General features: G+C 69.0%; 91 protein-coding genes (1 of these 91 running past the window's edge). 48 read left to right on the top strand and 43 right to left on the bottom strand.

Annotated elements, in window-relative coordinates:
- Both IQ292_RS02090 and IQ292_RS02085 read right to left on the bottom strand, forming a co-directional pair.
- Positions 1 to 38, bottom strand: partial view of a SapC family protein gene (locus tag IQ292_RS02090; RefSeq protein ID WP_203308640.1) — the start only. The gene continues 724 nt to the left of window position 1, outside the view; only the first 38 of its 762 coding nucleotides appear in the window; the start codon lies at positions 36 to 38; the stop codon falls past the left edge of the window.
- A gap of 62 nt (positions 39 to 100) precedes the next feature.
- Complete coding sequence (locus tag IQ292_RS02085; RefSeq protein WP_203308639.1) at positions 101 to 1,534, bottom strand: FAD-binding oxidoreductase; 1,434 nt, start codon at positions 1,532 to 1,534, stop codon at positions 101 to 103.
- 79 nt (positions 1,535 to 1,613) lie between these two features.
- Here IQ292_RS02085 and IQ292_RS02080 point away from each other — a divergent pair, with 79 nt between their 5' ends.
- The 6 genes from IQ292_RS02080 to IQ292_RS02055 all read left to right on the top strand — a co-directional run bounded on the left by IQ292_RS02080 (position 1,614) and on the right by IQ292_RS02055 (position 8,238).
- On the top strand, positions 1,614 to 2,066 hold the full coding sequence (locus IQ292_RS02080; protein ID WP_203308638.1) for a hypothetical protein: 453 nt from the start codon (positions 1,614 to 1,616) through the stop codon (positions 2,064 to 2,066).
- Between the two features lie 99 nt (positions 2,067 to 2,165).
- A complete protein-coding gene (locus IQ292_RS02075; RefSeq protein WP_203308862.1) occupies positions 2,166 to 3,611 on the top strand; it encodes a DEAD/DEAH box helicase in 1,446 nt (481 codons plus the stop codon).
- Positions 3,612 to 3,624: 13 nt separating this feature from the next.
- On the top strand, positions 3,625 to 3,831 hold the full coding sequence (locus IQ292_RS02070) for a DUF1289 domain-containing protein (RefSeq protein ID WP_203308637.1): 207 nt from the start codon (positions 3,625 to 3,627) through the stop codon (positions 3,829 to 3,831).
- Between the two features lie 64 nt (positions 3,832 to 3,895).
- Positions 3,896 to 4,318 carry a hypothetical protein gene (locus IQ292_RS02065; RefSeq protein ID WP_287980511.1) on the top strand — a complete coding sequence of 141 codons (423 nt, stop codon included), beginning with the start codon at positions 3,896 to 3,898 and terminating at the stop codon, positions 4,316 to 4,318.
- 252 nt (positions 4,319 to 4,570) lie between these two features.
- A complete protein-coding gene (locus tag IQ292_RS02060; RefSeq protein ID WP_203308636.1) occupies positions 4,571 to 6,901 on the top strand; it encodes a TonB-dependent receptor family protein in 2,331 nt (776 codons plus the stop codon).
- Between the two features lie 2 nt (positions 6,902 to 6,903).
- Positions 6,904 to 8,238, top strand: coding sequence for a PepSY-associated TM helix domain-containing protein (locus IQ292_RS02055; RefSeq protein ID WP_203308635.1), 1,335 nt, complete (start codon positions 6,904 to 6,906; stop codon positions 8,236 to 8,238).
- Positions 8,239 to 8,271: 33 nt separating this feature from the next.
- Here the strand turns inward: IQ292_RS02055 and treF are convergent, their stop codons facing one another.
- The gene (treF, locus tag IQ292_RS02050; protein ID WP_203308634.1) at positions 8,272 to 9,867 is read right to left on the bottom strand and encodes an alpha,alpha-trehalase TreF; all 1,596 of its coding nucleotides are present in this window, start codon (positions 9,865 to 9,867) and stop codon (positions 8,272 to 8,274) included.
- Positions 9,868 to 9,985: 118 nt separating this feature from the next.
- Between treF and IQ292_RS02045 the strand changes: the two genes are divergently transcribed.
- Both IQ292_RS02045 and IQ292_RS02040 read left to right on the top strand, forming a co-directional pair.
- On the top strand, positions 9,986 to 10,810 hold the full coding sequence (locus IQ292_RS02045; protein WP_203308633.1) for a shikimate 5-dehydrogenase: 825 nt from the start codon (positions 9,986 to 9,988) through the stop codon (positions 10,808 to 10,810).
- A gap of 80 nt (positions 10,811 to 10,890) precedes the next feature.
- Entirely contained in the window at positions 10,891 to 11,679 is a 789-nt protein-coding gene (locus IQ292_RS02040) for a hypothetical protein (RefSeq protein WP_203308632.1), read from the top strand.
- A 12-nt stretch (positions 11,680 to 11,691) separates the two neighbouring features.
- Here IQ292_RS02040 and IQ292_RS02035 read toward each other — a convergent pair whose 3' ends face one another.
- A complete protein-coding gene (locus IQ292_RS02035; RefSeq protein WP_203308860.1) occupies positions 11,692 to 12,582 on the bottom strand; it encodes a prephenate dehydratase in 891 nt (296 codons plus the stop codon).
- A 116-nt stretch (positions 12,583 to 12,698) separates the two neighbouring features.
- Here IQ292_RS02035 and IQ292_RS02030 point away from each other — a divergent pair, with 116 nt between their 5' ends.
- On the top strand, positions 12,699 to 13,403 hold the full coding sequence (locus IQ292_RS02030; protein WP_203308631.1) for a c-type cytochrome: 705 nt from the start codon (positions 12,699 to 12,701) through the stop codon (positions 13,401 to 13,403).
- A 226-nt stretch (positions 13,404 to 13,629) separates the two neighbouring features.
- Here the strand turns inward: IQ292_RS02030 and IQ292_RS02025 are convergent, their stop codons facing one another.
- Both IQ292_RS02025 and IQ292_RS02020 read right to left on the bottom strand, forming a co-directional pair.
- A complete protein-coding gene (locus IQ292_RS02025; protein WP_203308630.1) occupies positions 13,630 to 14,505 on the bottom strand; it encodes an LOG family protein in 876 nt (291 codons plus the stop codon).
- Between the two features lie 32 nt (positions 14,506 to 14,537).
- Positions 14,538 to 15,182, bottom strand: a complete 645-nt coding sequence (locus tag IQ292_RS02020) for an extensin family protein (protein WP_203308629.1) — start codon at positions 15,180 to 15,182, stop codon at positions 14,538 to 14,540.
- 405 nt (positions 15,183 to 15,587) lie between these two features.
- Here IQ292_RS02020 and IQ292_RS02015 point away from each other — a divergent pair, with 405 nt between their 5' ends.
- The 4 genes from IQ292_RS02015 (at position 15,588) to IQ292_RS02000 (ending at position 21,193) form a co-directional block, all read left to right on the top strand.
- Complete coding sequence (locus IQ292_RS02015) at positions 15,588 to 16,742, top strand: phosphoserine transaminase (RefSeq protein ID WP_203308628.1); 1,155 nt, start codon at positions 15,588 to 15,590, stop codon at positions 16,740 to 16,742.
- A gap of 153 nt (positions 16,743 to 16,895) precedes the next feature.
- The gene (gene serA, locus IQ292_RS02010) at positions 16,896 to 18,473 is read left to right on the top strand and encodes a phosphoglycerate dehydrogenase (protein WP_203308627.1); all 1,578 of its coding nucleotides are present in this window, start codon (positions 16,896 to 16,898) and stop codon (positions 18,471 to 18,473) included.
- Between the two features lie 151 nt (positions 18,474 to 18,624).
- A complete protein-coding gene (locus IQ292_RS02005; protein WP_203308626.1) occupies positions 18,625 to 19,728 on the top strand; it encodes an ATP phosphoribosyltransferase regulatory subunit in 1,104 nt (367 codons plus the stop codon).
- Between the two features lie 175 nt (positions 19,729 to 19,903).
- The gene (locus tag IQ292_RS02000; RefSeq protein ID WP_203308625.1) at positions 19,904 to 21,193 is read left to right on the top strand and encodes an adenylosuccinate synthase; all 1,290 of its coding nucleotides are present in this window, start codon (positions 19,904 to 19,906) and stop codon (positions 21,191 to 21,193) included.
- A 70-nt stretch (positions 21,194 to 21,263) separates the two neighbouring features.
- Here IQ292_RS02000 and IQ292_RS01995 read toward each other — a convergent pair whose 3' ends face one another.
- On the bottom strand, positions 21,264 to 21,701 hold the full coding sequence (locus IQ292_RS01995) for a hypothetical protein (RefSeq protein ID WP_203308624.1): 438 nt from the start codon (positions 21,699 to 21,701) through the stop codon (positions 21,264 to 21,266).
- Positions 21,702 to 21,759: 58 nt separating this feature from the next.
- Positions 21,760 to 22,830 carry a chorismate synthase gene (aroC, locus tag IQ292_RS01990; RefSeq protein ID WP_203308623.1) on the bottom strand — a complete coding sequence of 357 codons (1,071 nt, stop codon included), beginning with the start codon at positions 22,828 to 22,830 and terminating at the stop codon, positions 21,760 to 21,762.
- Between the two features lie 155 nt (positions 22,831 to 22,985).
- On the opposite strand from aroC, the gene IQ292_RS01985 reads away from it, so the two are divergent.
- Positions 22,986 to 24,653 carry a hypothetical protein gene (locus tag IQ292_RS01985; protein ID WP_203308622.1) on the top strand — a complete coding sequence of 556 codons (1,668 nt, stop codon included), beginning with the start codon at positions 22,986 to 22,988 and terminating at the stop codon, positions 24,651 to 24,653.
- A 150-nt stretch (positions 24,654 to 24,803) separates the two neighbouring features.
- On the opposite strand, the gene IQ292_RS01980 is transcribed toward IQ292_RS01985, so the two are convergent.
- The 4 genes from IQ292_RS01980 to IQ292_RS01965 are packed head-to-tail and all read right to left on the bottom strand — an operon-like array spanning position 24,804 to position 27,836.
- A complete protein-coding gene (locus IQ292_RS01980; protein WP_203308621.1) occupies positions 24,804 to 25,112 on the bottom strand; it encodes a hypothetical protein in 309 nt (102 codons plus the stop codon).
- A 10-nt stretch (positions 25,113 to 25,122) separates the two neighbouring features.
- Complete coding sequence (gene fabI / locus IQ292_RS01975) at positions 25,123 to 25,914, bottom strand: enoyl-ACP reductase FabI (RefSeq protein ID WP_203308859.1); 792 nt, start codon at positions 25,912 to 25,914, stop codon at positions 25,123 to 25,125.
- Positions 25,915 to 25,925: 11 nt separating this feature from the next.
- On the bottom strand, positions 25,926 to 26,879 hold the full coding sequence (locus IQ292_RS01970; RefSeq protein WP_203308620.1) for a YihY/virulence factor BrkB family protein: 954 nt from the start codon (positions 26,877 to 26,879) through the stop codon (positions 25,926 to 25,928).
- A gap of 9 nt (positions 26,880 to 26,888) precedes the next feature.
- Positions 26,889 to 27,836 (bottom strand): DnaJ C-terminal domain-containing protein, encoded by a 948-nt coding sequence (locus IQ292_RS01965; RefSeq protein WP_203308619.1) that lies wholly within the window; start codon positions 27,834 to 27,836, stop codon positions 26,889 to 26,891.
- A 95-nt stretch (positions 27,837 to 27,931) separates the two neighbouring features.
- Here IQ292_RS01965 and IQ292_RS01960 point away from each other — a divergent pair, with 95 nt between their 5' ends.
- Positions 27,932 to 28,195, top strand: coding sequence for a hypothetical protein (locus IQ292_RS01960; RefSeq protein WP_203308618.1), 264 nt, complete (start codon positions 27,932 to 27,934; stop codon positions 28,193 to 28,195).
- A gap of 67 nt (positions 28,196 to 28,262) precedes the next feature.
- Here the strand turns inward: IQ292_RS01960 and ligD are convergent, their stop codons facing one another.
- Together ligD and ku are read right to left on the bottom strand one after the other, a co-directional pair.
- A complete protein-coding gene (gene ligD / locus IQ292_RS01955; RefSeq protein WP_203308617.1) occupies positions 28,263 to 30,764 on the bottom strand; it encodes a DNA ligase D in 2,502 nt (833 codons plus the stop codon).
- Positions 30,765 to 30,797: 33 nt separating this feature from the next.
- Positions 30,798 to 31,691 carry a non-homologous end joining protein Ku gene (gene ku, locus IQ292_RS01950; protein ID WP_203308616.1) on the bottom strand — a complete coding sequence of 298 codons (894 nt, stop codon included), beginning with the start codon at positions 31,689 to 31,691 and terminating at the stop codon, positions 30,798 to 30,800.
- 112 nt (positions 31,692 to 31,803) lie between these two features.
- Here ku and pdxH point away from each other — a divergent pair, with 112 nt between their 5' ends.
- From pdxH to IQ292_RS01935, 3 genes are read left to right on the top strand one after another with little or no spacing between them, the layout of a single operon-like run.
- Positions 31,804 to 32,382, top strand: coding sequence for a pyridoxamine 5'-phosphate oxidase (gene pdxH / locus IQ292_RS01945; protein ID WP_203308615.1), 579 nt, complete (start codon positions 31,804 to 31,806; stop codon positions 32,380 to 32,382).
- A complete protein-coding gene (locus tag IQ292_RS01940) occupies positions 32,379 to 33,332 on the top strand; it encodes a cation diffusion facilitator family transporter (protein ID WP_203308614.1) in 954 nt (317 codons plus the stop codon). The genes pdxH and IQ292_RS01940 overlap by 4 nt, the downstream gene beginning before the upstream one ends.
- Positions 33,333 to 33,345: 13 nt before the next feature.
- Positions 33,346 to 34,143 carry a PhzF family phenazine biosynthesis protein gene (locus IQ292_RS01935; RefSeq protein ID WP_203308613.1) on the top strand — a complete coding sequence of 266 codons (798 nt, stop codon included), beginning with the start codon at positions 33,346 to 33,348 and terminating at the stop codon, positions 34,141 to 34,143.
- 76 nt (positions 34,144 to 34,219) lie between these two features.
- On the opposite strand, the gene mnmA is transcribed toward IQ292_RS01935, so the two are convergent.
- On the bottom strand, positions 34,220 to 35,323 hold the full coding sequence (gene mnmA, locus IQ292_RS01930) for a tRNA 2-thiouridine(34) synthase MnmA (RefSeq protein ID WP_203308612.1): 1,104 nt from the start codon (positions 35,321 to 35,323) through the stop codon (positions 34,220 to 34,222).
- Between the two features lie 140 nt (positions 35,324 to 35,463).
- Here mnmA and IQ292_RS01925 point away from each other — a divergent pair, with 140 nt between their 5' ends.
- Both IQ292_RS01925 and sciP read left to right on the top strand, forming a co-directional pair.
- On the top strand, positions 35,464 to 35,691 hold the full coding sequence (locus tag IQ292_RS01925; protein WP_203308611.1) for a hypothetical protein: 228 nt from the start codon (positions 35,464 to 35,466) through the stop codon (positions 35,689 to 35,691).
- 104 nt (positions 35,692 to 35,795) lie between these two features.
- Positions 35,796 to 36,095, top strand: coding sequence for a CtrA inhibitor SciP (gene sciP / locus IQ292_RS01920; RefSeq protein WP_115378580.1), 300 nt, complete (start codon positions 35,796 to 35,798; stop codon positions 36,093 to 36,095).
- A gap of 133 nt (positions 36,096 to 36,228) precedes the next feature.
- Here the strand turns inward: sciP and IQ292_RS01915 are convergent, their stop codons facing one another.
- On the bottom strand, positions 36,229 to 37,416 hold the full coding sequence (locus IQ292_RS01915) for a sensor histidine kinase (RefSeq protein WP_203308610.1): 1,188 nt from the start codon (positions 37,414 to 37,416) through the stop codon (positions 36,229 to 36,231).
- Positions 37,406 to 38,650 (bottom strand): sigma-54-dependent transcriptional regulator, encoded by a 1,245-nt coding sequence (locus IQ292_RS01910; protein ID WP_203308609.1) that lies wholly within the window; start codon positions 38,648 to 38,650, stop codon positions 37,406 to 37,408. The genes IQ292_RS01915 and IQ292_RS01910 overlap by 11 nt, the downstream gene beginning before the upstream one ends.
- 171 nt (positions 38,651 to 38,821) lie before the next feature.
- Here IQ292_RS01910 and IQ292_RS01905 point away from each other — a divergent pair, with 171 nt between their 5' ends.
- From IQ292_RS01905 to IQ292_RS01885, 5 genes are all read left to right on the top strand, one after another.
- Complete coding sequence (locus tag IQ292_RS01905; protein ID WP_203308608.1) at positions 38,822 to 40,069, top strand: efflux RND transporter periplasmic adaptor subunit; 1,248 nt, start codon at positions 38,822 to 38,824, stop codon at positions 40,067 to 40,069.
- An 8-nt stretch (positions 40,070 to 40,077) separates the two neighbouring features.
- A complete protein-coding gene (locus tag IQ292_RS01900) occupies positions 40,078 to 40,758 on the top strand; it encodes an ABC transporter ATP-binding protein (RefSeq protein ID WP_203308607.1) in 681 nt (226 codons plus the stop codon).
- Between the two features lie 121 nt (positions 40,759 to 40,879).
- Positions 40,880 to 43,297 (top strand): ABC transporter permease, encoded by a 2,418-nt coding sequence (locus tag IQ292_RS01895; RefSeq protein WP_203308606.1) that lies wholly within the window; start codon positions 40,880 to 40,882, stop codon positions 43,295 to 43,297.
- Between the two features lie 11 nt (positions 43,298 to 43,308).
- Positions 43,309 to 45,729, top strand: a complete 2,421-nt coding sequence (locus IQ292_RS01890) for an ABC transporter permease (protein ID WP_203308605.1) — start codon at positions 43,309 to 43,311, stop codon at positions 45,727 to 45,729.
- 40 nt (positions 45,730 to 45,769) lie between these two features.
- Positions 45,770 to 46,663: an aldo/keto reductase gene (locus tag IQ292_RS01885; protein WP_203308604.1), complete on the top strand. Its 894-nt coding sequence runs from the start codon at positions 45,770 to 45,772 to the stop codon at positions 46,661 to 46,663.
- Here the strand turns inward: IQ292_RS01885 and IQ292_RS01880 are convergent, their stop codons facing one another.
- The 8 genes from IQ292_RS01880 to IQ292_RS01845 form a co-directional block, all read right to left on the bottom strand.
- Positions 46,664 to 48,586 (bottom strand): alpha-L-fucosidase, encoded by a 1,923-nt coding sequence (locus IQ292_RS01880; RefSeq protein WP_203308603.1) that lies wholly within the window; start codon positions 48,584 to 48,586, stop codon positions 46,664 to 46,666.
- Positions 48,583 to 50,805 (bottom strand): hypothetical protein, encoded by a 2,223-nt coding sequence (locus IQ292_RS01875; RefSeq protein WP_203308602.1) that lies wholly within the window; start codon positions 50,803 to 50,805, stop codon positions 48,583 to 48,585. Before IQ292_RS01875 ends, IQ292_RS01880 begins: the two co-directional genes overlap by 4 nt.
- The gene (locus tag IQ292_RS01870) at positions 50,802 to 53,213 is read right to left on the bottom strand and encodes a GH92 family glycosyl hydrolase (protein ID WP_203308601.1); all 2,412 of its coding nucleotides are present in this window, start codon (positions 53,211 to 53,213) and stop codon (positions 50,802 to 50,804) included. Before IQ292_RS01870 ends, IQ292_RS01875 begins: the two co-directional genes overlap by 4 nt.
- A complete protein-coding gene (locus tag IQ292_RS01865) occupies positions 53,210 to 54,631 on the bottom strand; it encodes a glycoside hydrolase family 125 protein (RefSeq protein WP_203308600.1) in 1,422 nt (473 codons plus the stop codon). Before IQ292_RS01865 ends, IQ292_RS01870 begins: the two co-directional genes overlap by 4 nt.
- A complete protein-coding gene (locus IQ292_RS01860; RefSeq protein WP_203308599.1) occupies positions 54,628 to 57,174 on the bottom strand; it encodes a glycoside hydrolase family 3 C-terminal domain-containing protein in 2,547 nt (848 codons plus the stop codon). Before IQ292_RS01860 ends, IQ292_RS01865 begins: the two co-directional genes overlap by 4 nt.
- Positions 57,171 to 59,738, bottom strand: a complete 2,568-nt coding sequence (locus tag IQ292_RS01855) for a beta-mannosidase (protein WP_203308598.1) — start codon at positions 59,736 to 59,738, stop codon at positions 57,171 to 57,173. Before IQ292_RS01855 ends, IQ292_RS01860 begins: the two co-directional genes overlap by 4 nt.
- Positions 59,735 to 62,065 carry a beta-N-acetylhexosaminidase gene (locus tag IQ292_RS01850; protein WP_203308597.1) on the bottom strand — a complete coding sequence of 777 codons (2,331 nt, stop codon included), beginning with the start codon at positions 62,063 to 62,065 and terminating at the stop codon, positions 59,735 to 59,737. Before IQ292_RS01850 ends, IQ292_RS01855 begins: the two co-directional genes overlap by 4 nt.
- Positions 62,066 to 62,213: 148 nt before the next feature.
- Entirely contained in the window at positions 62,214 to 64,982 is a 2,769-nt protein-coding gene (locus tag IQ292_RS01845; protein WP_203308596.1) for a TonB-dependent receptor, read from the bottom strand.
- A 285-nt stretch (positions 64,983 to 65,267) separates the two neighbouring features.
- On the opposite strand from IQ292_RS01845, the gene IQ292_RS01840 reads away from it, so the two are divergent.
- From IQ292_RS01840 to nagE, 7 genes are all read left to right on the top strand, one after another.
- Positions 65,268 to 66,047 (top strand): copper homeostasis protein CutC, encoded by a 780-nt coding sequence (locus IQ292_RS01840; protein ID WP_338057567.1) that lies wholly within the window; start codon positions 65,268 to 65,270, stop codon positions 66,045 to 66,047.
- Positions 66,048 to 66,117: 70 nt separating this feature from the next.
- Positions 66,118 to 66,855 carry a GntR family transcriptional regulator gene (locus IQ292_RS01835; protein WP_203308594.1) on the top strand — a complete coding sequence of 246 codons (738 nt, stop codon included), beginning with the start codon at positions 66,118 to 66,120 and terminating at the stop codon, positions 66,853 to 66,855.
- 51 nt (positions 66,856 to 66,906) lie between these two features.
- Positions 66,907 to 67,911, top strand: coding sequence for an SIS domain-containing protein (locus IQ292_RS01830; protein WP_203308858.1), 1,005 nt, complete (start codon positions 66,907 to 66,909; stop codon positions 67,909 to 67,911).
- Positions 67,908 to 69,044, top strand: a complete 1,137-nt coding sequence (nagA, locus tag IQ292_RS01825; protein WP_203308593.1) for an N-acetylglucosamine-6-phosphate deacetylase — start codon at positions 67,908 to 67,910, stop codon at positions 69,042 to 69,044. Before IQ292_RS01830 ends, nagA begins: the two co-directional genes overlap by 4 nt.
- Positions 69,041 to 71,947, top strand: a complete 2,907-nt coding sequence (galA, locus tag IQ292_RS01820; protein WP_203308592.1) for a beta-galactosidase GalA — start codon at positions 69,041 to 69,043, stop codon at positions 71,945 to 71,947. Before nagA ends, galA begins: the two co-directional genes overlap by 4 nt.
- A 325-nt stretch (positions 71,948 to 72,272) precedes the next feature.
- Positions 72,273 to 74,756: a phosphoenolpyruvate--protein phosphotransferase gene (gene ptsP / locus IQ292_RS01815; protein ID WP_203308591.1), complete on the top strand. Its 2,484-nt coding sequence runs from the start codon at positions 72,273 to 72,275 to the stop codon at positions 74,754 to 74,756.
- Positions 74,756 to 76,456 (top strand): N-acetylglucosamine-specific PTS transporter subunit IIBC, encoded by a 1,701-nt coding sequence (gene nagE, locus IQ292_RS01810; protein ID WP_238940717.1) that lies wholly within the window; start codon positions 74,756 to 74,758, stop codon positions 76,454 to 76,456. Before ptsP ends, nagE begins: the two co-directional genes overlap by 1 nt.
- Positions 76,457 to 76,523: 67 nt before the next feature.
- On the opposite strand, the gene IQ292_RS01805 is transcribed toward nagE, so the two are convergent.
- Both IQ292_RS01805 and IQ292_RS01800 read right to left on the bottom strand, forming a co-directional pair.
- Complete coding sequence (locus IQ292_RS01805) at positions 76,524 to 77,912, bottom strand: sensor histidine kinase (protein ID WP_203308590.1); 1,389 nt, start codon at positions 77,910 to 77,912, stop codon at positions 76,524 to 76,526.
- The gene (locus IQ292_RS01800; protein ID WP_203308589.1) at positions 77,909 to 78,583 is read right to left on the bottom strand and encodes a response regulator; all 675 of its coding nucleotides are present in this window, start codon (positions 78,581 to 78,583) and stop codon (positions 77,909 to 77,911) included. Before IQ292_RS01800 ends, IQ292_RS01805 begins: the two co-directional genes overlap by 4 nt.
- A 184-nt stretch (positions 78,584 to 78,767) precedes the next feature.
- Between IQ292_RS01800 and IQ292_RS01795 the strand changes: the two genes are divergently transcribed.
- Together IQ292_RS01795 and IQ292_RS01790 are read left to right on the top strand one after the other, a co-directional pair.
- Positions 78,768 to 79,394, top strand: a complete 627-nt coding sequence (locus IQ292_RS01795; protein WP_203308588.1) for a hypothetical protein — start codon at positions 78,768 to 78,770, stop codon at positions 79,392 to 79,394.
- Positions 79,395 to 79,507: 113 nt separating this feature from the next.
- Positions 79,508 to 81,163: a PAS domain-containing sensor histidine kinase gene (locus IQ292_RS01790; protein WP_203308587.1), complete on the top strand. Its 1,656-nt coding sequence runs from the start codon at positions 79,508 to 79,510 to the stop codon at positions 81,161 to 81,163.
- A gap of 172 nt (positions 81,164 to 81,335) precedes the next feature.
- On the opposite strand, the gene IQ292_RS01785 is transcribed toward IQ292_RS01790, so the two are convergent.
- Entirely contained in the window at positions 81,336 to 82,238 is a 903-nt protein-coding gene (locus IQ292_RS01785; RefSeq protein ID WP_203308586.1) for an SGNH/GDSL hydrolase family protein, read from the bottom strand.
- An 89-nt stretch (positions 82,239 to 82,327) separates the two neighbouring features.
- Between IQ292_RS01785 and IQ292_RS01780 the strand changes: the two genes are divergently transcribed.
- The 3 genes from IQ292_RS01780 to IQ292_RS01770 are packed head-to-tail and all read left to right on the top strand — an operon-like array spanning position 82,328 to position 85,316.
- A complete protein-coding gene (locus IQ292_RS01780; RefSeq protein ID WP_203308585.1) occupies positions 82,328 to 83,452 on the top strand; it encodes an 8-amino-7-oxononanoate synthase in 1,125 nt (374 codons plus the stop codon).
- The gene (gene bioD, locus IQ292_RS01775; RefSeq protein WP_203308584.1) at positions 83,449 to 84,072 is read left to right on the top strand and encodes a dethiobiotin synthase; all 624 of its coding nucleotides are present in this window, start codon (positions 83,449 to 83,451) and stop codon (positions 84,070 to 84,072) included. The genes IQ292_RS01780 and bioD overlap by 4 nt, the downstream gene beginning before the upstream one ends.
- Positions 84,069 to 85,316, top strand: a complete 1,248-nt coding sequence (locus IQ292_RS01770) for an adenosylmethionine--8-amino-7-oxononanoate transaminase (RefSeq protein WP_203308583.1) — start codon at positions 84,069 to 84,071, stop codon at positions 85,314 to 85,316. Before bioD ends, IQ292_RS01770 begins: the two co-directional genes overlap by 4 nt.
- 36 nt (positions 85,317 to 85,352) lie before the next feature.
- Here the strand turns inward: IQ292_RS01770 and IQ292_RS01765 are convergent, their stop codons facing one another.
- Entirely contained in the window at positions 85,353 to 86,840 is a 1,488-nt protein-coding gene (locus IQ292_RS01765; RefSeq protein WP_203308582.1) for a deoxyribodipyrimidine photo-lyase, read from the bottom strand.
- Positions 86,841 to 86,889: 49 nt separating this feature from the next.
- On the opposite strand from IQ292_RS01765, the gene pncB reads away from it, so the two are divergent.
- A complete protein-coding gene (gene pncB, locus IQ292_RS01760) occupies positions 86,890 to 88,194 on the top strand; it encodes a nicotinate phosphoribosyltransferase (RefSeq protein WP_203308581.1) in 1,305 nt (434 codons plus the stop codon).
- Between the two features lie 20 nt (positions 88,195 to 88,214).
- On the opposite strand, the gene treY is transcribed toward pncB, so the two are convergent.
- The 6 genes from treY to IQ292_RS01730 all read right to left on the bottom strand — a co-directional run bounded on the left by treY (position 88,215) and on the right by IQ292_RS01730 (position 97,321).
- Positions 88,215 to 90,545, bottom strand: a complete 2,331-nt coding sequence (gene treY / locus IQ292_RS01755; protein ID WP_203308580.1) for a malto-oligosyltrehalose synthase — start codon at positions 90,543 to 90,545, stop codon at positions 88,215 to 88,217.
- Complete coding sequence (gene malQ, locus IQ292_RS01750; protein WP_203308579.1) at positions 90,542 to 92,452, bottom strand: 4-alpha-glucanotransferase; 1,911 nt, start codon at positions 92,450 to 92,452, stop codon at positions 90,542 to 90,544. The genes treY and malQ overlap by 4 nt, the downstream gene beginning before the upstream one ends.
- A gap of 16 nt (positions 92,453 to 92,468) precedes the next feature.
- A complete protein-coding gene (treZ, locus tag IQ292_RS01745) occupies positions 92,469 to 94,124 on the bottom strand; it encodes a malto-oligosyltrehalose trehalohydrolase (protein WP_338057566.1) in 1,656 nt (551 codons plus the stop codon).
- 32 nt (positions 94,125 to 94,156) lie between these two features.
- Complete coding sequence (glgX, locus tag IQ292_RS01740; RefSeq protein WP_238940716.1) at positions 94,157 to 96,259, bottom strand: glycogen debranching protein GlgX; 2,103 nt, start codon at positions 96,257 to 96,259, stop codon at positions 94,157 to 94,159.
- 103 nt (positions 96,260 to 96,362) lie between these two features.
- The gene (locus IQ292_RS01735) at positions 96,363 to 96,611 is read right to left on the bottom strand and encodes a hypothetical protein (protein WP_203308577.1); all 249 of its coding nucleotides are present in this window, start codon (positions 96,609 to 96,611) and stop codon (positions 96,363 to 96,365) included.
- Positions 96,612 to 96,766: 155 nt separating this feature from the next.
- The gene (locus IQ292_RS01730) at positions 96,767 to 97,321 is read right to left on the bottom strand and encodes a DNA-3-methyladenine glycosylase (protein ID WP_203308576.1); all 555 of its coding nucleotides are present in this window, start codon (positions 97,319 to 97,321) and stop codon (positions 96,767 to 96,769) included.
- Between the two features lie 157 nt (positions 97,322 to 97,478).
- Between IQ292_RS01730 and IQ292_RS01725 the strand changes: the two genes are divergently transcribed.
- The gene (locus tag IQ292_RS01725) at positions 97,479 to 98,717 is read left to right on the top strand and encodes a chymotrypsin family serine protease (protein WP_338057565.1); all 1,239 of its coding nucleotides are present in this window, start codon (positions 97,479 to 97,481) and stop codon (positions 98,715 to 98,717) included.
- A gap of 293 nt (positions 98,718 to 99,010) precedes the next feature.
- Here the strand turns inward: IQ292_RS01725 and dprA are convergent, their stop codons facing one another.
- Together dprA and plsY are read right to left on the bottom strand one after the other, a co-directional pair.
- On the bottom strand, positions 99,011 to 100,084 hold the full coding sequence (dprA, locus tag IQ292_RS01720) for a DNA-processing protein DprA (protein ID WP_203308575.1): 1,074 nt from the start codon (positions 100,082 to 100,084) through the stop codon (positions 99,011 to 99,013).
- A 3-nt stretch (positions 100,085 to 100,087) separates the two neighbouring features.
- Entirely contained in the window at positions 100,088 to 100,723 is a 636-nt protein-coding gene (gene plsY / locus IQ292_RS01715) for a glycerol-3-phosphate 1-O-acyltransferase PlsY (RefSeq protein WP_374758630.1), read from the bottom strand.
- 128 nt (positions 100,724 to 100,851) lie between these two features.
- Between plsY and murI the strand changes: the two genes are divergently transcribed.
- Together murI and hemA are read left to right on the top strand one after the other, a co-directional pair.
- Positions 100,852 to 101,643 carry a glutamate racemase gene (gene murI, locus IQ292_RS01710; RefSeq protein ID WP_203308574.1) on the top strand — a complete coding sequence of 264 codons (792 nt, stop codon included), beginning with the start codon at positions 100,852 to 100,854 and terminating at the stop codon, positions 101,641 to 101,643.
- Positions 101,644 to 101,765: 122 nt separating this feature from the next.
- Complete coding sequence (gene hemA / locus IQ292_RS01705; protein ID WP_203308573.1) at positions 101,766 to 103,007, top strand: 5-aminolevulinate synthase; 1,242 nt, start codon at positions 101,766 to 101,768, stop codon at positions 103,005 to 103,007.
- A 13-nt stretch (positions 103,008 to 103,020) separates the two neighbouring features.
- Here hemA and IQ292_RS01700 read toward each other — a convergent pair whose 3' ends face one another.
- Positions 103,021 to 103,536: a DUF3429 domain-containing protein gene (locus IQ292_RS01700; protein ID WP_203308572.1), complete on the bottom strand. Its 516-nt coding sequence runs from the start codon at positions 103,534 to 103,536 to the stop codon at positions 103,021 to 103,023.
- Positions 103,537 to 103,696: 160 nt separating this feature from the next.
- Here IQ292_RS01700 and rpiB point away from each other — a divergent pair, with 160 nt between their 5' ends.
- From rpiB to IQ292_RS01675, 5 genes are read left to right on the top strand one after another with little or no spacing between them, the layout of a single operon-like run.
- The gene (rpiB, locus tag IQ292_RS01695) at positions 103,697 to 104,131 is read left to right on the top strand and encodes a ribose 5-phosphate isomerase B (protein ID WP_203308571.1); all 435 of its coding nucleotides are present in this window, start codon (positions 103,697 to 103,699) and stop codon (positions 104,129 to 104,131) included.
- Positions 104,132 to 104,135: 4 nt separating this feature from the next.
- On the top strand, positions 104,136 to 105,446 hold the full coding sequence (glyA, locus tag IQ292_RS01690) for a serine hydroxymethyltransferase (protein ID WP_238940714.1): 1,311 nt from the start codon (positions 104,136 to 104,138) through the stop codon (positions 105,444 to 105,446).
- Between the two features lie 3 nt (positions 105,447 to 105,449).
- On the top strand, positions 105,450 to 105,626 hold the full coding sequence (locus tag IQ292_RS01685; RefSeq protein ID WP_203308570.1) for a hypothetical protein: 177 nt from the start codon (positions 105,450 to 105,452) through the stop codon (positions 105,624 to 105,626).
- Between the two features lie 19 nt (positions 105,627 to 105,645).
- On the top strand, positions 105,646 to 106,110 hold the full coding sequence (nrdR, locus tag IQ292_RS01680; RefSeq protein WP_203308569.1) for a transcriptional regulator NrdR: 465 nt from the start codon (positions 105,646 to 105,648) through the stop codon (positions 106,108 to 106,110).
- 33 nt (positions 106,111 to 106,143) lie between these two features.
- Positions 106,144 to 106,881: an RNA methyltransferase gene (locus tag IQ292_RS01675; protein ID WP_203308568.1), complete on the top strand. Its 738-nt coding sequence runs from the start codon at positions 106,144 to 106,146 to the stop codon at positions 106,879 to 106,881.
- A gap of 154 nt (positions 106,882 to 107,035) precedes the next feature.
- Here the strand turns inward: IQ292_RS01675 and IQ292_RS01670 are convergent, their stop codons facing one another.
- From IQ292_RS01670 to IQ292_RS01660, 3 genes are all read right to left on the bottom strand, one after another.
- Positions 107,036 to 108,433: a UdgX family uracil-DNA binding protein gene (locus tag IQ292_RS01670; RefSeq protein WP_203308567.1), complete on the bottom strand. Its 1,398-nt coding sequence runs from the start codon at positions 108,431 to 108,433 to the stop codon at positions 107,036 to 107,038.
- Positions 108,434 to 108,438: 5 nt separating this feature from the next.
- Positions 108,439 to 108,924, bottom strand: coding sequence for a hemerythrin domain-containing protein (locus IQ292_RS01665; RefSeq protein WP_203308566.1), 486 nt, complete (start codon positions 108,922 to 108,924; stop codon positions 108,439 to 108,441).
- An 85-nt stretch (positions 108,925 to 109,009) separates the two neighbouring features.
- The gene (locus tag IQ292_RS01660) at positions 109,010 to 110,257 is read right to left on the bottom strand and encodes a putative DNA modification/repair radical SAM protein (RefSeq protein WP_203308565.1); all 1,248 of its coding nucleotides are present in this window, start codon (positions 110,255 to 110,257) and stop codon (positions 109,010 to 109,012) included.
- Between the two features lie 121 nt (positions 110,258 to 110,378).
- Between IQ292_RS01660 and IQ292_RS01655 the strand changes: the two genes are divergently transcribed.
- On the top strand, positions 110,379 to 110,531 hold the full coding sequence (locus IQ292_RS01655) for a hypothetical protein (RefSeq protein WP_203308564.1): 153 nt from the start codon (positions 110,379 to 110,381) through the stop codon (positions 110,529 to 110,531).
- Between the two features lie 111 nt (positions 110,532 to 110,642).
- Positions 110,643 to 111,056, top strand: a complete 414-nt coding sequence (locus IQ292_RS01650) for a DUF2721 domain-containing protein (RefSeq protein WP_203308563.1) — start codon at positions 110,643 to 110,645, stop codon at positions 111,054 to 111,056.
- A 30-nt stretch (positions 111,057 to 111,086) separates the two neighbouring features.
- Here the strand turns inward: IQ292_RS01650 and IQ292_RS01645 are convergent, their stop codons facing one another.
- Positions 111,087 to 114,476 (bottom strand): chromosome segregation SMC family protein, encoded by a 3,390-nt coding sequence (locus IQ292_RS01645; RefSeq protein ID WP_203308562.1) that lies wholly within the window; start codon positions 114,474 to 114,476, stop codon positions 111,087 to 111,089.
- A 109-nt stretch (positions 114,477 to 114,585) separates the two neighbouring features.
- Positions 114,586 to 115,281, bottom strand: a complete 696-nt coding sequence (locus tag IQ292_RS01640; RefSeq protein WP_203308561.1) for a hypothetical protein — start codon at positions 115,279 to 115,281, stop codon at positions 114,586 to 114,588.
- Between the last annotated feature and the right edge of the window lie 62 nt (positions 115,282 to 115,343).

The following is a 115,343-nucleotide window of genomic DNA, read 5'->3' as shown; positions in this document are numbered from 1 at the left end:
AGGCCATTGTAGAACAGGGGAAGCGGCGCACTGGCCATGGGAACTCTCTCCGTATCCGTGAGTTTTGGCGCGTCCGCGCGCCGACAAACCGGCCGACGCTCTATTGTGCGGCGGCAGGGCGCGCAAGCGGGACGAGCTTTCCGGGGTTGAGAATCCCCAGCGGGTCCATCGCCGTCTTGACCGCCCGAAGCATGGTCAGCCGGGCCGGCGTCGAGAGGCGGGCGAGCTCGTCTGTCTTCATCTGGCCGATGCCGTGCTCCGCCGCGATCGATCCGCCCGCCGCGACGACGAGGTCGTCGACGAAGCGCGTAACCACCGGAACATCCTCCGCATACCAGCGCGCGGGGTCGGCGCCGGGGGCAGCGCGGACATGGAAATGGATATTGCCGTCGCCCAGATGGCCGAAGCCGCTGGCGTGCGTGCCCGGGAAGCGCGCCTCGCATGCCTCCGCGGCCTCTATCATGAACCGCGGCATCGCTGCGACGGGAACCGAGATATCGTGCTGCGAAGCCGGGCCGAGCGCTCGCTCGGAGTCGGAGATCGATTCGCGGATCAGCCAGAAGCCGGCGGCCTGGGCCTCGCTCTGTGCGATCACGGCGTCGGCGATCAGCCCGTCGGCCAGGGCCTCGCCGAGCAGGCGCTCCAGCAGGGGCGCACCGCGCGGGTCGGTGATCTCAATCAGCAGGTGCCAGCCATGCTCGCCCGCCAGCGGGGCCCGGGCGGACGGCACGTGCGCCAGCACCGCCGCCAGCGATTCCCCGGGCAAAATCTCGAAACTCTCGACCGCGTCGCTGGCCTGCTGGAAACGGCGCAGCAGCGTCAGCGCCGACTCGGGATCGGGCGTCGCCGCCCAGGCGGTTGCCCGCGTCATCGGCAACGGCACGATCCGCAGCGAGGCGGCGGTGACGATCGCGAGCGTTCCCTCGCTTCCGACGAGCAGCTGTGTCAGGTCGTAGCCGCGATTGTCCTTCTTGAGCACGGCGAGACCGTCATGCACCGAGCCGTCGGCCAGCACCGCCTCCATCCCCGCGACCAGACCGCGCATCGAGCCGAAGCGCAGCACCTGCGTGCCGCCGGCATTGGTCGAGACGAGCCCGCCGACCGTCGCATTGCCCTTTGCCCCGAGGGTCAGCGGAAAGCGGCGATCGACGGCGAGCGCGGCCTCGTGGAGGTCGGACAGGATCACGCCCGCCTCCGCGATCGCGAGGCCCGCGTCCGCGTCGACATGGCGGATGCGGTTCATCCGGCGCAGCGAGAGGATCAGCGCCGATCCGTCGGTCGGCGGGGTGGCGCCACCGACCATCGAGCTGTTGCCGCCCTGTGGCACCAGCGGCACGCGGTGCGCCGCTGCGGCGGCGACGATCGTGGCCACCTGGGCGGTGTCCGCCGGGGCCAGGATGGCCGGCGCATGCCCGTGGAAGCGGCGACGCCAATCCGTTTCCCAAGGGGTGATCGCGTCGCGGTCCGTGACGATCGCCTTGGCGTCGAGATGGGGGGCGAGAGCCGCCAGCAGCGCGGATTGGCTCGGGGTCATGGCCGCGCGGCTACGCCAAGTTCATGCAGCGTTCAACGATTGTCGCTAAGGGCGCTGCATCGACCATGACCCACCGTTCATGATCCATCCGGGTTTGCCCCTGTCGCTGTTCGCGCTGCTCGCGCCCGTCACCGCGGGCGCGTGGGACGATTTTGCCGACATGCAGTTCGCGCAGGTCACGATCCACCAGCGCGTGGTGATCCGGGTCACGTCCGCACCCGCCAGCGCGGCGCGCGTCATGGCGCCGCAGCCGATCCGCTGGAAGGAGAAGAAGGGGCCGAAATGCATCGCCGTCGCCGATCTGGGCGGTGCCCTGGTCAGCGGCGATGGCGCGATCGACCTCGCGCTCACGGGCAATCGCCGTATCCGCGCCAAGCTGGGGGGCGAATGCCGCCCGATGGATTTCTACTCGCGCTTCTACCTGAAGCCCGCCGCCGACGGGCGCGTCTGCGCGAACCGCGACGTATTGAGCATGCGTTCCGGTCTGTCTTGTGAAATCAAGGGTTTCAGGACGCTGGTCGCGCAGAAATAGGCCGCGATTGCGCGTAAATCTTGACTTTCGCGCGTAAATCCGCAAGCGCGCGAAGCGATGTCGCAGGCCATCGCCGCGATCGATTTCCCGGACCTCTGCATGAGCTTTGCCGATCTCGGCCTTTCCGACGAACTCCTGAAGGCGGTGACCGACGCCGGCTATTCCGAGCCGACGCCGATCCAGGCGAGCGCCATCCCCTCGGTCCTGATGATGCGCGACCTGATCGGCATCGCGCAGACGGGGACGGGCAAGACCGCGGCCTTCGTGCTGCCGATGATCGACATCCTGGCGCACGGCCGCAGCCGCGCCCGCATGCCGCGCAGCCTGATCCTGGAGCCGACGCGCGAACTCGCCGCGCAGGTCGCGGAGAATTTCGAGAAATACGGATCGGGCCACAAACTTTCGATGGCGTTGCTGATCGGCGGCGTGTCGATGGGCGATCAGATCAAGGCGCTGGAAAAGGGCGTCGACGTGCTGATCGCGACCCCCGGCCGGCTGATGGACCTGTTCAGCCGCGGCAACATCCTGCTGACCGGCTGCTCGATGCTGGTCATCGACGAGGCGGACCGCATGCTCGACATGGGGTTCATCCCGGATATCGAGGAAATCTGCACCAAGCTGCCCAAGCAGCGCCAGACGCTGCTGTTCTCGGCGACGATGCCGCCGCCGATCAAGAAGCTGGCCGACAAGTTCCTCGACAATCCGAAGACGATCGAGGTCGCGCGGCCCGCTTCGACCAACGTCAACATCAAGCAGTGGCTGGTGCCCGTCTCGGGAACCGCGTTCAAGAAGCGCAGCGCCCTCCGCCAGCTGCTCCGGCAGGACGACGTCACCACCGCGATCATCTTCTGCAATCGCAAGACGACGGTCCGCGAGCTCAACAAGAGCCTGAAGAAGCACGGTTTCCGGTCCGGCGAAATCCATGGCGACATGGAACAGCCGCAGCGGCTAGCCGAACTCGACCTGTTCAAGAAGGGCGACATCAACATCCTGGTCGCGTCCGACGTCGCCGCACGCGGGCTGGACATCAAGGGTGTCAGTCACGTCTTCAACTTCGACGCGCCCTGGCATCCGGACGATTACGTCCACCGTATCGGCCGTACCGGCCGGGGCGGGGCGACGGGCGTGGCCTATACGCTGATGACCGCGGACGATGCCGAGAACATCGACAATATCGAGAAACTGACGGGTCAGAAGATCGATCGGCTCACGATCGAAGACGCTCCCGAGCCCGCTGAGGAAGCCCGTCCAGCCCGCCGCGAGCGGCATGGCCGTGGTGGCGAGCGCAGCGCGCCGCGGCGTGAGGAGCGCACCGACGGCCGTGGCGAGGAACGCGGTGATCGGGGCGGACGCCGCGACCGCCGCGACGCCGGGAACCTGCCGGACGCGGCTCGCGCGGAGCGCACGCATCAGGATCGTGCAGGCAGCAGTGATCGCCGTCCGCGGCGCGACAGCTACGACGACGGGCCCGATGTCGGCTGGAACGGACCGATTCCGGAATTCCTGTCGGTCTCGCTCAACGTCGACGATCCCGTCGACGCCTGAGACGGCGCGCGCGATGATCGAGATCGTGCCGGCCGAACCGGCGAGCCTCGCGTCGCCGTGCGTCAATGTCTGCACGCTCGACCCGGCGACGGGCTGGTGTCGTGGCTGCGGCCGATCGATCGCGGAGATTTCCAACTGGAGCGCCAAGCCTGCCGCGGAGCGCCGTGCCATCCTCGCCGCTTTGCCGCCGCGCATGGCACGGCTCGCCGGCCGGGGATGACCGGGCGCGGACCGATCCGATCCAGGTGGATGACAGGCGACGCGCGTCGAGGTAACGCAAGCTGGTGGATGCGCTGCGCCGCCTGATCCTGCGTCGACGCACCGTGGCGGGCATCATGCTCGCCGCGGCGCTGGCGATGCGCCTGCTCGTTCCCGCCGGCTTCATGCCCGACAGCGCCGCCGGGAACCTGCGCCTGATCCTGTGCCCGGCGGCCTCGCCGATCGATGCGCTGACGGCGGCCGGACCGGCCAAGCACGTCATGACGCGACAGGATCATCGCGAACACGGGCATCAATCCGCGCCGCAGGACGCACCCTGCGCTTTCGGCGGCCTCGCCCTCGCCTCGCTCCTGCCGGTCGATCCGGTGCTGCTCGCGGCGGCGATCCTGTTCGCCATGGTGCTGGCCGCGTTCGGGCGGATCGCGCCCACGCCACCCATAGCATTGTTCCTGCGCCCGCCGCTCAGAGGTCCGCCCGCGCGCGTCTGATCCACGAGCGTGAAAGGCGGTGCCAGTCCTCCTCCCTAACGGTCGCCCCCATAGCCTGTCCCGGATGGGCGGCCGGGCGGGGGTAGGGGCGGCACTGCCCCGATCCGGCGTTGCCGGATCGCACATCGTGGTGAGCCGGTCGAACCGCTGATCCTCGACCCCGATCGCGTGCGGGGTGCGGACGGGTCGATCCGGCATCAGCCGCTCGCGCTGCGACGCGCGAGGTCGACCGATCCCGACCAGGAACAATCCATGTCCATTCTCCTCGTTCTTGCCGCCACGCTGGCGGCGGGGCAGGGCGATCCCGCCGCGGACCGCCGTGCCGAATTGCTGCGACAGCGCGCCGCCATCGATGCCGAACTGCAGGCGCTCGACCGTCAGGGCGCCGGCCCGCCTGCCGCCCCGGAGCGCCGGGATCAACCGCGCGCCGTCGACGATATCGTCGTCACCGGCCACGCCTTGTCGCTGACCACCGACGTCCGGGGACAGACCGTCACGACCGTCGATGCCGCCGCCTTCCGCAACACGCCGGCGACGACGATCGCCGACATCGTGCGCCTGTCGCCGGGTGTCGTCGTCATCCAGGGCAACGGCCCCCGCGACGTCGGCGTGTCGGTGCGCGGCTCGAACGCGCGCAACAGCTTCGGTGCGCGCAACCTCCAGGTGTTCGAGGACGATTTCCCGGTCACCCAACCCGACGGGCTCGCCCGCTTCGATCTCACCGATCCTCACGCTTATGGCGCAGTCGATGTGGTGCGCGGCCCTTCCTCCGCGCGCTACGGCAATTATGCCCTGGGCGGTGCGATCAATTTCCGCACCCGGCGCGGCCGCGACATTCGCGGCGCCGACGTGGGCACGGATGTCGGCGGCGATGGCTATGCCAACGTCTATGCGACGATCGGCAATGCCGGATCGCGCTACGACTATAGTCTGTTCGCCAGCCTCGTCGGAGGCGATGGCGCGACGGGGCATACCGGCTACCAGACCGGAACGCTCAACGGCCTCGTCACCGTCGGGCTCGGCGATCGCGACCGCCTGACCGGCAAGCTCATCTACAACGAGGGCCTGTTCCGGCTTTCGACCCGACTGTCCTACAACCAGTATCTGGCCAATCCCTACCAGCAGGGATGTGCGCGGGCGGCGACCGCTGCGCCGGGCTGCGGCACCATTTCCGTGCTGGTCAACGGCGTCAACGGCGCGCGGATCGCACAGACCGCGGCGGAGGGCGACCTTGCGCGCAACGATCGCCGCACGATCGCGGGCCTGCGGTGGGAGCATGATCTCGACGGCGACACGACGCTGCGTACACAAGCGACGTTCGACAGCCGCGTCGTCAACCAGCCGACGGGTGCGACGCCGTTCCGCGGCACGCTGGACAGCTACAATCTGTCGAGCGACCTGACCGATCGTCATCGTCTGTTCGGCATGGATGCGACGAGTTTCGTCGGCGTCTTCTACAATTACCTCGACAACCAGAGCTACAGTTTCAACAAGACGCCGGCGGGACGAAACGGGCTGGGCGCGCCCACGCAGACGGTGCTCGGCGACGTGCGCAACCTGGGCGCGCGGGCGCGGGAGGAGCTGGCGCTGACCGATCGGCTGCGCTTCGTCGCCGGGATCGGGGGCGAACGCTCCGACATCCGCGTGCGGCAGATCGCCTACAGCTACCCGCTCGCCGCGTCGCCGGTACTGGCGACCATCCCCGCCGACCGGCGGTTCTGGAACGTCGCGCCCGAAGCCTCGCTGGTCTGGCAGGCGGTCGACGCGATACGGCTGCACGCGCGCCTTGGCACCGGCTATGGCATTCCGCAGGCGGGCAGCCTGTTCGTCACCAGCGCCGGCGTGCCGGGCAACAATGTCGCGCTGAAGGCGCAGCGGAATACCGGGATCGATATCGGCGCGCAGATCGCGCTGGGGAACCGGCTGAGCGCGGAGCTGACCGGCTATTACGAATGGTTCCGCAACGAGTTGGTGACGCAGTCGGCGGGCGTGAACCTGCTCGCCTATACCGCCAACGCGCCCAGATCGGTGCACCGCGGTGTCGAGGTCGGCCTCGACTGGAAGCCGCTGGCGGGCGTCGCCCTGCTGGCGAGCTGCAGCTACAACGACCAATATTATACCGACTTCGCGGAGCGGCTGACGGCGGGCTCGACATCGGTGGTGATCGATCGCGCGGGCAATCCGATCCCCGGCGTGGTGCCCAACATGGCGAATGTGCGACTGGGCTACGACCAGCCGCACGGCGCCTTGCGGGGATTGGGCGGCTTTGCCGAGCTGGGCTGGCGTGACCGCTATCCGATCGACAACGGCACGCTGCTGAACGTGCCGGGATACACGCTGGTCAATCTGAACCTGCACTACGATCCGCCTGCGGGCGACGATTGGTGGCGGCGCGTCAGCCTGTTCGCGAGCGTCCAGAACCTGTTCGACACGACCTATGTCGGATCGGCCTCGGTCATCGCCGATGGCATCAACGCCACCACCGGCGTGCAGAATCCGGCGAGCGTCTTGCGCGGAGTGACGGGCTCCTTCTACGCTGGCCAGCCGCGCACGGTCTATGCCGGCATGAAGACGAGGTTCTGACGATGGCGACCCAGTCCACCCGTCGCTGGCCCGGATATGTCGCCATCTGGCGCTGGCACTTCTATGCGGGGCTGCTGTGCATCCCGTTCGTCCTGTGGCTGGCGCTGACCGGTGCGGCCTATCTGTTCCGTCCGCAGGTCGAGGCGCTGATCGACCGGCCCTATGCCCATGTCGCCGGTGCCGGGCCGCGCGCGTCCGCCGCCGCGCAGGTCGACGCCGCGCTTCGCGCCGTACCGGGTGCGGTCCTGCACCGCTACCAGATGCCCGACACGCCGGAGCAGGCGGTGCAGGTGATCGTCGGCGTCCACGGCCGCGAGACGCGCGTCTACGTCCATCCGCAGACGCTCGCCGTGCTCAAGACGGTCGGCGAGCAGGACCGGCTGATGCGCGTCGTCTTCCGGCTGCACGGCGAGTTGCTGGCCGGAGACGTCGGATCCTATGTCGTCGAACTGGCAGCATCATGGACGATCGTCATGGTGCTGAGCGGCCTGTTCCTCTGGTGGCCGCGCAGTGGGGCGCTCGCTGGCGTGGTCTATCCGCGGCTGCACGCCGGCGGCAGGCGCTTCTGGCGCGACCTGCACGGCGTCACCGGCTTCTGGGTTTCCGCGATGACGCTGCTGCTGCTCGTCTCCGGCCTGCCCTGGGCGAAGAGCTGGGGCACGTATCTCAAGACGGCGAGAACCATGGTCGAGGGCAGCCCGGTCCGGCAGGACTGGACGATCGGCGCCGGTGCGGGCGGCACGCGCGCGATGGAGGGCGCCCATGCCGAGCACGGCGGCATGACGATGGATCACCCGCGCCAGTCCTATGGTCCGCTCGACCGGATGGTGGCGACCGTGAAACCGCTCGACCTCGCGCCGCCCGTGCTGATCGCTCCGCCGGCCGGCATGGGTCAGCCCTGGACCGCCAAATCGGATTCCGCTGACCGGCCGCTGCGCACCGATCTGGAGCTCGACGCCACCGGCCGCATCGTGTCGCGCAAGGGTTTCGCGCAGCGCCGGCTGGTCGACCGCATCGTCGGCTATGGCGTCGCGTTGCACGAAGGCGCGCTTTACGGCTGGCTCAACCAGCTGGTGAATCTGCTGACCGCGCTCGGCCTGATGCTGCTGGCGATCAGCAGCGTGGTCTTGTGGTGGCGGCGCCGGCCGGACGGTGTGCTCGGTGCGCCGCATGCCCGCCCACGGCCGGCACTGGCGGTCGGCCTGGTCGCGGTGATCGTGCTGCTCGGGGTCCTGCTGCCGTTGTTCGGGGTGTCGCTGGTCGCGGTGCTGCTCGTCGAGCGGCTGGTGCTCACGCGCCTCCCAGCCGCGCGGCGATGGCTCGGGCTGGCGGGGTAGGTCGTCCCACCCCTCCCGCGTGCAGCGTGCAGCCTATCGGCGCGGGTCCGCGATCAGGCCGGGCCAGCGCGCGTCGATCGCACTGGCGACGCCGTTGGTCCAGCCGAAGCCGTCCTGGTTGGGATACTCGCCGCCGCCGCCGGGCTTGCGCTCCTCAACGTCGTATTTCTCCAGCATCTTGCCCGTTTCCGCATAGGTCCGGGACACGGTGCCCATCCAGCGGCGGGCGATGTCCTTCGCCAGCGCCTGCTCGCCGCTGCGGGCGAGGCCATCGATCGCCACCCATTGCAGCGGGGCCCAGCCGTTCGGCTCGTCCCACTGCAGCCCGGTGCGCTGCGTGGTGGTGCGCAATCCGCCCTCGCCGAGCAGGCGGGCACGCACCAGCGAGGCGGTGGCGCGTGCCTGCGCCGGCGAGGCGGCGCCGACGAACAGCGGGAACAGCATCGCGGCGCTGATCGCGGCGGTCGGCCGCCTTGCCCCCAGGTCCCAGTCGGCGAAGCGCCGTTCGCCAGCCACCCAGAGGTAGCGCGCGATCGCCCCGCGGCGCGCGACGGCGCGCCGGCGGAAGTCGTCCGTGCAGGCCCGGTCGCCTGCCGCCGCGCAACGCGTCGCGATCCGCTCCTCCATCGCGAGCATCAGGCTGTTGAGGTCGACGGGTACGATCTGCGTCGTCCGGATCGTCGCCAGCGTCCGGCCGTCGGCAAGCCAGCGGCTGGAAAAGTCCCAGCCGCTTTCGGCCGCGGCACGCAGGTCGCGGTACACGGTCGCGGTGTCGCGGCCGGCCTTCGCCGCCTCCGCCCCCGTGGCGACGTCCTCCGCATAGGATTCGTCGCGCGGCGTGTCACGGTCGTCCCAATAGCGATTGAGCAGGCTGCCGTCGGGCATGCGCACGACACGCGCACAGGCGCCAGTCCTGGCGACGCAGGCGGTGCCCTGCATCCAATAGGCATATTCGCGGCGCAGCGCCGTCAGCCGCCGGGCGGCGAGCGCCGGGTCGGCGTCGCGCGACAGGTCCAGCATCAGCGCGAAGAAGGGGGGCTGCGACCGGCTGAGATAATAGCTGCGCATGCCGTTGGGGATATGGCCATAGCGCTCGATCACGTCGGTAAAGTCCGCCAGCATCGATTCGACCAGCGGCTGCTGCCCGTCGGCGACGAGGCCGAGCATCGTGAAATAGCTGTCCCAATAATACATCTCGCGGAACCGGCCGCCGGGTACGACATAGGGTTCGGGCAGCGGCAGCGCGGAGCTTCCGGGCCTGGCGGCCTCGGGCTGGCGGACCAGCATCGGCCACAGCGACCGGACATGCGCGCGGACATCGGTGGCGTCGTGATCGTTGACGCCGGGTACGGTGAAATTGGCAAGCACGAACGCCTTCAGGTCGCCGATCCGCGCGCGATCGAAATCCGCCATGATCGCGGCCGGATCGCGTTTCGGCACGGCGTCGACGAACGTCTTGCCGTCCGGGAAGATCTTTTGCGTCTGCACCTCGACGAACAGCGGACCGAACAGGTCGGCGGGAGAGGGCGCGCGCGCTTCGGCAGTGGGGGATGCCTGCATCGCCCCCGTCATCGCCGGGATGGTGGCGAGCGCGGCGCCGGCTGCAAGACGTGAAAGAAAACGTGCCATGTGCCTCTCCCGAAAGGTGACCATGCGGTGGCACAGGCCGGCGGAGACTTCCACCGTCTGATCCTGCGGCCGCGGCGCCCCCTCGCCATGGCCGGCGTGCATGTGGCAAGGAACGGCGATGACCACCAAGCCTCCGATCGGTCGCGACACGCGACTGTGCATGTCGCTCGCCGCCCGTCCCGGCAACTTCGGATCGCGCTTCCACAACCGGCTCTACGAGCTGACCGGCCTCGACTACGTCTACAAGGCGTTCTCGACGCGGGATCTGGCGGCGGCGGTCGGCGGAATCCGGGCGCTCGGCATTCGAGGCTCGGCGATCTCCATGCCCTTCAAGGAAGCGGTGATCCCGTTGCTCGACGCCCTCGCCCCGACCGCGGCGGCGATCGACAGCGTCAACACGATCGTCAACGACGACGGTCTATTGACCGGGCATAACACGGACTATGGCGCCGTGCGGACGCTGCTCGACGCGGCGGCTGTCGATCCGGCGATGCCGTTCGTGCTGCGCGGGTCGGGTGGGATGGCAAAGGCGGTCGCCGCGGCGCTGCGCGACCGCGGCCATCGCCACGGCACGATCGTCGCGCGCAATGCCGACGCGGGTGGCGCGCTCGCGGCGCTCTACGGCTTCGCCTGGAAGGCGGACCTTGGCGACCTGTCCGCGCCGCTGCTGATCAACGTGACGCCGATCGGCATGACGGGCGACGCCGCGGAGATGCTCGCCTTTCCGATGGCGGCGATCGATGCGGCAACGGTTGCGTTCGACGTCGTCGCATTGCCACCGGAGACGCCCTTCCTGCGCGCGGCCCGGGGTGCGGGCAAACGCTGCATCACGGGCACCGCTGTCGCGACGCTTCAGGCGCTCGACCAGTTCGTGCTCTACACCGGCGTCCGCCCGACGGATGCGCAGATAGTGGAAGCGGAGGCGTTCGCGCGGGCCGGATAGAAATATGGCGGACACATGCGACGAACGCCCGAACCGGACGATTGCCCGCCGGGCCCGCACGCTTTAATGCCAGCCGCCGCATGTACGCGGCGTCCTATCGATCACCACCGGACCGCCGCCGCAGGGCGATCAGCCTCGCGCTGACGATCGCCGCGCACATCCTGATCGCGCTGCTACTGCTCCTGCTGCCCAATTCGCCGCTGACGCGCATGGGGCCGAGTTCCGCGCTGACGACGTTCGACGTTTCCGATTCCGGCAGCCCCTCGCCCAGCAAGGCGCAGGCGAAGAAACAGGCGGCCGCCGCGCCGCGCGGGGGCGCCCCGGAGGTTCGGCCCGAGCCCACGCCGCCGCAGGACCAGCCGGTCCCGCCGCCCCCGCCCGAGGTGGTGCAGAACAACATGCTGATCATGGATCGCGCGTCGTTCGCGGCGACCGACGTCGGCAAGATCAAGGGCAGGAAGAGCGCGCGCGCGCTCGCCGCGGCGGGTGATGCGAACGGCGATAGTGGCGATGCGGGGGGTGGCAACGACACGCCGGGCGCGGGCATGGGGCCGGGCGGGCAGCGCCTCTACGCTGCCGACTGGTACGTGCGTCCGCCGCGGACGGCGCTGAACCCCTATATGCCCCAGCACGACGTCCCTGCCGGTTCCTGGGGCGAGATCGCCTGCAGAACCGCGCCCAACTACCGCGTCGAGGATTGCGTCCAGATCGCCGATTCGCGCCCCGGCCTGGGCGTGTCCCGCGCGATGAGGGAAGCTGCGTGGCAGTTTCGCGTCATGCCGCCGCGCATCAACGGCAAGCAGCAGATCGGGACCTGGGTGCGAATCCACTATGACATCGTCGACAAGGGCGGCGACGGGGGCGACTGACGGAGCGCGTCCTCAGCCCCGCTCGCGCGCACGGCGATAGGTGCCCAGCACGCGGACCCATTTGGAATGGAAGCCCAGTTCGTCCAACGCGCGATCGACCGCGGCATCCCCGGGCTTTCCCTCGATATCCGCGTAGAATTCGGTCGCGGCGAAGCTTCCCCCCCGCTGGTAGCTTTCGAGCTTGGTCATGTTGACGCCGTTGGTCGCGAAACCGCCCATCGCCTTGTACAGCGCGGCGGGAACGTTCTTCACCTCGAAGATGAGCGTTGTCATCCATGGGCCTTCGCCGGCCGCCGGCTTGCCGCCGCGCGCCAGCACGACGAAGCGCGTCGTATTGTGGTCGGCATCGGCGATGTCGACGGCCAGCAGGTCCAGTCCATAGATCGCCGCCGCCCCGGGCGGGGCAAGCGCCGCCACCGATGGTTCGGCGAGCTCGGCGACATGAGCGGCTGCCCCGGCAGTGTCCGGATAGGGAACCTGCCGGATGCCATGCGCCTTCAGCCAGTGGCGGCACTGGCCCAGCGCCTGGGGATGGCTCATCGCCTCGCGCACGCCGTCGCGCGGACCGATGCCGATCAGCGCATGGCGGATCGGCAGGAAGTGCTCGCCGGTTATGACGAGGCCGGATTCGGGTAGCAGGAAGTGGATGTCGGCGACGCGACCGTGCAGCGAATTCTCGATGGGAATGACCGCGCAGTCCGCCCGGCCTTCGCGCACCGCGTCGATCGCATCGTCGAAGGCGAAGCAGGGGAGGGGAAGGCCGTCCGGAAAGGCCTCCAGCGCGGCGACGTGGCTGTTCGCCCCCGGCGCGCCCTGGAAGGCGACCGCGCGGTCCGGCTCGGCGGCGGCGGCGGCGGTCATTGCGGCGACGATCGGGCGGGCGGGTGCGGCATAGCTTTGCATGATCGGTGCGCGCGTACGGCGCCCGCCCGCCCCCTGCAAGCGCGCGCTTGCGGGCACGCACGGGCTTTCCTATGGGTTGGCCCAAGAGGCGAGGATAAGAGGGGCAAGGCCGGCTGATGGATAACCGCACCAATACGATTGCCGGCTGGGCGCTGGCGGCCTGCGGCGTTGCGCTCGGCCTGTCGATCGCCGGCGGCATGGTCTTCCATGGCGGCCGTCCGGAAAAGATGGGTTACGCGATCGAGGGCGTCGAGGAAGCCGGCGGCGGCGGCGAGGCCGCGGCGGTTCCGATCGCGACGCTGCTGCCCACCGCAGATCCCGCGAAGGGCGCGGAGGTGTTCAAGAAGTGCGCGGCCTGCCACACGATCAATCAGGGCGGTGCGAACGGGATCGGCCCCAACCTCTATGGCACGCTGGGCGAGCCGATCGGTCAGGGCAAGGGCGGGTTCGCCTTCTCCGACGCGCTCAAGGGCGTCGGCGGCAATTGGGACTTCGACAAGATGAACGCGTGGCTCACCAGCCCGCGCAAGTTCGCGCCCGGTACCAAGATGACCTTCGCGGGCCTCGGCAACGCCCAGGATCGCGCGAACGTCATCGCCTATATCAATAGCCAGGGCTCGAACCTGCCGCTGCCCGCCGCGCCTGCCGCCGGTGCGGCGCCCGCCGGCAAGCCGGACGCCAAGCCGGCGACCAATGCCGCGAAGGATTCGATCACCAATACGGATGCCGCGAACAATCTCGGCAATACCGGCACCCCGGCGTCGGGTGCCCCCTCGGTCGATCCGAATGCGGCCAAGGAGGGCGCGAAGGCCGGCAAGTAAGCCGCGTGACCCTCCCCCTCGTCCGGGGAGGTGTGTTGCCGTCATCGGCTCTCAAGGAAAGTCGATGGCATGATCCGCGCAGGGGGCCTTGCCCATTGCGCCACGCTGATGTGCGATCCGGCAGGGCCGGAACGGGCCGGCGCTACTGCCACGCATATGGACCAGGCACTGGCCGATCCCCCGTAACGTCTCTCCCCTCTTCCGCCCTGGAAGAGGGGAGGAAGGCTCAGCCTTCCTTGCGCGCCTGTTCCTCGTAGAATTCGCGCACCACGTCCCAGGCCTCCTCGGCCGTTTCGACGTAGGTGAAAATCCCGAGATCGCGCTGACTGACGACGCCTTCGTCAACGAGCGCCTGGAAGTTCACGACCTTGTCCCAGAATTCGCGACCGAAGAGCAGGACGGGAATGGGCTTGATCTTGCCCGTCTGGATCAGCGTGAGCAGCTCGAACAGTTCGTCGAACGTTCCGAACCCTCCCGGAAACGCTGCCAGGGCCCGGGCGCGCAGGAGGAAGTGCATCTTGCGCAGGGCGAAATAATGGAACTGGAAGCTTAGCGAGGGCGTGACATAGGGATTGGGCGCCTGTTCGTGCGGCAGGACGATGTTGAGCCCGATCGATTCCGCGCCGACGTCGGTCGCGCCGCGGTTCGCGGCTTCCATGATCGAGGGGCCGCCGCCCGAGCAGACGACGAACTGGCGCATGCCGTTCTGGTCGCGCGGAACGCGGCTGGCGATCTGCGCCAGCTCGCGCGCGACCTCGTAATAGCGGCTCTTGGCGACCAGCTTCTCGGCGATCGCGCGGGCGGTATCGTCGCTCGCCATGTCGAGCAGCGCCTTGGCCTTCGCCGGCTCGGGAATGCGCGCCGAGCCGTACATGACGAAGGTCGACGCGATCTTCGCCTCTTCCAGCAGCAATTCGGGCTTCAGCAGCTCGAGCTGGAAACGGACGGGGCGCAGATCCTCGCGGAGCAGGAAGTCCATGTCCTGAAAGGCGAGTTTGTAGGCGGGATGCTCGGTCTGCGGCGTGGAAATCGCCGCCTTGGCGCTTTCTGCGTCCTGCTTGGCATGCGGGAAGACGCGCGCGGGTACTCGTGTATCGGTCATTTTCGCCGGGTTAGAGCAAAGCCGACAGGCGCTCAACGGCAGAAATGCGCGTCATCGTCCTCCAGGTGCAGGTGATTGCGATGCGCCGCATTATAGGCGGGCGACAGCACGGTGCCGAAGCGCCGGCAGGCGGAGCGGTGGATCGTCGACAGGAACGACTGGACCTGCGGGTCGGGCGAGGTCCAGTCGTTCAGGATGCTGATCCGCCGCCCGTCCTTCAGCGTCACGCCGCCGACGTCGACCGCATTGGCGATGGCGTGGCCCGAGCGGCGGTCGCCTGACCCCGCCGTACCGACGACGTTGCGGCATACGTAGCTGCCCATGCCCTGGACGCTGGCGAGCTCGCTGCCGAGGATCTGATAGGCGGCGGGGCCGACGGCATTGCGCACCCAGGCGGAAAAGGCGCGCGCTTCGCCGCACCGCATCGCGGTGACGCCGGTGACGGGTACGCCGATCTCGACCAGCTGCACCGCCCCGGACAGGCCGCAGCCATTGCCGAAATCGCGATCGGGCAGGACCCTGTAGGCGACATGGTCCGCACGCAGGTCGGCCAGACACTGCGCGGTGGCGCGAGGCGAGGCGAGGGCGATCGATGATCGCTGCGGTGCGGCGCGTTCGCGGCTGCCGCAACCGGCAAGAAGGACGAGCAGCACCGAGCAGGCAAGGAGGCGACGCATCTCCACTTCCTATCGCGCGGATCGGCCGGCGGAAGACGGCGGCCGCCCGAAAGCGGCTTTGCGTGACGACCCGCGCGGAAACGGCGGTGGACCGACGGATGGGGGCCGATTGGTGTCGGACCGATCCGCCGGAGAGACGACCCGAAAGCCGTTCACCGTCAGGGCTGGGCGGACGCGGGTATCGGGCACGATGTTACCGTGACGGCCGGCCCAAGGACTGTCCACGTCGTTCGCGCAGTCAGGAAAGTCCGTGGTGTCGCCCGGCTCCGATCGAAAATTGTGCAGCGGCCCACAGAGGCGATCGATCCGAACTTTCCCGCTTGCCACGTCACGTCCGTATCCCTAGGGCCGTCGACGGGCCACGCGGTCCCAACGCCGCGCGTGCTCTCTGTGAGGAGAGTCTACATGACTGATACGACGCTCGCCGACGCTACCATTGCGCCCGCGAAACCCGCCGCCAAGCCGGCGCGCCCCCAATTCTCGTCCGGCCCCTGCGCCAAGCCACCCGGCTACGATCCCGCCAAGCTCGCGACCGCCGTCCTCGGCCGCTCTCACCGCTCGAAGCTCGGCAAGCAGCGCCTGCAATATTGCATCGACCTGATGCGCGAGCTGCTCGGCCTGCCCGACACGCATCGCATCGGCATCGTCCCTGGCTCCGACACCGGCGCCTTCGAAATGGCGATGTGGACGATGCTCGGCGCCCGCCCGGTTACCGCGCTCGCCTGGGAAAGCTTCGGCGAAGGTTGGGTGACCGATGCGGTCAAGCAGCTGAAGATCGACCCCAAGGTGATCCGTGCCGACTACGGCCAGCTACCCGACCTCACGCAGGTCGACTGGGCGACCGACGTGCTGTTCACCTGGAACGGCACCACCAGCGGCGTGCGCGTGCCGAACGGCGACTGGATCGCCGAGAACCGCGAGGGGCTGAGCTTCGCCGACGCGACCAGCGGCGTCTTCGCCTATGACCTGCCCTGGGACAAGATCGACGTCGCGACCTTCAGCTGGCAGAAGGTGCTGGGCGGCGAGGGCGCGCATGGCGTACTGATCCTCGGCCCGCGCGCCGTCGAACGGCTCGAGAGCTACACGCCCGCCTGGCCGCTGCCCAAGGTGTTCCGCCTGGTGTCGAAGGGCAAGCTGACCGAGGGCATCTTCAAGGGCGAGACGATCAACACGCCGTCGATGCTTGCCGTCGAGGATGCGATCTTCAGCCTCGAATGGGCGAAGTCGCTGGGACAGGGGGGGCTGATCGCGCGGTCCGACGCGAACGCCGCCGCGCTCGACCGGATCGTCGAGGCGCGCGACTGGCTCGGTCACCTCGCGGAGGACCCGGCGTCGCGGTCGAGGACCAGCGTCTGCCTGACGGTCGACGCGGACGAGGCCGTCATCAAGAAAATGGTCTCGCTGCTCGAGGCGGAGGACGCCGCCTATGACATCGGCGGCTATCGCGACGCACCGCCGGGCCTGCGCATCTGGTGCGGCGCCACGGTCGACACGGCGGATATCGAAGCGCTCGGGCCGTGGCTCGACTGGGCCTACGCCACCGCCAAGGCGGCGGCCTAACTTTCTCCCGACCCCCATCGTCATCCCGGCGAAAGCCGGGACCCACGGACGCGATACGGCTGCGACTTCAAGCGTTCCGTATTCATGGGCCCCGGCTTTCGCCGGGGTGACGAGCGGAGGGCCGCGATCCCGTCTTTCCAGAAAGGCCATTTCATGCCCAAAGTCCTCATCAGCGATAAAATGGATCCCAAGGCCGCGCAGATCTTTCGCGAGCGCGGCGTCGAGGTCGACGAGATCACCGGCAAGACGCCGGACGAATTGAAGGCCATCATCGGCCAGTATGACGGGCTCGCCATCCGGTCGTCGACCAAGGTGACCAGGGATATTCTGGACCATGCGACCAATCTGAAGGTCGTCGGGCGCGCCGGCATCGGTGTCGACAATGTCGATATCCCCGCCGCATCAGCGAAGGGCGTCGTCGTGATGAACACGCCGTTCGGCAATTCGATCACCACCGCCGAACATGCAATCGCGCTGATGTTCGCCCTCGCACGCCAGCTGCCGGAGGCGGACGCCTCGACCCAGGCGGGCAAGTGGGAAAAGAACCGCTTCATGGGGGTCGAGCTGACCGCCAAGACGCTCGGCCTCATCGGTGCGGGCAATATCGGCTCGATCGTCGCCGACCGTGCGCGGGGGCTGAAGATGAAGGTCGTCGCCTTCGACCCGTTCCTGACGCCCGAGCGCGCGGTGGAGATGGGCGTCGAGAAGGTGACGCTGGACGACCTGCTCGCCCGTGCCGACTTCATTACCCTGCACACGCCGCTGACCGACCAGACGCGCAACATCCTGTCGGCGGAGAATCTGGCGAAGACGAAGAAGGGCGTGCGCATCATCAACTGCGCGCGCGGCGGCCTGATCGACGAGGCGGCGTTGAAGGAAGGGCTCGACAGCGGCCATATCGCCGGCGCCGCGCTCGACGTGTTCGTCGAGGAGCCGGCCAAGGCCTCGCCGCTGTTCGGCACGCCCAATTTCGTCTCGACGCCGCACCTCGGCGCCTCGACGACCGAAGCCCAGGTCAACGTCGCCATCCAGGTCGCCGAGCAGATGGCGGACTATCTGGTATCGGGCGGCGTGACCAACGCGCTGAACGTACCGAGCCTGTCGGCGGAGGAAGCGCCGAAGCTGAAGCCCTATATGGCACTGGCCGAGAAGCTCGGCAGCCTCGTCGGCCAGCTGACCACGGGCGCGATCGCACGCATCTCGATCCATACCGAGGGCGCGGCGGCGGAACTCAACCCCAAGCCGATCACCAGCGCGGTCTTGGCGGGCTTCCTGCGCAATCAGACCGACACGGTGAACATGGTCAACGCACCCTTCCTGGCGAAGGATCGCGGCATGGAGGTGCGCGAGGTGCGTACCGAGCGCGAGGGCGATTACCACACGCTGCTGCGCGTGTCGGTGAAGACGGCGGACGGCGAGCGTTCCGTCGCGGGCACGTTGTTCGGCGACCAGGCAGCGCGTCTCGTCGAGCTGTTCGGGATCAAGGTCGAGGCCGATCTGGCCGGCCAGATGCTCTATGTCGTCAACGAGGACGCGCCGGGCTTCATCGGCCGGCTCGGCACGACGCTGGGCGAGGCTGGGGTCAACATCGGCACCTTCCACCTCGGCCGCCGCTCGGCGGGTGGCGAGGCGGTGCTGCTGCTCTCGGTCGACGAGCCGGTCAGCGGGGACCTGCTCGCCCGCGTCAAGGCGCTGCCGGGCGTGAAGACGGCGATGGGGCTGTCCTTCTAAACCGCCGGACCTGTCCCGATCCCCGCCGTCCGGGCGTCTCTTCCTTCTCCCGCCGGGAGCGGGAAGAGACGGCGATGCCGGCCAATAGGGTGAGGGGCAGCGCCGGAACCGCCAGTGGCGCGGCGCGCGCAAGCGGGCTATCGGGCGAGCCATGATGACGACCGGCCTGCTTCCCGAAGGATTCCACGACCGCCTGCCGCCGCACGCCGATGCCGCCGCCGCGGTCGAGGCACGCGTGCTGGAGGCGGCGCGTCTGCACGGCTATGAGCGGGTCGATCCGCCCCTCGCGGAACATGCCGATGGCCTGTCCTCGCGGCTGAAGGATGGCGCCCTGACGGACGCGGTGCGCTTCGTCGATCCGGTGTCGCAGCGCACGCTGGCGATCCGTCCCGACATGACCGCGCAGATCGCTCGGATCGCCGCGACCCGCATGGGCCATCATCCGCGTCCGGTACGCCTGTCCTATGCCGGTCCCGTCCTCAGATTGCGCGCGGACCAGCTCGCACCGGCGCGCGAATGGCGTCAGATCGGCTGCGAACTCATCGGCCGCGATTCGGTCGCGGCGGCGGCGGAAGTCGTCGGGGTCGCGGTCGAGTCGCTGAGCGCGGCCGGTGCGAGCGGCCTGTCGATCGATTTCACATTGCCCGATCTGGTGGCGACGCTCGCCGCCGGCCCCCTGCCGGTGGCAGCGGACCAGATCGAGCCGCTGCGCAGCGCGCTCGACGCCAAGGACGCCGGTGCGGTCGCGACGCTGGCCCCCGCCTATCTGCCGCTGGTCGAGGCGGCGGGGCCGTTCGACGCCGCGGTCGCGCGGCTGCGCGCGTTCGACGCGAAGGGCGTCCTGGCGAGCCGTCTCGATGCGCTGTCGGCGATCGCCGTATCCTTGGGAGACCGCGTGGCGCTGACCCTGGACCCGACCGAGCGACATGGCTTCGAATATCAGTCGTGGCTCGGCTTCTCGCTGTTCGTCGCCGGCGCGAGTCGGGAGGTCGGGCGCGGCGGCACCTATATGATCGTGGGGGCGGAGGGCGAGGAACCCGCGACGGGCTTTTCGCTCTATGCCGATGCGATCGTCGCGACCGCCGGTGCGGTCGAGCGTCGCCGGCTGTTCCTGCCGCTCGGCACGCCGGTGGCCGACGGTGCGGCGATGCGCGCCGCCGGCTGGGTCACGGTGGCGGCGCTGGAAGCGGACGATACGCCGCAGGCGCAATTGTGCACCCACCTATGGAAGGACGGCGTGGCACAGCCGGTCTGAGACCGATCGGCGAGCGTCCCTGGCGCCGACCGGGCGGAACCGGCAATAACGTACCTCCACGGTTGACCCCGCGGGCGCGCGCCGCTAACCGCCCGCCCGCACTTGATGGAAATCCCGCCGCGCCGAGTCCTGTCGAAGGGCGCGCCGGGTCTGGCCGGCAGGTGGAGACCTGTACATGGCGAACGTCGCGGTGATCGGCGCCCAATGGGGCGACGAGGGCAAGGGCAAGATCGTCGACTGGCTGGCGGAGCGCGCCGACATCGTCGTGCGATTCCAGGGCGGGCACAATGCCGGCCACACGCTCGTCGTCGGCGAGAATGTCTACAAGCTGTCGCTGCTGCCGTCGGGCATCGTGCGCGGCACGCCCTCGGTGATCGGCAATGGCGTGGTGCTCGATCCCTGGGCGCTCAAGGCGGAGATCGAGCGGCTTGCCGATCAGGGCGTCGTCGCGACCCCCGATACGCTGCGGATCGCCGACAGTTGCGCACTGATCCTGCCGCTGCACCGCGATCTCGACGGCTTGCGCGAGGATGCGAGCGGCGCGGGCAAGATCGGCACGACGCGCCGCGGTATCGGCCCGGCCTATGAGGACAAGGTCGGCCGCCGTGCGATCCGCGTCTGCGACCTTGCGCATCTCAACGACCTCGGGCCGCAGCTCGACCGGCTGCTCGCGCATCACGATGCCCTGCGCGCGGGGTTCGGCGCCGTGCCGATCGATCGCGAGGGACTGATCGCGGAGCTAAGCGACATCGCGGGCTTCGTCCTGCCCTTCGCCAAGCCCGTGTGGCGCGATCTCAACGAGGCGAAGGGACGCGGCAAGCGGATCCTGTTCGAGGGCGCGCAGGGCGTGCTGCTGGACGTCGACCACGGCACCTATCCGTTCGTCACGTCCTCCAACACGATCGCTGGCACGGCGGCGGGCGGGTCGGGGCTGGGGCCGGCGGCCGTCGGTTTCGTACTGGGCATCGCCAAGGCCTACACCACGCGTGTCGGCTCCGGTCCCTTCCCGACCGAGCTGCACGACGAGACGGGCGAACGACTGGGCGTGCGCGGCCACGAGTTCGGCACGGTGACGGGACGCAAGCGCCGCTGCGGCTGGATCGACACGGTGCTGCTGCGCCAGTCGGCGGCGGTCGGCGGGATCACCGGGATCGCGCTGACCAAGATCGACGTGCTGGATGGCTTCGACACGGTGAAGATCTGCACCGGCTATCGGCTGAACGGCGAGACGATCGACTATTTCCCCGCCCATGCCGCCGATCAGGCGGCGGTCGAGCCGGTGTACGAGGAAATGGAAGGCTGGCAGCAGTCCACCGCCGGCGCGCGCAGCTGGGCGGACCTGCCGGCGCAGGCGATCAAGTACATCCGGCGCGTCGAGGAACTGATCCGCTGCCCCGTCGCGCTGGTGTCGACCAGCCCGGAACGCGAGGACACGATCCTGGTCCGCGATCCGTTCGCCGACTGATCCGGACACGCGAAAAGGCCGGCTGACATGACGTCAGCCGGCCCTTCGCTAGCCTCGTAAGGCGAGGCCGTTATTGCGGCGTCGGCGTGCCGGTGGTCGTGCCGGCGGTGCCGCCCATCGTGCCGGTGGTCGAAGTGCCGCCCATCGTGCCGGTCGTGCCGCCACCCATCGTGCCGGTGGTCGTGCCCGTGCCGGTGCCGGTCGTGCCGCCCATCGTATCGGTGGTGCCGGTCGTGCCGCCCATGCTGCCCGTGGTCGACGTGCCCGTCGAATTGTCGACGCCCGTCGTGCTGCCGTTGGTTCCGGCGCGGCTGCTCCGTCCACGCTTGTTCATCTTGCCGCGCGACTGCGTCGACATGCTGCCCGACGTGGTCGTCTGGTCGGTCGGCGACGTGGTGGTCTGGCCGCTCATCGAGCCCGTCGTAGAACCGCCGGTGGTGGTGGTCTGCGCGAACGCGGCTGGGCTGATCAGCATGGCAGCTGCCATGATCGGAAGGACCTTACGCATTGTTCTCTCCTGCAAAAATCTGTCCGCCCTCAACGGGTCGGGTGCAGGAGCGTTCCCTTTATCCGCCGCATTGACCCCGGTGAAGCAACGCCTGATCGGCTAAAACGAGCGCGACCATCGCCTCCACGACGGGGACGCCGCGGATGCCCACACATGGATCATGACGCCCCTTGGTCAGGATTTCGGCGGACGCGCCGGACCGGTCGACGGTCTCGACCGGGATCAGGATGGAGCTGGTCGGCTTGAACGCGACGCGCAGCCGGATCGGCTGGCCCGTCGCGATGCCACCCGCGATGCCACCGGCATGATTGGCCAGGAACGTCGGGCCGGATGGGCCCGGGCGCATCGGATCGGCATTCTGCTCGCCCCGCAGCGCGGCCGCGGCAAAGCCGTCGCCGATCTCCACGCCCTTGACCGCATTGATCCCCATGCAAGCATGCGCCAGTTCCGCGTCGAGCTTGGCATAGAGCGGCGCGCCCCAGCCGGCGGGGACGCCCGTCGCCTCGCACGCCACGACCGCGCCCAGCGACGATCCGTCCTTGCGCGCGGCATCCACCATCGCTTCCCACCGTGCCGCGGCGGCAGGATCCGGGCAGAAGAACGGGTTGTCGTCGATCGCGGCATCGTCGAACGCGCCATAATCGATCGGATCGCCGCCGATCGCCTCCACCCAGGCACGGATGCGGACCCCCGGCACGACCAGCCGCGCGACCGCGCCGGCAGCGACGCGGCTCGCCGTCTCGCGCGCGGAGGAGCGTCCGCCACCACGATAATCGCGATAGCCGTACTTGGCGTCATAGGCATAGTCGGCGTGGCCGGGACGATAGGCCTTGGCGACATCCGAATAGTCCTTCGACCGTTGGTCGACGTTCTCGATCATCAGGCTGATCGGCGTACCGGTGGTGCGCCCTTCGAAGACTCCGGACAGGATGCGGACCTGATCGGGTTCGCGCCGCTGGGTCGTGAAGCGACTGGTCCCCGGCCGCCGCTTGTCGAGCCAGGGCTGGATATCGGCCGCGTCGAGCGCGATTCCCGGCGGGCAGCCGTCGACCACCGCCCCGATCGCCGGGCCGTGGCTCTCGCCCCAGGTGGTGAAGCGGAACAGATGACCGAAGCTGTTGACGCTCATGCGCGCGCCCTCGTGCGCGGGGCCAGGATAGCGGGAACGACGCGGTGGTGGGGGCGGGCGGGCATGCGGCCAGCCATGGCAGATCGTCGCGCGATATCCTAGCGTCGCGACGACGGCGGGATGCGCCGATTCGAAGGCCTGATTGGGGGATTGGGATGCGATTGGGGGGATGTGCGATCGTCGCTGCGGCGCTCGCGAGCGCGACGCCGGCACTGGCGGAAGCCGACAAGGTCGATTTCGAGACCTGCGACGGACTGCAGGCGCCCGGCAAGCAGGCGGATGGCATGCGTCCGCCGTCGTCCGTCTCATCCTGGAGAATGGCGGGGGATCGCAACGGCGCGGCGATCGCCGCCTGTACCCGTGCGCTCGCCAGTCCGCGCTTGCTGCCGACGCAGACGCTGCGGCGTGTCCACCTGCTGCGCGCCCGTGCAGCCGCGAACATGGCCAGCGACGCGATCCCCGCCGCCATCGCCGACTTGGAGGCAGCCGAGGCGGCGGGTGCGCCGCTGGCCGGCGCCCCCTTCTACAAGCGAAGCATGGGCGTTTCGCTGTCGCTGCTACGGGCGATCGCGCTCGCCCGGCAGGGCGATGTCGCGGCGGCGGGCCCGCTGGCGCGCGCGGCGATGGCGGCGCGCCCCTATGCGCTGCATGTCCAGCTCGCGGGGGAAAGCGTGCTCGAGCAGCTGTCCGATGGCGGGGTCGCGGCGATGGACAGCGTCGTCCGGCTCGATCCCGATCTGTCCACCAAGCTGATCCTGCTCGAAACCGCGGCAGGACATCATGCCAGGGTGCTCGAACTGGCGCCCCGCACCGATGCCGCCTGGCCTGTGGCGCGCCTCGCGCCCATGGCGCTGGCGGTGCAAGCGCCCGATGGCAAGGCGCTGTTGCGCGCGCTTACGCTGACGCTGCACACCGCTTATGCCCGCGCCGCGACAGGTGATGCGGCCGGCGCACGGCGCGACGTCGCCAATGCAATGACGCATCTCGATGCGCTGCTGCCGGTGGCCAGCGCCGATCCAAAGGCCGGGGCGGGGAGCGTGCAGGGCGCGGCATTCGTCGGGATGCTCAACGAGAACGTGCGCAAATTCGCGGGAGACTATGGCCGGCTGGTCGAGGCACGGATCGCGATCGACCAGAAGCGCCCGGCCGAAGCGCTCGCCGCGATCGGCCCGGTGACGATCAGGCCTGGCGTGACAATGCCGTACAGCGGACCGTTGCTCGACGTGACGACGAAGCTTCGCCCGATGCTGACCGCCGATCAGGCGCAGTCGCTTCCCGATACCACGTCGATCGTCGCGCAACTGGCGAAGGCGCGCGGCGACGCCCTGGTCGCAGCGATTCCCCTGGCGATGATCGTGCCGGAAACGCCGCGTGCCGTCATCGATTACAACCGCGCGCGCCCGAACATCCTCGGGGCGCTGGTGGGCGGCGCCTTGTCGATGGGCACCAGCCTGCTCGGCGGCATCAAGCGCACCGACGGCTTCCGATCGACGCTGAATCCCGACGGTACCCAAAAAGTCGAGTTCATCGGCAATTCGAGTTCGCCGGCGGTGATCCAGGAAATGACGCTGCTGCGCGCGGCCGAGGTGACGCGCGGCGCCGGCAAAGCTGCCTTCGCGATCACGACGCGGGCCGATTATTCGCGGCAGCTGGTCCAGTCGCAATATGGCCGCGAAATCAGTCGCACCCCGACCGGCTTCAAGAGCGAGTTGACGATCCGCCCGCTCGACCCCGGGGCAGATACGACGCACGCGATCGATGCCACGGCGGTGATCGATGCCTTGGGCCCGCTCTATTACGAGGAGAAGAAGCCGGCGGCCTGATCCGCGATCGCGGTGAACCGCGTGATGCTGAGCATGAGGCCCGGTGATCGAGGGACGGATCGGGCCGGTTCTTCCTGGCGGGGCAGGCAAACCCCGTCGCTATTGCGATGCAATCGCCGGTCCGCCGCGAAGCGCTTGCCGCGCTTGCGTTCAGCGCTGCGGGCCGGGATCGATGCGGAAGGCGCGGAGAAGCGCGCGCCGGGCGGGACCGGCGATCAGGACGGCCAGCAATACGCCGATGCTCGCGCCCGCGCTGCCCGCCCCCGATATCCATCCCCATTGGGGCGCGATCCAGCCGCCGATCCACACGCCGGCGATGATCAGCGCCAATGCCAACGTGTCGCCGACCGCCCGCGCATGCGCCTCACGCGGCGTTACGGCCCGTTCGTACCGGCCGCGTTGCCAGCCGTAATATCCGGCGAGCATGGCGATCAGCGCGAGAGCGGCGGATAGCGTCATCGTCGAGTCTTCAGGCGAGCGCGATGTCCGGCGCATCCTCGGCCTTCATGCCGATGACGTTATAACCTGCGTCGACATGATGGATCTCTCCGGTCACGCCCGCCGACAGATCGGACAGCATGTACAGGCCGGCACCGCCGACATCCTCGATCGTGACGGTGCGGCGCAACGGCGCGTTCAGCTCGTTCCACTTGAGGATATAGTTGAAGTCGCCGATGCCCCGCGCCGCCAGCGTCTGGATCGGCCCGGCGGAGATGGCGTTGACGCGGATGTTTTCCGGCCCAAGGTCGACCGCGAGATATTTGACGCTGGTCTCCAGCGCGGCCTTCGCCACGCCCATGACGTTGTAATGCGGAATGACCTTTTCGGCGCCATAATAGGTCAGCGTCAGGATCGCGCCGCCGTTCGGCATCATCGCGCGCGCGCGCTGCGCCACCGCGACCAGCGAATAGGCGGAGATGTTCATCGTCATCAGGAAATTGTCGAGCGTCGTGTCGTAATAGCGCCCGCGCAGCTGCGACTTGTCGGAGAACCCGATCGCGTGGACGACGAAATCGATCGTCGGCCATTCCGCCTTCAGCGCCGCGAACGTCGCGTCCAGCGCGGCCATGTCGGACACGTCGCAGTCGAACAGCCGCGCGACGCCGAGCTGCTCCGCGAGCGGGCGCACGCGCTTCTCCATCGCCGCGCCCTGATAGGAAAAGGCCAGCTCCGCCCCCGCTTCGGACAATTGCTTGGCGATTCCCCAGGCCAGCGACTTGTCGTTCGCCAGTCCCATGATCAGCCCGCGCTTGCCCGCCATCAACCCCGTCGTCACGCCGCCTGTGCCTCCACCTTGTGCGTCGCGCCTTCCTCTAGCGCCGGTTCGGGTGGTTCCGCCAGTGCCGCGTTGAGATGCGCGCCGAACACGAGGCCGAGGCCGATCAGGTAGAAGAACAGCAGCATGACGACCACGCCCGCCAGGCTGCCGTAGGTGAGGTCATAGCCGCCGAGATGGCTGAGCACCAAGGGCAGCAACGCCGTCATCGACACCCACCAGCCCGCCGTGAACAGCGCGCCGGGCCATTTCGGGCAGTCGGAATGGCGGTATTTGCCGGGCGTCACCGAGTAGAACAGCAGGTAGAGCGCGCCGTACATCACGATGCCGGGGATCACGCGCGACAGGCCAACCCAGCCGGCGGCGTCGCGGGCGAACGGGAGCAGGCGGTAGATGAACTGTTCGGCGGCGGTCAGGATACCCTGGATGAGGAAGCTCATCAGCGCGATCACCACCGACAGGATGATGACACCCGACGACGACAGGCGGGATCGCCAGAAGGGCACGCTCGCCTTGGTCCCATAAGCGCGATGGAACATGTCGCGGATGGTTTCGATGAACCCCCCGACGGTCCACAATCCGACGAGGCCGCCGAGCCATAGAAGCGATCCCGTCCGCGCGACGAGCACGTCGGCGATCGGTTTGCGCAGGATTTCGGCGACGTCAGGCGGAAGGACGTGGAGGAAGGAGGCGACGGCGCGCTGCGTCTCGGCGCTCTGGCCCAGCAGCGACAGCACCGCCGCCGCCGTGATGAAGAATGGAAACACCGTCATCAGCGCCAGATAGGCCAGATTGCCGGCGTGGATGAAGCCATCGTTGAACACGCCGATCGCGGCGCGCTTGGTCACTTCCCAGGCCGCGGCGGGCGGCCGCAGCTTCGCGAGACGCTGGCGGGCGCCGCGATGCTGATGCGCGCGATCTTCGGGGGTATAGGCTATGGTATCTGTCACGTCATGGCGTCAGACGCCCATCGCCGCGCGCGGGTTCCGCCCGTCGGACCATCCTTCGACGAACTGTTGCAGCGCTGCATCATCCGCCGGCACGTCGATCATCAGCGTGACGAGCTGGTCGCCGCGCGTTCCGTCCTTCCGGTGGAACCCCTTGCCCTTGAGGCGCAGCGTCTTTCCCGACGTCGTGCCCTTGGGCACCGTCAGCATCACCGCCTTGTCGACGGTCGGCACGCGCACCTGTCCGCCAAGCACCGCCTCGCGCAGCGACAAGGGCAGATCGAGGCGGACATCGTCGCCGTCGCGGGTGAAGAAGCGGTGCGGCTGTATCTCGATCGTCACGATCGCGTCGCCGGCGCCCCCCGGACCCTGCTCGCCCTTGCCGCCCAGCCGCATCTGCGTGCCATCCTCGACGCCGGCGGGCAGCTTGAGGTCGATCGTCTTGCCGTCGCCCAGCGTCACGCGCTGCGGGCTGAGCGTCGCGGCATCGACGAAGGGCACGCGCAGCGAATAGGCGACATTCGCACCCTTCGGCTGCGGTCGACGGCCGAAACCGCTGGCGAAGCCGCCGCCACGCGCGCCACCGCCGCCGAACAGGCCCTCGAATATGTCCCCCATGTCGCCGGCATCGCCGCCGAATTCGAAACCGGCGCTGCTGAAGCCGCCGCCGGCGCCGGGCCGGGCATAGGTACCGCCGCCGCCCGGCCGAGCGCCGCCATAGCCGAAGGGGGAGGCGGGATTGCCGTCGCCGTCGATCTCGCCCCGGTCGAAGCGGGCGCGCTTGTCCTTGTCGGTCAGCAGGTCGTAGGCGGACGTCACCTGGCTGAACCGCTCGGCCGCCTTGGGATTGTCCTTGTTCCGATCGGGATGCAGTTCCTTGGCGAGCTTGCGATACGCCTTCTTGATGTCCGCCTCGGACGCATCGCGCGCGACGCCCAGGGTCTTGTAAGGATCGGCCATTGGGTCCCCGTTGGTGTATTACCGACCTATGTGGGGGAGGGCGAGGCGCAACGCAATCGGCTCGACGCTCGTTGAAGGCCGCAAGGAGACGGACGATGAGCGACAAGCAGCCAACGCAGGCGATGGATACCGACCATGAAGGCGCGCACGACGGCGTCGGCGACGCACCGGGCAAGCGCGCGGGCGGCGGCGAAAGTGGCGGCGGCGCCTATCCCAACCCGCATACAGCCAAGGGCGGGGGCGATGCCGGCGGCGGCTTCATGGAACATGGCGGCCAGTCGGAGATCGACTATTCGGGCACGGGCGACAAGGATACCGACGATACCGTCGGCAACGACAATGCGGTGACAAAGGAATAGCTTGGCATTTCCGCTGTCGAGAAGCGGGCCGGCAGGAGGGCGTGCCATAGTCGGTGCCCTCCCGGTCTCAGATATCCGGCAACAGCTGGTCCGCGATACCCCAGCCCTGCAAGGCGCGCGACGTCGCACGGGCAAGCAGCGCGTCGCGATCGGCGACCGACCAGCGCGCCGCGCTATCGAGGTCGCGCAACTCGCTCCACGATACCGGGGCTGCAACCGGGGCGCCGGCACGCGCGCGGGCCGCATAGGGCATGATGGCGGTGCTGCCGCGCTGGTTGCGCAAATAGTCGATGAAGATTCGCCCCTTGCGCTTCGCCTTGGTCATGACCGCAACGAAGCGATCCGGATCGGCCGCGGCGAGTGCCTTGGCGAAGCGCTCGGCGAAGTCACGGACAATTGGCCATTCGGCCCCTGGCATCAGCGGCACGACGACATGGACGCCCTTTCCGCCCGACAGCAACGGAAAGCTGGTCAGGCCGATCTCGGCGAGCTGGTCGGCGACATATTGCGCGGCCTTCCGCGTTTCCGCGAAGTCCAGCGCCTCGTCGGGATCCAGGTCGAAGACCATGCGGTCAGGCGTTTCCAGTGCATCGATCGTCGATCCCCAGCCGTGGAATTCGATCGTCCCCATCTGCACGCAGGCGACCAGCCCGTCCGCGTCGTCGACCCACAGATAGGGTTCGGTGCTGCCGTCCTTTTCGGTGATGTCGACGTGGTGGACATGATCGCCGAAGCTGCCCGCGTCATGTTTCTGGAAGAAGCACGCCTTGGCGCGGCCTTGCGGGCAACGGACAAGACTGACCGGCCGTCGCCCCGTCCAGGGCAGCACGACGGGCGCGAGCGCCGCATAATAATCGGCAAGGTCGCCCTTGGTGACCTGGCTGTCGGGAAAGATCACGCGATCGCGGCTTGATACCTTGACCGTCACGGGCGGTGCGCCTTGTGCGGGTGCCGGTTCCGGCGTCTCGACGACCACGTCCTGCGCTCGCTTGTCGCCTCGCAATCCGATGAAGCTCGGGTGGCGTAGCAGGCCGTCCGGCGTCACCTCGGTGAAGGCGATTTCCGCGACGAGCTTCGGACTGACCCACTGCGCCCCGCGGACCATGGCGCGCGGCGCCTCGACCGTCGGCGTCTTGCGTGCGAGCCGGGACAATTGTGCGGCGATCGCGTCCATGCGGCTGGCGTCGAAGCCGGTGCCGACCTTTCCCGCGTACCGCAGCCGGCCGTTCTCGTGCACGCCCAGCAGCAGCGAGCGAAAGCCGCGCTTCTTGTCCGACGGCAGCCAGCCGACGATGACGAATTCCTGCCGACGGGTGCATTTCGCCTTGAGCCAGGCGCGCGTGCGGCCCGACCGATAGGGCGCGTCGGCGCGCTTGGAGACCACGCCTTCCAGTCCCTCGCGGCACATCGTCTCGAACAGGGGCTCGCCCGCGCCCAGCACATGTTCGGCGAACTGCAGCCGTTCGCCGGCCGGCAGCAGCGCGCGCAGCCGCTCCTTGCGCGCCAGATTGGGCAAGGCGCGCAGATCCTCGCCGTCGTGCTCGAGACAATCGAACGCGAACAGCGTCATCGCGCCGCCGCCGGCGATCGCATCCTTGAGCGTGGAGAAATCGGGACGCCCGTCCTTGAACGCGACGATCTCTCCATCGATCAGCGCGCTGCCCGGGATGGCGGCGGCGGCCTGTGCGATCGCCGCGAACTTGTCCGTCCAATCCAGGCCGTTGCGCGTGAAGACCGTCGCCTGGCCTCCCGCGACCGCGACGAGCGCACGATAGCCGTCATACTTCACCTCGTGCATCCATCCGCTGCCCGCCGGCACCGCTTCCACCAACGTGCACAATTGCGGTTCGATGAAAGCCGGGGCTTTCGCTTCGGCAGAAGCGGGGGACGCCCGTCGTCTACGCCGGCTCGTGCCCGGTGTCGCCGCGCTCTTTGCGGGTGATCCGGCGCTTCCGCCGGTGGTGCGCCCCGGCGCCGCCTTGCCGCGGCGGGACGGCGTCTTCCCTTCAGCGATCTCCTGCATCGTGCGGCCGGTCGCGACGCTGGTCAGCGCCTCCTCGGTCAGCGTGTCCGTCCCTGCGGCGAAGGCGTCGTCGATCTTGCGCAGCAGCCAGTTCTCGCGCCGCTCCTTGCCGCGTGGCTTCAGGCGGATCAGCAGCCATTCGCCCTTCATCCGCTCGCCGTCCAGCACGAAGTGGAGATGGCCCTTTTCCAGGTCCTTCGCCGATTTACCGGCGACGGGCGACCAGGTGCCGCGATCCCATAGCATGACGGTGCCGCCGCCATATTCCCCTGCGGGGATCGCGCCCTCGAACGTCGCATAGGACAAAGGATGATCTTCGGTGCGTACCGCGAGACGCTTTTCGTCCGGGTCGAGGCTCGGGCCGCGCGTCACCGCCCAGCTCTTCAGCACGCCGTCGATCTCGAGCCGGAAGTCCCAGTGCAGCCGGGTCGCGTCGTGCTTCTGCACCATGAAGCTGTTGCCGTGGCCGGGGGCGAGCGTGCCGGCTGGCTCGGCGGTCTTCGCGAAGTCGCGCTTGGCGTTGTACGCGGCGAGCGGATCGGTCATCGGCGTGCGCCGAAATGACGGTGGAGGGGGCGGTCAGGCACGTTTCTTCGCCGCGGCCTTGGTGGCCGGCTTCTTGGCTGGCGTCTTCGCCGCCGGCTTGCGGGACGGGGCCGTCTTCGCGGGTGCCGCGTCCGCCTTGCCGCCTTCCATCGATTTCTTGAGCGCCGCCATCAGGTCGACGACGTTGCTGCCTGAACGCCCGCCGCCCTCGTCCTTCTCCTCGATGATCTTGCGACCCTTCGCCTTTCGCTTGCGTTCGATCAGGTCTTTCAGCGCGTCGACATAGCGGTCGTGGAACTCCTGCGGATCGAAGGCGCCCGTCTTCTTGTCGATCAACGCCTGCGCCAGATCGAGAAGGTCGGGATCCGGCTTGTCGTCGGGAATCTCGCGGAAATAGCTCTGCGCCTTGTTGACCTCGTCGGCATAGCGCAGCGTTTCCAGTACCATGCCGCGCCCGCACGGCTTCAGGCTGACGACATATTCACGCCCCCTCAGCGCGAGCTGGCCCAGGCCGACCTTCTTCGACCGCTTCAACGCCTCGCGCAGAACGATGAAGGCCTCCTCGGCCAGATCGTCCGCCGGAACGACGAAATAGGGCTTTTCGTAGTAAATGACGTCGATCTCGCTGGCGTCGACGAATTGCGTCAGCTCCAGCGTTTTCTTGGATTCGAGCTTCACCGCATCGATCTCGTCCTGCTCGAGCAGCACGAATTCGCCCTTCGACACCTCATAGCCCTTCATGATCTCGTCGGTATCGACGGGGCCGATGCCGGTGACGACCTTCTCGTAATGGATCGGTTTGCCGCTGGGTTCGTGGATCTGCTTGAACGAAACGGTCGCGCCGCTGCGCGTCGCCGAATAGATTTCTACCGGGATCGAGACGAGGGCGAGGCGGATCTGGCCTTGCCAATAGGCGCGTGCGGGCATGGGACAGAGCCTTGACGTTGCGGAAGCGATTCAATTCGCCGGCGGATGACGGGTTCCGCGGTGATCTGGATCGGGCTGTGACAGCGGCGGCATTTTCGGTTAGGGCGCGCGCATGGCTGACGATCCCTTCGCGCTGTTCGACGCCTGGCTGCAAGAGGCCGAGGCGGGCGAACCCAACGACCCCAATGCCATGGCGCTCGCGACGGTCGACGCCTCCGGTCAGCCGTCCGTCCGGATGGTGCTGCTGAAGGGGCATGGCCCCGACGGATTCGTCTTCTACACCAATCGTGAAAGCCGCAAGGCGGCCGCTCTTGCTGCGGTGCCCAAGGCGGGCCTGCTGTTCCATTGGAAGTCGCTCCGCCGCCAGATCCGGATCGACGGAACCGTCGAGCGCGTCGGCGATGCGGAATCGGACGCCTATTTCGTCACCCGCGGGCGCGACTCGCGACTTGGCGCCTGGGCCTCCGACCAGTCGCGCCCGCTCGACACGCGCGAGACGTTCGAGGCGCGGTTCGCGGCGATGCAGGTGCGCTTCGAAGGGCAGGACGTGCCCAGGCCGCCGCATTGGGGCGGCTATCGCGTGGTTCCCGATCGGATCGAGTTCTGGCAGGACCGTGCGCATCGCCTGCACGAACGCAGGCTCTTCACCCGCGACGGCGACGGCTGGACCGAAGGACTGCTGTATCCATGACCCAGGACGAACGACGCAGGATCATACCCCTTGCGACGCGTGCGGCGCTCGCCAGCGTCGCCATGGCGTGTTTCCTGCTGGCGCTCAAAAGCTACGCGGCGTGGCAGACCGGATCGATCGCGATGCTCGGCAGCCTTGCCGATACCGCGCTCGACCTGCTCGCCAGCCTCGTGACGCTGTATGGCGTGCGGCTGGCGGCGACACCCGCCGACCATGACCATCGCTTCGGCCACGGCAAGGCGGAGGCGCTGGCGGCGCTGTTCCAGGTCGCGCTGATCACCGCGTCGGCGGGCGGGATCGCCTGGCGCGCCATCCAGGCGCTGGGCGCGGACACCGCGACCGGCGACGCCGAATTCGGCATCGGCGTCTCCATCATCGCGATCGTCGCGACCATGGTCCTGCTATGGTACCAGCGCCGCATCATCCGCCAGACCGGGTCGGTCGCCATCATGGCGGACAATGTCCATTATCAGTCGGACGTGCTGCTCAACGGATCGGTGATGGTCGCGCTGATCGTCGACCAGTATCTGGGCTTCCACAAAGCCGATCCGCTGTTCGGCATCGCTATCGCGATCTGGCTGGCCTGGGGCGCCTTCCAGGCTTCGTCGACCGCGATCGATCAGCTGATGGACAAGGAATGGCCGGAAGACCAGCGTGCCGCCTTCCTCGACGTCGCGGCACGCCAGCCGGGGCTGAAGGGTATTCACGATTTCCGTACGCGCCGTTCGGGCAGCCACGATTTCGCGCAATTCCACATGGAGGTCGACCGGCACCTGACGGTCGGCGCGGCGCATGATATCGTCGAGAATGTCGAGAAGAGCCTGCGCAGCGCCTTTCCTAAGGTCGAGGTGCTGATCCATCTCGATCCGGAGGGCCATGTCGATACCGACAACCCGCTGGTCGAGGCGGACGTGACGCCGCACTGGTTCGGCAAACGCGTCGGCTATTGAGGAAGTCCCGAACATGCGCATTCCGTTCAGCCAGATCGACGCCTTTGCCGATGCGCCTTTCGCCGGCAATCCGGCGGCGGTGATGCCGCTGTCGACGTGGCTCGAAGATGCGACGCTGCAGGCGATCGCGGCCGAGAACAACCTCTCGGAAACCGCCTTCCTCGTACCCGACGCGAGCGGACAGGCGGATTTCGAGCTGCGTTGGTTCACCCCGGCATCAGAGGTGCGCCTGTGCGGCCATGCGACGCTGGCGAGCGGGCATTTCGTGCTCTCTTCGGGAGAGCCGCGTGATGCGGTGCGGTTCCGGACGCGGCAGGCGGGCATCCTGACGGTGGCCCGGGTCGGCGCCGGCTACGAGCTGGCGCTGCCCGCCTGGAAGCCGGAATCCAAGTCCTTGCCGGACGTGGTGGCGGCGCTGGGTGTCGGGGATGTCGTCGAAACCTTGTGGCGCGAGGGCGGCTATGGCGTGGTCGTTCTGTCGTCCGAGGCGGCGGTGCGCGCGGTGCAGCCCGATTTCAGGGCGCTTGCAGCGACCGGAGAGCATCAGGCGATCGTCACCGCCCGCGGCGACACGGCCGATGTCGTCAGCCGCGTCTTCGTTCCCGCCTTCGGCATCGACGAGGATCCGGTGACCGGATCGGCGCATGCGGTGATCGTGCCCTATTGGGCGGAGGCGCTGGGCCGAGACACCTTCACCGCCTATCAGGCGAGCGGACGGGGCGGGCGCTTGACCTGCCGTCTGGACGGCGATCGTTCCGTCCTCGGCGGACAGTGCATCACGGTGATCGAGGGTACGTTCCTGCTGCCGTGACCTCTTGGTGTGCGATCCAGCAAAGCTGGATCGGCGCGATACCGGCCCTCACCCCTCCCCGTCGGGGGAGGATTCGTTACGCGGCCGCGAGGGCGGCTTCGGTTTCCGCGATCCAGCCGCCACCGAGCACCCGGTCACCTGCATAGAGCACCGCCGCCTGGCCCGGCGCCACGCCATATTCGGGCATGTCGAACACCAGGCGCTCGCCGATCATGCGCGCCGGCACGGGCTTGGCCATCGAGCGGACCTTGGCGGTCAGCGGGCCGTCGAGCGGACCCAGACGGTTGAGATCGGTAAGCCGTGCCGCCGCGACGGCGAGCGCGGCGCGAGGACCGACGACGACACGCTTCGTCTCGGCGTCCAGCCGCACGACATAGAGCGGTTCGGCGGTGCCGCCGATCTCCAGCCCGCGTCGCTGGCCGACGGTGAAATGGATGATGCCGCGGTGCTCGCCCAGCTTTCGGCCGCCGAGATCGACGATGTCGCCGGCGGTATCGGCGTCCGGGCGCAGCTTCTTGACCAGTCCGGCATAGTCGCCGTCGGGTACGAAGCAGATGTCCTGGCTGTCCGGCTTGCCCGCGACGGCAAGACCCATGTCGGCGGCCAGTTCGCGCACCCGCGCCTTGGGTAGGGGCCCCAGCGGAAAGCGCAGGAAGTCCAGCTGTTCCTGCGTCGTGCCGAACAGGAAATAGCTCTGGTCGCGTGCGGGATCGGCACCGCGGTGCAACTCGGCTCCCTGCGGACCGACGACACGCCGCACGTAGTGGCCGGTGGCGAGGCAGTCCGCGCCAAGCTCGCGAGCCATTTGGAGGAGGTCGGTGAACTTCGGCCCGGTGTTGCATTGGACGCAGGGAATGGGCGTGCGACCGGCGAGATATTCGTCGGCGAAGCGGTCGACCACCGTCTCGCGAAAGCGGCTTTCGTGATCGAATACGTAGTGCGCGATGCCAAGCCGGTCGCACACCGCGCGCGCGTCGCGGATGTCGCGGCCGGCGCAGCAGGCGCCGGCGCGACCGATCGCCTCGCCGTGATCGTAGAGCTGCAGCGTCACGCCGATCGTTTCCGCACCGGTGCGCGCGGCGAGCGCGGCGACCACCGAGCTGTCGACGCCCCCCGACATCGCGACCACGATACGCCGCGACCCTACGGGCCCGGCCAACTGGAAATCCACATCGTCCATGATGGCGCGTCCCATACGCCCTTTCCGGTCCGGCGGCAAAGTTCGCGAAGGATCACGAGGCATTGTGCGGCGCTTTTACGGACCCTTCATCCTGTGTGGCCTAAACCGTCCGTCCCGAACGACGATGTGGGCGTACGCTTTTGGATCTGAGCTTTCCCGGTTTCGACAAGGATGCGGAGGTTACCCGGCTGCCGGGCGACCTCGCCGTGCTCATGGTCGGTATCGCGGCGCGCCAGAATGCCAGCGCGACTGCGGCGGCGCAGGCGCAATTCGGCCGGGTTCGCAACATCGGGCGGCTGCTCCAGCCGCTCGACGGCGCGTTCAACGGCCCGATGGCGGCGGCGCTTATGCGGTGGGGCGAGGGGTGAACGCGATATTTACCGAGGCGCTTCAGGTGATCTTCAAGCGTCGTCGTTAGGGAAGCGTATCGAATGTTGAACGTAGGCCTGCTGGCCCCGGTCGAGGTTGAGTAATGATCGAGAACCAGAAAATCCGTCCCGCCAAGGTCATCGGCCCGCTCGGAGAGTCGCTGACCCTGGATTCGCTGCCGCCCCCGTCGACGACGCGGTGGGTGGTCCGTCGCAAGGCGGAAGTGGTCGCCGCGGTCAACGGCGGCCTCCTGTCGGTGGACGAGGTCTGCGAACGGTACGGCCTGACGGTCGAGGAATTCGCGGGATGGCAGCGCGCGATCGACCGGTCGGGCATGCCCGGACTGCGCGTGACGCGCATCCAGCATTACAAATCGCTGTACGAGCGCCAGCAGAAATACTGATCCGCGCGCCCTGGCGCCGCATGCCGGCCCGCCTTTCCCCGGTTCGTACCGGGTGCAAAGGCGGGCCGGTTTCGATTCGGGGAGGCGGCGGTTCTTGCCCGGGCCGGCACGCGATCTCTGCGGCCGGCGTGAGTCAGAACCCCCGCGGTAGCGGCAGCCTCGCCTCGAAACGGGTATGATCGTCGATGCGCGGCAGGAGGCGGACGTCGCCGCCATGACCGCGCACGATCTGACGGGCGAGCGCCAGCCCGACCCCGCTGCCCGACGGCTTGGTCGTCATGAATGGGTGAAAGATCGAGTCGGTCAGGTCGGCGGGAACGGCAGGGCCGTCATTGCCGATCGTCACGACGGCGCCATCGGCATCGCGCGACGCCGTCAGCGTCACGGCGCCGGGACGATCGCGCTCCGTCGCCTCCGCCGCATTCTGCAATATCGCCCACAGCGCCGCAGTGAGCTGGTCGGCATCCGCGATGACGCTCGGCGGCGCGTGCTGCATATCGACCGCAAGCGGTATCGCGGGCCAGCGGACCGCGAACAGCCGGGCGAGGTCGGCCACGAGGTCGGCGGTCGCGATCCGGGTCCGCTTGGGCGCGGGAAGGCGGGCCAGACTGCGATAGGCGTCACCGAATCGCTGAAGCCCGCCGGCGCGACGCGCGATGGTCTCCGCCGCCTCGCGTACCGCCTCCAGATCCAGCGGCAGATCGTGCAGCATCGCGGCGACGGTGTCGGCAAGCGATGCGATCGGCGTCAGCGCGTTGACGATCTCGTGGCTGAGGATCTGGACGAGTTCGCGCAGGGCGGTCGCCTCCGCGGCCTTCAACTCGGCGTCGATATCGATCAGCGCGCCGACCTGCGCCACCCGCCCTCCGAGCAGAAGTTCGCCGGCCGCGAGGGCAAAGGGGCGCGGCATGCCGGCAAGCTCGAGCGTGACGGTGGCGGTGCGGCCCGGCTGCGTGCGTGCCAGCGCGTCGAGCAATGCGGCTGGCGGCGCGGGAAGCACGTCGTCCGCGCCGAAAAGCCGGCGCGCGGCGCGGTTGACCGCGCGCAGCACACCGGCCTCCAGCACGACGAGCGGCGCAGGCGACAGGTCGAGATAGGCGGTCAGCCGGCGATGATCGTCCTCGCCCCGCATGGCCGCGGGGGGCGGCAGCGGCAGGGGCGGGCGGGTGGCGATCACGGCGGCGGCGGCGGTCCAACCGGCGACGAGCAGCGCGAGCACGGTCGTAGCATAGAGGCCTGAGGCGGCGCTCCACGCTGCCGCGCCTCCCGCGAAGGTGCCGACCGCGACGCGGATACCGGCTGCGAGCCGATCAGAGACCATAGCGGGCCATCCGCCGGTAGAGCGCGGCGCGCGTCAGGCCCAGTTCGGCGGCGGCGCGACTGACGTTGAATGCGTGCCGTTGGAGCGCCGCGGCGACGAGCGCCGCTTCGCTGCGCGCGAGATTGAGATCGGCGGCAAGCGCGCGCGGCGCGAGATCGTCGGGTGGCAGCGCCAGCGCGAGATCGGCGACATCATGCGCCGGGGCGGTGCCGAGCAGCACCGCGCGCTCGGTTGCGCGACGCAGGCCGCGGACATTGTCCGGCCATGGGTCCGCCGCGATGGCGCGTGCGGCTTCGGGTGTCAGCGGGCGCGCCGGCTTGCCGTACCGCCCCGCGAAGACGCCAAGGAAATGCTGCGCCAGCAACAGCGCGTCATCGTCGCGCGCGGCGAGCGGGGGCAGGTCGATCTCGATCGTCGCGACGCGGTCGAGCAGGTCCTCGTGCAGCGCGCTACGCAGCGTCGCGCGATCGAGGCGGCTGGTCGCGATCACGCGGTCCCGGCCGAGCGCCCGCGCCAGCGTCGCGTGCAGCACCGGGGCAAGTCGATCGATCTGGTCGATGACCAGCGTCGCGCCGGCGGCCTCGGCCAGCGTCGCGTCGAGAACGGCGGCATCCGCCGCCGCGGCATCCAGTGTCACCAGCGGCCGATCGCTCCGTGGCGAACCTCGGTGAATCAGCGTCGCGGCCAGCGTCTTGCCGCTGCCGGGGCCGCCGCTCAGCAACACCGGCGCGTCGGTGGGCGCGATCCGCGCGATCAGCCCGCGGACCGCGGCGATCGCAGCGCTCTCCCCGAGCAAGGCCGGTGCCGCATCGGGCGCGGGTGCCGGCGCGGCGTCGAGCTTGGCGCGCCGCAGCGCGACGCCGCGTTCGACGGTCGCGAGCAGGCGGGCGTTGCTCCATGGCTTGATGACGAAATCCGCCGCACCGCCGCGCATCGCCTGCACCGCCACCTGGATGCCGCTATGCCCGGTGACGACGATGACGACCGCATGGCGATCGGCAGCCATCAGCCGGTCGAGCAGGGCGAAACCCTCCTCGCCGCTGGTCCGGCCGCGCGCGAAATTGAGGTCGAGCAGGATCACGTCGGCGGGGCGCTGTGCCAGGCTGACCCAGGCGGCATCCGGATCCGCGGCGCAGGCGACGGCCATGCCGTGGCGCTCGAGCAGCAGCTGCGCGGCTCGCGCGATATCGGGATCGTCGTCGACGACGAGAATGGTCGGTGATTCGGTTGACATCACGCCTGCACTGTCCGGAAACGGACACTGGCTACAGGTACGTACGGCCCCTTGGCTAGAGGTTCGAGAAATAGATAGCTAAAACAGCGCTTTAGGCGTGCGCCGGGTGTCCGGTCTACACTGTCCGGCATGTTGGACACGCCTTCTTCGACCCCGATCAGCGGCGCAGGCATGGATCGCCGTATCGAGCGGCCATCCGCCAAACGTCGCAAGCGGCTGATCCGCATCGCAATCGGTTTGGCGATCGCCTGCGCCGCCGCCGTGCTGTGGTGGCTGATGCCGGGCGGCAACAGCCTTGCGGTGGACGCGCAGTCCATCCGCACGGGCGCGGTGACGCGCGAGGCGTTCCGCGACTTCGTGCCGCTGCGGACCGAGGTCGCGCCGCTGCGCACCGTCTATGTCGCCGCGGTACAGGGCGGCTCGGTGGCGCAGGTGATCGCCGCGGACGGCACGATGGTCGCGGCCGGCGCGCCGCTCGCGCGCCTGTCCAACCCCGGTCTCGAACTCGACGTCGCCAGCCGCTCCGCGACGATCGTCGGCCAGCTCAGTGCCAACAGCGGCGAGCGGCTTTCCGTGCAGCGCACGCGCCAGGACAGTGCCCGCGACGTCGCCGACGCACGCAACGCCCTGTCCAAGGCGCAGACCGCGCTGCGCCAAAAGCAGGTGCTGTTCGACAAGGGTTTCGTCACCGCCGCCGCGATCGATCCGCTGCGCGAGGAAGTCGCCTACCAGTCCAATCGCGTGGCCGCGCTCACCGCGGGTCAGGCACAGGCCAACGGCACCCTTGCCGATCAGTCCACCGGCATCGCCGCGACGGCGCGCGAACTGCGCGAAAGCCTGGCGATGGTGCGGGCGAGTCTCGCGGCGCTCACCGTCCGCGCGCCGGTCGCGGGACGGCTCACCGCCTTCACCATCCAGCCCGGACAGATCCTCAAGGCTGGCGACCCGGTCGGCCAGATCGATTCGGAAGGACAGTGGAAACTCGTCGCCGATGTCGACCAATTCTACCTCGGCCGCGTGCGGACCGGGCTGCCGGCGACCGCCGACCTCGACGGAGGGACCTATGCGCTCCACGTCATCCGTATCCTGCCGCAGGTGACGGAAGGGCGGTTCCGCGTCGAATTGGGCTTCGACGATCGGGTTCCGACCGGGCTCAACCGTGGCCAGACGCTCGACGTGCGCCTCGTGCTCGGCGCGGACCGGCCCGCGACGGTCGTACCGACGGGCGGCTGGCTCGATGCGGGCGGCACCACGGCCTTCGTCATGGACGGCGACAAGCGGGCGGTGCGGCGGGCGATCCAGACCGGTCGCCGCAATCCCGACCAGGTCGAGGTGACGAGCGGCCTGTCCCCCGGCGAGCGCATCGTGACGACGCCGCTTTCGACCTACGCCCAATACCAGACCCTCCTCATCCGATAGGACTTGCCATGATCCAGCTTCAGGACGTCAGCCGCACCTATGCTTCCGACGAGGTCGAAACCACGGCCTTGGGCGGCATCGACCTTCACGTCGAGGGTGGCGAATTCGTCGCCATCATGGGCCCCTCGGGGTGCGGCAAGTCCACGCTTCTCAACATCCTGGGCACGATCGACCGGCCGAGCGGCGGACGGTATGTGTTCGAGGGAGAGGACATCGCCCGCGCGCCGGAGGCGGAACTGGCGAAGCTGCGCCGCGACAGGCTGGGCTTCGTGTTCCAGAGCTTCAACCTGATCGACGAACTGACGATCGCGGAGAATGTCGCGCTTGGCCTCGCCTATCGGTCGATGCCCGCGCGCGAAAAGAAGGATCGGATCGCCGCGGCGATGGACCGCGTCGGCATCGCCCACCGCCAGCGGCACCATCCGCATCAACTGTCGGGCGGTCAGCAGCAGCGTGCCGCCATCGCGCGCGCGATCGTCGGCGAGCCGCGGCTGATCCTGGCGGACGAGCCGACCGGCAACCTGGACACCGCCAATGGCGCACAGGTGATGGAGATCCTGCAGCAGCTGAACGCGGAGGGCGCGACGATCGTGATGGTCACGCACAGCCCCGCGCATGCCGACATCGCGAAGCGCACCGTCCATATGCTGGACGGCCGTATCCTCGCCTCCGCGCGGCTGGCGGCGTGATGCTGCGCCGCGCCCCTCGCACGCGCGGCAACGGTGTCATCGTCGTGCTGCTCGTCCTCGTCCTGCTGCTCGTGCTGCGCATCGCGTCGCAGACCAAGCCCGTCGCCTGAAGGTGATCGCCATGTCCTCCTCGGCCTCCGCCCTCGTCAGCTTCTACCGCGCGCTGACCCGCCACCGCCTGTTCGCCCTGCTCAACATCGGCGGCCTCGCGCTCGGTATCGCGGTGTTCCTGCTGCTGTTCCTCTACGTGCGGTTCGAGACGGGCTATGACCGTTTCCTGCCGGATGCGGACAAGCTCTACATCGTCCAGGAACGCTATTTTACCCCGGGGTATCGGAAGGAGGCGAACCCCTACACGATGGGTGCCTTCCTCGATCACCTGCATGGCGACTACCCGGACGTGAAGGGTACCCGCTATTGGGAGCAGAACGCGACCATCCACCAGGGCAGCAACGTCACCGACGAGCATCTGACCGTCGTCGATCCCAATTTCTTTACGTTGTTCCGCCTCCCGGCGATCAGCGGCGATCCGACGAAGGTGCTGGGGGATCCGGACACGGCCGTCGTGACGGAGCGGATCGCGCGGAAATATTTCGGGACCGTGCCGGCGATCGGCCGCACGCTGACGATCACGATCGATGGCAAGACCTTCACCTATCGCGTGGGCGCGGTGATTGCGGACTTGCCGGACGATTTCAGTTTCTCGGCCGACATCTTCATTCCGCTGGTTCGCGCGCGCTTTGCCAACGAGTGGTTTGATCACTGGGGCAGCACCTCGCTCGCGACGTTTCTCCTTTTTCCGGATGCGGCGGCGGCCAAGGCCTTCGAAGGCGAACTGGCGCGCTTCGCCGAGCGTCACGTCTTCCCGGACGGCAATATCAAGAAGGGGCAATGGCAGCAGTCGCTTCGCCCCCTGGTCGACAATCATCTCTACGACCCCGCCGACCGTAGTGCGGTGACGACGCTCGGCATCGTCGGGCTGCTCACCTTGCTGATCGCCATCGTCAATTACGTCAATTTGGCGACCGCGCGGGCGGGCCTGCGCGCGCGCGAGGTCGCGATTCGCAAGGTGCTGGGCGGCACGCGCACCGCGCTGCTGCGCCAGTTCATGCTGGAAGCGACGGCGACCGTTGCGCTCGCCGCGCTGATCGGACTGGCAATCGCCGAACTCGCATTGCCGCTGGTCAACGCGGCCGGCGGCATGTCGCTGGCGATCCGCTATGCCGGCCCCGAATCGATCCTGTGGCCGCTGGTACTCATGGTCGTCGTCGTCGGTGGCGTGGCGGGCATCTACCCGGCACTGGTCCTGACTCGCTTCCGGCCGGCGGCGGTGCTCGCCTCGGCAAGGGCGCCTGGCGGCGGACGGGCGGGTGCCCGACTGCGCGCTGCCCTCGTCGTCGGCCAGTTCGCCATCGCCATCGCCTTCGGCATCAGCACGGTGACGATGCTGGCGCAGGCCGCGCACGTTCGTGCCGCCGATCTCGGCTTCCGGCGCGACGGCCTGTTCATCCTGTCCAAATACGCGTGGGTGGACGAGGATCAGCAACCAGGCGTGCTGCGCGCTTATGCGGCGCTGCCCGGCGTCACGGCGGTGACGTCCGCGCAGAACGCGCCCGGCGACCAGATGATGACCAACACGTCGAACATCTACCGCGCAGGGCTCGACGAAAGCCGCGGGCGTTCGACCATGGATGTCGTCGTCGGCGACGCATATTTTCCGACGGTGGGCGCGCGCCTTATCGCCGGCCGGCTGTTCGACACGGCCCATCCCGCCGACGACACGGCCTTGCGGCAGAAGGGTAGCAAGGCACCGTATAACGTCGTCATCAATCGCACCGCCGCAGCTAACTTGGGTTTCGCGAGCCCGGCGGCGGCCATCGGTCAGTCGCTCGCCGGCAACGGAACGATGACGATCATCGGCGTCGTCGACGACTTGCGTTTCCGCGGCCCGCGCGAGCCAGTCGCCAGCGTCGAGTACCGCTATTCCAGCAAGCCGTTCGGCAGCCCCTACGGCATGGTCCGCTACACGGGCGATCCCGCCGCCTTCCGCGACATCGCCGAGGCGACGTGGAAGCGGGTCGCGCCCGCGGTCCCCTTCGCGGGGCGCACGGTCGAGGAAAATCTGTACCAGCGGTACTACAAGACGGACAAGCAACGCGCCAACCTGTTCACCATCGGTGCGGTGCTGGCGGTGCTGATCGGCTGCATCGGTCTCTACGGGCTTGCCGCCTTCGACACCGCGCGGCGGATCAAGGAGATCGGCATCCGCAAGACCTTGGGTGCGTCGACCCAGGATGTGCTCAGGCTGCTGATCGGACAGTTCATGCGACCGGTGGTCCTCGCCAACATCGTCGCCTGGCCCGTCGCCTTCGTCGCGATGCGGCGCTGGCTCGGCGGCTTCGACGATCGCATCGCGCTGTCGCCGCTGTTCTTCGTCGCGGTGGCGTTGGTCGCCGCCGCAATCGCGGCGGCGACGGTCTTCGCCCAGGCGTGGCGCGTCGCCCGCGCGGAGCCCGCGCGCGCCTTGCGCTACGAATAGGAGGGGGTCCCATGCATTCGGCGCTGGTTTCCTTCTACCGCACAGTTGTCCGGCATAAGTTGCATACCGCGCTCGATATCGGCGGTCTTGCACTTGGTATTGCCGTGTTCCTCACGCTCGCGCTGTACGTACGGTTCGAGACGAGTTTCGAGCGATGGCTGCCGCATCATGAGCAGATCTACGTCGTCGGTACCGAGGTCCACTTGCCGGGCAGCGTGATCAACGGCGTCTATCCCGCGACGATGGGCGGCCTGCTCGAGCAGATGCAGGCGGCGTTTCCGGGCCTCACCGGTACACGCATGCGGGGCGGGACAGGCGGCGGCGTGGTACGCGATGGCGTGACGACAAAGGAGGATGTGACGCAGGTCGATGCGTCCTTTTTCGATGTCTTCGCCCTGCCGATGGTCGCGGGGCAGGGCGCTGGCGCGTTGCGTGACCCCGCAGCGGTGCTGATCAGCCGGGCGGTGGCCGCACGTTATTTCGGCCATGATGATCCGATCGGCCAGACGCTGACGATCGCGTTAGATGCGCCGGTCCGCTATCACGTTGCTGGCGTATTCGAGGACATTCCCGCCAATAGCGATCTTAAGGCTGGTCTGCTGATACCCATGCCGTCATTGCCGCCACCAGGCGAATGGGCATGGAATAAATGGGGCACGGCGTCGCTAACAACCTACCTGCGCTTCCCCACTCCAGCGGCGGCGGCGGCGTTCGCAGCCAAGCTGCCTCCGTTTGTCGACGCCCGAGCGCGGCCGGATGTTGGGCCGGGAGCGTCGAAATGGCTCTCGCTGCCGCTGATGCCGCTGAGGGACGTGCATCTGCATCCGGTCGGTGCGGAAAGCGCCAGCCGGAGGATGATGGTCGCGGTGTTGGGCGCCATAGGCCTGATGACTTTGGCGATTGCCGTGTTCAACCACGTGAACCTCGCGACCGCGCGAGGCATCTTGCGCGCACGGGAGGTGGCGCTGCGCAAGGTGACGGGCGCCACGCGCGCGACGTTGATCCGCCAGTTCGTCGGTGAGGCGGTCCTGATGGTCGGCTTGGCGGCGCTCGTCGGGTTGGCGCTGGCGGAGGTCGGGTTGCCGTTCGTCAATGCCGCGGCCGGAACCTCGCTGACGGTCCCTTATGGCTGGGCCTTGCCGCTACTGGTTTTGCTGACGGGCGTGGTCGGTTTCCTCGCAGGCTTCTATCCAGCCATCGTTCAGTCAACCTACCCCGCCGCTGCGGCTTTATCCGCCGCTCCTGCACCGGCAGGCGGTCGCGGAAAGCGCCGCCTGCGTGAGGCATTGATCGTCCTCCAGTTCACGCTAGCAATCATCTTCGCCATCGGAACGTTGGTGATGATGCTTGAGGTCGCGCATCTACGCGGCAGCGATCTCGGCTTTCAGCGGCGCGGGCTAATCACCGTCGCATCACTCGCCGATAAAGGGCTTGCACCGGATCAGGTGCGAAGCGTCGTCAGCGCGATCCGCCGCCTGCCCGGTGTGAACTCGATAGGCCTCGCTACGGCCGGCCCGGGCGGGGACGGCAGCAGCATCGCGGATGCCATCGAGACCCCCGGTCAGGCCAATGGCGGGCCAATCTTGCAACTTGTCAGCGTCGGGCCCGGATTCTTCGACACCTATGGCGCCCGCTTGCTTGCCGGGCGCGTGTTCGACGGTCGGCATCCGGGGGACGATTCGAGCAACTGGAAGAGGTGGAATGCGGGGCGCATGATCGTGTTGAGCCGCCAGGCTGCGCAGACTTTGGGCTTTGCCACACCTGGAGACGCGATCGGCCGAACGGTCGGCTATCCCCGTCCGCGTACCATCGTCGGCGTGATAGAGGATATGCGCTTCCTTTCTACGCATCAGCCTGACGGCGGCAGCTACTACATCTTTTATCCCGATCAACCGCCGCAGCCAGTTGCCGCCGTGCGTTTCCGGGGCGATCCACGGGCGATGTTGGACCGGATCGCCAGCGTGTGGCGGCGGGAGGCGCCGCAGGTGCCGTTTCGCGGCGACACTGTCGATGCACGCATCGCCAGCCTTTATGAGGTGGACACCCGGGCGATGCGCCTCTTCACCATCGGCGCGATGCTTGCGCTGATGATCGCGTGCATCGGGCTCTACGGTCTTGCCGCGTTCGACACCGCGCGCCGAGTGCGGGAGATCGGCATCCGCAAGACGCTGGGCGCCTCGACGACGGAGATGCTGCGCATGCTGGTCGGCCAGTTCCTGCGTCCGGTGGTCGTCGCCACCGTGCTGGCCTGGCCGATCGCCTTTTACGCGATGCGCCAATGGCTCGCCGCCTTCGCCGATCGGATCGCGCTGTCGCCGCTCTATTTCCTCGGTGCCGGCGCGGCGGCGCTCGTGATCGCGGCGGCGACGGTCCTCGCCCAGTCATGGCGCGTCGCCCGCGCGGAGCCCGCGCGCGCCTTGCGCTACGAATAGGGGACTACTCGTCCGTCCGGCGTTGTGCGAAGGCGGCGGCATGACCACCATCCACCTGTCCGCCGCACCACGTCCGTTGGGGCGCAGCGATATCCTGGTCTCGCCGATTGCCTGGGGCATGTGGCGGCTGGCGGGTTCGGTAGCGGGCGCGCGCGCGTCGATCGACGCGGCGCTGGAGGCGGGGATCACGTTGTTCGATACCGCGGACATCTATGGCGCGGACCAGCCCGCCGGCTTCGGATCGGCGGAACTGCTGTTCGGCGATGCGCTCGCGGAAGCGCCCGACCTGCGCGAGCGGATGGTGATCGCGACCAAGGGCGGCATCCGTCCCGGCATCCCGTACAATTCGAGCGCGGCCTATCTGGCGGATGCGCTCGACGCCTCGCTGACGCGGATGCGGGTGGAGCGGGTCGACCTCTACCAGATCCACCGCCGCGACCTGCTGACCCATCCGCAGGAGGTGGCGGGGGCGCTGACGCGGATGGTCGAAAGCGGCAAGGTCCGCGCCGTTGGCGTCTCCAATTACAGCCCGGCGGAATTCGAGGCGCTGCAGGCGTTCCTCGACCAGCCGATCGTCAGTACGCAGCCCGAATTCTCGGCTTTGCACAGCGCGCCGCTGTTCGATGGCACGCTCGACCAGGCGATGCGGCTCGGGGTGGGCGTGCTCGCCTGGTCCCCGCTGGGCGGCGGCCGCCTGGCCACGGGCGACCATCCCGCCGCGGCGGCGCTGGCGGCGCATGGCGCGCGGCACGGCGTCGACGCGGCCACGGCCGCACTCGCCTGGGTGATGGCGCATCCGGCGCAGATCATCCCCATCGTCGGATCGCAGGCGCCCGCGCGCATCCGCGCCGCCGCCGATGCCTATACGGTCGGCTGGACGCGCGCCGAATGGTATGCCGTGCTCGAGGCCGGCCTCGGCGCGCGCCTGCCGTGATCAGCGGGTGAACGCGCCGATATCGGCGATGGCGAGATGGCCTACCGGCTTCGCGGCGGCGGGGAAGGCCAGGCGCAGATAGCGCGCGCGGACCGGTGCGGCGAAGGCGATACGCTGAGTCGAGAGGGCATAGGCGATGTTCGGAAACTCGCCGTCGCCCGCCGGAGCCCAGGACGTGCCGTCGCGGCTCGTTTCGACGCGATAGCCACGCGGCGGCGCGCTGTCGGGATCGGGGTGGCGCCATGGCGTCAGGCTGAAGCCGGCGATCGTCTGTACCCCGCCGATGTCGAGCGTGACGCCGGCCGGCGTCGTGGCGGTGGGCGCGGGTTGCGTCCAGACCGTCGATCCGTCGCCGTCGAGCAGTGCCTCCGCGCCCGGGGCGGTCGCCGCGACGACCTTCCAGCCGCGCGTCGAGAGGGTCGTCGGATCATTCGATTGCGGCGGCGCGACGTCGGCGGGCGCGACGCTGCGGAAGAGGGCGATCTCGCTGATCGCCGGGCAGACGGGCGCCTCGAGGATCACGAGCCGCACCCGGCGCGCAGCGATCGGGGAGGGCAGGCGGATCAGCCGCTGCGCGCCGATGCAGGCGTGGGTCGCCAGCCGCCGCCACGTGCCATCGACGTCCGCCTCCACCGCGAACCGCGTCACCCGCACGCCGAGCGGCAGGTGTTCACGCAGCCGGATCAGGTCGAACGCGCGGCCGGGCGGCAGGTCCAGCGTCAGCGTCGGCGTCGTCACGCCATCGGGCGTAGACCAATAGGTGTCGCGGTTGCCGTCCAGCACCTTTGCGGCGCCGAACGCCGGGCCCCGGATCGCGCTGGCTTGCGCTACTGCGCCTTGCGCGAGATCGGTGGCAAAGGTCGCGCGCATCGCGTCGCCGAAGCTCTTCAGCACCGCGACGTCATGCGCCGGGATCTGCCCGCGCCGGTCGGGCGGAAGGTTGAGATTGAGGTTGGTGCCGCGACCCACCGATTCGTCCAGCAGGCGGACGAGCCGCGCCGGGCTCTTCACCTTCGCATCCTCGTCGGCGTGGTAGAACCAGCCGGGTCGGATCGACACGTCCGTTTCCGCCGGCCACCACAGGGGGGCGCCCCGCACGCCGCTATTGCCTTCCTCCTGGACATAGGGGTGGTCGGGCATCGTCGGCCAGCACGGATCGCCCGCGACGCCGTCCTCATTCCCCACCCAGCGGATATCGGCGCCCAGCGGATCGAAGGTACAGGCCATCGGCTGATGCTGGTGCACCAGCGCGATGATCGAGGGCCAGTTGTAATATTTCGGCGCGTCGATCTTCCGCGTCTCGCGCGCGCCGCCGTAATAGCCGTCGCCGCCATTGGCGCCGTCGAACCAGAATTCGAAAAGCTCGCCGTAGCGGGTGCAGAGCTCGACGACCTGCTTGCGGTAATAGTCGATATAGGCCGGTCGGCCATAGTCCGCGTGGTTGCGATCCCAGGGCGACAGATACAGGCCGAAAGACAGGCCGGCGCGGCGCGTCGCCTGTTCCATCTCGCGGACGATGTCGCCCCTGCCGTTCTTGTACGGGCTGTTGCGGATGCAATGTTCGGTCAGCATCGTCGGCCAGAGGCAAAAGCCGTCGTGATGTTTGGCGGTGAGGATGATGCCGGTCATGCCCCCCGCCTTGGCAGCGGCGACGATCTGGTCGGGCCGGAAGTCGGTCGGGTTGAACAGCGTCGGGCTCTCATCGCCATAGCCCCATTCGCGATCGGTGAAGGTGTTGATCGAGAAGTGGACGAAGGCGTAGCGCTCGCGCCGGTGCCAGGCGAGCTGCCTTGCGGACGGCAGCGCTCCCCATGGCTTGGGCGCGGCGACGCTGGTGAGGCGCGCCTTGGCGGCAAAGGCAGGAGCGGTGCCTGCGGCGAGGCCGGCGGCGGCGACGAGCGTGCGGCGGGAAAGATCGTTCATGGACGCGTGGCTCCGGTGGAAAGGGGGTCGGGAATCAGCCAGGTCTCGGCGACCTGCTTGCCGCGGCCGCTGCCACCCATGCCGGGCGGTCGGGTCCAGGCGAGGTCGAGCGTGCCGCGCGCCGTCGCGGCCCTGGGCACGTCGAGCGTGACCTGCATCGGATTGTCGGTGCGGCGGAAGGCGTCCTGGAGGACGTACCGGCCGTTGGCGACGAGCCGGATCGGCAGCGTATAGTCCTCGCCCGCATAGGTGATCGTCAGCCGATAGTGCCGGCGCGGGTCGAGCTCGGCATAATGCAGCCGCAGAGGTGTATCGTAGAGCGTCTCGGCATAGTCGAGCGCGGATGGCGCCCAGCCGTCGGCGAGCGTACGGTCGGCGATGCCGTCGATCGCGGTGGCGAACCCCTGAGGATCGCGCGACAGGCCGAGGCCGCGGACCAGATGCGGTTCGGCATCGGGGCGGCCCAGATCATCGTACAACGCCCCTTCCGCCCGGCGGCTGCGATCCGGGATTGGCCAGCGCTTCTCCATCTCGGCCTCGATCCAGGCGCGCCCCGCGAGGTCGGTGTCGGCGCGGTCCAGATTGGCGCCCCGCTCGACGTTCGATGCGCCGTAGCGCGTGACGCTGAGCTGCAGCCGTGCCCCCTGCCACAGTCGCTCCGCCAGCGCGTTCAGGCGCGCGAGCAGGGCATCGACGACGGCGTCATCCGGTCGGGCGAGGATGGCGCGCGCCGTCACGGGGTCGGGAGCGGCCAGCGCCGCCCTGCGCCGTGCGCGCGCCGAAATCGTCCGATGGTGCACGAGCGCGTCATAAACCGCGCGATAGCGCAGCGCGTCGATCCGCCAGTCAGCGAAGGCGGCGGGGCGGATCGCATCGGCACGCGCCAGCGTGGCATCGATGCCGGCGTTGGTCGCCGGGTCTCCGATCCAATTCGCTTCCAGCGCGGCGGGTAAGGGCGCGGCGGCGGCATCACCGATGAAGATGCGGGCGTAGTCCGCCGCCACGCTGTCGAGACCGGTGTGCGGGTCCCAGCCCAAGCGGAACCACAGGAACTGGTTGAAATCGTCGTTTACCCCTTCGGAATAGGTGACGAAGCCGACGGTCTGCGGTGCGAGATGAGCGAAGATGCGGGCATAGGCGGCGGGACGGGGATTGATCGGCTCACGACCCTCGGTCAGCGCGAATTCGGGCCACCAGCGATCCACCGGAAACTGCGCGTGCATCGTATGCGCGATGTCGGGATAGAGGATCAGCGGATAGCGTGCGGGGATGCGCGCCCGCTGCACGGCCAGCGGATCGCGCGTCTGCGGGCCGACGAAGATGCCCGTCAGCCATGCGGGGCACTTGTCGAGTTCGTGGTAGAAGGCATCGAACCCGGCGGCGTCGAACCCCTGGGACGAAATATAGACGGGCGCGCCCGGTGCCCGTGCGCGCAACAGCGCTACCTGCGCGGCGACGAGTGGGAACAGCCTGTCGGGCGCGGTGTGGCCGGGGTCGCCGCCCGGTACATAGAGCGCGTCGACGAAAGGGAGGTCGGCGAGCGTACGACGAAAGGTCGCCATCTCCGCAGCGACCGCCCCGGGCTTCGCGTAATCCCCGAGCTCGGGATAATAGAGCGCGACGTCGAGGCCGAGCCGGTGCGCGATCGTCGCGATCCCGGCCAGCGTTTCGCGCGGCGGCGCGGGAAACAGCGGGCCGGTCGCCTCATCGTCGGACACGGGCGCGATCAGCTGGACGCCGCTCGCGCCCCACAAGGCGAAATCCTCGATCCGCCGCGCGAACATCGGCAGCGTCCACGCGTCGTAGCTGTTGTTCTTCGGCCGGTAGCCTATCTGCGTCAGCCGTGTCGGTTGTGCCGGTGCCTCGTCGACGGGGCGGGGCAGGCGGAGCCGGACCGTTCCGCCGGCGACCTCGAGATGCCGGAGCACCCAGCCTGCACCGTAGACGAGCCCGCGGGTGCCGTGCGCGGTCACCACCGTCGTGGCGCCGACGCGGCGGATCGCGAACCCTTCGCGCGGTAGGGACGCCGGAGGGCGCCACCGCCGCTGGTCCGGGGCCGGCAGGGCAGCGGCGACCACTTCGACCGGCGCGATGACCAGTCGCAGTGTTCCGCACGTCGCTGCCCGTTCTGCGATGCGGCTCCGCAGCAGGGCGGCGGCGACCTCGCCGCCCGCTCCGGTCGTCACGCAGGATGCGGCGAGCGCCGCCGCCAGCATCATGCGCGCAGACGGCCGTTCGACGGCGGACGGGCGGCCGGCGCGCGGCCGAAGCGCGTGTCTGGCGTCGCGCTCATCGTGAAGCTGAGCGTGCCGCCCTTCACCAGATCGGCGTGGCGGATCCAGGTCCTGGTCCAGGGGCGGCCGTTCCACCGGACGGCGGTGACATAGGGCGTGTCCGCGCGGTTGCCCGGTGCCTCTATCACCAGCCGCTTGCCACCGGGCAGGCGCAGCGTCGCACGCTCGAACAGCGGCGATCCGAAGACATAGACCGCCTCGACCGGGTCGACGGGATAGAAACCGAGCGCGGACAGCACGAACCAGGCGCTCATCTGGCCGCAATCGTCGTTGCCGATGACGCCGTCCGGATCGTTCCTGTACATGTCCGTGCAGAGGCGGCGCACCATGGCCTGCGTCTTCCAGGGCGAACCGCTATAGGCGTAGAGATAGGCGACGTGATGGTCGGGCTCGTTGCCGTGCGCATATTGCCCGACGAGGCCGGATATGTCCGGCGGCGCATTGGCGGGGAGCGTCGACGGAGCGGTGAACAGCGCATCGAGCTTCGCCTCGAACTTCGCCTCGCCGCCCATATGGTCGATCAGGCCATAGACGTCTTGCTGGTTGAGGAACGTCGCCTGCCAGCCGTTCGCTTCCGTATAGTCGCGCCACCAAGGCTTCGGCATGTGCCCGAGCTGGACGGGATCGTAGGGGCTCCACCAGCTGCCATCGGCGAAGCGAGGGCGGGCGAAGCCGATGCCGCCGTCGATGACGTTGCGCCAGTTGCGCGAACGCCGGAGCAGGCGGTCGGCCTCGGCCGGTCTGCCGATGGCGCGCGCGATGTGCGACGATGCCCAGTCGTCATAGGCATATTCCTGCGTTCGGCTGACGCTTTCCCACCAGGTGTCGGCGGGGACGTAGCCCTTGGCATCGTAGAGGTCGCGGCCCTTGCTGTTGTCCATATCGGGCGCGGCAAAGTCGAAGGACCGCCGGGCAATGCCCGGCCAGGCGGCGGCATAGTCGCCCGGAATGCCCTTGGCCTGCGCCTCCGCGAGGACCGAGACGCCGTGCCAGCCGATCATGCAGCCCGTCTCGACGCCCTGCAGCGGCCAGACGGGCGGTCCATAGGGGCTCTGCTGCGTCTGGCGGATCATATCCGCGACCAGGCTCTCGACCCGCTCCGGCGCGACGATGGTGAGCAACGGGTGGAGCGCCCGGTACGTATCCCACAGCGAGAAGGTGCTGTAGGCGGCCTGCCCCTTCGGCAGGCGGTGCACCTTGCGATCCATCCCGACGTAGCGACCGTCGACATCGGAGAAGAGCGTCGGCGCGAGCTGCGCATGATAGAGCGCCGAGGCCATGATCGTGCGCTGGTCGGCGGTGCCACCCTCGACCGTGATCGTGTCGAGCGCTTCCGCCCAGCGCGCCCGCGCGGCGCGGCGGATGCGGTCGAAATCCCAGTGCGGAGCCTCCGCCGCGAGGTTGGCACGCGCGCCCGCGACATCGACGGCGGACAGGCCGCAGCTGGCGACGACCGGCGCGGCGCCCGCGTCGTCGTAATGCAGCACCGCCTTCAGCCGCATACCCGCGATGGCGCGCGATCCCGCCGGCTGCTCCCTGTCACCGTCGCCGTAGAAGGTGATGCGATCGGGCTTGCGCGACAGCTGCAGCGCGAAATGGATGCGCCGCCCCTTGGCCCAGCGGTTGACGGTGCGTGCGCCCGTGATCGTGCCCGCGTCGTCGACCCCCAGCGTCGCGTCGGTGATCAGCGGGGGCTGGTCGCTTGAGTCGAGGATCAGGTGCGACAGGTCCACCAGGATATGACCGGGCCCGGCGGGAAACGTATAACGGTGCCAGCCGGTCCGCTCGGTCACGGTCAGCTCGGCGACGACGCCGCTCTCCAGCGTGACACGGTAATAGCCGGGCTCGGCATGCTCGTCCCGGAAGCGCTGACGATAGCCCTTGTCCGGATCGTCGAGCGGGCCGGGGAGCAGCTGTACGGGGCCGCGCGTCGGGACCAGCAGCACGTCCAGCATGTCGCCGATGCCCGTGCCCGACAGATGGGTGTGACTGAATCCCATGATCGACCCGTCGCCGCTGTGGTAGCCGGAACAGGCGTCCCAGCGTTCGACATCGGTGTCGGGACCCAGCTGTACCATGCCGAAGGGCAGGCTTGGGCCGGGGTAGGTATGGCCGTGGCCGCCGGTGCCGACGAACAAATTAGGCGGAGTCGGCTCAGGGGCCGCGGCGAAGGCGGGCAGCGGTAGCGCCGCGGCAGCGGTGGAGGCCAGCAGCGCGCGGCGAGTGACGTGCGAACCCTCACCCGTCCCACCCGTCTGCAGCGAGCGGGCGCCTTTCCTCCCACAGTGGGAGAGGAAGGAAGCGGCGAGACCGCGGGAGGGCGTGGGTGTCATCGGAACGTCTCCTGCAGGATCGCCGGCTGCGTCCGTGCCAGCGTCACGATCAGCTCGCCGAACAGGCCGTTCGCCCAGGCGAACCAGTCGCGCGTGAATTTGGCGGGATCGTCGCGATCGAAGGTCTCGTGAATGAAGCCGGTGCCCGCGTCGCTGTCGCGGATCGTCCTCAGGCAGGCGCGGATCGTCGCGGCGTCGCTGGTCGACAGCGCGCGGACGATCAGCGACATCGGCCAGATCTGGCCGGGGCCGACATGGGGGCCGCCGATGCCCTCGCCCGCGCGACCGCGGAAGAACCAGGGGTTTGCCTCGCTCCACGCCGCCGCTTCGGTCGTGCGCCACAGGCGATCGTCCGGCGTCACGCAGCCGAGATAGGCGAGGCCGGACAGGGACGGGACATTGGCATCGTCCATGAACAACCGGTTGCCATAGCCGTCGACCTCATAGGCCCAGACCTCGCGTCCGTCCGGCAGGCGCATCGTGCCATGCTGCCGCAACGCTGCGGCCACTTCGTCGGCAAGAGCGGCGGCATCACCGGCGAGTGCGACGTCGCCGACCGCCTGCGCGAGCTGTGCGAGCTCGCGCAGCGCCGTCGCCGCGAACAGGTTCGACGGGATCAAGAAGGGGTAGAGGCAGGCATCGTCGGAGGGGCGGAAGCCCGATGCGATCAGCCCGACCGGCTTCACCGGATTGCCATGGCCCCACAGCAAAGTCTCGGTCGGCTGCGGCGCGCTGCGGCGGAAGCTGTAGGGGCCGTCACCCTGCTTGCGCTGCTGCTCGCGGAAGGTGCGCAGCGTCGTGCGCGCCGCTTCGCGCCACGTCGCGTCGAAGGGGCGCGTGTCGCCCGTTGCGCGCCAATATTGGTGCGCCAACCGGATCGGATAGCAGAGCGAATCCACTTCCCATTTCCGCTCGGCGACGCCCGGCTTCATCGCCGTCTCGTCCTTCAGTGCCCAGGGCAGGTTGGTGGTCGCCGTCGGGTCTTCCATGAAGGCATTGGCGTAAGGATCGAGGAGGATCGAGCGCGCCTGCCGCGCGATCAGGCCGCGAAACAGCTCGGCGAGCCGGGCGTCCTCCTTAACCAGGTGCAGATACGGCTTCAGCTGTGCTGACGAGTCCCGCAGCCACAGGCAGGGGATATCGCCGGTGATGACGAAGGCGTCGGGCTGGCCGCCCACCATGCCCATCCTGACGGTGGTATCGAGCGTGTTCGGATAGCAATTGCCGAACATCCAGGCGAGCTTCGGATCGGCGATCTGCTTCTGGATACGGACGATCTCGCGCTCGACCGCGCGGCTGGTGAAGCGGCGGTCGGCGGGCGCGGGGCGCTTGCTGGCATAGGGCGCGGCGGCGGCGAAGGCTGGGGTGGAGGCGATCGCCACGCTACCGGTGACGAAGGTGCGACGGTCGATACTCATTTCGGCAGCTCCGTGTCTGCGCCCGTCACCATGAAGTCGTGCCAGACGCCTGTGCCGTCGCCCGGCTGGCCGCCGCCGACGTAGAGGCGATAGGCCCCAGGGGCGACGTGGCGGCGGCCGTCTCGGTCGACGATGCTCATGGCGCGCGGATCGATCGCGAAGCTGACCCGGCCGCTGCCGCCGCGCTTCACCGAGACGCGCGCATAGCCGACGAGCTGGCGCTGCAGCACCGCCTCGGTCATGGTCGGCTTTTCGGACGGGGCGGGGGGGACGAGATAGGCCTGAACCACCTCCTCGCCATCGCGCGCGCCGGTGTTTCGGACGGTGGCGGTCACGGCAAGCGTCGCGCCCGCCGCGACGGTGACGGGCGCCGCGACGGGATCGTAGGCGAAGCGCGTATAGCTGAGGCCGTGGCCGAAGCCCCACAGCGGCGTACCGGTGAAATAGCGGTAGGTGCGTTCCTTCATCGCATAATCGACGAAGGCGGGCAGATCGCTCGTCGCCTTGTAGAAGGTGACGGGCAGGCGGCCCGCCGGGTTGTTGCGGCCGGCGAGCGTATCCGCGATCGCCGTGCCGCCCGCCTCGCCGGGATACCAGGCGGCAAGGATCGCGTGGGCGTCCGAAGGATCGACGGCGACCGCGCTGCCGCTGGTCAGGACCAGGACGGTCGGCTTGCCGGTCACCCGGAGTGCTTCGATCAGCGCGCGTTGCGGCGCGGGCAGCGCGATATCGGTACGATCGCCGCCGACAAAGCCGGGGACGGACACCGACAGCGCCTCGCCCTCCAGATCGGGCGACAGGCCGGCGACGACGACTGCGACGTCCGACGCCTGTGCCGCCGCCACCGCCTCGGCCAGCAGCGGCGCGGCGGGCGGCATCCAGGACAGGCGGAAGCTCTCGTCCTCGCTCTTGTGATCGAGCAGGATGTCGAGCGGCTGCGCGCTGCCGTCGCTGTCGATCGTCAGCTCGACGCGCCCCCTGGCCAGCGGCCCGTCGTGCAGGACCTTGCCGCCGATCGCGACACGTACGCTGTCATGCGTCGTGCAATCCTTCCAGCATTGCGCCTGATCGAGGATCAGCCGGTAGCGGCCCGGCGCGGGCGGTACAAAGTCGCCGGTCCAATGCGCGATATAGCCCGTCGCCGGCACGCCAACGGCGGGCGGGGCGCGATTGAGGTCGAGGTCGATGCGCCGGACATGGTCGGTCACGACGTGGTCGCCGGTGTGATATTCGACCGCCAGGCCGGGCCGGCCACCACTGCGCAGCGCGGTTTCCGGCAGCACGACGGCTGCGCCTTCGGCCAGCAGCGATCCCTGCGCATAGCGGACGTTGCCCGCGCCGAAGGCGGTGCGCAGCCCCTCCAAGGGAGTCACCGGTGCCGCGGCGGTGCCGTGATAATTGCCCTGCAGCACGCCAAGGTCATCGGCGTCCGCGCCGATCACCGCAATCCGGGTCCCGGGTTTGAGCGGCAGCAGGTCGTTGGCGTTCTGGAGCAGCACGATCGCCTTGCGCGCGGCCGTCAGCGCAAGCGCTCGGTGCGCTGGCGTGTCGACCTCGCTCGGCCTGATCCGCGCATAGGGGCTGGTCGCGCCGAAGGCGATGCCGAGTGCCTGCCGAGCGCGCAACGCACGCGCCAGTGCGGTGTCGACCTCACCCTGCGTGACGAGGCCGCGCCGCAGCGCCTCGGGCAGCGCGGCATAGGCGCCGCCGCAATTGAGGTCCGTGCCGCCGCGCACCGCCGCCGCCGCGCCGGCCGCGGCGTCCAGTTTATAGTGATGAAACAGGGAGATGTTCGCCACCGCATCGCAGTCCGACACGGTGAAGCCGGCGAAGCCCCAATCCCGGCGCAGCCGGTCGTTCATCAGCCATGACGCCGCGCATGCCGGCGTGCCGTGGATGGCGTTGTAGGCGCACATCAGCGACTGCGCCTTGCCCTCCGTCACGACGCGCCGGAAGGCGGGAAAATAGGTCGCTTCCAGGTCGCGGGGGGAGGGGTCAACGTCGAAGCCGTCGCGCCCCGCCTCCGGTCCGCTGTGCACGGCGAAATGCTTCGGCGTGCCGACGACCCGTGGGTGCGCCGGGTCCGGCCCTTGCAGCCCGCGCACGAATGCGGTGCCGAGCGTACCGGTCAGATACGGGTCCTCGCCATAGGTCTCCTGGCCCCGGCCCCAGCGCGGATCGCGGAAGATGTTGATGTTGGGCGACCATATCGTCAGCCCCTGGTAGATGCGCCGGTCCGCTCCGACCGGGCGGGCATTGAAGCGCGCGCGCGCCTCCGTCGACACGACGGTACCTGCAGCCTCGAGCAACGGCGCGTCCCAGGTGGCGGCCATGCCGATCGCCTGCGGAAAGACGGTGGCCACGCCGTTGCGCGCAAGGCCGTGCAGCCCCTCGTTCCACCAGTCATAGGCGGGCAGGCCCACCGCCGGATCGGCGGGCGCGGTGTTCTGCAATTGCGCGGCCTTCTGCTCCGGGGTCATCTTCGCAACGGCAGCCGCGACCGGGTCGGCGGCCTGCGCCGCGAGCAACAGGGCGAGGATCATCGTGCGAGCGTCCTTGGCGTCGGCATGGGGCCGGTGATGGTGACGGTGCGGCTCTCGCCCGGCAAGAGGTCGAAGCCGTTGTCGGACGCGGTGCCGCCCGCCGCGCCGAAGTCGAGCATCACCGCACGGGCGAGGTTACGCGCCGTGATCGTCAGCGTATCGCCCTTGCGACGCAAGGTCAGACCCGGGTCGGGATAGGCCATATCCTTTGGCGCGCCTCGCTCGACAAGTTCGCGGCTCACCACCGTGCCGCCGACCAGCAACTCCGCGACGGCATAGCTTCGCGCGGGATCGGCGGCCCCGAACAGGTCCGTGTCCGCAAAGCGCGCGACATCGGTGGAGGACAGCGGGGCGAGGCTGGTCGCGCCTTCCCGCGTCGCCAGCGTAGCGCCCGTCATGTCGCGTACCGTCACGCGCCATGTGGCCGGCATGGCTTGCTGCGCGTCGGAAACCAGCGCGATCCGCGTCGCGCCGTCCTTGTGCTCGGCGACAATCGCCTGGGGCGCGTACATGCGCCGCGCCTCATATTGCAGCAGCTTCCAGCGGCCGAGATGATCGATGCTCGCCCAGGATACCGCCGGCCAGACGTCGTTGAGCTGCCAGAACAGCGAGCCCATCGTCACCGGGCGGCAGGCGCGATGATGACGCGCCGCCATGCCGATCGCCTGTGCCTGGTTGACCTGCGTCAGATAGACGAAGTCGGCGAAATCCTTCGCGGGGCGCAGGCGCTGGTCGAGGTAGAGCTGCAGGCGCGCATTGCCCTCGCCCGCCAGGAACTTCTGGTGCGCCTTCATCACCGGGCTGTCGGGCGTCAGCCCTTTCAGCGAGCCGGCGAAATTCCTGATCGTCTCCAGCGTCGGCATGGACTGGAAGCCATATTCGCTCATGAAGCGGGGGCAGCCGTCCAGATAGCGTTCGACCGGCTTCGACCCGGACCAGACGTCCCAGAAGTGGCGGTCGCCGTTCGCGTCCGTGTCGACGGGCCCGTCATAGTCGGTCGACGGCGAGCCCGGCATATAGGGCGTCCCCGGGCTGTTGCGCGTCACCGCGTCGCGCAGCACGCGGTCGAACAGCACCGCCATGCCGGTGCCGATCCTCTCCTGCGCATCGGGGCCGATCGCGGTCTTGAACGCCTTGCGATCGCTCCAATTCTCCCAGCCCGACAGAACTTCGTTGTTGCCGGTCCAGATGACGATCGAGGGATGGTCGCCCAGCCGCGCGGTCTGCTCGTCCGCCTCGATCGCGACATTCCGGCGATAGGCGAGGTCGGGCGGCGTCACCGACCCGCCGAACATGAAGTCCTGCCACACCATCAGGCCCATGCGGTCGGCGAGGTCGTAGAAGGCGTCGTCCAGATAATAGCCGCCGCCCCAGACGCGTACCATGTTCATGTTGGCGTCGCGCGCGCTGGTGAGCAGATGCGCCATCTCGCTCTGTTCGACACGCGCAGGGAAGCTGTCGAACGGGATCAGGTTCGCGCCCTTGGCGAAGATCGGCACACCATTGATCGACAGGGCGAAGGCGCCACCGGTGCGATCGAGCGTGACGGTCCGCAGGCCTATCGTCCGGGTCGCGCTGTCGCGCATCGTGCCGCCGTCCACCAAGGCACCGGTGACGGTGTAGAGCGGCTGGGCGCCGTAGCCGACCGGCTGCCACCGCTGCGGCCGCGCCACCGTCAGGGGGATGGTGATCGCGTTGGCACCGGCGGCCAGCGCGACCTGTCGCTCGACGCTCTGGCGCTCGCCGTTCGGACCGCTCAGTGCGACGCGGACCGTCTGCGTTGCGGCGCGGTCCGCGACCAGCGTCATTCGCGCGGTCAGCCGCGCTTCCGCGTCATTGAGATCGTCCTGCGCGACCTGCAGGCGCTCGATCCGCGCGGTGTCCCATGCCTCCAGCCGGGCGGGGCGCCAGATGCCCATGGCAACGAGGCGCGGGCCCCAATCCCAGCCGTACTGATATTTGGGCTTGCGGATATAGGGCGACGTCTGCCTGCCTTTCGGCTCGTCGCCGAACGCGCTGTCATACTCCCCCGGCAACGCGTTCTTCTCGGCCAGCACCATCGGCTGGAGCGTGCGGATCGGCGAGGCGATGCGCACCAGGATCTCGTTGTCGCCCGCATGCAGCAGCGCCTTGGCATCGGCGCGCCAGCGTCGATGCGCGTTGTCGGCGGACAGCAGCCGCGTGCCGTTCACCCAGACACTGGCGAAGGTATCGAGCCCGTCGAACACGAGGTCGAGATGTCCGTGTGCCAGCATTGCCGGGGTCACGGCGAGCGTGCGGCGGAACTGCCAGTCGGTCAGGCCGACCCATTGTATCGCGCCTTCGTTGATGCCGAGGAACGGATCGGGGACCCGGTGCGCGCGGATCAGGTCCTCCTGCACGCTGCCCGGTACGCGTGCGGGCAGCCAGCGCGCCTCCTGCGGATGCGCCTTTGCCGCTGCGCCGTCGGCGGGATCGATCCGCACCTGCCACGCGCCATCGAGCGTCACCGTGTCGCGCGGGCCGGCCAGGGCGGGGGCCGCAATGCTTGCGAGGAGAAGGGCAAGCGCGACACCGCGGATCATCGTACGCCTTCCGACAATTGCACGCGCTCGACCGCGTAGAAGGGATCGCTGAGCGGCGAGGTGAACTGGAAGCAGAGGTCCGCGTCAGTCATCCCGGCCGGAATTGGCGCATCGAAGCGGAACTGCGTCGGGGCCTTTGCCGGGTCGGGCAGGGGGAAGGTCGCGATGACCGGGGTCTTCGGCCCGTCCTTTACCGGGCAGCCGGCGGTGACCACCAGTTCGCCATAAGGCGTGACGTTGAAATGGCCGCGCAACGCCGTGAAGTCGTGCGCGAGGCCGTAATTGCGCGGCAGGCGCGCGACGGCCACCGCGATCGATCGCGCGTTGGCGAGGGGCGCGCCCTTCCAGGCGGTGCAGGTGTCGAACAGGTTGACGTTGAACACCGGGGCATTGGCCGTGGCTTCGGAAGTTAGCGGCACGCGCAGGCCGAGCGCGCCCATCGGACAGGCGACGAGGTCGCTCGGCGTCGCGGAAAGCAGGCTGGCGCGGCTCGTCTCGAACGGCCGTGGCGCGGCCAGCATGTCGCCCTCCAGGAAGGCGGCAGCGCGGATCGGCGTGCCGGAGGCGACGCCGATCGGCGCGCTATAGACGCGGGAGCGGGGCGTCGGAGGGCTGCCGTCGGTCGTGTAGCGGATGGTCCCGAGCGGCACCTGGGTTTTCAGCGCAACCGTCAACCGGCCGGAACGCAGCGCGGCGCCGCGGCTGCCCTGCAGCGCATAGGCAACGGCGAAGGCGCTGTCGGCGACCTCTCCGCCATCGCGGCGCCAGCGCGCCATCTGCGGTACGATACGGCGCGCGAAGCTGGAAAAATCGCGCACGCTCTTGGGCGACCAGGTCACCTCCGCCAGCGCGCCGAGCCGCGGATAGATGTTGTGGTCCACCTGATACGGCGTGACGAGATATTCGCTCCATGCATTTGCCTGCGCGCCCAGGACGTGCCGCGCCTTGTCGGCATCGATCCCGGCCGGCATCGGGTCGTAGCCGTAGACGGCTTCCAGCGTCTGAATGCCGATCCGGCCATTGGGCTCGTCGGGCAGGTCGCTCTGCAGATTGTCCAGATAGAGGTTCGGGGCGGGTGAAAGGACGACGTCGTGGCCCTTATTGGCGGCGTCGACCGCACCCTTGTCGCCGCGCCATGACATCACGCTCGCCGATGGCGGTACGCCGCCCTCCAGGATCTCGTCCCAGCCGATCAGGCGGCGGCCCTTGCTCGCCAGATAGGCGCCGAACTGGTCGATCAGCCAGCTCTGCATCTCGTTTTCGGTCTTCGCGCCCACGGCGGCCATCTGCGCCTGCACCGCCGGGCTGCGTTGCCATTGATCCTTGACCGCCTCGTCGCCGCCCAGATGGATATAGGTGCCGGGAAAGACCGCCATCACCTCGTCGAGAATGTCCTCCACGAAGCGCACCGTCTTCGCATCGGGGTTGAGGAGATAGGGGTTGACGCCCCAGTCGTGACCCACGTCCGGCCGGTCGCCGAACACGCCATGTTCGGGATAGGCGGCGACCAGTGCCTGCGCGTGGCCAGGCAGGTCGATCTCCGGCACGATCGTGATGCCGCGTTCGGCAGCATAAGCGACGAGCGCCTTGAGCTGTTCCTGCGTGTAGAAGCCGCCAACCTTCGCGGCCGGTGACCCGCCGGTCGAAGGCGGCGTCCGCCAGGCTCCGATCTCCGTCAGTCGCGGATACCGCTTGACCTCGAACCGCCAGCCCTGGTCGTCCGATAGATGCAGGTGCAGCGTGTTGAGCTTGACGGCGGCCATGCGGTCGACGGTGCGATAGAGAAATTCGATCGGCTGGAAATGACGCGACGGGTCGATCATCAGCCCGCGCCAGGAAAAGCGCGGCGCGTCGGCGATCGACACCGCCGGAATGGCGGCGGGGTGGCCCATCATGCCGTCGGGACTCGCAAGCTGCGCCAGGGTCGCCGCACCATGCACAAATCCCCGGTCGCCCGATGCGGCGATGACGATGCCGCGCGGCGTGACATCCAGACGATAGGCTTCGTCGCCTGCGACCGAGGGGTCGCGGACGAAGCGGACAGCCCCTTGACCGATCGTGGGCCGCAGCACCAGGCCGCGGGCTGCCTTGACCTGCGCGGACAGCAGGCGCGCCGCCGCGGCAGCGCCGGCATCGCCCGGCGCGGTCCCGATCGCGGCGCCGTCGGTCAGCAGGAAGCGCCCGGCACCGCGGGTCACGCTTTGCGGCATCGGCACGAGCGGCAACGGGGCGGATCGGGTGGCGGAGGGGGACGCGGAACCCGCGGAAGCAGGCGCGCCGGCGGCGATCAACGTCGTTGCGAGAAGAAGCGACGCGCTGCGGATCATGACCGGCTCCCTGGTTCCGTTTTGGTATGGTCAGGTATCATGACCGAGCGAAAGCCTGTCGTCCATGCCCCTCACAAAAAAGGCCCCGGCATCGCTGCCGGGGCCGAGGGAGGGGCGGGTGCAAGCCCCGCCTCCCGGGGATGACGTGTCAGAAGCGCGCGGTCGCCATCAGCGAGAAGACGCGGCCGTTCTTGTAGACGGAGGTCGGCGCATCCGGCGTGCTGCTATACTGGTAGTAGGTTTCGTCCAGCAGGTTCTGGGCCGCGGCACTCAGTTGGACATTGTCGGTGATCGCATAGGAAATCGACGCGTCCAACTGACGATATGCATCGGTATAATCCTGGCTCTGCTGACGGCCGAACCGATAGAAGTACTTCGAGCGTCGGTTGTAGCTGAGCCGCGCCTGGAACGGCCCCTTTTCATAATAGGGCACGATCGTGACGACGTTGCGCGACAGATAGGGCAGGCCGGTCGGCAGTCCCGTATCGGCGTCGGTGAAGGTGTAGTTCGCCTGGATCCCGAACCCCCAGAGCAGGTTGGCGTTGCCGGTCAGCGAGAAGCCGGTGACCGTTGCCTTGCCGCCATTGACCGGCCTGCTGATCGAGTATGTCAGCGTTCGGCCCGTGACCGTATTGGTAATGGTGACGCCGTCGATGGTCTGATTGCCAATATAATTCGAGATGTCTCGATAGAAGATCTCACCCGAGATGTAGCTTGCTGGCGCGAAGTACCATTCGGTCGACAGGCCGAAGTTGGTTGCCGCATAGGGCTTCAGGTTCGGGTTGCCGCCACTGCCACTACGCGTCGTATCGTCCAGCGATAGCGAACCGGCAAGGTCGCTGTAACGGGGGCGAGCGATGACCTTTGCCGCCGAGCCGCGGATCACAACGCTGTCGCCCGCCTGGAAAATGAGGTTTGCGGCAGGCAGGAAGCGATTGTCGTCGGTCGATACGCGCGTCGGCGCGAAGAGGTTGTTACTCTGCGTGAAGAAGTTCGAAACGTCCTGCGTATGGACGTAGCGGCCACCGATGTTGCCGCGGAACTTGCCACTCTCGAAGTTCGCCTGGACGTAACCAGCGGCGATCCGTTCCTTCACAAGCCAGTAGCTGCTGGGGGAAAAGCCGCGGTCAACGTTGAAGTTGCCGTACTTCTGCAGCGTGGAGATGATGCCGTCCTTGTCCAGAGTCGCATAGGGCGTGCCGTTGCCGCCCGTGGACAGGCCGTCATACAAATCGTCCGCACGCACCACGAACGGCAGGTTCGCCAACGTGAAATTCTGATTGGTGTAGATCGCGTTGCTGCTTTCGGTGTTGCTGTTGGCGTGATCCGCATAGCGTGCGCCGAACAGGATCGTCTTCAGCGGCCCGAGGTCGACATCGTGCTTGAAGTTCACTTCGCCGAACGTCTCTTTGTCGACGGTGAAGCCGACCTGGAGCGGGATGCCGCCGATCTGCCGGGCGAAGAAGTTCTGTCCGCTATCCTTGACGTTCTCGCCGCCAAGCGCCGAGTAATTGCTCAGCCACTTGGTCGCGTCGCTCGCGGGCGAGGTCCAGTTCACATAAGTGTTGCGGCCGTTTGCGCCCGCCGTGAAGCCCTGTTGCGTACGGAAATCCAGCAGATATTCGGGATTCTTGCCGCCCGACGCGCGCGTCGCACCGACGTTGCCGGTGATTTCCCAGCCCTGCGGCCGCCAGTCGATCAGCATCGAGACCGTATCGTTCTTGATGCGGGTACGGCGGAATAACGTGTCGAGCTGGCCGGTCGCGCCCGTCTGTCCGGCGGGAATGCCGGAGAAGGTGGCGGAGTTCACGATGCCGGGCGACGCGCCGGAGGCGGGGATGTAGGTTGCCGCCGTCATCCGCGACCCCTCGTACCCGTAGGTATATTCCGAATTGGAAAGGTTGTCGTAGTTGCCGCGGATGATCAGCGCGGTGCCGGTGATCGTGAGATTGTCGGTCGGCTTCGCCTGAATGGCGAGGGAGCCGCCAATTCGCTGCCGTTCCTGCTTGAAGAATTCGTGCGCGAGGAACGACGCATAGCGGGCCTGACTGAACGCGTCGATCGTCGCCTTGTTGGGGAGCGATCCGTTGATCGTTGCGCCGCTGGCAACGGTACCGTTCGGGCCGTTGTAGACGATGTTGCCGTTGGCATCCTTCGGATAGCTTTCCAGCAACGCAGCGCCGGTCCGATACCAATAGACGGCTGTGCCGGCGCGGCTGAGCTGTTCCTTGTCGTAGTTGATCGCGCCGAGGATGCCGAAGGTATCGTCGTCGTTGTGCCAGCTATAGAGCGCATTGCCGCGGAAGCTGCCGCGCTTGGCGCGGTCGTTGTATTCGCCGCCCACGGTCAGCGACAGGGTGTTCGGCTTCAGGTCGAGCGGACGGCGGGTGACGATGTCCACGCTCGCGCCGATGGCGCCTTCCTGCAAGCGCGCCTCCGGCGTCTTGTAGACGATCGCTTGGCTGATGATCGCCGGCGATAGCAGCGAATAGTTGAACGTCCGGCTCGACCGGTCCGATGGATTGCCACCCCAGTCAGCCGAAGCGACGGAATGGCCGTCGATGGTCAGGCGGTTGAGGGCCGGTTCAACGCCGGCAATCGACAATTGCTCGCCCTCGCCGAACTGGTGATCGACGGTGACACCCGGCAGACGGGACAGGGATTCGGCGACATTGTTGTCCGCCAGCTTGCCGACGTCCTCGGCGCTGATCACGTCAACAATGGAATTCGCTTCGCGCTTGGTCTCGATAGCATCCTGCAGACTCTTGCGGATGCCGCGAACCACGATGTCGTTGTCGCGACTGGGGGCACCCTCGTCCTGCGTCGAAGCGGGCGGGTCGACCTGAGTCTGGGCGTGAGCGGAACCGGCGAGGCCGGCGAGTGCGGTGGTCACGAGGATAACGTGGCGCAGGCGCATAATCAAAATTCCCCCCTCTAAAACGATCCCGACCCGATCGGCGTGGATCGTCGTTGCTGCAGCCGGACCGGGCCGGCGGATGCGAGCCGCCGACCCGTGCTCTATAGGATCGTTTCGGCCCTTAACCGTATACGGCCATATACCAATTGAAGTCCAGAACGCTACCATAAAAATTGCATTATTGTTTCAGCGGCTACATTGGCCTTACAAACGAACATGTCGCTGCATCGGCGGACGCGGTCTGATAAGGCGACGCGGACACGACGCGGTCGGGAAGGGGCAGGCGTGACACGCGAAGGATCAGGGGCCAGGATCAATCTCGAAGTCTGCGTCGAATCGGTCGCCGGTGCGCGGGCGGCGATCGCTGGCGGGGCGGATCGTCTCGAATTGTGCTCGGCACTCGCGCTGGGCGGCCTGACACCGTCGCAGGGCCTGGTGGCCGCCGTAATGCCGGTGGCGAGCGCGGCTGGCATACCCGTGCGGGCGATGGTGCGCCCACGCGCGGGCGATTTCGCTTATGATGCGGACATGCTCGCGCTGGCGCAGACGGAGGCCGCGGCCTTGCTCGCGCAGGGCGTGGAGGGGCTGGTGTTCGGCGCGGCGCGTGGCGGGGCGCTGGATTGCGAGGCGTTGCGGACATGGGCGGCCGGCCTCGCACGGCCGTTCGCGCCGCCGGGCCTCACGCTGCATCGCGCCGTCGATCTGCTCGACGACCCGGTGTCTGCCGTCGATCAGGCGATCGCGCTGGGGTTCGACCGGATCCTGACGTCGGGCGGCGCCACAACAGCCTTCGAAGGGGCGGCCACGATCGGGGCGATGGCGCGGCAGGCAGGGGGGCGGATCAGGATCGTCGCGGGCGCCGGCGTGCGACCGGACGGTGTCGTGGCGCTGATCGCGGCGACGGGGGTTCGCGATGTCCATGCATCCGCCAGCACGGCGGACCGCGCCGACGATCCGGCGGCACTGCGTCTCGCTTTCGGCGCGCGGCCCCGCGTGACGTCATCCGACGTCGTCGCCGAATTGCGCGCTGCGATTGACGACATATCCAATCTAGGACAAATGTAATGCGGGCCGCGATCCCGCGTGCGTTACTTCCCAGTCCTGTCACCGCACATGCGCGGGCAAGGAGCCGCCAATGACCTTCATCAGCAAGATCGGGACGTTTCGCACGGACAATCCGTCGCCGCTCTACCTGCAGCTGCAACAGCTCATCCGGGACGCCATCGCGGGCGAACTGATCGCGCGTGGCGAGGCGATCCCCGCCGAGCGCGACCTCGCGACGGAATATGGCGTGTCGCGCATCACCGTGCGTAAGGCGATCGAGGGCCTGGTCGAAGAGGGCCTGCTGACCCGCCGACGCGGCGCCGGAACGTTCGTCGCCGGGCGCGTCGAAAAGAATTTTTCCAAATTGTCGTCCTTCACGGAGGACATGATCGCGCGCGGTCGCGTGCCGAGCAGCGCCTGGATTTCGCGCAGCAGCGGCATCGTCAGTCCGGAGGAATCGATGGCGCTGGCGCTGTCGCCGGGCGAGCCGGTGATGCGGTTCCAGCGGCTGCGCTTCGCCGACGAGGTCCCGATGGCGCTGGAGCTGTCGACGATCGCGGGCTTCTGCCTGCCGGGCGTCGATGCGGTCGATGCATCGCTGTACGAGGCGCTGACCGCCGCCGGACACCGACCGGTGCGGGCGTTGCAGCGCCTGCGCGCGGTGCCGTTCGGCGGCGATCACGCCCGCATGCTCGGTGTCGATCCTGGGTCGCCCGGACTGCTGATCGAGCGGCGCGGCTTCCTGCGCGACGGCCGCGCGGTCGAATTCACACGATCCTATTATCGCGGCGACAGCTACGACTTCGTGGCCGAACTCGCCGACGCCTGACCTGCACGACCTGGGGGACCCGACGTGACCACTGCCACCGCGACGACGCTGATGCGCGCGGAAACCCATGAGGCGGGCGCCGCCGTCGCGCGGTTGCTCGCGCGCAACGGCGAGGGGCTCGCCGCGCTCGGCGCCCGGCTCCGTAACGCGACGCCCGACGTGGTCGTCACCTGCGCGCGCGGCTCGTCGGACCATGCGGCGACCTACGGCAAATATTTGATCGAGACGATGGTCGGCGTGCCGGTCGCCTCCGCCGCGCCGTCTGTGGTGTCGCTCTTCGACGCGCCGGTAACGACGCGTCGCGCGCTGTGCCTCGCCATATCGCAGTCCGGCCGGAGTCCCGACCTGCTCGCCACGGTGGATGCGCATCGCCGTGGCGGCGCGCAGGTCGTGGCGCTGGTCAATGACGAGCAATCGCCCCTCGCCACCGGCGCGGACACGCTGCTGGCGCTGTGCGCCGGTCCCGAGCGGTCGGTGGCGGCGACCAAGTCCTGTATCGCGGCGATGGCCGCGCTCGCCGCACTGGTCGCCGCCTGGTCGCAGGATGCCGCACTGTCCGCCGCGGTCGCCACGCTGCCGCAGGCGCTTGACGACGCGGTGGCGCGCGATTGGGGCGCGGCGGTCGCGCCGCTGGCCGACGCGCGCCAGATGTTCGTGATCGGCCGTGGCTATGGCTTCGGTATCGCCCAGGAATGCGCGTTGAAGCTGAAGGAGACCTGTCAGCTGCAGGCGGAGCCGTTCAGCGCGGCGGAAGTCCGCCACGGTCCGATGGCGATCGTCGGAGAAGGCTTTCCCGTGCTCGCGCTCGCCACGTCCGATGCTGCGGGCGACGACGTTATGAGCGTGGCCCGCGCCTTCGCGGAACGCGACGCCGTGGTGCTGGCGGCACATGCTGGCGAGTTGACCGGGGCCTTGCCGGCGGCCGCCGCGCATCCCGCGATCGAACCGATCCTGATGCTCGCCAGCTTCTATGGCCTGGTGGAGCAGCTTTCGCGGCGGCGGGGGCTCGACCCCGATCAGCCGCCGCATCTCGCCAAGGTCACCCGGACGCTATGACCCTGCTTCATCGTTACGCCAACGGCCAGGTCGTGGTCGGCGATGCCTGCTGGCCGGGTGCCGAGATCGCGGTGACGGGCGACCGGATCTTCGCCATCCGTCCGCTCGCCGCGGATGCCGCCGACGCCGTAGATCTCGAGGGGGGCTGGTTGATGCCCGGCTTCATCGACACGCAGGTGAACGGTGGCGGCGGCGTGCTGTTCAACGACGAGACGAGCGTCGATGGCATCGCCGCGATCGGCGCGGCGCACGCGCGCTACGGCACCACCGCCTTTCTCCCGACGCTGATCAGCGACACGCCCGATCGTATCGCGCTCGCGCTCGATGCGGTGGACGACGCGATCGAGGCCGGCGTGCCCGGCGTGGTCGGCGTCCACATCGAGGGGCCGTTCCTCAACGTCGCGCGCAAGGGCATCCACGATGCGGCGCGCTTCCGCCTGCTCGACGATGCGATTGTCGCGTTGCTGACCAGGCCGCGTCGCGGGCGGGTGGTGGTGACCCTCGCGCCCGAACTGGCGGAGATGGAACAGATCGCGACGCTCGCCAGGGCCGGGGTGCGGGTCAGTGCCGGGCATAGCGAAGCGCCGTACGAGACGATGCTCGCGGCGTTCGATGCCGGACTGACGGGCGTGACGCATCTGTACAATGCGATGCCGCCGATGGTGCAGCGCACGCCGGGGCTGGTCGGCGCGGCACTCGACGATCCGCGGCCCTGGTGCGGGTTGATCGTCGACGGCGTCCATGTCGCGCCGGCGGTGCTGCGCATCGCGTTGCGCGCGCGCGGCACGGAGCGGATGATGCTGGTCACCGACGCCATGTCGTCGGTGGGCGCGACCGACAAGGATTTCGTGCTGCAGGGCCGCACGATCCGCGTCGCCGACGGCATCTGTTCGTACGAGGACGGGACGCTCGCCGGATCGGACCTCGACATGGCACAGGCGGTGGCGAACGCGATGGCGATGCTGGGGCTGGACCCGGTGACGGTCGCGCGGCTGGCTGCCGCCAATCCCGCCGCCTTCCTGGGCTTGAATCACGAAAGAGGGGCGCTCGCCGCCGGCCAGCGGGCGGACTGGGTGCAATTGTCGACCGCGATGGCGCCGGTCGCGACGGTGATCGGCGGGCACGCCGCATGACGATCGACCGGCGCCGGGTGTTGATGGGATCCACCGGCGTCGGTCTGTCGCTAACCTTGCCCGCCGGCCGCCTGATCGCCGCGCCTGCGCCAGGCGCCGGCGAGGCGGGGGCGCTGCCGATGCCGCCCGTCGGCGATACGCTGCCCGCGCCGCTGCCCGTCACGGACCCGTCCCGGATCGGCTTCGACGAGGGATGGCTGTTCCATGCGGGCGATATTCCGGTGCCGCCCGCGACCGACCACGAGCAGACCTATCTGCGCGCCAAGGCCGGTCATGCGGTCGGCGCGGCGGCGATGACCTATGACGACAGCGACTGGCAGGCGGTGACGCTGCCGCACGACTGGGCGAGTTTCCAGCCCTTCGTCGAGAGCGCCAACGTCAGCCAGGGCTATCGGCCGCGCGGCATCGGCTGGTATCGGCGCACCTTCCGGCTCGATCCCGCCGATCGCGGCAAGTACTTGGAACTGCAGTTCGACGCGATCGCGACCCATGCGACGATCTGGGTCAACGGCAGCGTCGCCGCGCACAATTGGTCGGGCTACAACAGCGTCTACATCGACATCACGCCGTTCGCGCGGTTCGGCGACGAGCCCAACGTCGTCGCGATCCGTGTCGATGCGGAGGCGATGGAAGGATGGTGGTATGAAGGCGCGGGCCTCTACCGCCACGCTTGGCTGGCCCGGCGGGCACCGGTGTCGATCGTCACCGACGGCGTGCATTGCGATCCGCGCAGGGGCGATTCGGGCTGGCACGTTCCCGTCACGGTGACAGCGCGCACGGTCGAGGCGGCGACGGCGACCGTCACCACGCGCGCGCGCCTGCTCGACCCGGACGGCCGAATGGTGGCGGAGGCGCGGTCGCAGCCCGTCGCGGTGTCGACGCTCGACACCGCCGATCTGACGCTGGACCTCGCGGTTCCGGCGCCGCGGCTCTGGTCGATCGAGACGCCTGTGCTCTACGCGGTCGAGGTGACGCTGGAGCGCGACGGCGCGACGCTGGATATCCGCCGCATCCCGGTCGGCTTCCGCACGATCCGCTTCGACGCCGATCGCGGCCTGTTCGTCAACGAACGGCCGGTCAAGATGAAGGGCGTGTGCCTGCATCAGGACCATGCCGGGGTCGGCGTGGCGGTGCCGGATGCGCTGCTCGCGTGGCGGCTGTCGCGGCTGAAGGACATGGGCTGCAACGCCATCCGCTGTTCGCACAATGCGCCCTCGTCGGCTTTCCTGCATCTGACCGATCGCATGGGTTTCGTCGTCATGGACGAGAACCGCAATTTCGATCCGGCGCCCGACTATATGGCGCAACTGGAATGGATGGTGCGGCGTGACCGCAATCATCCCAGCGTCATCCTGTGGTCGGTGTTCAACGAGGAGCCGATGCAGGGTACGCCCGCGGGCGTCGAGATGGTCCGCCGCATGGCCGCAGCGGTCCACCGGCTGGACGGCAGTCGCCCGGTCACCGCGGCGATGAACGGGTCCTTCTTCGAGCCGGTCAACGTGTCCACCGTCGTCGAGGTGATGGGCTTCAACTACTACCAGTCCGACTATGATCGATTCCACGCGCTTAACCCGCGCAAGCCGACGACCAGTTCCGAGGATACCAGCGCGTTCATGACGCGTGGCGCCTATGCCAACGATCCGGCGGCGCATGTCATCACGTCGATGGACACGGAGGCCGCTTCATGGGGCGGGACGCATCGTGAAACCTGGCGGCGGATCGCGGAGCGGCCGTTCGTCGCGGGCGGCTTCGTGTGGACCGGGTTCGACTATCATGGCGAGCCGACACCCTATGCCTGGCCAACGATCGCCAGCTTCTTCGGCATCCTCGACCTGTGCGGCTTTCCCAAGACGGCCTATGACATCCATCGCGCGCAATGGATCGACGATGCCCCGGTGATCGGCCTCGCGCCGCACTGGACCTGGCCGGGCCGCGAGGGGCAGTCGATCGACGTGCTGGTGCTCTCCAACACGGAGCGGGTCGTGCTCAAGCTCGACGGCCGCGTGGTCGGGGAGGCTAAGGGCGATCGCATCATGGGTAACAGCTTCACCGTCCCCTATGCACCGGGGACGCTGGAAGCGCTGGGCTATAACGGTGGTCGCCTCGTCGCGCGCGCGGCGCATGCCACCGTCGGCGCGCCGGTCGCGCTGCGGTTGACGCCGGCGCGGCGAGTGATGGCGGGCGATGGCGTCGACGTACAGCCTTTCACCGTCGATGCGGTCGACGCCGCCGGGCGCCACGTGCCCACCGCCAATCTCCCCGTGCGCTTCGCGGTCGAAGGCGGGACGATCATCGGGCTGGGCAATGGCGATCCCAACAGCCACGAATCGGAAAAGGGCGACGCACGGTCGTTGTTCAACGGCCTGGCGCAGGTGATCGTGCAGGCCGGTGGCGGGCGCGGCCCCCTGACGCTGCGGGCCACCGCGCCGGGATTGCGGCCCGCAAGCGTTCGCGTCGACCGGCTTGCGGTGGCGACACCGGCGCAGGTGCCGCCGCTGGCGTCCGCGACGCGTATCGAGGGCTGGCGCGTCTCTCCGCCGCTTGCCGCGAAACCCGATCCTGCCTTCGCGCCGGCGGATGGCGACAACAACAGCTGGGCCTTCCAGCGTAGTGGCGTCGCGACGCCACCGGACGCGAGCCCTGCCTGGCGGCTGTATCGCGCCAAGCTGACGCCGCCGCGCCGCGTCATGCGGGACGGCGGCACGCTGACGCTGGATAACGTGTCGGGAAAAGCGGAAGTGTGGATCGACGGGAGGCAGATCGCGCGCAAGGCGGATCCGCGCCCCGCGCCGCTGACGGCGCCTGTTCCGGCGGGGCAGGGCGAGCGGACCGTCGTGCTGATCGTGCAATCGCAGGCGGGGGCGGTGTCCGGCGTCGGCGGCTCCGCAACGGTCGCGCCCTGACGATCGTCGGACTGCCACGGCTCTAGGCTTTACAGGCAACGACATCGCGCTCTTGTCGCGACGCGCCCTAGTCTGGTCAGCGTGTGCCAGGCCCATCCAGCCTTGCTCGATCGCACGCCAGACCCTCTTCCCCGAACGAGCGGCCAGCGAGCGGCGCCACTCTGGTTGGTTTTCGGCGCGCTGGCGGCAGAGTGGGCGATCACGCCGCTTGGCGGACCGATCCGTCTCATGACCGCGCCACACAATCGTAACAAAATGGTCTTTAATAGGTATTGTCAGCCGGCCCGCTTAGGATACGATAGTCGAATGGGTCGGGGACGTGCAGATGGTTGAGGTGAAATTGGCGGCGCCGCTGCAAGGCTGGGCGATGCCGCTCGCGACGGTGCCCGATCCGGTGTTCGCGCGTGGCATGATGGGCGATGGCATGGCGATCGACCCGGTCGGCGACACGCTCTACGCACCCTGCGACGCACGCGTCGTGTCGATCCACGCGGCGGGTCATGCCGTCACGCTGGATGCGGGGGAAGGCCTTCGGCTGCTGGTACATGTCGGGATCGACACGGTGACGCTGGCCGGCGCGCCGTTTTCCGCCTGCGTCGCGGCGGGCGAGACCGTGCGGGCAGGCGATCCCTTGCTGCGCTTCGATCTCGACGCGGTCGTCCAGGGAGCGACCGCGGCAGCGACGCCGATCCTGGTCGTCGAGCCTGAAGGCGCGACCATTTCCGCGCGCGCCGAAGAGGGGCCGATCGCCGTCGGCGACCCGCTATATGTCGTGACGATGGGCGATAAGGGTGCGGAGGCGACCGCACAGACCGGCGAGACGCTGCGTCACGCCATGACCGTCGGGCTGCCGCACGGACTGCATGCGCGTCCGGCCGCGCGTGTCGTTGCGGCGGCGCGAGAGACGGGCGCGGCGGTGACGCTGGTCAGGGGCGATCGCCAGGGCGCGGCGACGAGTCCCGTATCGCTGCTGTCGCTCGGCCTTGCGCAGGGCGACGCGGTGACGATCGAAGCGCGGGGCGCGGGGGCCGCGGCGGCGATCGCCGCGATCGTGCCGCTGCTGACAGCGGAGGTCGACGCTACGCCGACCGCGCGCCCGCATTCTGCGCCGACGATCCCTGCGACGGTCGATCCCGACGCCGCGGTCGGCGTCGCAGCGGCGCCCGGTCTGGCGATCGGCACCGCGTGCTGGCTGCGCCCGGTGGTGCCCGACATAGCCGCGACCTGCGACGATCCGGCGGCCGAGCAGGCGAGGCTGACCACTGCGATCGGCGCGGTCGGCGCCGCGCTAGACGCGGGCGGTCATGGCGCGCAGCTTGCGTCGGTGATGGCGGCGCATCGCGCGATCCTCGACGATCCCGACCTGATCGCCGCCGCCCGACGGGCGATCGACGCGGGCGCGTCCGCTGCCGCGGCGATCCTTGCCGCCGCGGCCGCACAGGGCGCGCGGCTGCGCGCGTCTGGCAACGCCCGGGTCGCGGAACGCGCCGACGATATCCATGATGTCGCGCTGCGCGTCGTCCACGCACTGCTGGGCACGACCGCGGAGGCCCCGGTCCTCCCGCATCGCGCGATCCTGGTGGCGCACGACCTGCTGCCATCACAACTCGCGGCACTGGACGCGCGGCGACTGGCGGGGATCGCACTGGCCGGCGGCGGCCCGACGTCGCATGTCGCCATCCTCGCTGCCGGACTGGGCGTCCCGATGGTCGTAGCGCTCGGTGCCGCGATCGACGGCGCGGCGGACGGCGCGACCGTGATCCTCGATGGCGATGCCGGTACGCTCGTTGCCGCGCCGACGACGGATCGCCTCGCGGCCGCGACGACGACGATCGCCGAACGGGCGGCGGCGGAAGCGGCCGCGCGCGCGGCGGGTGATCGGCCCGCGAGGACGCGCGACGGCACGGCCGTGTCCGTCTTCGCCAATCTCGGCTCCGTCGAGGACGCGCGGGCCGCGGCGGCGACGGGCGCGGAAGGCTGCGGCCTGTTGCGGACCGAATTCCTGTTCCTCGACCGCGCGACGCCGCCGACGCTCGACGAACAGAGCGCGGACTATGCCGGTGTCGTCGCCGCGCTCGCCGGCAAGCCGGTGGTGATCCGCCTGCTCGACGTCGGCGGTGACAAGCCGGCGCCCTACCTCGACCTTCCTGCGGAGGAGAATCCGGCGTTGGGCGTACGCGGCATTCGTGTCGGGCTGGCGCAGCCTGCGGTGCTGGAGACGCAACTGCGCGCCATCCTCGCGGTGCCAGACCGCGCCGCCTGTCGGATCATGGTGCCGATGGTGGCGAGCGGCGACGAGATGGCGCAGGTGCGCGCGATGCTCGACCGGCTGCATGACGAGATCGGCGGCGCGCCGGTTCAGCTCGGCGCGATGGTCGAGACGCCCGCCGCGGCAGTGACCGCGGACCTGATCGCCGCACATGCCGATTTCCTATCGATCGGCAGCAACGACCTCACCCAATATGTGCTGGCGATGGATCGCGGCAATTCCGCGCTGGCTGGCGGTATCGACGGCCTGCATCCGGCGGTGCTGCGGCTGATCGGCCAGACATGCGCACGGGCCGCGACCACGGCGACGCCGGTGAGCGTCTGCGGCGGCCTGGCCGCCGACCCTCTCGCCGCGCCGATCCTGGTGGGTCTTGGCGTGCGCACCCTGTCGGTGCCGCCGGCGCGCGTGCCCGCGATCAAGGCGCTGATCGCCCGTCTCGATCTCGGCGCGGCGGAGGCGCATGCGCGGGCCGCGCTCGATACGCCATCCGCATCCGCCGTCCGCGCGCTGGCGCGTGCCTTTGCCGAGGAGATGCGCTGATGTCGCGCGGACGTTTCAATCCGATGGCGTTCCTCCAGCCGCTCGGCCGCGCGCTGATGCTGCCGATCGCGGTGCTACCCGTCGCCGGCCTGCTGCTGCGCGTCGGTCAGCCCGATATGCTGAACATCGCGTTCGTCAGCGCCGCCGGCGACGCGATCTTCGCGCATCTCGGCCTGCTCTTCGCGGTCGGCGTCGCGACGGGGTTCGCGCGTGACGGCAACGGCGCGGCGGCGATGGCGGGCGTGGTCTGCTACCTCGTCGTCGGCAATTGCGCGCAATTGTTCTTTGCCGTGCCCCCGGGCGCCGTGCCTGCGGGATTGGAGGACAAGCTTTCCGCGACGCTGACCGCGGCGTGGAAGGCGGCGGCGATCGACAAGCTGCAGGTGCCGATCGGCATCATCGCCGGACTGGTCGGCGGCGGCTTCTACAATCGGTTCGCGACGGTGAAGCTGCCCGACTATCTCGCATTCTTCGGCGGGCGACGGCTGGTGCCGATCCTGGCGGGAATCGCGGGTCTCGTCATCGGCGGTCTGCTGGGGCCGAGCTATGGCGCGATCAGCGCGGGCGTGGACGGCCTCAGCCGCGGCGTCGTCGCGGCCGGTGGCTGGGGCCTGTTCGCGTTCGGCGTGCTCAATCGGCTGCTCATCGTCACCGGGCTGCACCACATCCTGAACAACGTCGCCTATTTCGTCGTCGGCGATTATCACGGCAAGACGGGCGACCTGACGCGCTTCTTCGCCGGCGATCCGACCGCGGGCGGTTTCATGAGCGGGTTCTTTCCGGTCATGATGTTCGGCCTGCCCGCCGCCTGCCTTGCGATGTACCGGACTGCGCTGCCCGAGCGGCGCAAGGCGGTCGGCGGCATGCTGCTCAGCCTAGCGCTGACCTCGTTCCTGACCGGCGTCACCGAGCCGATCGAGTTCAGCTTCATGTTCCTCGCGCCCGTGCTCTATGCGATCCATGCGCTGCTGACCGGGGCGGCGGAGGCGCTGATGAACGCGCTGGGCGTCCGGATGGGCTATGGTTTTTCGGCCGGGCTGTTCGACTATCTCCTGAACTTCGGCAAGGCGACGAAGCCGCTGCTGCTGCTGCCGGTCGGCCTGCTTTACGCCGGGCTGTACTATGGCCTGTTCCGATGGGCGATCGTGCGGTTCGACCTGAAGACGCCAGGACGCGAGCCGCTGGAGGCAGCGGCGACGTCGATGCCCGCCCCCGCGACCGCCGATGCGAAGGCCGCCGCGTTCGTGGCCGCGCTGGGCGGCGCGAGCAACCTGCGCGCCATCGATGCCTGTACGACGCGGCTGCGGCTGACCGTCGCCGACGCCCAGGTAATCGACGAGCCGCGCCTGAAGGCGCTGGGGGCGCGTGGCGTGCTGCGCCCGTCGCCGACGGCGGTGCAGGTGATCGTCGGTGGTATCGCCGATGGTCTCGCGATGGACATGCGCGCGGCGCTCGACGCCGATCCGGTGCCGCCGGCCGCGCTTGACGTCGCACCGGCGGCACCGGTGGTGCTACCGGACGGGCTGCTCGCGGCCCTCGGCGGACAGGCCAATGTCGCAGCCGCCTCCGCGCATGCGGGGCGCTATCGCGTGCGCGTCGCCGATCGCTCGCGGGTGGACGAGGCGGCACTGGCGGGCGCCGCGCGGATGATCGCCTGGCCGGTGCCGGACGTCGCGCACATTCTGGTGGTCGCGATCTGATCCCGCGCCGGGCGATCGGCTGACGCGGGCCGGCGTTCCGCTCGATCGCGTCGTCCGGATCGGACCCTCAGGATAGGCGCGGCAGCGTCAGTCGCGCGCGCAATCCGCCCATGTCTGCGGCGCCGAGCGTCAGCGTGCCGCCATAGAGTTCCGCCAGTTCCGCGACGATCGCGAGCCCGAAGCCATAGCCCGGCTGACGCTCGTCCAGCCGCACGCCTGGCTGCAGCGCCTGCGCGCGCGCCGCCGGCGAGAGGCCTGGCCCGTCATCGGCAATGTCGATCGCCCAGATCGCGTCGCCGGGCGTGGCATTGATCTCCACGATCGCCGAAGCATGGCGACAGGCATTGTCGATGAGGTTGCCCAGCATCTCCTCCAGGTCCTGACGCTCGACCGCGACGGCGGCTTGTGCCGGTATCGTCGATCGGATTGCGATCTCCCGCTCGGCGTGGATGTGCCGCAGCGCGCCGGCGACGTCGCGGGTCACGCTGGCCAATTCGGTCCGCGCACGTGTCCCGGCGGACGGTGCGGCGCTGCGGGCGCGGCGCAGGTGATGCGCGATGCGCTCGCCGAGTTCCGCGACGAGGCCGCGCGCCTCCGCGGACGCCTGCTCGCGGTCCAGACGCAGCGCCAATGTCGCCAATGGCGTCTTCAACCCATGGGCCAGATTGGCGACGTGGTGCCGCGCATTGGCGAGGCCGGCTGCATTCTGAGCGATCAGGGCGTTGATCTCCGCCGCCAGCGGCACCAGCTCGCGCGGCTGATCGATGGGCAGCGCGTTGTCGTCACCCGCACGGACGCGGGCGACCGCGTCCTGCAGGCGGCGGATGGGGCGAAGCCCGACGCGCAACTGTACCCAGGTCGCTGCGGCGAGACCCAGGCCGAGCAGCGCGAGGGCGCCCGACAGCGTGCCGATCGCCGCCCGGATCGGTCGGCGTACGAGTGCGCGCGGGGCCGCGGCGACCACCTCTGCGGTGCCGCCCGCGACGGGCATGGTCAGCCGCCGCAGGTGGATCGGCTCGCCATCGGCGCCGCGGACATCGCCGGGCATGATCGGCGCCGGCGGCGGGGGCGCCGCGACGGGCGATGCCTCGGAAGGGGGCGGGGGACCGGGTAGCGGCGGATGGCGATCACGGGGAGGCGGGCGATCCGCGTCCGCCACGTCGCCGATGCGCGCACCAAGCCGCCATTCGCCCGCCGGGGTCCGTACCCGCCATCCCCAGCCGGATCCCGTTCGGGAGAAGCCGGGCAGATCGACGACCCGTGCAGGATCCAGACGCCCCTGCGCGTCGATCGCGCGGGCAAGGACGGTCACCTGTGCGTCCAGCCGTTCGTCGAGCCCCTGCATGACGAAACGCTCCAGCACGCCGCCGATCGCGAACGCCGCGAAGGCGAGCGCGGCCAGACCGCTGACCCCGGCCACGAGCAGCAGGCGTGCGTGGAGCGACAGCCGGCTCACGTCGCCACCGCGTTGCCCGCGGTGAGGCGATAGCCGCGACCGCGTACCGTCTCGATCATGTCCGCGCCGATCTTTCGACGCAGCCGCGCGACGATCACCTCGAGCGAATTCGAGTCGCCCTCCGCATCATATTCGTAGACCCGTTCGAGCAACTCGCCGCGATCGACCACCATTTCCCGGCGCAGCATCAGGGCGGACAGGACGCGCCATTCGAACGCGGTCAGCTTGAGCGGCAGGCCATCGAGATCGAAATGCCCGACCTGCGTATCATAGCCGAGCCGCCCGCATGTTACCCGCGCGGCGGCATGGCCCGCCGCACGCCGGACGAGCGCGCGCAGCCGCATCACCACCTCCTCGATCCGGAACGGCTTGGTCAGATAGTCGTCGGCGCCGGCCTTGAAGCCCGCGACCTTTTCCGACCAGGCATCGCGCGCGGTCAGGATCAGCACGGGCAGGTCGCGCCCCGCCTTGCGCCACGCCGCCAGCACGGACAGTCCGTCGATCACCGGCAATCCGAGGTCGAGGACGGCGGCGTCATACCGTTCGGTGTCGCCGAGGTGCAGCCCGTCCTCGCCGTTCCGCGCGAGGTCGACGGCGAAATTCTCGGCCCGCAGCGCGCGGGCGATCTCGCTGCCCAGATCCTCGTCGTCCTCGACCAGCAGGATGCGCACCGTCTTCGTCTCCCTGACCCGCCGCGCCGATCGCGCCCGGGCTCGGCCACGATGGACCGAATGCGGACAGGAACGCCGTCTAGGCAAGAAAGCCAAACCGAAACTGAACGATCCGGTTCAGTCTGGCCGCTACCCGATGCGCGTAAATCCCCGGATGTCATCTGACGAAGAGGAGGTTTTGAAAATGGTTTTTGCTACTCCCAAGGCGCGTATCGCCATGGCCGGCGCCGCTTTGCTGCTCGCGGGCGGCGGGATCGGGTCGGCGATCACCCATGCGGTGGCGCCAGAGCGGGTGATGGCCGCGGCGCCGCCGGTGCGCATCGGTTCGCTCGCCACGATGCAGGCGCCGATCCTGGGCGACCCGATCGCGACCGTGCGTGGCCGCATCGCCGAACAGTTCGGCAATCGCGTGGTGCTCGACGACGGCAGCGGTCGCGTGCTGGTCGACACGGGGCCGGGCCGCGACGGGCCCACGCTCGCCATCGGCCAGACGATCACGGCGCAGGGACGGTATGGCGACGGTTCGATCCACGCCATGTATCTGATCGGCGCCGATGGGCGCACCTACGCGACGGGTCGCCCGCCGCATGGGCCGCATCCGGGCGGTCCGGACGGTCCCGGTGGACCGCGCCCCGACGGCCCCCCGCCGCATGGCGGCCGCGGCCCGGGGGATGCGGGACCGCCGCCGCCCCCGCCGCCGGGACCTGCCGGCCAGCCGCCGATGCCGGGCGCGGGCACGATGCCCGGTGGCCAGCCTGGCGCGGCGCCGGCAGTGCCGCCCCAGGCTCCTACCGCGGTGCCGAAAGGCTAATATTAAGTTGTGTTTACTCAGTGACTTGATCGACGCTCGTGGTCGCCGTCCGGTTCCGTACCGGGCGGCGATCCGCCTGTTGTGCGCGCGCCGGATTACCGTATGCTGACCGCATGGGAGACGATCGATCGGGTCAGCCGTGGGGGCACGGCGCCGACGCTGGAGCGTCCACGGATGCCGCGCGCGCGCAGCTTGCGCTCGCCGCCTCGATCATCGAGGCCGTGCCCGGGGTCGTCTTCGCCAAGGATCGCCAGGGTCGGCTGATCCTGGGCAATGCCGGCACGACGGCGCTGATCGGCCTGCCGCCCGAAGACTATATCGGCCGCACCGACCTGGAGGTGCTGCGCGATCGCGATCAGGCGCTGCGGGTGATGGCGAACGACCGTCGCATCATGGAGACGCAGGAGGCCGAGCAGATCGAGGAGGAGGTGAGCCTGCCCGACGGCACGCGCGCCGTCTGGCTGTCCACCAAGGCGCCGCTGTTCGATGCCGCGGGCGAGGTGATCGGTCTGGTCGGGTCTTCGCTCGACATCACCGAGCGCAAGCAGGCCGAGGAGGAAAGGCTGGCACTCAACACCATGCTCGAGCAGCGCGTGGCCGCCGCGATCGCAGAACGCGAGCAGGTCGAAGAGGCGATGCGTCAGTCGCAGAAGATGGAGGCGGTCGGGCAGCTGACCGGCGGCGTCGCCCACGACTTCAATAATCTGCTGACCATCATTCGATCGTCGGTCGACCTGCTTCGCCGTCCTGACCTGCCCGACGACCGCCGCCGCCGGTATCTCGATGCGGTATCCGATACCGTCGATCGCGCAGCCCGCCTGACGCGGCAATTGCTCGCCTTTGCCCGGCGTCAGACGCTGAAGCCCGAAACGTTCGACGTCTGCTGCAAGCTTTCCGAGGTGGTCGACATGCTCGATACGCTGACCGGCGCACGGGTGGATATTGCGCTGCAACTGCCCGAGCAGCCGTGCTTCATCGATGCGGACCTCAGCCAGTTCGAGACGGCGCTCGTCAACATGGCGGTGAACGCCCGCGATGCGATGGACGGAACCGGCACGATCACGCTGCGCGTGACCGCGCATCGCACGCTTCCCGCGATCCGCGGCCATGCCGGATCGCCGGGCCCGTTCGTCGCGGTCAGCGTCGTCGACCATGGCGAGGGGATCGCGCCCCAGCATCTGGCCGCGATCTTCGAGCCCTTCTTCACCACCAAGGGCGTTGGGAAGGGGACCGGGCTCGGCCTCAGCCAGGTGTTCGGCTTCGCCAAACAGTCCGGCGGCGACGTCGAGGTCGAGAGCACGCCGGGGCAGGGCAGCACCTTCACCTTATACCTGCCGCAAGTGTCCGAACCTGCGCAGGGGGCAAAAAGCGTGAACGTGACGGTCGCTCCGCGCGGTCACGGCAGCCACGTGCTGGTCGTGGAGGACAACGTCGAGGTCGGTGGTTTCGCGTCGCAGATCCTGGAGGACCTCGGCTATCACCCCCATTGGGTGACCAACGCCGATGCGGCGCTCGCCAAGCTGGGGCGCGACGGCGGCGGGTTCGACATCGTCTTTTCCGATGTGGTGATGCCCGGGATGGGCGGCGTCGAGCTGGCGCATACCATCCGCGCGCGTTTGCCCCATCTGCCGGTGATCCTCGCATCGGGATACAGCCATGTACTGGTCGACGATGCCGAGCATGGCTTCCCGTTGCTGAACAAGCCCTATTCCGCCGAGCAGTTGTCGAGCGCGCTACGCGCGACGTTGCGGGGGCAGCAGATCGGCTGAGGCGGGTCGCTAGAACTAGATCCGCATGCATGGAAGCGGTACCGGCAATCACCCCCACCCGGTCGCCCGCTCAGCATATCCCGGATGGGCGGCCGGGTGGGGTAAGGGCCGGTACCGCGCCGATCCGGCTTTGCTGGATCGCACACAAAGGCGTTCGCTCGTCCGCGCCGTATCAGCCGCGCCCACGAACCGCGGCGAGTTGCTCTGCCGCGACGCGTTGCAGCGAAAGCGCAAGGTCGGGCGACAGGCCCAGTTCGTCGGCGGCGCGTTCGTTCGCGCCGAGCATGCGCGGATCGAGGCCTGTGACCCTGCCGAACACCATGAGCGCTTCCAGGTAATAGCCGGCGATGCTGGCATGATATTGGTCGTAGGACCATAGATTGACCTGGCCGAAGGTGATGCCGTCATACGGATCCGGATCGGCGACATGCTGCGCCATCGCGCGGGTCCAGGCTTGGCCCACGCTGATGACGCCCGTCGCGCCGCTCGCGCGCCGCGCGCGTTCGGCGGCCGCGGCGAGGTCGTCGGCCATGGCCGCGATGCCCCGCCCGTACCAATGGCCGCCGGGGCGGTAGGTCTGGTCCGCTCGGCTCCATGTCGCGGTAAGCTCGATCCGGGCGCCGGGATTGCGCGCCCGGAACAGCCGGGTCAGCCGTTCCACGGCCGACAGATATCTGCCGGAATCGCCAGGTCGCTCCGCGTCGAGCGTGCTATATTCCTGCAGCACGACGACATCCCATGCGCGGTCGAACAATTGCCGTCGCTCGTCATAGTGGAACGCAAGACTGCGCCCGCCCTGCGTCTCCAGGCTGACCGCGTAGCGCAGCCCCGCTTCTTCGGTGAACTCCTTGAACAGCGCCGGGACGCCGCCATAGCGTTGGCCGGTGAGATCGACGACCCGATCCGCATGCCAATTGCGCACCGCCGAATGCGCGCCCTGCGTGAAGCTATTGCCGATGAACAGGATCGAGCGCTGGGTCGGCGCGGTCGGCGGTGGCGAGACGCGCTGACTTGTGCGAGCTTGCACAGCGGACGGTATCAGGGCGAGGAGCAGCGCGGGAAGCAGGCGGATCATCCATGCCTCTTGCCAGACAAGGCGGCGCCGCCACAACCGGTGTAGGGACATGACGCACCCGCAATCGCGCGCTATCAGCCGCGACGACAATGCCGCAGTTTCATCATGACGATCTGGCCAAGCTTCGCGCAGCCGACCGCTTCCGGTCGCTGCGGCCGCGGATGGGACACGACTTCGCGTCGAACGATTATCTCGGCCTTGCCGATGCGCCGCGTCTGCGCGCGGCGGTGGCGGATGCGCTGGCGCGCGGCGTCGCGGTCGGCTCTGGCGGGTCGCGGCTGCTGCGCGGCAACGATCCGGAGCATGAGGCGCTGGAAGCGGAGGCGGCGCGGCATTTCGGCAGCGAGTCCGCCATGTTCTTCGCGACAGGCTTCGCCGCCAATCAGGCCCTGTTCGCGACCTTGCCGCAGCCGCAGGACCTCGTCGTCCACGATGCCCGCATCCACGCCAGCGCGCATGACGGCATGCGTCTGGGCCGCGCGCCGCATATCGCCGTGGCCCACAATGACGCCGATGCGATGGAGACGGCGGTACGCCGCTGGCGGCTCGAGGGAGGCACCGGCACGCCCTGGATCGCGGTGGAAAGCCTTTATTCGATGGACGGCGATATCGCGCCACTCGACGATCTGGCGGAGATCGCCCGGCGGCACGAGGCGATGCTGCTGATCGACGAGGCGCATGCGACGGGCGTCTTCGGCCCGCAGGGGCGCGGCCTCGCCCACCATCTCCATGGCCGTAAGGACGTCGTGACCCTGCATACCTGCGGCAAGGCGCTGGGCGTGGAGGGGGGGCTGTTGTGCCTGCCCGCGCACCTGCGCGACTTCCTGATCAACCGCGGTCGCGGCTTCGTCTTTTCGACCGCGCCATCGCCGCTGATCGCCGCGGCGGTCCGCGAAGCGTTGCGCATCCTTGTCGACGAACCGCAGCGACAGGCAGCCCTTGCCGCACTCGTCGACCATGCGGGTGTCCGCCTGGCCGGCATAGGCGCGGCGACGACGGGCACGCAGATCATCCCCGTCATCCTGGGTGCGGATGGACTCGCGGTCTCGCGCGCGGCGGCATTGCAGGCGGCGGGGTTCGACGTGCGGGCGATCCGGCCGCCGACGGTCGCGCCTGGGACAGCGCGGCTGCGCCTGTCGATCACCCTCAACGTCGACGCGAACGCGATCGACGAACTGACGCGGACACTTGCCGCGGAACTGGAGATGGCATGAACCCGATCGTCGTCACCGGCACCGACACCGACGTCGGCAAGACCGTCTTCGCCGCTGCGCTCGCTGCCGCGATCGGCGCGCGGTATTGGAAGCCCGTCCAGGCAGGCGATGATGACGGGACCGACCGTGAGCGGGTCCGCCGTCTTGCCCGCCTGCCTGAGGGGGCGATCCTGCCGGAGGCATATCGCCTGCGCACGCCCTGTTCGCCGCACCGCGCCGCGGCGATCGACGGCGTGACGATCGACGCGGCGCGACTGGTCTTGCCGGCCCTGGACGGCAGTCTGGTGGTGGAGGGAGCTGGCGGCGTGCTGGTGCCGGTGACCGACGGCCTCCTCTTCGCGGACCTTTTCGCGCGCTGGCAGGCACCCGTCGTGCTTGTCGCGCGCACTTCGCTCGGCACGATCAACCACAGCCTGCTGTCGATCGAGGCGCTCCGCTCGCGCGGGGTGCCGATACTGGGCATCGCCTTCGTCGGCGACGCCGTCGAGGACAGCGAGGCGACGATCGCGCGCATCGGGGGCGTCCGCCGCCTCGGCCGCCTGCCGCTACTGGACCCGCTGACGCCCGAAGCGCTCGCCGACGCCTTTGCCGCCAACTTCGATCTGGCGGCGTTCCGATGAGCGACTCGCCGATCTGGCATCCGTTCACCCAGCACGGCCTGGGCGAGCCGATCCCCTTGGTCACCCATGCCTCGGGCGCCGCGCTGTACACGGCGGATGGCCGTCGTATCGTCGATGCGATCTCCTCCTGGTGGGTGACGACGCACGGTCACGCGCATCCGCGCATCGCCGCCGCCATCGCGGACCAGGCGGCGCGGCTCGACCAGATCATCTTCGCCGGGTGGACGCATCAGCCGGCGCTCGACGTGGCCGAGGGGCTGCGCGCGATCATGCCGCCGGCGCTGACGCGCGTCTTCTTCTCCGATTCAGGGTCCACCGCGGTCGAGGTCGCGCTCAAGATGGCGCTCGGATACTGGCTGCATCGCGGCACGCCGCGCCACCGTATCCTCGTCCTCGAACATGGCTATCACGGCGATACGATCGGCGCGATGTCGATCGGCGCGCGGGGCGCGTTCAATCGCGCCTACGAGCCCCTGCTGTTCGACGTTGCGACCATCCCCTTTCCTGCGGAGGGCGCGGAGCAGGTAACGCTCGACGCGCTGGCGGCGGCGCTGGCGGACGATCCCGCGGCGCTGATCATTGAGCCGTTGATCGTCGGCGCGGGCGGCATGCTGACCTACCCGCCGCACGTGCTCGCCACGATGCGACGGATGTGCGCCGACGCGGGCGTGCTGTTCATCGCGGACGAGGTGATGACCGGGTGGGGACGCACGGGTACGCTGTTGGCTTGCGAGCAGGCGGGTGTCGTCCCCGATATCCTGTGCCTGTCGAAGGGGCTGACCGGCGGCGCGGTGCCGCTCGCGGTGACGATGGCGAGCGAACCCATCTATCAGGCGCACTATGCCGCCGACCGCGCGCGGATGTTCTTCCACTCGTCCAGCTACACCGCCAACCCGATCGCGTGCGCGGCGGCGGCGGCGAACCTTGCGATCTGGCGCGAGGAGCCGGTGATGGGGCGGATCAAGACCCTGGTCGAGCGGCAGCGCGTGCGCCTGTCCGCACTTGCGAACGTTCCCGGCGTGGCGAACGCGCGGCAAATCGGCACGATCGCGGCCGTCGACCTGCCGGGGGGCGAAGTCGGCTATCTTTCGGATCGATCGCCACGCCTGCTCGCCTTCTTCCGCGAGCGCGACCTGCTGCTGAGGCCGCTCGGTACGACCGTCTACGTGATGCCGCCCTATTGCATCGACGACGGCGACCTCGATGAGGTCTATGCGGCAATCGGTGAGGCGGCGGGGTTATAAGATCCGAGCGTCTGGCTGCCGGCGCGGCTTGATCGCTCAGATCGGTATCTTCTCGCTGAGATACGGGTCCTTCGGCGGCTTGCGCGGTACGTGGACCTTGATGGCGGGGCGGGCGGCCTGTTCCGCCAGCCACGCAGGGCCGTTCTTCTGCTTGCGGATCGAAGCGTCGGTCCGATAGGCGACCAGCCCATAGATCGGTCGTCGGCCATAGCCTGGCGCTGAATCGCCGAAGGCCCAGGCGATGTTGCCATAGGTCGACGGATCGCGGCCATCGAGGCTGAATCGGTCGTTGAGATAACAGGCGGTCGCCCAGCCTTCTTCCGGGCTCGGGGTCATCTGGATCAGCCATTTCGCCCAGAACATGCGCAGGTTGTTGTGCATCCAGCCATCGAGCAGGAATTGCTTCTGGGCGGCGTTCCAGCTCTCGTTCTCGGTCTCACCATGAACGAGCGCATGCAGCGTCTCACGATGCGGTCGTTCGTCCCCGGCGTGTTCCCCGAGTTCCCGTCGTGCCCAGTCGGGCAGGCGCGCAAAGCTTTCGGGAACGCGCATGCGCCGCGCCTTGTAGTGGAACCATTCGCGCCAGGTGAGCAACTCGTCCAGATACTTGCCGCGCTTTTCCGCCGACACGTCCGCCCCTCGTACCGCCGCGACGATCTCGCGCGGGCCGACCATCCCGAAATGAAGATAGGGCGACAGTTCGCTGGCGCCGTCATCGCGCGAGGCATCGCCGCGTGCCTCGGCGTAGCGGGGCAGCACGTCTTCTGCCAGCCGCTGCAGCCGCTCGGTCACCGCCTCGCGCGTCGCCGGGAAACGCGCGACCGGCGGCAGATCGTGGTCGATCGCGAGGCCGGCGACCAAAGCGTCGATCTGGGCATCGTCCATGCCCGCGACGTCGTCCGGCGCATAAGGCAGGGGGCCGTCATAGGGGGGGCGCTCCGGCTCCTCGTCGTGGCTGTCGTACCAGTCCTCGCGGATCGCTTCGTGCCGGCGACGGAAGGCGCTGGTCGCGCGAATATCCTGGTCGAGCGCCGAGGGCGGCACCGTGCAGGCGGCATTCACCGCATAGACGGGCCGCTCGACCCTGCCAGCCACCCGTTCGGCCTGCCATTGCGCGACGAAGGCCGGCTGATCCTCCAGCACCACCGCCGCGGCCTGCTGGGCAAGGCGATAGACGAGGCCCTTCTCGCGCTTGTCTTCGCGGTCGACGAAATGGACGCAGGCAAGGCCGCGCTCTCGGCACCCTTTGCCCAAATCGCGCGACGCACCGAGGATGAAGCGGTGCAGCCGGTCGGAGGCGTAGGGATAATCCTCGCGCAGGCCGTGATAGACCAGCACCGGCAGGCCCAGCGCATTGCCCAGCCGCACGGCCGCGTCGATCACCGGATTGTCGTGCGCGCGCAAGGCCTGTTGCAGCCAGCACAGGACGTAGTCCGCCTTGGCCGGGGGTTCGCAGCCGTTCATCGCACGCACGCGCGGCGCCTCGCGCCAGTCTGCCAGCGCCGGGGGAAGGGTATCGGTCATCGCCCCCTAACGCTTGCCGCTTCCGATGGTGTCAGGCAAGCCGGCGGCTATGGCCGTCACCGATATCGCCACGCGCACCTGGGATCACAACTGGCGGCTCGACCCGATCGTTCGCAGCCTGCTCGACACGGATTTCTACAAATTGCTGATGCTGCAGATGATCCGGCATCTGCACGGCGAGACCCAGGCGACCTTCCGGCTGATCAACCGGACGACGTCAGTGCGGCTGGCAGCGGTGATCGACGAGGCCGACCTGCGCGCGCAGCTGGATCATGTAAGGACACTGCGTTTTTCGAAAAAGGAGCTGATCTGGCTGGCGGGTAACAGCTTCTACGGGCGCTCGCAGATGTTTTCGGCGGATTTCCTGGCCTGGCTGGCCGATTTCCGGCTGCCGCCCTACGAACTGCACGTGGTCGACGGCCAGTTCGAACTGACCTTCGCGGGGCCGTGGACGCATACCACGATGTGGGAGATACCCGCGCTCGCCATCGTCAACGAATTGCGCGCGCGGGCGGCGCTGCGCGACAAGGGGCGGTTCGCGCTCGACGTGCTGTACGCCCGCGCCAAGGCGAAGCTGTGGGACAAGGTGGAGCGGCTGCGCGACCTTCCCGACCTCGTCCTCTCCGATTTCGGCACGCGGCGGCGGCACGGATTCCTGTGGCAGCGCTGGTGCGTCGAGGCGTTGAAGGAGGGCCTGGGAGAGCGGATGGTCGGCACGTCCAACGTGCTGCTGGCGATGGACAACGACCTGGAAGCGATCGGCACCAATGCGCACGAGCTGCCGATGGTGCTCGCCGCCCTCGCGCCGGACGACGCCGGGATCGCGGCGGCGCCCTATCGCGTGCTGCAGGAATGGCAGGCGCATTATGCGGGAAACCTGCTGGTCGTGCTGCCCGATGCCTTCGGCACCGAGGCATTCCTGCGGAATGCGCCTGCCTGGGTTGCGGAATGGACCGGGTTCCGCCCGGACAGCGCGCCGCCGATCGAGGCGGGCGAGCGCATCATCCGCTGGTGGCAGGACCATGGCCAGGATCCCCGCACCAAGCTGCTGATCTTTTCCGACGGGATGGACGTCGACAGTATCGAGCGCGTCTATCGCCATTTCCATGGTCGGGTGCGGATGAGCTTCGGCTGGGGAACCAACCTGACCAACGATTTTCGCGGCTGCGATCCCGACGGGCTGCCGGGGCTGGAGCCGATCTCCCTCGTCGCAAAGGTCGTCAGCGCGGACGGTCATCCCGCGGTGAAGCTTTCCGACAATCCGGCGAAGGCGACCGGCGATCCGGCCGAGATCGCCCGCTATTTGAGGATTTTCGGGAACGCCGGGCGTGAGGCGGCGACGGTCAGCGTGTGAGCAACCGCCGCAGGTTTAGCCTATAGCGTGAACCACACCGGCCCCGCGGCGAACAGCGTCGCTGCCGGAACAGGGCCGTCGCCGAAGCGGACGGTCGCCGCCGGCACGTCGATTCCCCGGATCAGCGCGGCGACCTTGAGCGTCTTGCCCGCCGCGGATCGCTCGAACGCGACGATCCTGTCGCTACCGCTGACCGCCACGGGCCGGTAGTCGCCGTCCGCGAACAGGGCCGGCTCCGCGCGCCGCAGCGCCAGCAGATCGGCGATCAGCCGCATCTTCGCCCGCATGCCGTCCGCGATCAGCCGCTGTCGCAGCGCATAATCCACCGGTCGCCGGTTGTCGGGGTCGACAAGGCTCAGGTCGTCAAGTTCGGTCCCCTGATAGAGATCCGGGACGCCGGGCACGGTATAGCGCAGCAGCGTCTGGACCAGGGAATTCGCCTCCGCCGCGGGAGCTAGCGTGGCGACATAGTCGGCCAGGTCGCGGACGAAGGCGGCATCGCCGAGCAGGTCGTCGACCAGACCCGCAGCCTCCGCTTCATAGGCCTCGTCCGGCGCTTCCCAGGAGGACCGCAGCTTTCCTTCCCGTAACGCCTTCTGCTGCCACGCCTTGACGCGATCGGCGAGGTCATGCCGCGCGCCGTCTGCCGGCCAGGCGCCGACCAACGTCTGCAGCAGCATGTAGCGGTCGTCGGGAGCGACTCCGCGCGCCTCGTACAGCCGCATCCAGCGCTCGACCCGCACGCGCCAGTCGTCCGGCCGGTTGCTCAGCACCGCGAGCCGGGCGCGCACGTCCTCGCCGCGCTTGTGGTCGTGCGTCGCCGTAGTGAGCATCGCATGCGGTACGTCGCGCGCGCGCTCCGCCATGGCGTCGTGAAACGCCGCGACGGAAATGCCGAGCGTCTCCGCGTCCGCACCGACGTCGTTGCGGCTGATCAACCGGCCATGGCGGTAGAAGGCGGTATCCTCGACCGCCTTGGCCGCGATCGGTGCGGACAATTGCTGGAAACGACGCACCGCATCCGCCGCCAGCGCCATATCGCCGGGCCCTTCGCCCGCCAGCCACGCAAGGACCATGTCCGTCACCGCGTCCTCCCCGGGCGGGATGAGGGCGGCGACCTTCTCGCGCACGAGCGCGCGGATGCGGGCGTCGGAGGTGGGAGCGGCAGTGCCGGTGCCATAGGTGCGATAGACGGGAAAGACCCAGAGCAGCCGTTCGATCGCGCGACGCAACATCGCGCGCGTGATGCCGTCGCCCTGTGGTGACGATGCCGCGAGCGCGGCAAAGGCGGCGACGCAGGCGTCAAACTGGCCGGCAAACTGCCAGGACAGAAGGTCTTGCCGCGCTTCGAATTCCTCGACCTCGAAAAATTCGCCGCGGCGACTGATGGCGTCCCACATGCCGGCGAGCGGCTCCGATCCCGCCGGATCGTGGATCAGCGTGCTCACCTGTTCCATGAAATCATAGCCGCTCGTGCCGTCGACGCCCCAGCCGACCGGCTGAGTCTCCGCCGTCCCCAGGATCTTCTCGACGACGATCCAGGCGCCCGGCCCGAGCCGCTCGCGCAGCTTGCGGCAATAGCCGATCGGATCGGTCAGCCCGTCGACATGGTCGACGCGCACGCCGTCGATCAGTCCTTCATCGTACAGCCGGAAATAGAGCGCGTGGGTCGCCTCGAACACCGCCGGATCCTCGATCCGCACGCCGGCGAGATCGTTGACCGTGAAGAACCGCCGCCAGTTGAGTTCGTCGTTCGCGACGCGCCAGCTTGCGAGCCGATAATGCTGGCGATCGACCAGCGCGGCGAGCGGCAGGGTGTCGGCCTTCGCCTGATCCTGATCGCGGATGGGGAAGCGGTGCTCGCCATAGGCGACCAGCGTCCACCGATCGGCGTCACGCTCGATCGCCAGGTCGCCTGCGGCAAGAACCTCGGACAGCGGTGCGCCGAGCACGGGCAGGACCAGCTTGCCGTCGGGATCGCGCGTCCAATCGATGTCGAAGACGCGGGCATGCTCGCTCGCCTGCCCCTTGGCCAGCACATCGTTCCACCACGCGTTGCCGCCGCCGGCGACCCCCATGTGATTGGGCACGATGTCGATGACGATGCCCATTCCGCGCGCCTTCGCCGCCGCGGCGAGCGCCCGGAACGCCGACTCGCCACCCAGTTCGGGATTGATCCGCGTTGGATCGACGACGTCATAGCCGTGCATCGATCCCGCCGCCGCCACGGTCACGGGGGACGCATAAACATGGCTGATCCCGAACGCGTCGAGATAGGGAAGCAGCGCCTCCGCGTCGGCGAAGCCGAAATTCTTGTGAAACTGGAAGCGATAGGTGGCGCGCGGCGTCATGCGGATCGGCTTTCGGCAAGCAGGGCGGTACGTCGCGCAACCTCCGGCCGGGCGAGCAGCGCCGCCGTCGTATCGGGAAGGCGGCGGCGCCAGTTGGGATGTTCGTCGGTCGTCCCGGGCAGATTCGGTTGCTCTTCAAGCCCGATCAGATCCTCTGCCGGCACGATCACCAGGGGACAGGCGGCGGTGGCGGTCAGCGCGAGCGCGGCATCGACCGCCGGGGCGGGATCGTTGGGCATCGGCCCGCTCGCCACGCCTGCCTCGGTCGCCGCGATCCACAGCTTCTTGCGCTCGCCGATACGGCGGACGCGTTCCGCCCCCTCGTCGCCGTCACTGCGCTTCAGCTTGTGCGCCCAAGTGATGTCACGCCCCGCCCACCAGCCCGCGAGCGTCGCCGTGTCATGCGTGCCCGTCATCGCCACGGCGCAGCGGTCCCATCCGGCGGGATCGGTGAACCCGCCCGTGTCGTCGCGCTCGAACGGCAGGACGCGCATGCCGTGGATATTGCGCGCTTTCATCGTATCGCGGAAGCCCGGCGGCACGGTGCCGAGGTCCTCGCCGATCACCACCGCGCCGGCGCGATGCGATTCGATCGCGAGGATGTGCAGCAGATCGTCGAACGGCATTGATAGATAGGCGCCGTCGGCCGCGTTGCCGCCGTCCGGGATCACCCACAGGCGCTTCAGGCCGAGCGCGTGATCGATACGGATGCCTCCCGCGTGACACAGGGTCGCGCGCACGGTGCGGATGAAGGCGTCGAACCCCGTCCGCCGCATCGCGAAGGGCGACAAAGCGGTGATCCCCCAATTCTGCCCTTGCGGCCCGAGCGGGTCGGGCGGCGCGCCGATCGACAGACCGGTCAGGACGTCGTCGCGCCTGCTCCACGCCTGGGCGCCACCTGCGTCCATGCCGACGGCGAGATCGGCAATCAGGCCGATTCGCATGCCGGCATCGCGCGCGGCGCCTTGCGCGGCGGCAAGGCTGTCCTCTGCCAGCCATTGCAGGAAGGCGTAGAAGGCGACGTCCGCGTCATGCTCGGCCGCGAAGCGGGCGACGGAGGGGCCGGCGGGATCGTGATAGGGGGTGGGCCAGTCCTGCCAGCCTCGGGCGCCGCCGCGTGCGAAGAAATGGGCGTGCAGCGCATCGAAGCGAGCCTGCGCCTCGAGCGCAGGCCGTTCCCTGCGCAGGCCCGCGATTTGCTGGCGCACGTCGGGCATAGCGGCGTCGAACGCCTGACGCAAAAGCGCAAGCCGCGAGGGCAGGGCATGAGTCCAGTCGATCAGCGCCGGGGACGTCCCGGCTTCCGGAGAGACGCCCGCCAGCGTCGGATCGGCCAGCAAGGCATGATGGAAGAGGCGCGAGGATGGCGCATAGGGGCTGAACCGCGAGGCATCGGCGGGGAACAGCGCGTGGGTCGGGCTGATCGCCAGCGCATCCGCACCGGCGGCGGCGAAGGCGCGCGCCGCATCGGCGAGCGTGCCGAGATCGCCGAAGTCCGTCCCGCGCGCGTCGCGCAGCGCGGGTATCTGCACCGCCGGGCCCCAGAAGCGGCCCGGGGGCAGCGAGATGCACCGCGGCGGGGCGATTGCGATGTCGATGCCGCGACCGTCGATCGACAGCCGGTGATAGCCAGGTGCGGCGATCGGCTCCAGCCGGCCGGCGGTCAGCTGCAGTACGCGGCGCGTGCCGTCTTCCAGTTCGAGCTCCGCGGCGCCATCCGGCGTATCCGGCAGCACGATCGGCGCGCCGACATCCGCGCTGACGAAGGTGCGCTCGCCTGTCTCTGTATCGAGCGTCGCCAGGATGGCGTCCAGCACCGCATCGGCGACGACATGCTGCCGGCCGTCGGCATCTTGCCAGACGCGATTCAGCCCGACGGCGGCGGCGCGGGCAGCAAGGTCGGTCATGCCGCGATCCCCGTCGTCACCGCGCGATCCACGCGGCGAAACGATCGCCGTCGGCGTGGAGCAGCGCTCCGCCACCCGCGGGCAGCGAAGCCGGGGTATCACCGAGATCGATCGCGATCGTCAGCACGCTGCCGTCGTTCAATCGCCAGCGTGCGGTCACCGCCGCCTCTCCCGTGGCGACCGCGCCGAGGGCCGTCGCGCCGTCGAGGTATGGCGCGACCTGGTTTGCGCGCAGGGCGAGAAGGTCACGGTACAGCGCTGTCCAGCACTCGGCGTCCGGTCCCGGCCGTGGCCGGCTCGCCTCGAACGTCGACAGCGCATTGGGATCGGGGATGCGCGCACGGGCCTCGGCATCCGCGAAAGCGTCGAACTTGGCGAATTCCTTGCGGCGTCCCTCGCGCACCGCATCGGCGAGCGCGTCGTGGAAATCGGTGAAAAAGAGAAACGGCGTCTTGCTGCCTTCGGGATCGCCCATGAAGAGTAGGGGAATCTGCGGGCAGAGCAGCAAAAGCGCGGTCGCGGCGCGCAGACGATCGGCATCGGCCAGCACGGTCAGCCGTTCGCCGAACGCGCGGTTGCCGACCTGGTCGTGGTTCTGGAGGAAGGAGACGAAGCGGGTCGGCGGCAGATGTGCGCTCGGCGTGCCGCGCGGCCTGCCGTCGTGATTGCCCGATCCCTCGCCCTGATAGACGAATCCTTCCGCCAGACAGCGCGCCAGCCGCTCCGCCGGCCGGTCCCCGAAGTCGCCATAATAGGCGCTGGTCTCTCCGGTCAGCAGCACGTGGAGGACGTTGTGGAAATCGTCGTTCCATTGCGCGTCGAAGGTCGCGGACGTCAGGCGCGCCGCATCGTTGCGCTCGTTCTCCAGCACGAGATGGACGTGCCGGTCGGGCAGCGCGGCACGGATCTCCCGCGCCATGGCATCGAGGAAGGCGTCGTCGGCGATCGCATGGACGGCGTCGAAGCGAAGCCCGTCGATGCGATAGTCGGTCAGCCACATCAGCGCATTGTCGACGAAGTAGCGATGCACCGCCGGCTGGTCGACCGCCACCGCGCCGCCCCAGGGCGTATGCACCTCCGGATGGAAGAACCCCTTGGCATAAGCGTTGAGGTAGTTTCCGTCCGGCCCGAAATGATTGTAGACCACGTCGAGGAAGACCGACAGGCCGTGGCCATGCGCGGCGTCGACCAGTGCGCGAAGGTCGTCGGGGGTGCCATAGCTTTCGGCGACGGCATAGGGCAGCACGCCGTCATAGCCCCAGTTGCGCCGTCCCCCGAAGGCGTTGACCGGCATCAGTTCGATCGCGGTGATGCCGAGCGCCGCCCAGTCCGCCAGATGGTCGGCGACGCCGGCGAAGCCGCCGAGCGTTCCCGCATGCACCTCCAGCACGACCGTCTCTTCCCAGGGCCGCCCGCGCCAGTCGGCCTGCTGCCATGCGAAGCCCGGATCGACGACGACGCTCCAGCCGTGGACGCCGTCCGCCTGCAGGCGCGACGCGGGGTCGGGCACCGCCGTCTCGGCGTCGAGGCGAAAGCGATAGCGGCTCCCCGCGGGCGCGAATGCCTCCGCGACGAACCAGCCGTCCTCGGCCGCGGTCATCGCCACCGGATCGGCGCCGTCAATCTCCAGCGTCACCGCGTCGCGATCGGGTGCCCAGAGCCGGAAGCGCACCCGACCTCCTTCAAGCGGATGCGCACCCCAGGTCATGCCTCGAGCTCTCCCGTCCAGGTCAGCAGCACCGCACCCTGCGGCGCGACCTCGTAGCTGTCATCGATGCGCGTCTCGCCCTGATCGGGCTTCGCGCTGTCGATCAGCACGATGCGCGCGGTGTGGGGCGGCGGCAGGTGGAAGGTGATCGGCTCGCTCGAGGCGTTGAGCAGCAGCGACACCGCCTCGAGTTCGCCCGCCTCGTTGCGCGTCGCGCGGCGCATCATCAGGGCGCGCCCTTCCGGATTGTCCCAATCCGCCGCGCTCAGCTGCTGGCCGCGCTCGTCCCACCATTCGATGTCGTTGATGCCCTGGCCGGGCGAATCCTGCCCGTAGAGGAACGTCGCGGCGCGCAGGACGGGGTAGCGGCGGCGCAGGTCGGCGAGGCGCGCGACATAGTCGATCTGGCGCTGTCCGTCTTCCGAGGCGGCGGCGTTCCAGTCGAGCCAACTGATCGCATTGTCCTGGCAATAGGCGTTGTTGTTGCCCTGCTGCGTCCGGCCGAATTCATCGCCCGCGACCAGCATCGGCGTGCCGAGCGAAGCAAGCAGCGTCGTCAGCATCGATCGCATCACGCGGCCGCGCGCGTCGTTGATCGCGGCATCGTCGGTCGGCCCTTCCGCCCCCCAGTTGCGCGCGTAATTCTCCGAATGGCCGTCGCGATTGTCTTCCTTGTTGGCCTCGTTGTGGCGTTCCTCGTACATCACCGTGTCGGCGAGCGTGAAGCCGTCGTGGGCGGAGATCAGGTTGATGCTCGCCCACGGCCGGCGCGCGCGCCGGTCGAACAGATCGCCGGAGCCGGCCAGACGCGCGGCCAGTTCGCCGCGCTGGCCCGCGTCGCCGCGCCAGAAACGACGGACCGTGTCGCGATACTTGTCGTTCCATTCGGCGAAGCCGGGCGGGAAGTTGCCAAGCTGGTAGCCGCCCGGCCCCACGTCCCAGGGCTCGCCCATCAGCTTCAGACGGCCGAGCACCGGGTCCTGCCGCAGCACGTCGAAGAAGGCTGCGCCGGGATCGAAGCCGTCGTCCTCGCGGCCGAGCGTCAGGCCGAGGTCGAACCGAAAGCCGTCGATGCCGAAGCTGGTCGCCCAGTAGCGGAGCGAATCCGCCACCATCTGGATGACGCGCGCCTTCGACAGGTTCAGCGTATTGCCGGTGCCGGTGTCGTTGATCGAATAGCGCGGCTGATCCTTGACGAGGCGATAGTAGCTGGCGTTGTCGAGCCCGCGCCACGACAGCGTCGGCCCCTTTTCCGATCCCTCGCACGTGTGGTTGTAGACGACGTCCAGGATCACCTCGATCCCCGCCTTGTGCAGCCGGTGCACCGCGCGCCGGAGTTCGTCCTGATGGTCGGAGGCCATATAGGCCTGTTCGGGGGCGAAGAAGCCGAGCGTGTTATAGCCCCAGTAGTTCTTCAGCCCCTTTTCCTGCAGGAACCGGTCCTGCGTGAAGGCATGGATCGGCAGCAGTTCGAGCGCGGTGACGCCGATCCGCTTCAGGTGCGCGATCACGGCCGGATGGCCGAGCGCGGCATAGGTGCCCCGCTCGCGCGCCGGCACGAGTTCCATCAGCTTGGTGAGGCCCTTGACGTGCGCCTCGTAGATGACGGTTTCGGACCAAGGCGTGTTGGGGCGCCTGTCGCGCGACCAGTCCCAGTGATCGTCGACGACCACCGCCTTCGGCATCGCCGGTGCGCTGTCGCGCTTGTCGAAGGACAAATCCTCCCTGGCGTGGCCGACCTTGTACCCGTGCAAGGCATCGGTCCATTTGATCTGCCCGGCCAGCTTGCGCGCATAGGGGTCGAGCAGCAGCTTGTTCGGGTTGAACCGATGCCCTTCCTCCGGCGCGTAGCGGCCGTGTGCGCGATAGCCGTAGAGCAGGCCAGGCTCCGCATCCGGCAGGTAGCCGTGGAACACCTCGTCGGTACATTCGGGCAGCGCGATGCGCCCGATCTCGCGTTTCCCCGAAGGATCGAACAGGCACAGGTCGATCCGGTCGGCGTTGGCGGAAAAGACCGCGAAATTCACGCCCAGGCCGTCGAACGTCGCGCCGAGCGGGTAGGGCGAGCCGGCATCGAGCCGGTCGGGCAGGCTGTGCAAGATGGTGTCCCCCTTGATCTGACCTGCGCGCAACGCAGATGCAGCATGGAAAGGTCCGCCATGGTTGCGCGCCCGACGACCCGGTGCCGGCGCCGGTCTGCGATCACCGTCCGGGCAGCGGGTCGATCCCCAGCGTACGCCATTGGCCGAGCAGGCGGCATTCCCGCATGGGGACCCGCGATCCGGTGACGGTATCGACGACACAGACGCGCGGATTGTAGGCGCGCGGTTTCGCGCCCTTGTCCGCAGATGCGGCGATCGCCGGCGCGGGTGTCGCGACGGGAGACTTGGAAGCGGCGGTGTCGATAGGGCCGGCGACGGACAAGAGCATGGCTGCGACGGTGACGAGCATGAGCGATCTCCTCGAACAACGCAGCCGAAGCGGCTGCACGTGTGTTAGTGCATTATGCATGCCAAACACCTTCTCGAGGAAGATCAGCCGGTTGCCGCGAGGCGGCCTGGCGCGATCTGCCAATCCATGGCGCCGGCCGCCGAGATTGCGGAATTCTAGCGCGGTGGCTTGCTGAGGTAGCGGGAGCCTGCCGCACAGAATCGCCAGGGCGTGTCGACGCCGACGCTGATGCCGATGCGCGGACCGGCAAGGAGAGGCGGCGCTGCACCGGCGTCGATCAGGGCAAAGGGCGGCCGGTGCAGCGGCGCACCGTCCAGCGATTTGTCGACGCCCAGCGCCTGGCACAGTCGCCCCGGGCCGGCGCACAGCAGCCGCAGGTCGGAAAGACCGCGGCGTTGCACCATGCGCGCCACCCCCTCCAGCGGTTCGATCGCACGGATCAGCACCGCGCTGCCCGGCCGACAGACGACGTTCAGACACCAGTGCAGCCCATAGCTGCGATAGACATAGGCATGGCCCGGCGGGCCGAACATCGCCGCGTTGCGCGGCGTCGGTCCGCGGAAGCTGTGCGCGGCCGGATCGTCCGGGGCATAGGCTTCGGTCTCGACGATCGGACCGCCCGTGCCGTCGACCAGCAACGTCACGCCGACCAGCGCGCGCGCGACGGTTTCGACGTCGCGATCGAAGAAGGCGGGGGATAAGGTTTCCATCCGCCCTTCGCTGCACGCTGCGGCGGCCGAATGCCAGTCCGGCGTCGCGGACGCCGGCCCGCCCAGGCCGGTGGCGCCGCAATGTTCAGTTGCGAGACACGTCGGCACATGTAATCTTCCTATCGTGGGGTGGGCATTTTGGGTCAGAATCGGCGCGGTGGCGGCGTTGCTCGGAGGCGTTCCGGCAGCGGCGCAGGATTATACCCCCGCCGCGGCGCCGATGGCGGCGGCGCGCCAGGCGGCGCTCGCGCAGGATGGGGCGACGATCGCCAATCACCTCGGCATTCCGGCCGACGTCGCGGCGCACCAGCTGCGATTGCAGGAGGACAGCGTCGCCGCGAGCGACGCCCTCGCGACGCGCTTTGCCGGCCGGCTCGCGGGCATCGCGATCCGCCATCAGCCGCAGTTCGGCATCGTCGTGCTCCTTACCGGCGACGAACCGGTGCCCGATGAGACCGTGCTCGTAGACGAAGAGGCTGTCCCCGTCGTCTTCGCCACCGGTGCGCGGGCGCGGCACGTCGAGCTCGTCCAGGCGATCGCCACCTACCAGGCGGCGATCCGCGCCAGCCTGCTGGCGCCACCGGGCCTCGGCGTCGACCCCCGATCGGGCGAGGTCGTCGCGGTCGTGTCGACGCGCGACGTCGCGCGCGAAGGCGCGGCTGCCCTTCGCGACCGACTGGCGGCGATGACGCATGTGCCGGTGCGGCTGCGCGTCGTCGACACGCCTGCGCTCGACATGGGCGGGACGATCGCGGGCGGCGCGCGGGTCGTCGGCACCGTGCCGGGCGACCCGCATCTCTATATGTGCACGGCGGGCTTCGTGGTCAGCGACGGTCAGCGTACCGGCCTCGCCACGGCCGCCCATTGCCCCGATGCGCTCAGCACGCGCGACGCGGACGGCGTCGAGACCGAGCTGCCGTTCGTCGGGCAATGGGGCTGGGGCAATCAGGACGTGCAGATCAACGCCAGCCCGACGGCGCTCGCGCCCGTCTTCTTCGCCGACAGCGCGCGAACCGTCAGCCGCCCCGTCACAGGGGCCCGCCCGCGCGCGGGGATGCGGGCCGGCGACGTCGTCTGTCACCGCGGCGAGCGGACGGGCTACAGCTGTGCCGAGGTGGAACTGACCGACTTCGCCCCGGCGGGCGACCTGTGCGGCGGCGCCTGCCTGCCGACCTGGACAACCGTGGCGGGGCCGACCTGCAAGGGCGGCGACAGCGGCAGCCCGGTGTTCCTGGGCACCACCGCTTATGGCATCCTGAAGGGCGGCAGCTACCGGTCGAACGGCAGCTGCGCCTTCTATTTCTACATGTCCACGGATTACCTGCCCGAGGGGTGGCACCTGCTGACCGCGGACGCCGTTCCGGTGGCGGAAGGGGGCGATCCGCCGGCGCCCTGATCATGCGCGGCGGTACGGCGGATCGCGCGCGCCGTGTCGCTGGCGCTCAGGTCCGCAGCAGGGCCACGCCGAGAAACAGCACGCCCGCCATGGCGACGAAGAGGCAGACGAGCGCGACCACGATCACGCGTCGGACGATCGGCCGGTTTTCCATGGTCTCCCTGTCCCTTTCGATGCGCCCGCCGTGGTCGAGGGCGCGATGATGGCACCCCCCTACGGCCTGCGCTGCCCGCGTGGAAGTCGATCGCGTCTCTCATGCGGATGGAAGGATGCGCACGGGAGCCGCCATTGCGTCACAGGCTCACGCGCCCGCCGGCGTGACGTTCCAGCCGCCCCGCCATCTCCAGTTCGAGCAGGACGGTCAGCACCACGGCCGGCGCCAGGCCGCTCTGGCGGACCAGCTCGTCGATCGTCACCGGAACCGGGCCCAGCAGCCCTACCACGGCGCCGCGGTCCCGGTCGGACGCGTCGCGGGCGGGCGCCATGCCGAACGGCGTCGCAGGCGCACGCACGCCGCGCGGATCGATCGGACGTATCTGTTCCAGCACGTCCGCAGCGTTCTGGATCAGCGTCGCGCCCTCGCGGATCAGCAAGTTGCAACCCTGCGCGCGCGGATCGAGGGGGCTGCCGGGCACGGCCATCACCTCGCGCCCCGCCTCGGTCGCCAGACGGGCGGTGATGAGCGAGCCGGAGCGGGGCGCGGCCTCGACTACGACCGTCCCGCTCGCCAGACCCGCGATGATGCGGTTGCGGGACGGGAAATGCCGTGCCAGCGGCTGCGTGCCGGGCGGCTGTTCGGCGACGATCAGGCCGACACAGGCGACCTGTTCCTGCAAGGCGGCATTCTCCGGCGGGAAGGCGATGTCGATCCCGCTGGCGATCACGCCGATCGTGCGCGGCAATGCGCCCGCATGGGCGGCCGTGTCGATCCCGCGCGCGAGGCCCGAGACGACCACGACGCCGGCCTCCGCGAGATCGTGCGCCAGCCCGCGCGCGAAGCGACAGGCGGCGGCCGAGGCGTTGCGCGCGCCGACCAGGGCGACGCAGGGCGCGGCGTTGGCGAGTGCCAGGTCGCCGCGGACGATCACCGCCGGCGGCGCCGTGTCGATGGCGGCGAGGAGCGGCGGATAGTCGGGCGCGTCGAGGAAGACATGACGGGCGCCCAGCGCGTCGACGGCGGCGATCTCGCGCAGGGCGGCACGCTCGTCCGGCACCGCGGGTGGCCTGCCGCCACCGCGTCGCGCGAGCGTCGGCAGCGCCTCGATCGCCGCGCCGGCGCTGCCGAAGCGGGCCAGCAGCTGGCGGTAGGTAACGGGTCCGACGCCCGGCGTACGGATCAGGCGGAGGCGGGCGGCGCCGTCCTCCACGCGCTAGCGATCCTTTGCGCCGCCGATGCGCGGCTCATCGCCCGCCGCGAGCCGCTCGATGTTCTCGCGGTGCTTCCACAGGACGATCGCCGCGAGGCCCAGCAGCAGCATGACGAGGTCGAAGCGGCCGAATGCCGCACCGCTCACCGGCGCGCTCACCGCAGCGGCCATGCCCGCGACCGACGAAATGCGGATGCCGGCCAGAAGCCCCAGCCAGACCGCCGCATAGACGAGTCCCATCGGCCAGTGCAGCGCGAGGACGATGCCCATCAGCGTGGCGACACCCTTGCCGCCGCGAAAGCGCAGCCAGACGGGGTAGCAATGGCCGATGAACGCGGCAGCCGCGGCGATCATCTCGTCGCCGGGAAACAGCCAGGCGACCAGCCAGACTGCCGCCGCCCCCTTGAGCAGGTCGAGCAGCAAGGTCGCCGCGGCCAGGCCCTTGCGCCCGGTGCGCAGGACGTTGGTCGCGCCGATATTGCCGGACCCGATCTGGCGCAGGTCACCGGCACCGCCCATCCGCGTCAGAATGACTCCGAACGGGATCGAGCCCAGCAGATAGCCGAGCAGCAGTGCGCAGGTCGGCGCGATCCAGAGAATTTCGGTCTGCAAACGGCCCCCTTTCCGTCGATGCCTCATAGCGGCGTACGGCGTCCTTGGCCACAATATCGATCGGTGAACGTGCGCTTCCGTCCGGCGGCGGACGGTGGGCTTCGTTGCCGGCACGGCTGGACGAGCGGCGCGGGGCCGACCTATGGCGCAAGGCCATGGACGCGCGGCCTATCCTGTTTTTCGATTCCGGTGTCGGCGGCCTTTCCGTCGTCGGGCCGACGCGGGCGCTGCTACCGCGCGCGCCGATCGTCTATGCCGCGGATTCGGCGGGCTTCCCCTACGGCATCAAGAGCGAGGGGGAGATCGCGGCCCGCGTGCCCGCGCTGCTCGGCCGCCTCGTCGAACGCTATCGCCCGCGGCTGGTGGTGATCGCGTGCAACACCGCGTCGACGATCGCGCTGCCGGCGGTGCGCGCCGCGCTGGACCTTCCCGTTGTGGGCACGGTGCCCGCGATCAAGCCAGCTGCGGCGATGAGCGTGACGCGCACGATCGGCGTCCTCGGCACGGAGGCCACGGTGCGGCAGCCCTATGTCGACGACCTCGCGGCCCGCTTCGCCGCCGATTGCCGCGTATTGCGGCACGGGTCGGCGCGGCTGGTCGCGCTGGCGGAGGCGAAGCTTGGCGGCGAGCCGGTGCCGGCGGAGGCGGTCGCGGCGGAACTTGCCGGCCTGACGGGGCAACCGGGCGGCGCGGAGATCGACGTCGTCGTCAATGCCTGCACGCATTTCCCGCTGCTCGCGCAGGAACTCGCAGCCGCGGCGCCGACCGTGCGGTTCGTCGACGGCGGCCCCGGCATCGCCCGCCGGATCGCCGCGCTGACCGAAGGACAGGACTGGCCCCAGGGGCCCGCGCCTCACCGCCTCGTCTTCACGCATCTCGGCGCGCGGGAGCGTGCCATCGCCGCCGGCCTCGCGGCGCAGGGCTTCGATACCGCCGAAGCCCTTTAGCATCGCCTGCTGCAAGGAAGGGGAGCGGCGGCCGACCTGGGACAAAATGCCCAAGGGATCGATCACCCTGAGCGTCATTCTCCGCTGGCAAGCCCCTGTCCGGCGGTCTACATGGGCTCCCCATGGACAGCGACGTGACAGAGGCACGCGTGGATTATTCCCGTGTCTTCACCCAGGCGATCGACCGACTGCATGCCGAAGGGCGGTACCGCGTCTTCATCGACATCCTGCGCAACAAGGGCATGTTTCCCAATGCGCGCTGTTTCGCGGGCCATAACGGACCCAAGCCGATCACGGTGTGGTGCTCGAACGACTATCTCGCGATGGGCCAGCACCCCAAGGTGATCGCCGCGATGGAGGAGGCGCTGCACGATGTCGGCGCGGGATCCGGCGGTACGCGCAACATCGGCGGCAACACCCATTATCACGTCGACCTTGAGGCGGAACTCGCCGATCTGCACGGCAAGGAAGCCGCGCTACTGTTCACCAGCGGCTATGTCTCGAACGAGGCGACGCTGTCGACCATGGCGAAGATCCTGCCCGGCTGCGTCATTTTCTCCGACGAGCTCAACCATGCCTCGATGATCGCGGGCATCCGCAACGCCGGCTGCGAAAAGCGCATCTTCCGCCACAACGATCTCGCGCATCTCGAGGAGCTGCTCGCCGCCGAGGACCCGTCGGTGCCGAAGCTGATCGCGTTCGAAAGCGTCTATTCGATGGAGGCGGACGTCGCGCCGATCGCGGCGATCTGCGACCTTGCCGACAAATACAATGCGCTGACCTACCTCGACGAGGTCCATGCGGTCGGCATGTACGGCGCGCGCGGCGGCGGCATTTCCGAACGCGACGGCGTCGCCCAGCGGCTGACGATCATCGAGGGGACGCTGGGCAAGGCGTTCGGCGTGATGGGCGGCTATATCGCCGCGGACCGCACGATCGTCGACGTCATCCGCTCCTATGCGCCGGGGTTCATCTTCACGACATCGCTTTCGCCGGTGCTGGTCGCCGGCGTGCTCGCCAGCGTCCGCCACCTGAAGGCCTCGAGCGTCGAGCGCGAGGGACAGCAGGTGGCGGCGGCGACGCTGAAGGCGATGCTGCGCGACGCCGGTCTGCCGGTGATGCTGGGCGAGACGCATATCGTCCCGGTGCTGGTCGGCGATCCGGTGAAGGCAAAGACGATCAGCGACATCCTGCTGGCCGAATATGGCGTCTACGTTCAGCCCATCAACTATCCCACCGTGCCGCGCGGTACCGAGCGCCTGCGCTTCACGCCCGGGCCGAGCCATGACGAGGCGATGATGCGGGAACTGACCGATGCGCTGGTGGAGATCTGGGGCCGGCTCGACCTGCGCAAGGCGGCGTAAGCCGCCGGTGCGGTCAGGCGAGCGTTCCGCAGGCGATCGTCAGCACGCCCAGCCCGATCGAAAGCGGCACGCGCATCGCCATCCAGCCTGCCGGCGCGACCCTCTCCTCGGCCAGCCGCCGGTCGACGAGCAACGTCAGCAGGACCGTCGATCCGAGCAGCACCAGCGCCCAGGACATGGGCATCAGCCGGCAGATCAGCAGCAGGATCAGCGCGGCGGCGATCAGGGGCGGCACGACCGCCAGCCCGGCGATCGTCCCCTGGCCGCGATCCGCCATCGGATCGGCCGTGGCGCGCATCGCGAATCCCCACCAGATGCCGCCGAGGAAGCTGAGGATCAGCGCCGCATAGCCGAAGGCGAACATCGCCCCGAGGCCGAGCCGCGGGTCGAAGGTGGCGATCGCCACCGCCGCGATCTGCGGCAACAGCCCGGCATAACCGAGGATCATCGCCGCCTCGCCCACCTGGCGGCGGCCGGGCGCCGCAGCGCCATGACGCGTCTCGGCCATATGATGCAGATCAGCGTTCATGGTCGTAGCAACACTGCGCAACAGGGATACGTTCCCCCGGCAGGCCGGCGAAAATGTGCGCGGTCGCGATGGAAGACCATGCGGACGGTGGCAATCGTCGCGCCACGCGGCTAAGGCGCGCGGACGTTACACGCCAACTTTTTTCGGGGTCACGACCGCCTTGCGCATCGCCATCGCCTCCGACCATGCCGCCGTCGCGTTGAAGCGCGCGCTGTCCGATCATGTCCGCGCGGCCGGGCACGATCTGATCGACCTCGGCACCGACTCGACCGATAGCGTGGATTACCCCGATTACGGCTATGCAATCGCCGCCGCGCTGGCCGACGGCCGCGCGGATCGCGGCATCGCGCTGTGCGGATCGGGCATCGGCATCTCGATCGCCGCCAACCGCAATCCGGCCTGCCGTTGCGCGCTCGTCTCGGAGCCCCTGTCCGCGACGCTGGCGCGCATGCACAACGACGCCAATGCCATCGCGATGGGCGCCCGCCTGATCGGCGAGGAGATGGCCAAGGCCTGCGTCGACGCATTCCTCGCCGGCGCGTTCGCCGGCGGTCGCCACCAGCATCGTGTCGACAAATTGTCGCAGGAAGGATGAACCGATGAGCACGCAACCCAATCCCGCGAACGACGTCCGCGCGGACGGCTTCTTCACCCGCGGCCTGGCGGCGGCCGATCCCGCCGTCTTCGCCGGGATCTCGCACGAACTGACGCGCGAGCAGACGCAGATCGAACTGATCGCGTCGGAGAACATCGTGTCCAGGGCTGTGCTGGAGGCGCAGGGCTCCGTCTTCACCAACAAATATGCCGAGGGCTATCCGGGCAAGCGCTATTACCAGGGCTGCGCGCCCTCGGACGAGGTGGAGACGCTGGCGATCGAGCGCGCCAAGCAGATCTTCGGCTGCGGTTTCGTCAACGTCCAGCCGCACTCGGGCGCGCAGGCGAACGGGGCGGTCATGCTCGCGCTGGTCAAGCCGGGCGAGACGATCCTGGGCATGAGCCTGGATGCCGGCGGCCACCTGACGCACGGCGCCAAGGCGGCGATGAGCGGCAAGTGGTTCAACGCGGTGCAATATGGCGTCGACCCCGATACGCACCTGATCGATTACGACGCGGTCGAGGCGCTCGCGGTCGAGCACCAGCCGAAGCTGATCATCGCGGGCGGCAGCGCCTATCCGCGCGTCATCGACTTCGCGCGCTTCCGCGAGATCGCGGACAAGGTCGGCGCCTATTTCATGGTGGACATGGCGCACTTCGCCGGCATCGTCGCCGCCGGACTGCATCCGACGCCGTTCGGCCATGCGCATGTCGTCACGACCACGACGCACAAGACGCTGCGCGGCCCGCGCGGCGGCATGATCATGACCGACGACGAGGCGATCGCGAAGAAGATCAACTCGGCGGTCTTCCCCGGCCTGCAGGGCGGCCCGCTCATGCACGTCGTGGCGGCGAAGGCGGTGGCGTTCGGCGAGGCGCTGCAGCCCGAGTACAAGACGTATATCGCCGCCGTGGTGGAAAATGCGAAGGTACTCGCCGCGACGCTCAAGGAGCGCGGCGCGGACGTGATCGCGGGGGGTACCGACACGCACCTGGCGCTTATCGACCTCCGTCCGCTCGGCATCACCGGCAAGGATGCCGATGAGGCGCTGGAGCGCGCCGGCATCACCTGCAACAAGAACGGCATTCCCAACGACCCCCTGCCGCCGATGAAGACCAGCGGCATTCGCGTCGGTTCGCCCGCGGGGACGACCCGTGGCTTCGGCCCGGCGGAATTCCGGGAAATCGGCCACATGGTCGCCGACGTGCTCGACGGGCTCGCCAGCAAGGGCGAGGCGGGGGACCCGGAGGTCGAGGCGAACGTTCGGGACCGCGTGCGCGCGCTCTGCGCACGCTTCCCCATCTACGAAGGATAAGCCATGTCGAAGATCGAAGAGGTCCAGGACACCGTCAAGTCGACGCCGGGCCTGGGCAAGAAGATGGCGAAATACGGTGCCGTCGGCGCGGTGCTGGCGATTCCCGTGCCGTTCGTCGGCCCGGTGTTCGGCGCGCTGGTCGGTGCCGGCGTCGCCTATGCGCGCCGCAACAAGATCTGAAAGGCCCTGACGGACCGACATGCGATGCCCGTTTTGCGGCCATGAAGACAGCCAGGTAAAGGATAGCCGCCCCACCGAAGACGGGGCGGCTATCCGTCGCCGGCGCCAGTGCGAGGGCTGCGCCGCACGCTTCACCACTTTCGAACGCATCCAGCTGCGCGAATTGTGGGTGCTCAAGAGCGAAAGCCGACGCGAGCCGTTTGATCGCGAGAAACTGCTGCGCTCGGTCGCCATCGCGACGCGCAAGCGGCCGATCGACCCGGTGCGCATCGAGAAGCTGGTCAGCGGCATCCAGCGCCAGCTTGAAACCGCGGGCGACGGTGAAGTCTCGTCGAAGCGGATCGGCGAAATGGTAATGGACGGGCTGCGCGGGCTCGATTCCGTCGCCTATATCCGCTTCGCCAGCGTCTATCGCGACTTCAGCGAGGCACGCGATTTCGAGGAATTCGCCGGGACGGTGGAGGAGGCGGGGCGAGAAGGATAGGGTCCGCCGCGCAAGAGCAGACGAAACAAGGACATGGCCATCCCCAACAGCATTTCAGCCCCGCCGCCCGTCATCATCCTCGTTCGCCCGCAGCTGGGCGAGAATATCGGCAAGGCCGCACGCGCGATGCTCAACTTCGGGTTGACCGAGATGCGTCTGGTCGCCCCGCGCGACGGCTGGCCCAATCCGCAGGCAGGTCCCGCCGCGAGCGGGGCCGACATCGTGCTGGAACGCGCGCAGGTGTTCGATACCGTCGCGGACGCGGTGGCCGATTGCGTCCATGTCTATGCGACCACCGTGCGCAAGCGCGGCATCACCAAGCCGGTGGTGACGCCGGAAGAGGCGGCGCGCGCGATCCATGCCGAAGCCGGGCGATCCGCGCTGCTGTTTGGCCCGGAACGATCCGGGCTGGAGACGGACGACGTCGCGGTCGCGCGCACCATTCTCACCGTGCCGATCAATCCCGAATTCGGCAGCCTCAATCTGGCGCAGGCGGTGATCCTCTGTGCCTATGAATGGTCGAAGGGGCAGGGGCTCGCGCAGCCGCCGCAGGTCGACCTGCCCGACGTCGCGCCGCAAGCCGAGCTCGACGGCATGATCGGCCAGCTGGAGGGAATGCTGGAAGGCGCCGGCTATTTCTTCCCGCCGGATCGCACGCCGACCACCAAGCGCACGCTGCGCACGCTACTGACCAAACCCGGCTGGTCGAGTCAGGAGGTCCGCACGCTGCGCGGCGTGCTCACCACGCTCGCGCGGCCGCGGGAGCGCTGAACGCTCCTGCGCAAGCCCATCGGGCCGATTGACTGAAGGGCGCTATGCCCCTTGGTGACGGTCGGGGAAGCCGACAGCTCGCCGACCGACGAGCGCGACTCCTCTCGAGAGCCTCGCCACCGGATGGCGGACCCTGCCTCGACCGGCAACGGCGTCAGCCCAGCGCCGCCTTCGCGCCGCGCAGATCCTCGACGAACCGCGCGAACTCGTCTTCCTTCTGCGCCGGGTCTGGCAGGCGGAGCAGATAGCTGGGATGGACCGTGATCCATGCCGCGCCGCCATCAGGCAGCGCGATCGTCCGCCCACGCTCGCGCGAGATCGTGACCGTCCGTCCCAGCAGCGACCGCGCGGCGGTCGCGCCCAGCGCCACCGTCATCTGCGGCCGTACGAGCAGCCTTTCCTGCTCGATCCACCACCGGCATGCCTCGATCTCGCCCGTCCCCGGCTTGGCATGGATGCGCCGCTTGCCGCGTTGCTCGTATTTGAAATGCTTGACCGCATTGGTGACGTAGAGGCGCGCGCGATCGATCTCCGCCGCGGCGATCGCACGATCGAACACCTGGCCAGCCGGGCCGACGAACGGCCGCCCCGCCAGATCCTCCTGGTCGCCCGGCTGCTCGCCGACGACCATCATCGCCGCGTCGACCGGGCCTTCGCCGAACACCGTCTGCGTCGCCGGCTTGTAGAGCGGGCACCGCGTGCAGCCCATCGCCTCTTCGCGCAGCGCCTGCCACGCCGCCACGCTGTTGTCGCCCGACACGGCGCGCGCCTGTTCGATCATGCCGCTCTCCCTCGCTTGCGCGCCTGCGATCAGTTCGCCGACCAACGCGGTTTCCGGCATGTTTTTCCAGTATTTGCGCGGCATCTCCTTCAGCATCGCGCCCACCTTCAGGCGGGCGGGGTTGAAGATGCTGGCATAATAGGTCTTCCACACCTCCTCGACCGGATCGCCCTCCGGCGCATCCGCGCGGCTCGCGCCGGGGCCCTCGCTCAGCGCCTTGCCGTCCCAGTGCAACGAGACCTCCGGCGTCAGGATCGACCAGCGCATCGACGCGAAGCGGTTGACGAAGAAGGCCGCGTTCGCGCGGACGATATGATGGTCCGGCTCGAACCAGGCGACATAGCGGCTGTCGTCCTCGTCCGTCGCCACCTCGCGGAAGCGGAGGAAGGCGCGCATCTTGTGAATGTCGCGGCGGACCGCCTTGGCCAGGCCCTCCAGCCGGCGCACCAGCGGGTCCGCCTGATCGGCGAGAATCCCCGATTGGCGCCGCAGCCGCACCAGCAGGGCATAGAGCAGCGCGAACCGCTCGGGATCGTCGGCGAGGACGACGCTGCGGGCGAGATCGACGAAGCCGCGCGGGACGGAGAATGTCGCGCCTGGCGCGGTCTTAGCCGCCGCTTGCCCGCCCGCGGCGACGGCGAACAGATCGGCGGGCGTGTCGCCGACCTGCCAGACCACGTCATCGGGGGCCACCTCCGCCGCGGCCAGCGCGCGCGCGGCGTCGCGCCATGCCTCGAAATCGTCGGGGGCGGGAAGCGTGACGATCCGCAAGGCGATCAGTCGCGGTCGTCGCCGCCCGGCGGATTCGCCTTGGCGAGCTTCAACTCCTCGGGCTTGCGCTCCTCATAGACGTCGGCGAGCCGCTCCTCCGTCGCGTCGTCGAGCCCCTTCTCGGCGGCCGGGAACATCTCTTCCTCTTCCTCGTCGATATGATGTTCGTAGCGGTGGCGCATGTGGAAGAACTTCGATTCCCACTCGTCCGACCCGAAATCGAGGTCCGCCATCTCGCCCAGCAAATCGTCGACCTCCTTGTGCTCGGCGACCGAGTGGCGGGCGTCGTCGCGCAGGTCGGGCTTGCCCAGCATCTCGGCGTACAGCGATTCCTCCTCGGCGGCGGCATGGCTCTGCAGTTCCAGGCGAAAGGCCTCGAACAGCTTCTGGCGCTTGGCCGTGTCGCCCTTCAGTTCGCCGAGCTGCTTGAGCATCTCACGCTGCTTGTCGTGGTCGCGCTTGAGGTCGGCGTAGATCTGGGCGGTCGCCATCGTGTGTCTCCTTCGCGCGGCTCAACCGGCGAGCCGCCCAGCTGTTTCACCCGCGAATCACTCTCACCCGGCGCGGCGCGCCCGGTCAGGCGGCGAACAGTTCCAGCTGCTCGCGCTTCGGCGCGACCATCGGGCGCAGGTCCGCCCGGTCGGCGAGGATCACCGGGCGCCAATCCTCGGCGATGATGAACGGACGGACCTTCGCCACCGACACCGTCAGCCGCGCGACGTCGTCCAGACGCAGTCGCCGCCAGCGGCGGCTGGCGAGAATGCGGTCGACCGCCTTCACGCCGAGCCCCGGTACGCGCAGCAGCATCTCGCGCGGGCTTCGGTTGACGTCGACCGGAAAGCGGTCGCGGAACTTGAGCGCCCAGGCCAGCTTCGGATCGATGTCGAGCGGCAGCATGCCCGTGCCCTCGTCCGCCGCCGCTACGACCTCGTGCGGCGCATAATCGTAGAAGCGCATCAGCCAGTCGGACTGGTACAAGCGATGCTCGCGCATCAGCGGCGGGCGCTGCAGCGGCAACACGGCGCTGGCGTCGGGTATCGGGCTGAACGCGGAATAATAGACGCGGCGCAGGCCGAACCGATCGTACAGCGACGAAGCGCGCGTGACGATGTCGCCATCGGTCGCCGCATCCGCGCCGACGATCATCTGGGTCGACTGGCCGGCGGGGGCGAAGCGGGGCGCGGACTTGTACTTCTTGCGCGCGTCGCCCGAATCCAGGATCGCGCCCTTCACGTCGCGCATCGCGCCCTCGATCCGTGCGCCGTCCTTTTCGGGCGCCAGCCGCTTCAGCCCGCCCGCGGTGGGCAGCTCGACGTTGATCGACACGCGATCGGCATAGAGACCCGCCTGATGCACCAGTTCGGGATCCGCGTCCGGGATCGTCTTGAGGTGGATGTAGCCGCGGAACTGATGGTCCTCGCGCAGGCTGCGCGCTACTTCGACCAGCTGCTCCATCGTATAGTCGGACGACCGGATGATCCCCGAGGACAGGAAGAGCCCCTCGATATAGTTGCGCCGGTAGAAGGACAGCGTGAGGTTCACGACCTCCTGCGCCGTGAAGCGCGCGCGGCGCACGTTCGACGACTTGCGGTTGATGCAATAATGGCAGTCGAAGATGCAGCTGTTGGTCAGCAGGATCTTGAGCAGGCTGATGCAGCGACCGTCGGGCGCATAGGCGTGGCAGATGCCCATGCCCTCGGTCGAGCCGATCCCCTTGCCGTCGCGGCTGTCGCGCTTGGCGGTGCCGGACGATGCACAGGAGGCATCGTATTTCGCCGCGTCCGCCAGGATCGCCAGCTTCTCGCGGGTATCGAGCTGCGCCATGTGTTCCATTTACGTTCTCGGGACGCATGTCGCAAGGGACGCATTCGCCGCGCCGCCAGTCATCCTGGTGCAAGGTGGCGGGTGGATAAGGGCGGGGCAGGGGACGAAAGGGAGTATGCCCATGCCCGATACGACCTACCTCCTCGAACGCTCCCGCCAGGAAGCTGTGCGTTCGATCCACGCCACCCATCCCGCCGCGGCGGTGGTGCATCAGGAACTCTGCCTGCTCTACGTCGGTCAGGCGCTGGCGCGGCTGGTGCGAAGCCGCCATTGATGGCGACGTCGCGGCTGCCGGGACGCCGGCCGCCGCGACGCGCGGCAGCGGTGGCCAGGGAACCTTCGCCGGTCTGCGTCGATGTGCGCGGCGAAGGGTAAGACGACACGCATGCACGAACCTCTCAGCGCCGCGGCGCATGTCATCCAGCTGGCGCTGACGCCCATCTTCCTGCTGACCGCGGTCGCTTCGCTGCTCAACGTCTTTGCGACCCGGCTCGGGCGGATCAGCGACCGAATCCATGCGCTGAAGAAAGAGGCGCGCGTCAATCAGCACGAGATGGCCCGCCTGCGAAAGCGGTCGCGCATCCTCGACATCGCGGTCACGCTCGCGGCGGCGGCGGGCGCGATGACATGCTGCTCCGCCATCACCCTGTTCTTCGGCGTGCTGCGCGATTCGGGTCATGCCGCCTTCCTGTTCGTGTTCTTCGGCGGCGGCCTGCTCTGCGCCGTCCTGGGGCTGGCGTGCTTCGTCGTCGAAATCACGCTGGCCGGCCGCACGCTGCGCGACGAGGATCAGGCGTGAAGCCACGGCCGATGACCCGGCCGCCTTCGCCTATTCCGCCGCCAGCAGGGTCGCCGCGCCGCCCAGGTCGACCGAGACGAGCCGGCTCACGCCGCGCTCGACCATCGTCACGCCGAACAGGCGGTGCATGCGGCTCATCGTCACGGCATTGTGCGTGACGATGAGATAGCGCGTCTGCGTCTCGCGGCTCATCCGGTCGAGCAGGTTGCAGAACCGTTCGATATTGGCGTCGTCGAGCGGCGCATCGACCTCGTCGAGGACGCAGATCGGCGCGGGATTGGTCAGGAACAGCGCGAAGATCAGCGCCACGGCAGTCAACGCCTGCTCGCCGCCCGACAGCAACGTCAGCGATTGCAGCCGCTTGCCGGGCGGCTGGGCCATGATCTCCAGCCCGGCCTCCAGCGGATCGTCCGATTCGACGAGCGCGAGATGCGCCTGCCCGCCATCGAACAGCGTGGTGAACAGCCGGCGGAAATGCGCGTCCACCGCCTCGAACGCCGCGAGCAGCCGCTGTCGCCCCTCGCGATTGAGCGTGCCGATGGAACCCCGCAGCCGATGGACCGCCTGTCCCAACTCCTCGCGCTCGGCCGCGGTGCTGCGGCCCATGGCCTCCAGCTCCGCCAGCTCGCGTTCGGCGACCAGATTGACGGGACCGATCCGCTCGCGGTCGAGCACCAGCTTCTCGTGCAGCGCGCTTTCCGCAGCCGGCGCGCGGATGCTTTCGCTCGCGAAGCCGAGGCGTTCGGGCAGCACCGGTGCCGGGCAAGAGAAGCGCTCGCCGGACAGCCGCCCCATCTCCACCCGACGCAGCTCCTGATTCTCCAACCGGGCCGCGGCACCCGCCCTCCCCTCGCGCGCCTCGGCCAGTGTCGCGTTCGCCCTGCGATGCGCCTCCTCGGTGCGCCGTACCGCCTGTTCCGTGGCGGCCTCCGCCGCCGCCAGGCGGGTCGCTTCGTCGCGCGCCAGGGCATGCGCCGCCGATTCGTCGGCAATCGCCGCGTCGAGGACGACCGGTCGCGTATCGATCGCCGTCGCCTCTTCGGCGAGCGCGGCGGCACGCTTGTCCATCTCGGCGATCCGCCGTGCGGCCTCGCCCGCGCGGGCCCGCCAGCCGCGGCTCTCGGCCTGGGCCGCCGCCAGTCGCTCCCGCTGGGCCTGGGCTGTACGCTCGGCGGTGGCCCGGGCCGCGCGCGCCGCCGCGACGTCGGTGCGGCGATCCTCCGCATCGCGGCTCAGCGCGGCGACCGTCGCGGCGCTGTCGCCGCCGTCGGGGAGTGCGGCGCGTGCCGCCTGCGCCGCCGCCAGCTCGTCGGCGGCCTCGGCGGCTTCGGCTCCGACCCTCGCTTCGCGCACGACCAGATCGGCCCGTTGCACCCCCAGCCGCTCCAGCGCGGCCACGGCGCGATCCTCGTCGCGGGTCGCCTCGCGCAGCGTGGCGTCCGCTGCCGCGATCGCGCCACGCGCCGCCTGCGCGGCGCGGCGGGCCGCGCCGATCCGCGCCTCGACGGTCGCGCAGGCGGCATCGGCGCGTTCCGCCGCCTCCAGCGCCGCAGGGCGCGCCTCCGCCAGAGCCGCCAACCGATTGATCCGTTCCAGCCGCTCCGCCGCCGCCGCGCCCGTTCCGTCGGCGACGAAGCCATCCCACCGCCGCAGCCGGCCGTCCCGCGTCACCAGTCGCTGACCGACCGCGAGGGGGCGGCCGTCGTCCGCCGCGACGACGAACAGCTGCGCCAGCCGCCGCGCCAGCGTCGCCGGGCCGGCGACATGCGTCGTCAGCGGCTCGGCATCACCGGGCGGTGCCGGATCGTCCGGCAGCGGCGCAGCGCCCGGCCAGGCCGCCAGCCCCGCCTCCAGATCGTCGCCCAGCGCCGCCGCCAGGGCGCGCTCATAGCCCGCCGCGGGCCGGACATGGTCGAGCAGCCGATCGCGGCCAGTGCGCTGCGTCGTCCGGGTCAGCGCCGCCGCCTCGCTATCGATCGCCGCAAGTTCGGCGCGCGCGGCGGCTCTCGCCGCCTCGGCGGCGTCGCGGGCGCCGGCAGCCTCGCGCTCCTCGTTTTCCGCCGCCGCCAGGCCGGCACGCGCCGCTTCGGCGTCGGAGGCAGCGGCGTGACGTCGGGCGGCCGCGGCATCGCGCGCGGCGGCAAGCGGGGAATCCGCCCCCAGCGCCGCCATCTGCGCGGCGACCTCCGCCGCCGCCCGCGCCGCGCGCGACTGGCGCGCCGCAGCCGCCGCCAGGGCCGCCTCTGCGACGCGAACCTCCGCCGCCTCGCGCGCCTGCGCCGCCAGGCCCTGCGCCAGCGCCACCTCCGCGTCGCGCGCCTGCCGTTCCGCCTGCGCCAGCGCGGCGTCGAGCGCCGGGACGTCGGCGGCGGACGCGGCGAGCGCGCGATCGAGCGCCTTCGCCTCGTCGGCCAGACGCGCCAGTGCTTCGGCCGCGTCGGCCGCCAGCGTGCCCTCGCGGGCGCGGTCCTCGGCGATCCGCCGCCGCTGGTCGGCGAGATCGGCCACCCGCCGCGCCGCCGCCTCCCGCTCCGTCTTCAGCGCCGCCAGCCGGTGTCCCGCCTCGCTCGCCGCCTCGCGTGCGGCCAGTGCCGCGCCGCGCGCATCGGCAAGTGCCGCCACCGCCGCATGCTGTGCCGCGGCGGCGGCCTGTTCCGCCTCGCCCGCCGCCGTCACCCGCGCCTCCGCCGCCGTTGCGTCCGCGCGGGCCGCGTCCGCTGCCGCCACGGCCTCTCGCCAGCGCGCGAAGATCATCCGCGCTTCGGCGACGCGGATCTGTTCGGAGAGCGTGCGGTACCGCTCCGCCTGTCGCGCCTGCCGGCGCAGCGCCGCCGCACGGACATCCTGGTCGGCGATCAGTTCGTCCAGCCGCGCGAGGTTCGCCTCGGTCGCCCGCAATCTCGCCTCGGCATCGCGGCGTCGCACGTGCAGTCCGGCGATGCCGGCCGCTTCCTCCAGCATCGCGCGCCGTTCCGTCGGCTTGGCGGCGATTACCGCGCCGATCCTGTTCTGGCTGACCAGCGCCGGGCTGTGCGCGCCTGTCGCGGCATCGGCGAAGAGCAGGGCCACGTCCTTCGCCCGCACGTCGCGCCCATCGATGCGATAGGCGCTGCCCGCGCCCCGCTCGATCCGGCGCACCACCTCGCGCTCCTCGCCGTCGGCGCCGTCGAGCAGGATGGAAACTTCGGCGAAGTCGCGCGGCGGGCGCGTCGCCGTCCCGGCGAAGATAACGTCCTCCATGCCCGTGCCGCGCAGCGACTTCGCGCTATTCTCGCCCATGGTCCAGCGCAGCGCCTCGAGCAGGTTCGACTTGCCGCAGCCATTGGGGCCGACGACGCCGGTCAGCCCCGGCGCGATGACGAGATCGGCCGGGTCCACGAAGCTCTTGAAGCCGGCGATGCGCAGCCGCTTGATCTGCATGTCAGGGGAGGGGGTGAGGCATGGTGGCGGGCTCGCGCCATCCTACACGTGTTGCGGCATGGGGGAAGGGTGTCGGGGAGGCGCCGCTCCCACGTCGGTGTATCGGGTTCTAGCGGACGCTCTCGAATCCGGAGAAGGTCACGAGCGTGGTGATCTGCCCCGATTTGCCCAGCATCGAGCCCTTCATCACGCTCGACGATCCGGCGGGAATGATCGCGCCGTTCGGCAGCGGTGCATATCGGGCGCTGACATCCATGCTCTGCACGGACGCGACCAGCATCATCCTGAACGATTTGTTCGACAGGAACCGCACCCGCTCGACGAACGGGGTCTTGCCCTTCATGTTCACGACGGCTTCGGCCTGCGTGTCGGCGGATGCATCGTGCGATCCGATCTTGACGACGCCGGCGGGCAATCGGCTGAAGCGATAGGTCGCGTAACCGGGAGCGGAGTCGCTGCGCGTGGCGGGAGCGCCGAACCATTCCGCCAGCTCATGATAGGACGGCGTGGGCCCCCTTTTGGTCTTGCGCGACTGGTCGATCTCCTTGTCGCTGGGCGCGTGCCCGTCCACGCTGACGAGCGACCAACGCTGATCCGCAGGCCGCCGCGGATCGAAGCGCTCGACGAAAACCTTGCGGGATGCGCCGGTCCGCTCGAAGGCCATGGTGCGCTGGAACGCATAGGCATCCGGCTGGGTGGCGCGCATGGCCTGGACCAGGCTGTTCTGCAGCTCGTCCGCCCTGGCTTCGACCGAGAGGAGCAGGCAGGATATCGCAGCCAGGCGGCGCAGCTGACAGGGCGACATGAGGGTCCTTTGGCAACGTGATCGACGCAGGGGCCGCCACGCGAGGCTGGGAGCGGCCGCCC

It is taken from the genome of Sphingomonas beigongshangi, assembly GCF_016820445.1.
In the GTDB taxonomy this organism is placed as follows: Bacteria; Pseudomonadota; Alphaproteobacteria; order Sphingomonadales; family Sphingomonadaceae; genus Sphingomonas; species Sphingomonas beigongshangi.
This window is presented reverse-complemented; position numbering and strand designations above follow the sequence as displayed.

Coding starts and splice junctions, on each gene's coding strand:
- IQ292_RS02085 (WP_203308639.1), bottom strand. CDS start 1,534: ATGACCCCGAGCCAATCCGCGCTGCTGGCGGCTCTCGCCCCCCATCTC.
- IQ292_RS02080 (WP_203308638.1), top strand. CDS start 1,614: ATGATCCATCCGGGTTTGCCCCTGTCGCTGTTCGCGCTGCTCGCGCCC.
- IQ292_RS02075 (WP_203308862.1), top strand. CDS start 2,166: ATGAGCTTTGCCGATCTCGGCCTTTCCGACGAACTCCTGAAGGCGGTG.
- IQ292_RS02070 (WP_203308637.1), top strand. CDS start 3,625: ATGATCGAGATCGTGCCGGCCGAACCGGCGAGCCTCGCGTCGCCGTGC.
- IQ292_RS02060 (WP_203308636.1), top strand. CDS start 4,571: ATGTCCATTCTCCTCGTTCTTGCCGCCACGCTGGCGGCGGGGCAGGGC.
- IQ292_RS02055 (WP_203308635.1), top strand. CDS start 6,904: ATGGCGACCCAGTCCACCCGTCGCTGGCCCGGATATGTCGCCATCTGG.
- treF (WP_203308634.1), bottom strand. CDS start 9,867: ATGGCACGTTTTCTTTCACGTCTTGCAGCCGGCGCCGCGCTCGCCACC.
- IQ292_RS02045 (WP_203308633.1), top strand. CDS start 9,986: ATGACCACCAAGCCTCCGATCGGTCGCGACACGCGACTGTGCATGTCG.
- IQ292_RS02040 (WP_203308632.1), top strand. CDS start 10,891: ATGTACGCGGCGTCCTATCGATCACCACCGGACCGCCGCCGCAGGGCG.
- IQ292_RS02035 (WP_203308860.1), bottom strand. CDS start 12,582: ATGCAAAGCTATGCCGCACCCGCCCGCCCGATCGTCGCCGCAATGACC.
- IQ292_RS02030 (WP_203308631.1), top strand. CDS start 12,699: ATGGATAACCGCACCAATACGATTGCCGGCTGGGCGCTGGCGGCCTGC.
- IQ292_RS02025 (WP_203308630.1), bottom strand. CDS start 14,505: ATGACCGATACACGAGTACCCGCGCGCGTCTTCCCGCATGCCAAGCAG.
- IQ292_RS02020 (WP_203308629.1), bottom strand. CDS start 15,182: ATGCGTCGCCTCCTTGCCTGCTCGGTGCTGCTCGTCCTTCTTGCCGGT.
- IQ292_RS02015 (WP_203308628.1), top strand. CDS start 15,588: ATGACTGATACGACGCTCGCCGACGCTACCATTGCGCCCGCGAAACCC.
- serA (WP_203308627.1), top strand. CDS start 16,896: ATGCCCAAAGTCCTCATCAGCGATAAAATGGATCCCAAGGCCGCGCAG.
- IQ292_RS02005 (WP_203308626.1), top strand. CDS start 18,625: ATGATGACGACCGGCCTGCTTCCCGAAGGATTCCACGACCGCCTGCCG.
- IQ292_RS02000 (WP_203308625.1), top strand. CDS start 19,904: ATGGCGAACGTCGCGGTGATCGGCGCCCAATGGGGCGACGAGGGCAAG.
- IQ292_RS01995 (WP_203308624.1), bottom strand. CDS start 21,701: ATGCGTAAGGTCCTTCCGATCATGGCAGCTGCCATGCTGATCAGCCCA.
- aroC (WP_203308623.1), bottom strand. CDS start 22,830: ATGAGCGTCAACAGCTTCGGTCATCTGTTCCGCTTCACCACCTGGGGC.
- IQ292_RS01985 (WP_203308622.1), top strand. CDS start 22,986: ATGCGATTGGGGGGATGTGCGATCGTCGCTGCGGCGCTCGCGAGCGCG.
- IQ292_RS01980 (WP_203308621.1), bottom strand. CDS start 25,112: ATGACGCTATCCGCCGCTCTCGCGCTGATCGCCATGCTCGCCGGATAT.
- fabI (WP_203308859.1), bottom strand. CDS start 25,914: ATGGCGGGCAAGCGCGGGCTGATCATGGGACTGGCGAACGACAAGTCG.
- IQ292_RS01965 (WP_203308619.1), bottom strand. CDS start 27,836: ATGGCCGATCCTTACAAGACCCTGGGCGTCGCGCGCGATGCGTCCGAG.
- IQ292_RS01960 (WP_203308618.1), top strand. CDS start 27,932: ATGAGCGACAAGCAGCCAACGCAGGCGATGGATACCGACCATGAAGGC.
- ligD (WP_203308617.1), bottom strand. CDS start 30,764: ATGACCGATCCGCTCGCCGCGTACAACGCCAAGCGCGACTTCGCGAAG.
- ku (WP_203308616.1), bottom strand. CDS start 31,691: ATGCCCGCACGCGCCTATTGGCAAGGCCAGATCCGCCTCGCCCTCGTC.
- pdxH (WP_203308615.1), top strand. CDS start 31,804: ATGGCTGACGATCCCTTCGCGCTGTTCGACGCCTGGCTGCAAGAGGCC.
- IQ292_RS01940 (WP_203308614.1), top strand. CDS start 32,379: ATGACCCAGGACGAACGACGCAGGATCATACCCCTTGCGACGCGTGCG.
- IQ292_RS01935 (WP_203308613.1), top strand. CDS start 33,346: ATGCGCATTCCGTTCAGCCAGATCGACGCCTTTGCCGATGCGCCTTTC.
- mnmA (WP_203308612.1), bottom strand. CDS start 35,323: ATGGACGATGTGGATTTCCAGTTGGCCGGGCCCGTAGGGTCGCGGCGT.
- sciP (WP_115378580.1), top strand. CDS start 35,796: ATGATCGAGAACCAGAAAATCCGTCCCGCCAAGGTCATCGGCCCGCTC.
- IQ292_RS01915 (WP_203308610.1), bottom strand. CDS start 37,416: ATGGTCTCTGATCGGCTCGCAGCCGGTATCCGCGTCGCGGTCGGCACC.
- IQ292_RS01910 (WP_203308609.1), bottom strand. CDS start 38,650: ATGTCAACCGAATCACCGACCATTCTCGTCGTCGACGACGATCCCGAT.
- IQ292_RS01905 (WP_203308608.1), top strand. CDS start 38,822: ATGGATCGCCGTATCGAGCGGCCATCCGCCAAACGTCGCAAGCGGCTG.
- IQ292_RS01900 (WP_203308607.1), top strand. CDS start 40,078: ATGATCCAGCTTCAGGACGTCAGCCGCACCTATGCTTCCGACGAGGTC.
- IQ292_RS01895 (WP_203308606.1), top strand. CDS start 40,880: ATGTCCTCCTCGGCCTCCGCCCTCGTCAGCTTCTACCGCGCGCTGACC.
- IQ292_RS01890 (WP_203308605.1), top strand. CDS start 43,309: ATGCATTCGGCGCTGGTTTCCTTCTACCGCACAGTTGTCCGGCATAAG.
- IQ292_RS01885 (WP_203308604.1), top strand. CDS start 45,770: ATGACCACCATCCACCTGTCCGCCGCACCACGTCCGTTGGGGCGCAGC.
- IQ292_RS01880 (WP_203308603.1), bottom strand. CDS start 48,586: ATGAACGATCTTTCCCGCCGCACGCTCGTCGCCGCCGCCGGCCTCGCC.
- IQ292_RS01875 (WP_203308602.1), bottom strand. CDS start 50,805: ATGATGCTGGCGGCGGCGCTCGCCGCATCCTGCGTGACGACCGGAGCG.
- IQ292_RS01870 (WP_203308601.1), bottom strand. CDS start 53,213: ATGACACCCACGCCCTCCCGCGGTCTCGCCGCTTCCTTCCTCTCCCAC.
- IQ292_RS01865 (WP_203308600.1), bottom strand. CDS start 54,631: ATGAGTATCGACCGTCGCACCTTCGTCACCGGTAGCGTGGCGATCGCC.
- IQ292_RS01860 (WP_203308599.1), bottom strand. CDS start 57,174: ATGATCCTCGCCCTGTTGCTCGCGGCGCAGGCCGCCGACCCGGTCGCG.
- IQ292_RS01855 (WP_203308598.1), bottom strand. CDS start 59,738: ATGATCCGCGGTGTCGCGCTTGCCCTTCTCCTCGCAAGCATTGCGGCC.
- IQ292_RS01850 (WP_203308597.1), bottom strand. CDS start 62,065: ATGATCCGCAGCGCGTCGCTTCTTCTCGCAACGACGTTGATCGCCGCC.
- IQ292_RS01845 (WP_203308596.1), bottom strand. CDS start 64,982: ATGCGCCTGCGCCACGTTATCCTCGTGACCACCGCACTCGCCGGCCTC.
- IQ292_RS01835 (WP_203308594.1), top strand. CDS start 66,118: ATGACCTTCATCAGCAAGATCGGGACGTTTCGCACGGACAATCCGTCG.
- IQ292_RS01830 (WP_203308858.1), top strand. CDS start 66,907: ATGCGCGCGGAAACCCATGAGGCGGGCGCCGCCGTCGCGCGGTTGCTC.
- nagA (WP_203308593.1), top strand. CDS start 67,908: ATGACCCTGCTTCATCGTTACGCCAACGGCCAGGTCGTGGTCGGCGAT.
- galA (WP_203308592.1), top strand. CDS start 69,041: ATGACGATCGACCGGCGCCGGGTGTTGATGGGATCCACCGGCGTCGGT.
- ptsP (WP_203308591.1), top strand. CDS start 72,273: ATGGTTGAGGTGAAATTGGCGGCGCCGCTGCAAGGCTGGGCGATGCCG.
- nagE (WP_238940717.1), top strand. CDS start 74,756: ATGTCGCGCGGACGTTTCAATCCGATGGCGTTCCTCCAGCCGCTCGGC.
- IQ292_RS01795 (WP_203308588.1), top strand. CDS start 78,768: ATGGTTTTTGCTACTCCCAAGGCGCGTATCGCCATGGCCGGCGCCGCT.
- IQ292_RS01790 (WP_203308587.1), top strand. CDS start 79,508: ATGGGAGACGATCGATCGGGTCAGCCGTGGGGGCACGGCGCCGACGCT.
- IQ292_RS01785 (WP_203308586.1), bottom strand. CDS start 82,238: ATGATCCGCCTGCTTCCCGCGCTGCTCCTCGCCCTGATACCGTCCGCT.
- IQ292_RS01780 (WP_203308585.1), top strand. CDS start 82,328: ATGCCGCAGTTTCATCATGACGATCTGGCCAAGCTTCGCGCAGCCGAC.
- bioD (WP_203308584.1), top strand. CDS start 83,449: ATGAACCCGATCGTCGTCACCGGCACCGACACCGACGTCGGCAAGACC.
- IQ292_RS01770 (WP_203308583.1), top strand. CDS start 84,069: ATGAGCGACTCGCCGATCTGGCATCCGTTCACCCAGCACGGCCTGGGC.
- IQ292_RS01765 (WP_203308582.1), bottom strand. CDS start 86,840: ATGACCGATACCCTTCCCCCGGCGCTGGCAGACTGGCGCGAGGCGCCG.
- pncB (WP_203308581.1), top strand. CDS start 86,890: ATGGCCGTCACCGATATCGCCACGCGCACCTGGGATCACAACTGGCGG.
- treY (WP_203308580.1), bottom strand. CDS start 90,545: ATGACGCCGCGCGCCACCTATCGCTTCCAGTTTCACAAGAATTTCGGC.
- malQ (WP_203308579.1), bottom strand. CDS start 92,452: ATGACCGACCTTGCTGCCCGCGCCGCCGCCGTCGGGCTGAATCGCGTC.
- IQ292_RS01735 (WP_203308577.1), bottom strand. CDS start 96,611: ATGCTCGTCACCGTCGCAGCCATGCTCTTGTCCGTCGCCGGCCCTATC.
- IQ292_RS01730 (WP_203308576.1), bottom strand. CDS start 97,321: ATGGAAACCTTATCCCCCGCCTTCTTCGATCGCGACGTCGAAACCGTC.
- plsY (WP_374758630.1), bottom strand. CDS start 100,723: ATGAGGCATCGACGGAAAGGGGGCCGTTTGCAGACCGAAATTCTCTGG.
- murI (WP_203308574.1), top strand. CDS start 100,852: ATGGACGCGCGGCCTATCCTGTTTTTCGATTCCGGTGTCGGCGGCCTT.
- hemA (WP_203308573.1), top strand. CDS start 101,766: ATGGACAGCGACGTGACAGAGGCACGCGTGGATTATTCCCGTGTCTTC.
- IQ292_RS01700 (WP_203308572.1), bottom strand. CDS start 103,536: ATGAACGCTGATCTGCATCATATGGCCGAGACGCGTCATGGCGCTGCG.
- glyA (WP_238940714.1), top strand. CDS start 104,136: ATGAGCACGCAACCCAATCCCGCGAACGACGTCCGCGCGGACGGCTTC.
- IQ292_RS01685 (WP_203308570.1), top strand. CDS start 105,450: ATGTCGAAGATCGAAGAGGTCCAGGACACCGTCAAGTCGACGCCGGGC.
- nrdR (WP_203308569.1), top strand. CDS start 105,646: ATGCGATGCCCGTTTTGCGGCCATGAAGACAGCCAGGTAAAGGATAGC.
- IQ292_RS01675 (WP_203308568.1), top strand. CDS start 106,144: ATGGCCATCCCCAACAGCATTTCAGCCCCGCCGCCCGTCATCATCCTC.
- IQ292_RS01665 (WP_203308566.1), bottom strand. CDS start 108,924: ATGGCGACCGCCCAGATCTACGCCGACCTCAAGCGCGACCACGACAAG.
- IQ292_RS01660 (WP_203308565.1), bottom strand. CDS start 110,257: ATGGCGCAGCTCGATACCCGCGAGAAGCTGGCGATCCTGGCGGACGCG.
- IQ292_RS01655 (WP_203308564.1), top strand. CDS start 110,379: ATGCCCGATACGACCTACCTCCTCGAACGCTCCCGCCAGGAAGCTGTG.
- IQ292_RS01650 (WP_203308563.1), top strand. CDS start 110,643: ATGCACGAACCTCTCAGCGCCGCGGCGCATGTCATCCAGCTGGCGCTG.
- IQ292_RS01645 (WP_203308562.1), bottom strand. CDS start 114,476: ATGCAGATCAAGCGGCTGCGCATCGCCGGCTTCAAGAGCTTCGTGGAC.
- IQ292_RS01640 (WP_203308561.1), bottom strand. CDS start 115,281: ATGTCGCCCTGTCAGCTGCGCCGCCTGGCTGCGATATCCTGCCTGCTC.